The following is a 114,615-nucleotide window of genomic DNA, read 5'->3' as shown; positions in this document are numbered from 1 at the left end:
GCCCTCGCGGACCCGGCGCTCGAACGGCACGATCAGGCCGGGGCCGGTGCCCCATGTGATGTGGAAACGCGGAACCGAGTTGCCGTGGCCGTCCGCCAGCGCCCCGCCGCGCTCGGCCCAGCCGACGATCGGGAACCAGCGCACCCCCTGCTGGTGCAGCCACGAGCGCTTTTCGCCCGACGCGAAATCGACATAGGCCTCGGCCCACTTTCGCGGCCAGTGGTCTTCGTCGCGATCGAACGCCGCCGATCCGAGCCAGTCCTGCCAGGCGAGATCTCGGCTGTCGCGGATGCCGAGCCGCCGCTGCTCCGGGGAATCGACGAACAGCAATCCGCCGAACGACCAGAACGCCTGGCCGCCGATATTGTTCTCGTTCTCCTGATCGACAATGATGACCGATTTGCCCGCATCGGAAAGTTCCGCCGCGGCGACGAGCCCGGCAAGGCCGGCCCCCACCACAATGACATCGCGGCGACATAGTTCCTCCCCTGCGCACGCGCCGGACAAACCCCAGTCGCCGCGCCGATTGCCTAGCGTTCGGTGAGTTTCAGCTCGATGCGGCGGTTGGTGGCACGCGCCTGCGGCGAGTTGCCCACCTCGATCGGCTGGAATTCGCCGAAGCCGGCCGCGACGAGGCGGTTGGCCGGAACGCCTTCATTGATCAGGTATTTGACGACGGACGTCGCGCGCGCCGACGACAGTTCCCAGTTGTCGGCGAACCGCCCGGTGCCGGACAGCGGCACATTGTCCGTGTGGCCGTCGACCCGCAGCACCCAGTTGATATCCGTCGGTATTTCGCGGCCGAGGTCCTGGAGCGCGTCGGCGAGCTTGGTCATTTCCTGCTGGCCCTCGACATTGAGCTGGTCGCTGCCGGACGGGAACAGGACCTCCGACTGGAATACGAAGCGGTCTCCGACGATGCGGATGTTTTCCCGGTCCGACAGGATTTCACGCAGGCGCCCGAAGAAATCGGAGCGGTAGCGGTTGAGTTCCTGCACACGCTGGGCCAGCGCCACGTTCAGCCGCCGGCCGAGATCGGCGATCTTCGTCTGCGATTCGCGGTCTTTCTGCTCGGAGACCTCGAGCGCCGCCTCGAGCGCCCCGATCTGCCGCCGCAGCGCCGCGATCTGCTGGTTCAGCAGCTCCACCTGGGACAGCGCCCGCTGGCTGATCTGCCGCTCTTCGTCGAGCGATTGCGAGAGCGTTCCGATTTCCGCCTCGGCGGCGCTAGACGCGCCGGCGCCCCGCGCCAGCAGGTCCTGCAACCGCGAGCGTTCGCCCTCGGCCTCGGCGAGCGTTGCCTGCAGGTTGGCGAGCGCGTCCTCGAGATCCTGTTTGCCGGACTGTTCGAGCGCCAGCAACTGGGTCAACTCGTTGATCTGCGAGTTGAGGCGGTTCAGCACCTCGTCGCGGCCGCTGATCTCGCGGCTCAAGAGGAACTGCGCGATGACGAAGACGGACAGCAGGAACATGATGGCAAGCAGCAGCGTCGACAATGCATCGACGAAGCCCGGCCAGAAATCGACCCCACGGTCTCCGCGACGGTTACGCGCCAGTGCCACCGCTTAGTTTCCCTTGGCTTTCTTGCCGTTGTTGGTATCCATCTTGCTGATTTCGGAACCCAGCGAATCGAGCGTCTGGCGCATCGCCCGGGACTCCGACTGCTGCGCCTCGATCCAGTCGCGCAGCATCTGCTGCTCGTTGCGCATGTTCTTGACAAGGCCCTGGATGCCTTCCGCGAGATTGGCCATCGCGGCCGTCGAGCGCTGGTTGATGCCGCCGCCAGCCTGCGCCATCGTCTGCACGGTTTCCGAGAGGCGTCGGATGTCCTCGGACGATTCGGCGCCGGTGGCGATTTCCGGTGCGGCGATGTCGAAGTCCGGATCGGTGACGGTCGACAGCCAGTTCTCCAGTTCCGTGTAGAAGCGGTTCTGCGCCCGTCCCGCCTGCAGGTCGAGAAAGCCCAGGACCAGCGACCCGGCCAGACCGAAAAGCGACGAGGAAAACGCCGTTCCCATGCCGGCGAGCGGCGCCTCGAGCCCGTCCTTGAGCTCCTGGAGGATGTCGTTGGTGTTTCCCGAACCCGGATCGAGCGACTGGATCACCGTGTTGATCGAGCCGATGGTCTGGAGCAGTCCCCAGAAGGTTCCCAAGAGACCGAGAAAGACGAGGAGACCGATCATGTAGCGCGACGTGTCGCGCGATTCATCGAGCCTGGTGGCGATGGAATCGAGGATTGACCGCAGCGCCGTCGTCGACAGCGACATCGACTGCTTGCGGCTGAGCAAAACGCGCATCGGCGCCAGCAGTGTCGGGCTGCGCGAACCGCGCATCCGGTCGCTGCCCTGGCGGAATGAATTGACCCAGCTGACTTCCGGGCGCAGCCTGAGAACCTGGTTGACCGCAAGCAGCACGCCGATGGCCAGAACGAACAGGATCAGCCCGTTGAGGCCCGGATTGGCGAAGAACGCCGCCGATATCTGCCGGTAGAGGATGGCGGCGAGAAAGCCGGTCATGATCAGGAAAATGACCTGGCTCCAGAAGAACACCAGCGGACTCGACAGCCGGTGCGGCTCGACACCCAAATCCTGTTCCGACAAGCCCCACCCCGAGAGTCTTAGCTTTGCCATAGGCTGCGTACCCTACCCTATATCCGCTGCGCCCCGCCGCCATATGGATCCCCGGCGGCCTGATCCGCTTCCCTGTCCAGGCAAGTCACCACGGATCGTCCGGCGATTTGCTCCGAATCCCTTTTTTGTCCCGCCTCCATTAAGGCGTTATGAAACTAATCAAAAACAAGCCCGAATGGAAAGACCGGAAGACAAGATTAGCACTTAGAAAAGAAATTGGACGCTATTAAGCCGGACGCTTCAGCACCGCTGACAGGTCTTTGTGGATGCGCTCGTTTCCGGCGATGACGTTGCGCTTCTCGAACATTTTGCTGCCGCCATCCCGGTCGGAAACGAAGCCGCCGGCCTCGCGGATCATCACGATGCCCGCGGCGAGGTCCCAGGGCGACAGCTCGTCCTCCCAGAAACCGTCGAGCCGTCCGGCTGCCACATAAGCGAGATCGAGCGCCGCCGCCCCCATGCGCCTGACACCTGCCACCTCGCCCATGACGTTTCGCAGCTCGACCAGGTATTTCCCGTGCGCGCCGCGTCCCAGGTGCGGAACGCCGGTCCCGATCACGCAGTCCGACAGGGCGCGCCGGCCGGCGACCCGCATGCGGCGGTCGTTGAGGAATGCGCCATTGCCGCGTTCGGCGGTGAAAAGCTCGTCCATCGCCGGATTGTAGATAACGCCCGCGACGATCTCGCCCTGGCGTTCAAGGGCAATGGAAACGGCGAACACCGGTATGCCGTGCAGGAAATTCGTCGTTCCGTCGAGCGGATCGACAATCCAGCGATGCATGCCGTCGGTGCCCTTCTTCTCGCCGCCCTCCTCGGCCAGCACGCTGTAGGTCGGTCTGGCCCGAGCCAGTTCCCCCAGAATGATCTCCTCGGCCTTGTGGTCGGCCTGGCTGACATAGTCGCTCGGGCCTTTGAGCGACACCTGGAGGTTCTGCACCTCCCCGAAATCGCGGGCAAGCGAGCGTCCGGCCTTCATAGCGGCCTGGACCATGACATTGAGAAGCGCTGAGCGGGCCATGTTGTGTGCCTTGCTGCGGGTGTTTCCGATACGGTCAGTCGGCCCGGCGGATATAGGTTATCTCGTTGGTATCGACGAGAATGCGTTCCCCGGCCTCGATAAACGGCGGCACCATGACGCGCACGCCATTTTCCATCATTGCCGGCTTGTAGGACGAGGCAGCCGTCTGCCCCTTGACCACCGGATCGGCCTCCGTGATGGTCAGCGTCACCTGGTCGGGCAGCGAGATGCCGATCGGCTTTTCCTCGTAAAGCTCGACGGTGACGGTCATGCCGTCCTGCAGGAATTTGGCACGGTCGCCGACGAATTCCTGCGGCAGTTCCAGTTGCTCGTAGCTTTCATTGTCCATGAAGACGAGCATGTCGCCCTGCTCGTAGAGATACTGGAAGTCCTTCTGCTCCAGGCGCACCCTTTCAACCGTCTCGGAAGCGCGGAACCGTTCGTTGAGCTTGGTTCCGTCGATCACATTCTTGAGCTCGACCTGGTTGAACGCACCGCCCTTGCCGGGTTTGACGGCGTTGGTCTTCACCGCCACCCACAAGCCGCCATTGTGCTCGATCACGTTGCCCGGGCGAATTTCGTTTCCGTTGATTTTCATGGAAGCCATTCCGGTAATTCTGACAATTCGGCGCCTCAAGAACACAATTGCGCCGCACATGCAAGTCCGCACGCCCGATCGGCATTGTCCGGCGCGTCCTGGCGCGCCGGATCAGCGGGATCTGAAGTTGTTGGCAGCCTCGATACCGGCCTTCTGCTCTTCCGACGTCAGACCTTGAAAAAAGTCTTCGAGGCCACGGTCCTCGAGACCGGCACGGCGCGAGAGAATGTACCATTTCGCAGCCTCGATCGGGTCCGGACGTGTGCCGATGGCGTGGATGTAGAGATGCGAGAGCCGGTTCTGTGCCATCACGTTGCCGGTGTTGGCGGCACGGCGCATCCACCCGAATCCGGCTTCGTAGTCCACGGCGCCGCCGATGCCGTCGATCAGCCACACGGCCAGGTCAAGCTGCGCCGTATCGAAACCCGATCGGGCCGCACGGATCATCCACATGCGCGCGGTGCGCGGATCCGCCTCGAGGCCGGTGCCATAGGCATAGATCTGCGCCAGGGCGAACTGGGCGTCGGCAATGCCGCTCTCGGCCGCGCTGGTCATGTAGGGCAGCGCCTTTTCGATGCCCTCCTTGCCCGGCTGGTCGGTGATCAGCAACTGGCCGTAGTTGAACTGGGCCGATGAATTGCCGGCGTCGGCCGCCAGCTTCATCAGTTCGCGCGCCCGGTCGCGGTCGCCCTCCACGTGGCGCCCTTCAAGCAGCATCAGGGCGAATTTGAGCTGCGCGGCGATGTCGCCGCCGTCGGCCGCGGCACCGTACCAGAAGGCCGCTTCCTTCATGTCCCGCGCAACGCCGAGACCCCGCGCATAGATCTCCGCCACCAGGGTCTGCGCCGCCGGATCGCCGAGCTTGGCGAGCGGCAGCGCCAGCTCGAATGCTGTCAGGTAACGGCCGCGCTGGAATGCGCCGTAGGCGGCATCGCCCTGACTTCCCGGCTCTTCCGGCTGCAGGGACGCGCCGGGATCGGCAGGCGATTCCGTCTGCAGCTCATCGGCTGCCGCGGCCGCCGGGTCCTCCGCGGCGGCCATTGCCGTGGCCGGCAGCAGTGCCAGCGCAGCGGCGGTCGCCATAATCGATATGCGTTTGTTCATGCGCTCTTCTAATCCTCAAACCGTGGCGCTTTTTCGTCGAGCAGCGCGTTGGCTTCGGCTACGGCCATGGCCGCGTTGCCGGGGTTGGCGAACACCGCGTGGCGCAGCGCCACGAACTCCACGCCGTTTTCGGCGACGGCAACCACCGAACCGATCGACTGGCCGCCCATGACAATACATGGGATTTCAACCATCGATGCCCACCATTGCCCTAGATCAAGGTTCTTCGGGTGCGGCTCGGCCTTGATATCCCCTTCGAGCTTGCCGAGGAACAGGTAGTCCGGTCTCAGCTCGCCCAGCTCCAGCGCCGAATGGCGGTCCTTCGCCCGTCCGCCGCCGACGATCATGCCCGGCGCGTACCGCTCGATGGCCTCCGCCATGGCATCGCGTCCCCCCTCGACATGCAGTCCGTCAGCCTTGGTGCGGGCGGCGACCCTCGGGTCGCCGGCGATCAGGGCCGCTGCGCCGGCATCCTGTATGACGGGCACCAGCGCCTCGGCGCATTTCTGGAATGTGCGCTCGTCGGCATCGTATTGCGGCACGATGACCGACGCCACGTCGCCGCCGCGCAACGCATCGTCCACCGCGCGCCGGGCGTCTTCCGGCTCCGGCAGGTCCGGCGTGACGAGAACAATTCGGCACCTGTTTTCAATGTCTGTCATGCTATCCCGCATTGCTTGGCGAAACCGGCAGTTTTTGTCATCCGGCCACTCGCTTTTTTCACCAAGTCCCGATAGACCACACGCCACATAGGATCAACTGCCTCACATGCCAACCGATTTCCTGTTCTATGCGGCCGCGGTGCCCGCCGTTATCCTCGTCGGCCTGTCGAAAGGCGGACTGGGCGGCGCCTTCGCGCTGATGGGCGTTCCGATCATGGCGTTGGTCATACCGCCGGTCCAGGCGGCCGCGATCATGCTGCCGATCATGATCGTCATGGACATGTTCAGCCTCTGGGTCTGGCGCAAGCACTGGGACCCGGCCACGCTCAAGGTCATGCTTCCGGGCGCCGTGATCGGCATTGCCGTCGGCTGGTTGACCGCTTCCTTCGTGTCCGCGGGCCTGATCCGGCTGATGGTCGGCATCATCGCGATCCTCTTCGTTTGCCGTTACGCCTATGACCGGTACCGGACCCACAAGGGAAACCAATCGCCGCCGCAGCCGCAAAACCGCGTGAAGGGCACGTTCTGGGCGACGATTTCCGGGTTTACCAGTTTCGTCACCCATGCGGGCGGGCCGCCCTTCCAGGTCTACACGCTGCCGCTCCGGCTCGATCCGAAGACCTATACCGGCACCAGCACGCGCTATTTTGCCGTCGTCAACGCCATCAAGCTCGTGCCCTATTTCGCCCTCGGCCAGTTCGATGCCAGCAATCTGAAGACATCGGCGCTGCTGTTGCCGCTGGCGCCGCTTGCCACGCTTTCCGGGGCCTGGGTGATCAAGCGCATGCACCCGGAGATATTCTATCCGCTGATGTATCTGATGATCATGGCGACCTCGATCAAGCTTGTTGCCGACGGCATAAATGCGTTAATGGGCTGAGAATCCATTCGGGAGATGAAAATGACAGCGAACCCGTTCGAATCCGGCCTCGACCGCAATCCTGCCAATTTTCAGCCGCTGACGCCGCTGTCGCACCTGGCGCGCGCCGCCAGCGTATATCCCGACCACACCGCCATCATTCACGGTGCGCTCAGGATGGATTACCGCACCTTCTATGCCCGCGCCCGGCAGCTCGCGTCCAGCCTCGCCGGTCGCGGAATCGGCAAGGGGGACACGGTTTCGGTCATGCTGTCGAACACGCCGGCGATGCTCGAGGCGCATCACGGTGTGCCGATGACCGGAGCCGTCCTGCATTCGCTCAACACGCGCCTGGATGCCGCCATCATCGCCTTCCAGCTCGACCACGCCGACAGCAAGATCCTCATCGTCGACCGCGAGTTTTCCGCGGTCACGAAACAGGCGCTGGAAATCGCCAACGTATCGCCCCTCGTGATCGACTACGACGACCCGAATTTCGGCACCGACACGCCGTTCCCGAAGGGCGATCCCATCGGCACCGAAGACTATGAAGCATTCCTGACGGCGGGCGATCCGGAATTCGACTGGCACCGACCGGACGATGAATGGGATTCGATTTCGCTCAATTACACATCCGGCACGACCGGCAATCCGAAGGGCGTCGTCTATCACCACCGCGGCGCGGCGCTCATGGGATACGCCAACGTCATTGCATCGGGAATGGGGAGGCACCCGGTGTATCTTTGGACCCTGCCGATGTTTCACTGCAACGGCTGGTGTTTTCCGTGGACGCTCGGGGTCGTTGCCGGCACCCATGTGTGCCTGCGGTGGGTACGGGCCGGCGCCATGTATGACGCCATAGCGGATCACGGCGTCACGCACCTGTGCGGCGCGCCGATCGTCATGGCGACGCTGCTGAATGCGCCGGACGACGAAAAACGCGGTTTCGACCAGGCGGTGTCCTTCAACACGGCCGCTGCGCCGCCGCCGGAATCGGTCCTGGCGCAGATGGCGGAGGCCGGATTCGAGGTGGTCCATCTTTACGGCCTGACGGAAACCTACGGCCCCGCCGTCGTCAATGAATGGCACAGCGCCTGGGACGACCTCGACCCGCAGAGCCGGGTCGCGATGAAGGCGCGTCAGGGCGTGCGCTACACGGCTCTTGAAGGGCTTTCCGTCCGCAATCCCGAAACGATGGAGCCTGTGCCCGCCGACGGCGAGACGATCGGTGAGGTCATGTTCCAGGGCAACATCGTCATGAAGGGTTATCTGAAGAACGAGAAGGCGAGCGCCGAGGCCTTCGCCGGCGGCTGGTTCCATTCCGGCGATCTCGGTGTCATGCACCCCGACGGTTACATCCAGCTGAAGGACCGCTCAAAGGACATCATCATTTCCGGCGGAGAGAACATCTCGTCGATCGAGGTGGAGGATGCGCTCTACAAGCACCCGGCTGTGCAGGCCGCCGCGGTGGTGGCGAGACCGGATGACAAATGGGGCGAGACGCCCTGCGCCTTCATCGAGTTGAAACCGGGCCACACGGCCGGTGAAGACGAGATGATCGAGCACTGCCGCACGCTTCTGGCGCGCTTCAAATGCCCGCGCCACGTCGTTTTCCAGGACCTGCCGAAAACATCGACCGGAAAAATCCAGAAATTCGTGCTGCGTGAGCAGGCCAGGAATTCTGAGTGATTGCCTTTTGTTTGGTGGGGATTTGGAGCTGCCCGGTACGCGGTTAATCCGCCGCGGCAGCTCCTTTTCCATTAGTGCGTGTCCCGTTTGCGCAATTGCTTGGGCGCGTCAGCCGGCTGGCTCAGTTGAGCTCCATGTTGCTGGCATTTGACATTTCCACACGCAATCGTTCGATTTCGTCCTTCACACGTAGTTTGCGCCGCTTGATTTCGCTGATTATCGTGTCGTCGGATGAGGGGTGACTAAGGGCTGAATGGAGTTCCTCTTCCAGAGCGCCGTGTTTTTTTTCCAGCGTTTCAAGACGAGCTTGGATTGCCATCAAACAACTCCTTTTCTTTGCCTGTAGCGCCGCCAACGGGGGCGGCGGCTAAAGATTGTGCCACTAAAATATGGGGCTTGTCGAAGATATTTTTCAAGTTGGTGGATAACTTTGTGATGTTTCCTGTTTTGCGACCCTCCACAAAGTGGTAGAGCATGCCTCAGGTCCCTTGTGAGGCCCGGCCTTGGGTGCCGGAGATTCATGCTGACAACGAGGAGATGGCATGTCGGATCAGGAACAGGCTGAACTGCGCCTAAAGGCCGCACGCTTGCGCCAGGAGCACGAAGATTACGACGCCGCGATCAACGCAATGATAAAGGTTGGCTGCGACGCCCTTCAGATACAGCGCATGAAAAAGAAGAAACTTGCGATCAAGGACAAAATCGCCAAGGTCGAGGACCAGATCATCCCCGATATCATTGCCTGAAGGGGGAATTCGGCCATGACCACACCTCCGCCGGTCGCCATCATCATGGGCAGCCAGTCCGACTGGCCGACGATGAAACACGCCGCCGACACGCTTTCCGAACTGGACATTGCCTACGACGCGTTGATCATTTCGGCGCACCGTACCCCGGACCGCATGGTCGAATTCGCAAAGGGCGCGCGTGACAAGGGCTACAAGACGATCATCGCCGGGGCCGGCGGCGCGGCGCATCTGCCGGGGATGACGGCGTCCCTGACGCCCCTGCCCGTTTTCGGCGTTCCGGTGCGTTCGAAAGCGCTTTCGGGACAGGACAGCCTGCTTTCGATCGTTCAGATGCCGGCCGGAATTCCGGTCGGAACGCTGGCGATCGGTGAATCGGGAGCCGTCAATGCGGCGCTTTTGGCGGCGGCTGTTCTCGCCCTTTCGGACGCCGGGGTCGCGGATCGGCTGGACGAATGGCGATCGGGCCGTTCGCAGGCTGTTGCATTCGAGCCAAAGGACGAGGCCTGAACATGTCCCATCGCACCGTCGGGATCGTCGGCGGCGGGCAGCTGGGGCGCATGCTCGCCATGGCCGCTGCCCGTCTCGGTCTGCACACCATCATTCTCGAGCCGCAGGAAAAATGCCCGGCGGCACAGGTCGCGGGCAGCCAGATAACCGCCGAATATGACGACAGCGACGCGCTCGACACGCTTGCGGTCCTCAGCGACGTGATCACATACGAGTTCGAGAACGTGCCGGTGGCATCGGCCGAGAAACTGGCACAAAGGAAACCGGTTTTTCCGCCGCCCGCAGCACTCGAGATTTCGCAGGACCGGTTGACCGAAAAGACGTTCCTGCGGGAATGCGGCATCCGGACCGCCGAATTCATCGCCGTTGACAGCCAGCAGGAGATCGATGAAGCGCTTGCAAAGCTCGACGGGCGCGGTGTTTTGAAGACCCGGCGCCTTGGCTATGACGGCAAGGGCCAGCGTGTGTTCGACGGACCCGGCACCGTGACCGCGGGTGCCTACGATGATCTCGGCACCGTGCCGCTGATCCTTGAGGGCCTGGTGCCGTTCGTTGCAGAGATCTCCGTGATCGCCGCAAGGTCGCCGGACGGGACCATCGTCAGCTACGATCCCAGCCGCAATCAACATGAGGATGGGATCCTGCGCCGTTCCACCGTTCCCGCGGGAATTACGCAATCGACGCACGATTCGGCACGGGACGCCGCGGCGTCGGTGCTTGAACGGCTCGACTACGTCGGTGTCGTCGGTATCGAGTTCTTCGTGCTCGAGGATGGCGGTGTCCTGGCCAACGAGTTCGCGCCGCGTGTCCACAATTCAGGGCACTGGACCGAGGCCGCGTGTGCGGTTTCGCAGTTCGAACAGCACATCAGGGCGATATGCGGCCTACCGCTGGCCGCCTGCGACCGGCACAGCGACTGCGAGATGGACAACCTGATCGGCGACGAAATTGATCGCATCGGCGCCTATCTGGAACAGCCCGACACGGTGGTCCATGTCTACGGCAAGGCGGAGACCCGGCCGGGCCGCAAGATGGGACACGTCACCCGCCTGATGCGGCGGTAAACACGATGTCCGCCGGTTGACAGGATTTCGCGTTGCGGGTAAACGCATGCGCAAGCAATCGAGCGCGTCGAAAGGCGCGCTCTTGGTTATTTAACAGCTCGAAGGTTTGTCCAGCCAGACGGGCGCTGGCCAAGGGTCCGGAACAATGAAGATCAAGAATTCGCTCAAAGCGCTTAAGACACGCCACCGCGAGAACCGCCTGGTGCGCCGCAAGGGCCGTGTCTACGTCATCAACAAGCAGAATCCCCGTTTCAAGGCACGGCAGGGCTGACCGGTCCTCGGGGCCGTTGTTTCAACAGCTCACCAAAATTTGCCTTTGACCATCGGCGCGTGCGTCATATCTTTATGGCATGCGCCGATTTCGTTTTACCTACGCACTGACAGGCTTTCTGGCCGCCGCAATGTTCGCCATTGCGGGACCGGCTCTCGCCCAGGACACCACGGCCGACGCCGAAGAGGCGAAGCCGGCGGTCATCAAGTCGAAATCCGAGCGACTTGACGCCTATTTCATCGAGCTCAAACGCGAACCGGAACCGGCATCCGCGCGGCGCATTGCCGACCGCATATGGGCGGAGTGGCGGACTTCCGACAGCGCCACCGCCAACCAGCTGATGGAATGGGCCAACGAGGCCATTCGCGACAAACGCTATTTCACGGCCCTTGATCTTCTCGATCAGGTCACGGTGCTCATGCCCGGCTACGCGGAGGGCTGGAACCGCCGGGCGACCCTGCACTACATGATGGACAACCATGCCAAGTCGATGGCCGATATCAACATCGTCCTGCAGCTCGAGCCGCGCCATTTCGGCGCGCTGATGGGAATGGCTTCCATCCTGTCGGCGGCGGGCAGCGACGAGGCCGCCCTCGGCACCTATCTCAAGGTACTTGAAGTTTACCCGGCAATGCGCGAGGCTCAGGAACGGGTCGGCGAGTTGTCCGAAGAACTGGCCGGCGACGAGATCTAGTATTCGTTGTGTAACAGGGCTCCGGGTTGGCCGCCGTGACAGTTTTCATCCTGATAACCCTCGCGGCAGCCATCGTCTGTCTGGTTGCCTTTTCCTGGCTGCAAAGCCGGCGCATCGAAAGGCTCTATCCGCCAATCGGTGAATTCGTCGATGTGGGCGGCTACCGCCTCCATGTCGTGCATGTGCCGGCCGAAGGCACGGCCGATCTTCCGGCTATCGTTTTCCTGCACGGCGCCAGCGGCAATCTGCGCGACCAGGTCTCCGCCTTCCGCGACGGTCTCGAGGGCCGCGCCGAACTGCTGTTCGTCGACCGTCCCGGCCACGGCTGGTCGGAAAGGGGTGGTCCGCAAAACGCCTTTCCCGACGGTCAGGCGCGCGCGGTTGCCGATCTGATGGACCGGAAGGGCATTTCGAAGGCCCTGATCGTGGGACATTCCTTCGGCGGCATCATCGCCGCGAACCTGGCGCTGGAACGGCCGCACAAGGTGTCCGGCCTCCTGTTCCTTGCAACGGTCTCACATCCGTGGCCGGGCGGCATCGACTGGCACTACCATGTGGCGACGGCGCCTGTCGTCGGCCGCCTTGCCACCTGGCTCCTGGCCATGCCGGCCGGGCTCCTGCGCATTGAACGGGCCGCCCGCTGCGTCTTCAGTCCCAATCGCTACCCGCCCGACTACCTGGCGCGTTCGGCGACGGCGTTGGTCCTGCGGCCGTGGACATTCCGCCACAACGCGCATGACGTCGCAAACCTCTACGACCACATTGTCTCGGTTTCGCCGCGCTACGCGGAAATCGACAAGCCGACGATCATCGTCACCGGAGACAGCGACTTCGTCGTCTCGCCGGAAATCCACTCCTCCGCCCTCTCGGGGGCGATCGCCGGATCGGAACTGGTCCGCATAAGGGGTGTCGGTCACAAACCGGACTACGTGGCCACCGACCTGTGCATCGCCGCGATGGAGAAACTCGGCGGCCTGGAGACCGATCTGGCCGCCATGGCGCGCCGCCTCGAGCAATTGCTCGCATCCGATACGGAAATGTCCAACCCGCCGCCGGCCAGCCGCCGGCGTTCCTCTGCCGCCGATCAGATACCGGTCATGCCGTCGGACCCGATATAGGCTATCCGCAGCATGTTGGTGGCGCCCGGCGTTCCGAGCGGCACGCCGGCTGAGATGATGATCCGGTCGCCCGGTTTGCCGAACTCTTCCCTGAAGGTGATGCGGCAGGCGCGGTCCACCATATCGTCGAGATCGCGCGCGTCCTCGGTAACCACGCAGTGCAGCCCCCAGACAACCGCCAGGCGTCGCGCCGTCTCGATGACCGGCGAGAGCGCGATGATCGGCACCTGCGGACGCTCGCGCGAGGCGCGCATGCCGGTGGTGCCGGAAGAGGTGTAGCAGACGATGGCCGAGAGCTTCAGCGTTTCGGCGATCTGCCGAGCGGCAAGCGAAATCGCGTCCGCGCCGGTGGCCTCGGGCTCCGAGCGCTGCGCGTGGATGATACCGGTATAATTGGGATCGCGTTCGACCTTGCGGGCAATGGCCGCCATCGTTGTGACCGCTTCGATCGGATACTCGCCGGCCGCCGACTCCGCCGACAGCATGACCGCGTCCGCGCCCTCGAAAACGGCGGTCGCCACGTCCGAGACTTCCGCCCTGGTCGGCACCGGGGCCGAAATCATCGATTCCAGCATCTGCGTTGCGACCACGACCGGCTTGCCGGCCCTGCGGCACGCGCGGATCAGCTGTTTCTGCAATCCCGGAACGGATTCGATCGGCATCTCGACGCCGAGGTCGCCGCGGGCGACCATCAAAGCGTCAGACAATTCGATGATCTCGTCGATGCGCTCGATCGCCTGGGGTTTCTCGATCTTGGCCATGAGCCCGACGCGCGAGCGCGCCACCTTTCGCACATCCGCAAGGTCTTCGGGCCGCTGGATGAAGGACAGCGCAACCCAGTCGACGTCGTCAGTCGCCAGAACCGCATCCAGGTCGCGGCGATCCTTGTCGGTCAGTGCCCCGACACCGAGTGTCGTATCGGGAAGGCTGACACCCTTGCGGTCGGAGATTTTCGTTCCCGATACGACCTTGCAGACGATGGTGTCGCCGTCACTGGTCTCGGCCTTGAGCTGCAGGCGGCCGTCGTCGATCAGCAGGCGGTGGCCCGGCTCGACCGCCGCGAAGATCTCGGGATGCGGCAGATGGACCCGCATGGCAGTGCCGGGACTTTCGTCCTTGTCCAATGTGAACGTCTGGCCGGGCAGCAGTTCCACCGCCCCATCGGCGAACTTGCCGACACGCAGCTTCGGGCCCTGAAGATCGGCCAGGATGCCGATCGGCCGGCCGCAGCGCTTCTCGACCGTGCGGATGCGCTCGATAAGCGTTCGCATCAGGTCGTGGCTGGAGTGGCTCATGTTGATCCGGAATAGGTCTGCGCCAGCTTCATGCAGTTTCTGGATCATGTCCTCCTCAGAGGAGGCCGGACCCAAGGTCGCAAGTATTTTCACTTTGCGCAAACGCTTCATTAATTCTCTTCCCCGTTCTCCGACGTATCGGAAAGCTGTACCATCCAACTCGATTGTTGACCGGTATCATATTCTTTGAAGCCCATGCGTAAAAAACCGCGTGTGAAGCAATTTTTCACATCCACGATCTTAAATTCGTCTTCCGCCACACACATATCGACGCTTCCGCCCCACCGGCCGCCCCGCGCCGCGTCCTCTGCGTAGAGGTAGTAGAACCGCGATGCCAGCGGCCCCTCGATCAGCGTTGCGCACGAGGTCGCCGAGATCTGCCACCATCCCTCGGATATCCATCCCTCGTCGCTGCGGTAGCCGATGGCGACGCCCACCAGGTTCTGCGTTCCGTTGCACACGCGAAAATCCGCGCGCGCTTCCGGTGCCGACCAGAGGCAGCCCAGAAACACCAACCCGCCCAAGACGCCCCGCCAGCAAGAATTGCCTTGACCATCCATTGCTTGCCCAAATTCCCTGCTTGAAGTACGGCATTATGTTCCGTGCCGCATCGTCATTCAATATGTCAAAAAAACGTCGCATAGCCTAAATTAATCGTCTCCCGACGATCCGGACCGGATGGATAATTCTGCCTATCAGCGCTATGTGAGAGCTTTGTAAACGGCGACCATCGGAGCAAGAGATGACGCAACTGACCCAGCAACAGCGCACCGAATTCGAAGCTGCGGCCTTCCGCACCCTGGTCGAGCATCTGCGCCAGCGCACGGACGTCCAGAATATCGATCTGATGAATCTCGGCGGCTTCTGCCGCAACTGCCTGTCCAACTGGTATCAGCAGGCCGCAAACGAGGCCGGTGTCGACCTGTCCAAATCCGAAGCCCGGGAAATCGTCTACGGCATGCCCTATGACGATTGGAAGGATCGCTTCCAGACCGAGGCGAGCGAGGAGCAGAAGGCGGCCTTTGCCCGTTCACACCCCGACCACTAGGGCGTTCCTGTCGCTGTCCACACACACCGCAAAACAATTTCGCCGAACCACTTGACGACGGGCCGAACAGCGGGCACCTGTCCGCCTCGTTGAATTCAGTTCAGGAGTCGCCCATGTCCGAAGCCCATGGAGTAGCCAGAGATCAGTTGCGCGCTTTTGTCGAGCGGATCGAAAGGCTGGAAGAGGAAAAGAAAACCGTCGCCGACGACATCAAGGAAGTCTATGGCGAGGCGAAGTCCATGGGGTTCGATACCAAGATCCTGCGCAAGGTCATCTCGATCCGCAAACAGGATCAGAACGAGCGGATGGAACAGGAAGCCGTTCTTGACACCTATCTGCATGCACTGGGCATGGCCGAGGCGCCGCCGGACGCTTAGACTCCGGCTCTTTCGCAGTGACGCGAGCTACTGGTTGCGGACGTCAAATCGGGCGACCGTCAGGAAATTGACGGCACGGCCGGTGAATGTTTCCGCGCTTGCCACCCGGTTCTGCGTGGAAAAGCCGTCGACATGCACGGTCTCCGGTGCGGAGCGCATGTAGCTGGAAACGAATTCCGGTGCTCGAACCGGCGTATCCATCGTTGCCACGCGATGCGACGAGAAGGCATTGCCGGAAATCATGTTCGTGGCAAGAACCGGAGCGGCGCGAACCGAGCGCCTGCGGTCTTCAGCCGCGTCGCGTGCATTGGGACGGCGCCGCTTGGCACGTGACGCTTCAGGCAGCGGTGCGAAGACATCCACGCGGCCCGGCGTGTTCTGGAGCCCGCCGGAGGGTGGCGCCAGCGCCACTTGTACCGGCGGCAGGGCAACCATCTCCTGGCCGCGCGAGGATCCGAACGGCGACGGCCGGGGAACCGGAATTCCCGCTGTCGTCTCGTTGGAAGGCCGGCCGGTCGTGTTGTTGTCGAAAACAACCGCGATCGCCTGGGCTTCCGGAGAGCCGTATTCAGGGCGCTGCCCCGGACGCGGCACATAGGCAAGCTGCGGCACACGGCTGTCCTGCGTCAGCGGGGTGTTTTGTCCGACACCGAGATTCTCACGCTTGAGCTGAGCGGAGGCGGTTCCGGTCATGACCGGGTCGGCAAGCATCGATCCGAGCGCATCGCCACTCGCGGGCCGCGATGCGAGTGACGCCACATGAACGGCGGTGTTCCGTCCGGTCTTCACGCCCGGTATGTCTTTCGACGGCCGCGGAGGCGCCAGTGCGACCAGCACCGGCCTTTCGCCAGCCTGTCCCGGAACATTGAGCGGCACGGCTCCGTTTTCGGAAGTCGCTTCCTGCGGCAGGCGCGGTCTGAATGCCGCTGTAACGGACTCCGGACTCAGCTCCTCGCGTGCCGATGCGAGCGCGATCTGCACGCCCTCGTCGGAGGGCGGCGTCGGCCGCAGCCGCGGTGTCGGAACGATGGAAAGATCCGGCTCGAGGGAATCTTCTTCCGTCTCGACCCCATCCGCCTCGACTCCGGGCAGCTCGGCCTCCGAGGTTGGTGCCGAGGCGAGCACCGTCTGCGGCGCGGCCTCGTTTTCCTTTTGCCTGCCCCTGCCGAGCAAACCGGCCAGCAGGTTGCCGCCACCATCATCATTGGTGGAAGGTGCGGGTTTTTTCCGCTTGCCGGCAACCTGGATGCTGGTCGCGCTGACCCGGCTCTTGTAATCGGCAAGCGCCTGGTTGTAGCCCGGGAGCGGCTTGCCGTCCTTGGGAAGGTGCAGGGTTCCGCCGTTCGGGAAGATGCGGCTCAGCTCCTTGCGGTTCATGCGCGGCCACGAGCGGACGCTACCCACGTCAAGATGCACGAAGGGCGAACCGGACTTCGGATAATACCCCACGCCGCCGACCTGGAACTGCATGCCGATACGGCGCACTTTCTTGATCGAAACGTCGGGGATGTAGAAATCGATGGCCTTGCCTTGAATGTGGCGGCTGTTCTTGGCGACGTTGCGCGAACGTTTGCGCAGCATTGCGTTGGTTTTCGGCGAACGGTAGGCGGAGACGACGTGGATATGCTGCTTCGAGCCGCTGGCCCGATAGACCTCCCACAACAGGTCGAACAGCCGCGGATCCATCTTGGTGGATTCCTTTTGCCGCCAGTCGCGCAGGAACCGGTTGAGTTTCTTCAGGCCGCCGGGGACGTAGCGCCCGTTCTTCTTGAAGGTGATCGTCGCCCGTTCCTTGGTGTGGACGAAATAGAGTTTCAGCGAGCGGGTTTCAGCCTGCGCCGGCGCGGCGATGAGCACGAACGCGAACGCCACGAGCGCAGCCGTTATCACCCGGCTGCGTCCATCGACCGCTTCGGCAATTTTTTGAGACCGTCTCAGCAAGTTCCCAAAAATCTCAAACGTCCCCACCAAGTCCCTCGATAATTCTGCCTAACTTCGTCCCGGTCAACCGTATCATATTGGTTTTCCGACGAAACCAGGCACAATTCGCCGTCAGGGCAGGCCTGTACGACAATTGCGGTAAGAGCAAGGCAAAGTACTCACACTCCGTTTCAAATGACATTTATAGTGAACAAAGTTCTAACAAGGTGTGAATTTAACCAGTTTTCTTAATCTCGAATCGTGTCAGAGTATGATTGATCGTGAACGCATTTCGCCCATCCGCTCACCTGCCGCCCCCAGGGGCACCCGCCTGGAGAACTGAAACTCGGGCCCGCTTGAGGGACCGAGGCAAGACCCGTGAGGCCCCGAATGCCCCAGAAACCGCCGTTTTCGTCCATTTCTGCTGAACCGTGCCTGGCGGCAGCGGAACCTGCCGCGGCCAACGATGCGCTCGGTCGGTTGCCGGAATGGGACCTGTCGGATCTTTATCCGGCTATGGACGCACCGCAGCTCGAGGCCGACCTGCAAAAGGCATCCGACGACAGCATCGCCTTCGAAAAACGCTGGAAGGGCGGCCTGGAAGCCGCAGCCCGCACCGACGGCGAAGAGGGGCTTGGTGCGGCGCTGCGTCAATTTGAGGCGCTTGAGGAGCTGATGGGCCGCATCGTCTCCTACGCCGGTCTGACCTATTTTTCCGACACCACCGACCCGGCGCGCGCCAAGTTCTACGGCGACATCCAGTCGAAGATCACCGATGTCGGCAGCCGGCTATTGTTTTTTCCGCTGGAGATCAATCGCATCGACGACGGCATCGTCGACAAAGCCGTCGAAAAGGACCTGGACGCCGCCCACTATCGGCCATGGCTCGTCGACCTGCGAAAGGACAAGCCGTTTCAGCTCGAAGACCGCATCGAGCAGCTCTTCCTGGAAAAATCCGTCACCGGGCACGGCGCCTGGAACCGGCTTTTCGATGAAACGATGGCGGCTCTGCGGTTTGACGTCGACGGCGAGGTGCTGACGCTTGAGCCGACGCTCAACAAACTGCAGTCGCCCGAGCGCGGGGAAAGGCGCAATGCGGCGGCAGCGCTTTCAAAGACGTTCGAGGAAAACATCCGCACCTTCACGCTGATCACCAACACGCTGGCCAAGGACAAGGAGATCTCCGACCGCTGGCGTGGCTTCAAGGACATCGCCGACAGCCGCCACCTTGCCAACCGGGTTGAACGCGAAGTGGTCGACGCGCTGTCCGACGCCGTATCGCAGGCCTATCCGCGCCTGTCGCACCGCTACTACGCCATGAAGGCCAGATGGCTGGATATGGATGTCATGGACTATTGGGACCGCAACGCGCCGCTTCCCGAAACACCGCAGACCCTGATCAGCTGGGACGCCGCCCGCGAGACGGTATTGAGCGCCTATGGCGATTTCGACCCGCGCATGGCCGATATCGCGAGCCGCTTCTTCAACCGCAACTGGATCGACGCGCCGGTGCGGGCCGGCAAGACCCCCGGAGCATTCTCCCACCCGACCGTGCCGTCGGCCCATCCCTATGTCCTGCTCAACTATCTGGGCAAGCCCCGCGATGTGATGACGCTGGCTCACGAGCTTGGGCATGGCGTCCACCAGGTGCTCGCCGGCGAACAGGGCGCATTGATGGCGCCGACCCCGCTGACGCTTGCCGAGACCGCCTCCGTGTTCGGCGAGATGCTGACCTTCAGGACGCTGCTCGACGGGATTGACGATCCCCGCGAGCGCAAGGCGATGCTCGCCCAGAAGGTCGAGGACATGATCAACACGGTCGTGCGCCAGATCGCCTTCTACCAGTTCGAGCGCAAGGTCCACACGGCGCGGCGCGAAGGCGAGCTGACGTCGGAGCAGATCGGCGAGTTGTGGATTTCCGTGCAGAGCGAGAGCCTCGGACCCGCGATCCGCATTTCAGAGGGCTATGAGACTTTCTGGGCCTATATTCCCCACTTCATCCATTCGCCGTTCTACGTCTACGCCTATGCCTTCGGCGACTGCCTGGTGAACTCGCTCTATGCCGTCTATCAGAACGCGGAGGATGGCTTCCAGGAGCGTTATTTTGACATGCTGCGCGCCGGCGGCACCAAGCATCACTCGGAACTTCTGGCACCGTTTGGCCTCGACGCCGGTGATCCCTCCTTCTGGAGCAGAGGCCTGTCGATGATCGAGGGGCTGATCGACGAACTGGAGGCGCTGGACGCCTAGAGCAGGACGAAGCGCCTGCACTGACCCGATTGCGGCATGCGGCGTGTCAGGCGGGACATTGCCTTGCGCCCGGTTGCGCTATACAGCTTGCCCGGGCAGCGGTTGCGTGAAGCGCCATCGACAGTCCGCGGCGCCGCAGGGAAAAGTCCTCTAGAGCGATGCACGACCATTTCATCCTGTTCCGGAACGATTTCACCGGGGAGAACCTGTTTTTCTCGGATGCGCTGTACATGGTTACGGCCTGGACCATGGATGAGGTGGAACCGGCGCTGGCCGAGTTGCAGGATGCCCGGCAAAGGGGTCTCTGGTCGGCCGGCTTCATCTCCTATGAGGCCGGCTTCGCGCTTGACCCGGCGCTAAGGGAGCGGCTTGCCCCACGGATGGGCCAGCGCTCCTGCCCGCTCCTTTGTTTCGGCGTCTTTCCGGCGCCCCACCCTCCGCAGACGGCGCGCGAACTGCTCGAACGCGGCGACAATGCAACCGTTCTGTCGCGCGCGCGGCCCCGTTGGAATTTCGACCGCTACCGGGCCCGTTTCGACCGCCTGCGCGCCCATTTGCATGCCGGCGACTGTTTCCAGGCCAACCTGACATTCGAGATCACGGCACGCTACGAATCCGGATCGGTGCCACTATTCAATACGCTACGCGCCCGGCAGGCGGTCGCCCACGGCGCCCTGGTCCGGCTGGAAGGGCCGGAAATCGTCTCCCGCTCGCCGGAGCTCTTCTTCCGCGTCGGCAGGGACGGCTGGATCGAGAGCAAGCCGATGAAGGGCACCGCCCCGCGCGGCCGCACACGCGAGGAAGACCGGCGCTTCAGGCGGCAGCTCGAAAGCGATCCGAAATGCCGCAGCGAGAACCTCATGATCGTCGATCTTCTGCGCAACGACCTTTCCAGGGTCTGCGCCGCCGGCAGCGTCGAGGTGCCCCAGCTCTACCATGTCGAGAGCTTCGCAACGGTTCACCAGATGGTCAGCCGGGTGCGCGGCAAGCTGCACCCGGACACAAAGGTCGCGGACATATTCCGCGCCATCTTTCCCTGCGGATCGATCACCGGCGCGCCGAAGATCCGCGCCATGGAAATCATCCACGCGCTCGAGGACACCGACCGCGGTGCCTATTGCGGCTCGATCGGCTGGATCGCGCCCGGCGGCCCGATGGAATTCAACGTGGCGATCCGCACGATCAGCCTCCACCCGGACGGCGAGGCGGTGTTCAATGTCGGCGGCGGCATCATCTTCGATTCCGACGCCCGCTCCGAATATGAGGAGTGCCTGGTCAAGGCGCGCTATGCATTGAGCGAGGCGGCCCTGCCGGTGGGGATGACAACGTGACGGGGCTGGGTGCACCGGGGCTGATCGAGACCATGCGCCTGCGCGAGGATGGCACGATCGACCGGCTGCCGCTGCATCTTGACCGCCTCGAACGGTCGGCCGCTGCCTTGGGGGTTCCCTATGACCGGCACAAGGTAGCGGCAGCGGTCGACGATTTGCGGCCCCGGGGACAGGACCAGCGGATTCGCCTCGAACTGGCGCCGGACGGCGGCCTCGGCATCGAGACCCGCCCTTGCCCGCCGGCCGATCCCTGCACGCCCTGGAGGATTGCCGTTGCCGAAACCCGCCTGCAGTCGACCGACGGACTCTTGCGCCACAAGACCACGTGCCGCAACACCTATCTGCGCGCCAGGCAGGAATTTCCGGCCGGCGAAATCGACGAAGTGCTTCTGTGCAACGAAAGGGGCGAGCTGTGCGAGGGCACAATCACCAGCCTGTTCCTGCAGATGCCGGATACCGAAGCGCTGAGGACACCCGACCTCTCCTGCGGATTGCTGCGCGGTGTCCTTCGCCAGGAACTTCTGGACACGGGCAAGGCATGTGAAGCGGTCCTGACACCGGCCGATCTTCGCTCTGCCGCCCAAATCTTTGTCGGCAATTCGCTTCGCGGCCTGATTCCGGCAGCGTTGCCGTGAACACCAAATAGTGTGCCCCGCGGTTTTGCCGCTTCCATCGCCGGCACGTTTGTGCTTAGAGCGTCGGCAAATTCCGGGCGCAGCAACAATATTCTCGAAAGGAAGCAAAAATGGCGGATGCCGACTATCCCGTATACGGCAAAATCGACGGCCCGATCGTCATGATCGGCTTCGGCTCCATCGGGCGCGGGACGCTGCCGCTGATCGAGCGCCATTTCGACTATGACAGGAGCCGCATGGTGGTGGTCGATCCGCGCGACGACGACGCGGCTCTGCTGCGCGAGCACGGGGTTCGTTTCGTGCAGGAGGCCCTGACACCGGGCAATTATCGCGATCTACTCGGCCGGTTGTTGACAGAGGGCGAGGGCCAGGGCTTTTGCGTCAACCTGTCGGTCGACACCTCGTCGCTCGATCTGATGAAGTTCTGCCGCGAGATAGGCGTTCCCTATATCGACACCGTGGTCGAGCCGTGGCTGGGATTCTACTTCGACGACACGCTCGATAACGCCGCGCGCACCAATTACGCGCTGCGCGAGACGGTGCGCCGGGAAAAACTGGCCAATCCCGGTGGCACCACGGCGGTGTCCTGCTGCGGCGCCAATCCGGGCATGGTGTCCTGGTTCGTCAAGCAGGCGCTCGTCAACCTCGCCTCCGACATGGGGATGGATTTCGAGGTTCCCGCCCAGGAAGACCGCCAGGGCTGGGCCGCGCTGATGCACAAGGTCGGCGTCAAGGGCGTGCACATCGCCGAACGCGACACGCAGCGCGCCAAAAAGCCGAAGCCGCTCGACGTCTTCTGGAACACCTGGTCGGCCGAAGGCTTCATCTCCGAAGGCCTGCAGCCGTCTGAACTCGGTTGGGGCACCCACGAGAAATGGAAGCCCGGCAACGCCCACGGCCACCCGCAAGGCTGCCAGTCGGCGATCTATCTGGATCAGCCCGGCGCCAACACGCGCGTGCGCACATGGTGCCCGACACCGGGTCCGCAATACGGCTTCCTGGTCACCCACAACGAGTCCGTTTCCATCGCCGATTTCTTCACGCTGAGGGACGCCGACGGCAACGTCGCGTTCCGGCCGACCTGCCATTATGCCTATCATCCGGCCAATGACGCCGTGCTGTCGCTGCACGAGATGTTCGGCAACGGCGGCAAGCAGCAGCCGGAACTGCACGTGCTGGACGAGCACGAGCTGTTGGACGGGATCGACGAGCTCGGCGTTCTGCTCTACGGCCACAGCAAGAACGCCTACTGGTACGGTTCGCGCCTGTCGGTCGAGGAGACCCGGGAGCTGGCACCCTATCAGAACGCCACCGGCCTGCAGGTCACGTCGGCGGTGCTCGCCGGCATGGTCTGGGCCCTGGAGAACCCGAATGCCGGCATCGTCGAGACCGACGAGATGGATTTCCGCCGCTGCCTCGAGGTCCAGCTGCCCTATCTCGGCCCTGTCGAGGGCCATTATACGGACTGGACGCCGCTGACCGACCGTCCCGGTCTGTTTCCGGAGGATCTCGACGAATCCGATCCGTGGCAGTTCCGCAACGTGCTCGTGCATTAACACCCGTCGGGAATTTCGTCCCAATTCCTTCATGTTGCAGGAATAGGCTGGCCGGTGGTATCAGTGTTACCGACTTGGATCGGACACGAGGGGATATGTCCGAACCGGCGTTCCCGCCACCGGTCCAAACCAGCAACGCGGAGGCGAATATGCGGCAATGGATCAGGCTCGCGGCAATAGCGGCCATGGCGGCAGGACTGGCGGCCTGCCAGTCGGGTTACGGGCCCGGATACGGAGGCGATCCGAATTCGATCGAAGGATTCTGGCTGGACCCCAACGGCATCCAGTCGAGCTTCTCCGCGGGACGGTTTGAGACGAGAACAACCGACACGAACACGCTGCTGGCCACAGGCAAATACACCTATATCAACGCCCGGCTGGTGCAGGTCGATATCCGATCGCTGGTGCGCAACACGAATGCCCGGGTCAATTGCTCGTTGGTATCGCCGACGCGGCTGAACTGCACGTCGAGCAGCGGCGACCAGTTCTCGTTGACACGCCGGTTGGGATAATCATCGGATCCGGTTCGATATCCGGTGCCGTGGCAGGGTCCGGCGGGGCCTGCCGCAGCTTCGGCTGTTTGATGTAACGTAGGAAAGAGTGTGTCGTGACCGCTTATTTTGACAATCTGGAAACACGCGATCCGCAGCAGCGGGAAGAGCAACTGTTCGAGGCTTTGCCGGAGTTCCTCTCCGAGGCTATGAGCAAGGCCGAGGGGCTGCGCGCATGGCTCGGGGATATCGACCCGAAAACCATCACCAACCGCGCGGCACTGGCCACGCTGCCGGTTCTGCGCAAACCCGAACTGATGGAATTGCAGGCCGCCAATCCGCCCTTCGGCGGTCTCGCCGATCCTGATGCCCTGATCGGCAATCATGTCTTCATGTCGCCGGGTCCGGTCTGGGAGCCGCAGGGATTCGGTGCCGATCCGTGGCAGTCGGCGCGCGGCCTGTTCGCCGCCGGCATCCGCTCCGGCGACATCATCCACAACACGTTTTCCTACCATATGACCCCCGGCGCTTTCGTGCTCGATGAGGGTGCACGGGCGCTCGGCTGCCTGGTCTTTCCGGCCGGTGTCGGCAACACCGAGGCCCAGATCGAGGCCGCATCGGCGCTGAGGCCGACCGCCTATACGGGAACGCCCGACTATCTCAAGGTCCTGCTCGACAAGGCCAAGGAAGCTGGCTGCGATATCTCGTCGATCAAGCGGGCCATGGTTTCAGGCGGAGCTTTGTTCCCGTCATTGCGCGAGGAGTACCGCGAGCGCGGCGTCCAGGTGATGCAGTCCTACGCGACCGCCGATGTCGGCATCATCGCCTATGAGAGCGCCGACGAGGACGGAAACCCGCATCCCGGCATGATCCTCAATGAGAACATGATCGTCGAGATCGTCCGCCCCGGAACGGGCGATCCGGTCGATGAAGGCGAGGTTGGCGAGATTGTCGTCACATCGCTCAATCCGGCCTATCCGCTGATCCGTTTCGGAACCGGCGACATGACGGCTGTGCTCGAAGGCCGTTCGCCCTGCGGGCGCACCGGCATCCGCATCAAGGGCTGGATGGGTCGCGCCGACCAGCGTACCAAGGTCAAGGGCATGTTTGTCGATCCGAAGCAGATCGCCGCCCTGGTGCGGCGCCACGACGACGTCGCCCGGGCGCGTCTCATCGTTGCCCGCGACGGCGACCAGGACGCCATGATCCTGCATGTCGAACCCGCCGCCGGCGCCGCGCCCGACCCGCGTGCCCTCGCCGCCACCCTGGCCGACATCACCAAGCTGAAGGGCGAGGTGGTGATTGCGGAGATCGGCAGCCTGCCCAATGACGGCAAGGTGATTTCGGACGAGCGCAACTACGACGCGTAATCCGCAAAAAACGGGTTGCAGCGCGATCCGATTGGTGGAACGATGGGCCATCGGCGCGGACCGTCGCAGCCATGCGGCACCGATGCCTTCGCAATATCTGAGAGCAACGCAACGATGAGCCGCCTGCCCAGCGGGCGGGCGCCTGCCGCATCAGTCAAGGAGCTCAATATGTCTAAATTCCTACAACGATTGACGATCGCCCTCGCCGCGCTGGCCGCCTCGACCGCCGTGGCGCTGGCCGATTTCGAGCTGAACGTGCTGCACTTCAATGATCTTCACAGCCGGATCCAGCCGATCAACAAATACGATTCGAGCTGCTCGGCCGACGACGAGACCGAGGGCAAGTGCTTCGGCGGCGTCGCCCGGCTGAAGACGGCGATCGACGAGCGCCGCAAGGCGCTCGACAATGTCCTGGTTCTGTCGGCCGGCGACAACTTCCAGGGTTCCGTGTTCTATACGGTCTACAAGGGCAAGGCCGAGGCAGAGTTCCTCGATCTTCTCGGCCTCGACGCCAATGTGATCGGAAACCACGAGTTCGACGACGGCGACGCCGTGCTGGCGACATTCCTCGACAACACCAACTTCCCGACCATCTACGGCAACGCGCTGATCGGCGCCAACAGCCCGCTGGCCGGCAAGATGGTGGAATACGTCATCAAGGATTTCGGCGACGAGAAGGTCGGCATTGTCGGCGCCGTCACCGCCGACACGGTCGAACTGTCGTCACCCAGCGAAGCGGTGCTCTTCATGGACCCGGTGCTTTACCTCAATGACGCGGTCAAGGCGGTCCGCGCAGCCGGCGCCACCAAGGTGATCGCGCTCACCCATGTCGGCATCGAGGAGGACAAGAAGATCGCGACGCAGGTCGACGGCATCGACCTCGTCGTCGGCGGCCACTCCAACACGCTCCTGTCGAACGCCAGCGACAAGGCGCACGGCCCCTACCCGATGATGCTGACCGGCCCGTCCGGCAAACAGGTGGCGGTGGTGTCGGCCTATGCCTATTCGAAATATCTCGGCGAGGTGAAAATCGTCTTCGGCGACGACGGCAACATCAAGAGCGCCACGGGCGATCCGATCCTGCTCGATGCCAGCATCAAGCCGGACGAGGCGATGGTCGCCCGCATTGCCGAGCTCGCGAAACCGATCGAGGAGGAACTGAAACAGGTCATCGGCACCGCCGCCGCACCGATCGACGGCAACCGGGCGAGCTGCCGCGCGCGCGAATGCGAGATGGGCAACCTGGTGACCGACGCCATGCTCGACCGCGTCTCCGGCCAGGGCATCTCGATTGCCATCCAGAACGGCGGCGGTCTGCGCGCATCGATCGACGCCGGCTACATCACCACCGGCGAGGTACTGACCGTCCTGCCGTTCCAGAACACGCTGTCGACCTTCAAGCTGATCGGCTCGGATGTCGTCGCCGCGCTCGAAAACGGTGTCAGCCAGGTGGAAGAGGGCGCCGGACGCTTTCCGCAGGTGGCCGGCCTCAAATACAGTTTCGACCTGTCGCTGCCGCCCGGCAGCCGCACCTCGAACGTCATGGTCGAGGACAACGGCCAGTACAAGCCGATCGACCTCAACGCCACCTATGGCGTCGTGTCCAATAACTTCATGCGCGCCGGCGGTGACGGCTACAAGGTCTTCGCAACGAACGGCAAGGACGCCTATGATTACGGCCCCGGCCTCGAAGAGGTGGTGTCCGCTTATCTGACGCAGAAATCGCCCTACCAGCCCTATGTCGGCGACCGCATCACCGAGGTGACGCCGAAGGAGGACATGGCGAAGGAAAGCGGCAGCGAAGCAAAGGCCGACGACACGGTTACGCAAGAGATCAAGGCCGTGCAGACCACCGCGAGCGAAACCGGCAAGCATGTGGTCGAGGAAGGCGACAATCTCTGGAAACTGGCCGAGAAATATCTCGGCGACCCCTTCAAATGGGGCGACATTGCCGAGGCCAATCCGGATCAGGACCCGCACAAGCTCGACGTCGGCCAGCAGCTCAACATCCCGGCCAAACAGAACTGACAAAAGAAACGCCGCCCGTCCGGGCGGCGTTCCGTCTTGCTTCAATCGCGCAGCTTGACGAGGTCGTTCATCAGGCCGCCGGTCCCGTTGTGAACCGTCAGGCGCTCGACCTTGCCGGCAATCTGCTCCAGAGCCTCCAGCTCCTTCAGCCTCAGCATGACCGGGTTCTCGGCCATGACCTTGGCGGTGTTGAGCAGAGAACGCGTGGCGTTCGTTTCCTCACGCCTGCGGATCACATTGGCTTCCGCTTCCTTCTGCGCGGCAACGACCTGGTTGAGGATTTCCCTCATGTCACCCGGCAGGATGACGTCCTTGAGGGCAATTTCCCCGACCTCGATGCCGATCTCGGCCATTTCAGACCGGACTTTCGCAGCCACTTCGGCGTCGACCGTGACCTTGTTCTCAAGGATCTGGTCGAGCGTCTTGACGCCCAGTGTCTTACGAAAGGCGTACTGCAGCGCCCTGTAGAGCGTTTCGGAAAAGTCCTTGACCTCCGAGGCCGCCTTAACCGGGTCAACGACCCGGTATTCGGCGGCAACGTTGATACGGATCGTCATACGATCCTTGGTCAGGACTTCCTGTCCGTTCACGTCGAGGGACTGCCTGCGCATGTCGACCAGCTTGACTGTAACCTTGCGGCCGGCATCCCAGAACATGTGCGATCCGGGACCAAGCGCGCGGGCGAATTCACCGTTGACGTAGAGCAGCCCGGTCTGTCCTTCAAAGACTTCGAACTGCGTTACACGCTCGGTCTTCGAAGCACGCATAAGGCGATTTGCCAGGTCTGCCGGAACTTCCAGCGATTCCGAAATATCGATCCGCTCGACGTTCCAGGGTCCGGCAGCGGTCCAGAACACGGTCCTAGCTTCCGGCTTCAGTATGCCGAACAGACGGCCGTCCCTGTACACGATCGCGACCTCGCCGCGGCTTGTGCGCACTTCGGTCAGGTGCCGTGCTGCCTCATCGGGCACTTCACGGAACAGCGCCCGGTCGAAGGACGATACGAATTCCGGGCTGTTGAGATCGTGGATCTCGACCTGCAGCATGTCGCGCTGATTGCGCAGCCAGTGCTCGCCCGGGGTTAGAATTCCCATGAAACGACCCTTGTAGAGCGCAACGGCACGCTCGTTTTCCCTGATCAGTACACGCTCGAAGCCGAACGCCTTGTCTATTGTCTTCCACATGAGATTCTCCATTCGTCGTCAACATCGCTACGTCATGCGCTGTTACGTCCTTTTCTGTTTCGCCGCTTCGGGCCACTCCACCCTGACTTCAGACAGACGAGCCGGCCTGCTCCCCCCGGGGTGGTGGCGGGGGGACGCGGATTCGTCCGATAGAAATTTCCTCGGCCTCGATACGCTCCAGGCGCCGCTTGGCCCATGAGTTCCGGAGCCGGCCAACCCTGGCCGGCGGCGTGCGACGGAGAGCGGGCATCGGGGAGCCGGAGCGAGGCAGCATGCCGCCGCATGCCACCGGGCCCGGGCCCGCCTTTGCCTTCATCCGTTGCAGGCCGTCCACAAGGGGCGCTGCCGGTTCCGGCCGGCGCGGCGGCGTGCCGCCGCGCTTGCCTCGACCGACCGCCCAGGCCGGCTCCAAAACCCTTATTGTCTAAGGCTCTCACACCTTAAGTGAGGAGGGACTCGAACCCTCAACCTCCAGATTACAGGTCTGGTGCTCTACCAGTTGAGCTACATGTGTCGCATAGCGGGAGTCGAACCCGCGGCCTCCGGTGTCGCGGACCGGCGCTCTATCCTCTGAGCTATGTGCGCGTCCCCGATCGCCGCTACGGTGCGTGTACACGGGGAACGCAGGGCGACCCGCGCCGGAGGAGCATCCGGAACTCCATCCGCTGCACTCGCATCGGTTTGTAACCGGGACGCGGCTTCTACTGCGAGCCGCATCCCATGGCAACAGCCTCCATGGAACTTTCATCAGCCCGATTGGGTTACAAAGGCGACTGTTGCAGTTACGCAACAGGCATAACGGGCCAACCCTGTTGAGATACATTCGCCAATTGCACGGCTCCGCTTGAAAAAACCCCGCTGCCGCATATGTTCCGAACGGACATGAAGCGGAAAGAACAATGAAGCACGCCGACAGCACCGATCTGAAATCCGTGGCCTCGCCGCTGCCCTCCGGCCATCCGGATGTCGCCTTCGGCAAGGTCGGTGTGCTGCTCGTCAATCTCGGAACGCCCGACGGTACCGACTACACGTCGATGCGCCGTTACCTGCGCGAGTTCCTGACCGACAAGCGGGTCATCGAGTGGCCGCGCGCGCTGTGGTACCCGATCCTCTTCGGCATCGTCCTCAACACCCGCCCCGGCAAGGTCGGCAAGGCCTATGAGAGCATCTGGAACAAGGAACTGGACGAGAGTTACCTGCGCACCTACACGCGCGACCAATCCGACAGGCTTGCCGAGGCGTTCAGGGCACATCCGGACATCATGGTCGACTGGGCGATGCGTTACGGGCAACCGTCGATTCCCGACCGGCTGAACGCCCTGAAAGACGCCGGGTGCGAACGCATCCTCTTGTTTCCGCTCTACCCGCAATACGCCGCGAGCACCACGGCGACGGTCAACGACAAGGCGTTCGAGACGCTGATGGCGATGCGCTGGCAGCCGGCGCTGCGCACCGTGCCGCCCTATCACGACGATCCGGCCTATATCGAGGCGATTGCCGCTTCGATCACCGGACACCTTTCGACGCTCGACTGGGAACCGGAGGTCGTCCTCGCGTCCTTCCACGGCATACCACAATCCTATTTCAAGAACGGCGATCCCTATCATTGCCACTGCATGAAGACGTCGCGCCTGGTGCGCGAGCGGCTCGGCTGGGACGACAGCAAGCTGATGACCACCTTCCAGTCCCGCTTTGGACCCGAGGAATGGCTGCAGCCCTATACGGACGAAACCGTCGGTAAACTGGCGAAGGACGGGGTCAGGCGCATTGCCGTCATCAATCCGGGATTTGTATCCGACTGCCTCGAAACGCTTGAAGAAATAGCCGGCGAGGCCGGCGAGATCTTCCACGAGAACGGCGGTGAGCATTTCACCCACATCCCCTGCCTCAACGACAGCCCCGCCGGCATGGCGGTGATCGAAACGGTCGTGCGTCGCGAGCTGCAGGGCTGGCTCTGAGTGCGCTGGCGCTTGGCCGCCTTCCACACGCAAAACCGGGACATGTTTGCAACTTTTCCGGCTTACACCCATCTTAACTGAGGGGGTCGCAAGCATGCCGACTGATTCGGCTGCTTACCAACCGGCCCGATAGCGGGAGACAATTCATGCCTTTCAGCGGTTTCGACATTGCGGTTCTTGTATTTGTTGTTCTTGTCGTCCTGATCCTGTTTGCCGGGATCAAGACGGTCGCTCAGGGATTCAACTACACGGTCGAGCGGTTCGGCCGCTATACGAAGACACTCGAACCCGGTCTCAACCTCATCATTCCGTTTGTCGACCGCATCGGCGCCCGCATGAACATGATGGAGCAGGTTCTGGACGTTCCGACCCAGGAGGTCATCACCAAGGACAACGCCTCCGTCGCCGCCGACGCCGTTGCCTTCTACCAGGTCCTCAACGCGCCGCAGGCGGCCTACCAGGTCAACAACCTGGAAACCGCCCTCTTGAACCTGACCATGACGAACATCCGTTCGGTGATGGGATCGATGGACCTCGACGAGCTCCTGTCCAACCGTGACGCTATCAACGACCGGCTGCTGCGCGTCGTCGACGAGGCGGCCAGCCCCTGGGGCATCAAGATCACCCGCGTCGAGATCAAGGACATCAATCCGCCGAACGACCTTGTCGACGCGATGGCCCGGCAGATGAAGGCCGAGCGCGACAAGCGCGCCGAGGTGCTGGAGGCGGAAGGCTCGCGAAACGCCCAGATCCTGCGCGCGGAAGGGTCCAAGCAGGCGGCCATCCTCGAGGCCGAGGGCACGCGCGAGGCCGCCTTCCGGGAGGCCGAGGCCCGCGAAAGGCTGGCCCAGGCCGAGGCGATGGCAACCAAGGTCGTGTCGGAAGCGATCGCTGTCGGCGACGTGCAGGCGATCAACTACTTCGTCGCCCAGAAATACACCGAGGCGATCCAGTCGATCGGCACCGCCAGGAACCAGAAAATCGTGCTGATGCCGATGGAGGCCTCGTCGCTGATCGGCTCGCTCGGCGGCATCGGCGCCATCGCCAAGGAAGTCTTCGGCGAAGGCGGACAACCGGCTGCAGGCGGCACGCCGCGCCGGGGCTCGGTGCCGTCGGCCGGCTTGCGGGATGACGAGACATGATCGAGCGTATCGTCGTCGAACTCGGCCCCTGGAGCTGGTGGGTCCTCGGCCTGGTCCTCCTGGCCGCCGAGATCCTGATGCCGGGCGTGTTCCTGATCTGGATCGGCATCGCCGCCATCATCGTCGGCGTCCTGTCGCTGTTCTTCTGGTCCGATCCCTTCTGGGTCTGGCAGGTGCAGATCCTCGTCTTCGCGGTTCTGGCCGTTGCCGCGGCGATTGTCGGACGCCGCATCATGGCCCGCAGCGGCAAGTCGGACGAGCCGCTGCTCAACAAACGCGGCGCCAGCCTGGTCGGCCGCACCGCGACCCTGTCCGAGCCGATCAGCGAAGGCCGCGGCCGCATTCGCATCGACGACACCACCTGGGTGGTGAGCGGCCCGGACCTGCCCGTCGGCGCCCGTGTGCGGGTCGTTGAGAGCGCCGGCCGGGAATTGCGCGTCGAGGCCGAATAGAAAGGGTTTCGGGCCCGTCTGCCGGCTGCGCTGTAAAGGAAGCCTTAACCACGACGCTTTACGGTTTGACAAGATTTCAAACCGGTTCAGGCCACCCGTCCATGGCGTCGAGCAAGCGCGTTTTCGAAAGTACTGGGTTTGCCGCATCCCCGCCGCGGGCGGGGTTGCTGATTCTTGCGGCCGTCGCATGCCTTTCCGCCCCCGGCGAGACCCGCGCGCAGGCGCTCAGCAACGAAGACCTTCTATTGCGCGGCATCACCGATGACGGCGGGCTCAGCGCCGCCGAGCGGCGCCGGCTTCTGCGCGCGGCGGAACGCATCGGCGAGGACCCGGTCGAGGATGAGCCGGTGGCCGAGCCGCCCCTCATCCTCGAGCCCATCGAGCCCGTACAGAGCGCCGACACAACGAACCCGCGCTCACAGCCCGTCGCCGTCCAGGAGAACAGGCGCGACGATCCGGATCCCTTCGAACCGGTCGGCATTCGCGTCGGCACATTCGTGATGCGCCCGTCGGTGACGCAGCAGATCGCCTACGAGCACGATAACGACGGAACCGAGACCACTTCCAGGACCTACAGCCGGACCGTGCTCGACACGGACATCGAGTCGGACTGGTCGCGGCACCAGCTGGTCATCGGCGCCGAACAGGTCATCGACAAGACGATCAGCGGCGACGGAGCGGAAGACCCGCAGACCTCGGTCAATGCGGATCTCAGGCTCGACATCTCCTCGACGACGACGGCCGATCTCAGTTTCGACTACCAGTTCGGCCGCGAGAACCAGACCGACGCCAACGCCATCAACAACGCCATAGCCCAGGCCGAGGTCCATACATTCGACGCCTCGGCCTCGCTCACGCATCTGTTCGGCTCGTGGCGCGGCACGGCAACGGTCGACGGCGGCCGCACGACCTTTGGAAGCGCCGAGTTGTCGAACGGCACCCTCCTTTCGCTGTCCGACCGAAACGAGAACAACTACACCGTCACCCTGCGCGCCGGACTGGAAACCGGATCGGCCTACCGCCCCTTTGTCGAGGGCGATTTCGGCCAGATCATCTATGATGACACGCTCGATTCCTCGGGATTCGCCCGCTCATCGAGCACCTACGGACTGCGCGCCGGTGTCGCGACCGATTTCGGCGAGAAGCTCACCGGCGAGGTTTCGGTCGGCTATGCGCAGCGCGACATCGACGACAGCCGGCTCGAGCCGATCAAGGCGTTCACCATCGACGGATTCGCGACCTGGTCGCCGCGCCGCGGTACCAATGTCCTGATGGGTCTTTCCACGTCCCTCGAAGATTCGACGACGGCCAATGAATCCGGCTCGGTCTACTATGCGGCGACCGGCGAGATCACCCACCGCATGCGCACCGATGTTCAGGCGAGCGTCAGCGGCGTTGTCGGCTGGCGCGACTATGTGGGCCCGACACCGAACCAGACGGTGGTCGGCGCCGGCGCCGGCTTGACCTGGTGGCTCAACCGCTACTTCGCCGTTGACGGCGGCGTCACATATGAGCGCAGGTTCAACGATGGCGGCACCGAGGAAGACGATCTGTTCGTCGGTGTCGGCGTCAAGATGCAGCGATAGCAGGAACGCGGCCGGCCGGGGTCACTTCAGTTTCGCGCGCACGTCCTCAACGGACCTGGCCTCGACTTCCGCTGCCGCATTTCCCCAACTGTTGCGTATATAGGTCAGAACGTCGGCGACCTCGGCGTCGCTGAGCCGCCATCCGAGCGCCGGCATTGCCGGCGCGGTCGGTGCCTTGTCGGACGATGCGCCCTGTACGCCCTCGATCACCACCCGGGCCAGCGTGTCGGTCATTTCCTGCTGCACGGCGGCGCTGCCCGCAAGCGCCGGAATGAGATTGCGCGCCCCGTCGCCGTCGGTGCCGTGACAGGCCGCGCAGTTATCGCGGTAGACCGCGCCGCCCGCAACCATGCGCGGATTGTCCGCCGCCACCGGCGTCGGCCTGGCGCCGTCGCTTCCGGCAAGGCTCTTGAGATAAGTGGCGATCGCGCGCAGGTCGTCGTTCTTCATTTTCGAGGTCGAGGCCTCGATCACCTCCCGCATCGGGCCCGAGGCCACCGCCCTGCCTGACGTGCCGGTCGCCAGGTAGGCGACGATCTCCTCCTCGCTCCAGCCGCCAAGGCCGCGCCAGGCATCGCCGGTGATCTCGGGCGCGAACCAGCCCTGCAGCAGCGCGCCCTGCAGGTACCTGTCGGCGACGTCGCCTCCGGTGACGTTCTTGGGGCTGTGGCAGGCCGCGCAGTGGCCGGGCCCGCGCACCAGATAGGCGCCGCGATTCCACTGGTCGGACCGATCCGGATCCCGCTGGAACGGCCCGGGCCGGAAGTTGATCTCGTTCCAGCCCGCCATGGCTTCGCGCTCGTTGAAGGGAAACGGCAGCAGATTGGCCTCGACCGCGTTCGAGACCGGCGGCACCGTCTGCAGCCAGGTCCACAGGGCGTCCACATCCCTTTGCGGCATCAGCGCATAATAGGGATAGGGCATCGCGGGATAGAGCCGCTTGCCGCCCCGGCCGATGCCCCTGTGCATCGCGCCGCGGAAATCCTCCAGGCTCCACCGGCCGATCCCGGTCTCGACATCGGGGGTGATGTTCGGCGGCACGATGGTGCCGAAGGGCGTTTCGATGGGATCGCCCCCGGCCAGCAACGCGCCGCCCGCTTTCGTGTGGCAGCCGCTGCAATCGCCGAGGACCGACTGGTAGTACCCGTTGTAAAGGACGTCCGCCTGGACAAGGCCGTCGGCGCGGGCGGGTGCGCTCACAGCGAGGAAGAGACCGATGACGGCCCAGCCGGCGAAACGGAGCAGGCCGCCGTGCCTCATCGCGGCACCAGCGCCGCACCGGGGTTGCGCAGATACTGCTCGCGGATGGCGCGGGCCGTTCGAAACGCCAGCGCACCGACCGTTCCGGTGGGGTTCTTTCCAGTATTCTGCGGAAACGCCGATGCACCGATCACGAAGACGTTGGGCACATCCCAGCTCTGCAGCCAAGGATTGACCGCGCTGGTTGCCGGATCGGCGCCCATGATCGCCCCGCCGACATTGTGCGTGCTTTGGTAGACGGCCGAGTTCCAGCCTTTCGCCACGCGCGATATGCTGTATTTCGGCGCGCCGGACGCCTTGGCGATGTCTTCCATCCGGTCGGAAACCCAGTCAGACATGCGAACGTCGTTGTCGGTAAAGTCGAAAGTCATGCGCAGGAGCGGCCTGCCGTGACGGTCCTTGTAGGTCGGGTCGAGGTCGAGATAGTTGCCGCGTGCGGCGTAGCTCGATCCCTGCGAGGTGAAGTGCAGCGTATTGGAATAGTACTTCGCCGTCGCCTTCTTCCACTCCGAGCCCCATCTGGGCGTGTGGTGCGGCAGGTAACGCGTTTCGATCGGACGGCCATTGGTGGGTAGGCAATTGATGCCCGAGCCGCCGACGAAACCCAGCCCGGAGTGATCGAACGCGTCGCCGTTGTAGTCGTCGCATGTCTGGCCGAGCGCACCGGCCGCAATGAACGGATTGAAGGTCTTGTCGTCGAAGAACAGCTTGGCGCTGGCATTGGTCTGGTAACAGTAGTTGCGGCCTACGGTTCCGGTCTGGGTCTGCGGGTCGTAGATCTCGCCGATCCCCGAGAGCATCATCAGCCGTACGTTGAACAGGCCGTAGGCGCACAGCAGCACCAGATCGGCCGGCTGGAAATATTCTTCGTTGCTGCTGTCCACGTAGGTGACACCGCGTGCCGTCTCGCCGCCCGGCGCGAGGTTGACCTCGAGCACCTCGCACAGGGTGCGCGCCTCAAAGTTCGAAAAGCGCATCAGCGCCGGCAGGACCGTCGTCTGCGGCGAGGCTTTCGCGTAGTTGGCACAGCCGAAACGCTCGCAAAAGCCGCAATAGCTGCATTGCGACATGGCAACGCCCAGCGGATTGACATAGTTCTGCGACAGGTTCGCCGACGGGCACGGGAAGGGATGGAGCCCCATCCCGCTGGTGATCTCGGCAAACAGGCTCGGCCCGTAGGTCATCTGCATCGGCGGCAGTGGGTAGTCCCGGCTGCGCGGGTCTTCGAACGGATTGCCGCCGGGCTGGATGGTGCCGTTGATGTTGCCGGCCTTTCCCGAGATGCCGCACAGATATTCGAAGCGGTCGTAATACTCTTCGAGCTCCGCCCCCGTCACGCCCCAGTCCTGCACGGTAAGGCCCTCGATCGCCTGCGCGCCGTAGCGCTCGACCAGGTGGCTGCGGGTTCTGAAATCGCTGTCCCAGAACCGCCAGGTCTGGCCGTTCCAGTGCACTCCGGCCCCGCCCACGCCGTTTCCCGGCAGAAACGAGCCGTAGTCGCGCATCGGCAACGCCACCTGGTCGACATTGTTGCGCATGGTGATTGCTTCGGTGCGCGGCTGCAGGAACAGGTCGCGCCGCACGGCAAAGCGCAATTCATCGGGCATGACACCGATGTTGAACGAGGTCGCCGTGTCCCGCCATGGCCCGCGCTCGATGGCGACGACGTCGAGGCCTTCCTGCGCCAGTTCATGCGCCAGGATCGACCCCGTCCAGCCAAGCCCGACGATCACCACATCCTTGCGAGGCAGTATGTTCGTCATGATCAGCCGCCCTTCCGCACCCAGTCCGCATTGCCCATTATGGACATCGGGTCGAACGGATAGGGCTGGTTGTGCTGTCCCACGAAGGGTCGGTAGTCGTAGCGCGCGCCGGGAAAGCCGACCATCTTCCAGCCCGCCATGTCCCTGTTGCCGCCATAGACGGGATCGGCAAAAAAACCCTCCATCACGTTCTTCAGCATGAGTTCGAAGAATGCCTGCCCGTCCACGCCGTCCGGAAGCGTTACCTTGTCCGCCTCCAGTTCCTTGAGGAGCGCATCCTGCTCGTCCGCCGACCACGCCGCGAACGCCTTGCCGGGCGTTTGCGCCTCGACATGGGCGGCGATCGCCGCCAGGCCCGCACGGTAGCGCTCGGCCGGCGTTTGCGAACCCTGGTAGCCCTGGGTCGCAAGCCCCTTTTCGAACGGTCCGTTCATGTAGAGCCGCGAGGCGCTGCCGTAGGACCCCATCAGCTGCGCATCGATAAAGGTGACGCAGCCGGCTTCGCTGGCGCTGACGCTCAGCTCGTCGGCGGGAACGATGCGGTCGGCGATCGCCGAAAGCAGTTCGGCCTCGGCTTCGGTGAAGAACAGGCGCTGCCCCTCCGGAACCGGTTCGGGCGGGTCGGCGCTGAACGCCTTCCACGGCAGCGCCCCCGAAACGGTGGCGCCATGGGCCTGCGGCTTCAGCGACAGCGCGGCGAAGGATGCGGAACCGAGCAAAAAGGCCCGCCGCCTGATATATCCCTTTTGAAGATGACCCCTGGCAGAGCCAGGGTCCTTGTCCAGCCCAGGCACGCGACCGCCCCGCTATTGTGATCCATTCGCCCGCTAAACATGAAACGCTTCGCGCCGCGCCGCAACAGGCAATGGCAATTTTTGGCCTGGCAAGGCGGGTCGGATCGGGCGGGGATCAACATTCGGCGCATGGCCGGTCGCGCCTAGTCACCAACCTCGATCATGACCTTGCCGTGGCTCTTGCGCGGCGCACGCAGATATTTCCACGCCTCCGCGTATTCTTCCATCTGGAAAACCCGGTCGATGCTGGGCCGGATCCGACCTGATTCGAGGGCGCTGTAGACAAAACCGAGCCCCTTCTCCTTCCAGTCCGCGTCCTCGATATAGTTGAACAGTGAATAGGGCTTGAAGGTTGCGTTCGCCTGATAGAGATCCATCATCGGCAGTTCAGGCAGTTTTTCATCAAGCGTGCCGTAGGTGAATATCTGCGCATCTTTTGCAAGGGCCTTGCTGTATTTCGAGATCATTCCGGCACCGATGGAATCAAAGACAGCGTGCAGGCCCACGCCACCGGTGAACTCCCTTAACGCTTCCGGCAGACCTTCGCCCTCGCCGAAATAAACGTGGCTGGCTCCGGCTTGCATCAGGTAATCGCAGTTGTATTCGAACCTGGAAGTCCCGATCATGTTCGCACCGCTGATCTTGCCGATCTGAAGCGCCGAGCTGCCGGCCGTGCTGGTCGCCGCGGTGACCAGGATATTGACGCCGGGCGCGGCCTTTGCGAGTTCGGCAATCGGATAATATGCGGTCATGAACTGCATCCAGATCGAACCGGCCTCGACCGCGCTCATGCCGTCCGGCGCTTTCGTCAGGTACCGTGCATCGATCAACACCGTGTCGCCGCTGACGCCCTTCATGTCGTAGAAATAGGGGAGCGTGCAGTAGCGCGCGCCCATTTCAATATCCGTCACCCCTTCCCCGATCTGGTCGACGATGCCCACCGCCTCACAGCCGATGCGCGCCGGCAGTTCGCTGAAGTTGAAGGAGTAGCGGCCCTGCATGAGGTCCATGTCGCCCCAGTTGAGGGCAAACGCTTCGACTTTCAGTCGGACCTCGCCCGGACCGGCGTCTTTCGGGGTGTATTCCCTCAATTGCAGCCCGGATATTCCGGAATATTCGGTGATGACCCATTCGCGGTTGGTTTGAGACATTGGTATCGGCTTCCTGATCTTGATTTGCTCCCGATTTGCGTTCGCTGGGCTCAATGTCCCCGACGCAATTCGCAATGTGCTTACACCGTTGTTGGTGCGTGACTGGCAGCGGACGAAGCCTGCTGTTTCTCGAGATCGGATTGCATTTGGTCCTCCCATTATTCTTTGTGTTCGGCAGCCATCCTATAAATTATACAAACTTTATGCAAGTAATTATACAAACTTTATGCAAAGCAGCTCGGTGGCGTGCGATCACCACCAGCGGCAAGGCCGTTTCCAGCAGTTTTTGACTGGGAGGCCGACAGCCGCACGCTGCCGCAAGCCGGCGGTTACCGTCCTGCGTTCGTCATACGGGATTTATTTGCGAAAGGGATCGGCCTCCAAGGGGCCGTGCCCTACAGTGCCTCGAGCATGCGCCGCAGGTCGTCCTCCACCTTCTCCCGGATGTCCTCACGGGTCAGGGCGAACGACACGTTGGCCTTGATGAAGCCTTCCTTCGATCCGCAATCGAAGGTATTGCCGCGGAAGCGGTACGCCGAGAACGGCTGATCCTCGGCCAGTTTCAGCATCGCGTCGGTGATCTGGATTTCGTTGCCGGCGCCCTTTTCCTGAGTCGCGAGAATGTTGAAGATTTCTGGCTGCAGGATGTAGCGTCCGTTGATGAAGTAATTCGACGGCGCGGTTCCCGGTGTAGGCTTTTCGACCATCGCATCGATCCGGAACCCGTCGTCGCCGATGTCCTCGCCGACGCCGACGATGCCGTAGCGGTGTGTTTCCTCCTCGGGAACCTCTTCCACCGAGATAACGTTGCCGCCGACCTTGCCGTAGAGTTCGACCATGCCGGCAAGGCAGCCGCGCGCGTCCTGCATGACCATGTCCGGCAGAAGCAGCGCGAATGGCTCGTCGCCCACGAGCTCGCGCGCGCACCACACGGCATGGCCGAGACCGAGGGGCTCCTGCTGGCGGGTAAAGCTGGTCTGGCCGGGTTTGGGCTGCAATGTCTGCAGGTTGCTGAGCTCGTCGGTTTTGCCGCGGTCGCGCAGGGTATCGTAGAGCTCCACCTGGATGTCGAAATGATCCTCTATGACCGCCTTGTTGCGGCCCGTGACGAAGATGAAGTGCTCGATGCCGGCGGCGCGCGCCTCGTCGACGACATACTGGATCACCGGCTTGTCGACGACGGTCAGCATTTCCTTGGGGATCGCCTTGGTCGCCGGGAGGAACCGCGTCCCGAGGCCCGCCACCGGAAAGACCGCTTTTCTGACCTTGCCCTGCTGCGCCATTGATTTGTGCCTTTCCTCTCGCCTTGAAGCCGCCCCAACGCCAATACCAGCCGCTCCGGCCGCATGCACGCGCATTGTCGTGCGCGCGCCTTCTTATGGTTAAGAGATTATTGATGCGTCAACGCTATATTGGCCGGACAGTGTTGAAAACCGTCCCGAGGTGGTCTTTTTTATGCCTCGGCGCCCAGCTAAAGTTGTCACCGAATGTTCGAGATGACCTCAAATTCCCTTTTCAGGCGCACCGCGAAGTCCGGCCTGACCGCCCTGATCGCGGCGACCGTCGTTGCGGCCGCGCTCCTGGTGCACATGCCGCAGGCCGCGGCGGATGCCGGCTTCCGCAAGTGGATCAACGATTTCTATCCCGTTGCGGCCAAGTCCGGCATCAAGAAATCGACCTACAGGAAGGCCTTCAAGGGCGTGCGCGAGCCGGATCCGGAGGTGCTTCGAAAGGCGCGTTACCAGCCGGAATTCAAGATCGACACCTGGAGTTACGTCGACAGGCGGGTGCATTTCACCACGATCCAGACCGGCCAGGAGATGGCCAAACGGTACGCGCGCGTGCTGTCGCAGATTGAAAAGCGTTACGGCGTGCACCGTTCGGTCATCCTCGCCATCTGGTCGGTCGAATCGAGTTACGGCAACGTCTTCAACTATCCCGACCGGCTGCATTACGTGCCACGGGCGCTGGCGACCCTTGCCTATGCCGACCGCCGGCGCGCCAAATTCGCCCGCCAGCAGCTGATCGCGGCGCTGAAGATCCTGCAATCCGGGAATATCACGACCAACCAGCTGACCGGCTCCTGGGCGGGTGCCATGGGCCATACGCAGTTCATTCCGACGAGCTACCTGGCCTATGCCGTCGACCATGACGGCGACGGCCGCAAGGACATCTGGAACTCCGTTCCCGACGCGCTGGCGACGGCCGCGAACCTTTTGCGCAAGAACGGCTGGAGGCAAGGAAAAACCTGGGGTTACGAGGTCAGGGCGCCGCGCGGCGCTTCCAAATACAAGGGAAAGTCGAAGACGCTGGCGCAATGGTCCAAGCTCGGCTTCAAGCGGCCCAACGGAAAGAGCTTCCCGCGTCCCGGCGAAAAGGCCGTGCTCAAGATGCCGGCCGGCACGAACGGTCCGGCATTCCTGATGCTGCGCAATTTCTTCATGATCAAGCGCTACAACAATTCCGACACCTACGCGCTGACCGTCGGCCTTCTGGCCGACAGGATCGCCGGTTATGGCGGCCTGCAGCAGAATTGGCCGAAGCCGAAGGGTGTCCTGTCGATGGATGAGCGGCGCGAGATTCAGGTGCATTTGCGGGCCCTGGGCTATTACCGCGGCGAGATCGACGGCAGATTCGGCGACGAATCGAAAAATGCCGTCAAGGCCTTTCAGTCACGTTCCGGCTTGACGCCGGACGGTGTTCCATCGCAAAAATTGCTGAATACGCTGAGGCGTTGACAGGAGACCAGCTTGGTCACATGGATGAACCGGCATGTGCGGCGCCTGATGGTGCTGCCGCTTTTGGCCGCTTTCGCGATGGCGATTTCGGTGATGGTGTCCGCTGCGCCGGCCTATGCCCAGCAATATGAGCGCCGTTCGGTGATCGACCGGCTGTTCGGTCCGCGCAAGATACGGCCGGAAAAAACCAACCGGCAGCGGCCGCGCGCGACCATCAAGCGCAAGAAGTCCCACAGCCGCCGTTCGCCGAAGAAACGCAAGAAATCCACGACAACCGTCACGACGGTCAAGAAGCTGGAGAACGCGCGCAAAGTCCTGGTGGTCGGCGATTTCATGGCCAAGTCGCTGGCGGAAGGCCTGCAGACGGCCTTCCGGCAGGCGCCCGGTGTCGCCGTGGTGCGCAAGACCAACGGCTCGTCCGGCCTGGTGCGCGACGACTACTATAACTGGAACAAGAAACTGCCCGGCTTTCTGGATGACATCCAGCCGTCGGTCGTCATCGTGATGATCGGCTCGAACGACCGTCAGCAGATACGGAAGGGCCGCAAGCGCATCCCGGTCCGCTCCGAAGAATGGGTCACTGAGTACACCGAACGTGTCGACCTGATGGCCCGCGCCGTGCGCGCGCGCAACATCCCGCTGATCTGGGTCGGCGCCCCGCCCTACAAGTCCACGTCGCTGTCGACCGGCATCCTTGCCTTCAACAACATCTACAAGACCGTCGTCGAAGACATCAACGGCACCTATATCGACATCTGGGACGGTTTCGTCGATGCCGACGGCAAGTTCGTCTACACCGGCTCCGACATAATCGGCCAGCAGGTCCGGCTGCGGACATCCGACGGGATCCGCATGACCAAGGCCGGCCGCCGCAAGCTGGCGTTTTATGTCGAGAAATCCGTCCGCCGCCTGCTCGGTGACGATGCCAATGAGGGCGTGGCGAAACTGACCGACGAAAACCTGCCGGAGCTCCTCGTCCTGCATCCCGACACGGGATCGGCGATCGTCCGCACCAGCCCCATCAGCATGGTTGATCCGGGCCTCGACGGTTCCGATCGGCTTCTCGGCGCCACCGAACCGCGCACGTCGCTGACCCGCACGCCGCGCGACGACCTGGTTTTCGACGGCAAGGTGAGTGCACCGCCCCCCGGCCGGGCCGATTATTTCGTCTGGCCGCGCAAGCAGGACAAGACGCTGCTGGAGGGCACATCCGACAAGGCGCCGCAGGGTTAACACCCGCGTCTGGCCCTCGTCACCTAACTCGGCAGCGTGGTTGATCCCATCAGTTCCAGGTCGACATCCCGCGCGGCCTGCCGGCCCTCGCGGATCGCCCAGACCACCAGCGATTGGCCGCGGCGCACGTCGCCCGCGGCCCACAGGCCGTCGACCGAGGTCCTGTAGTCCTCTTCATTGGCACGCACATTGGTCGAGTTGCGCCGGTCGACATCGATTTCGAGCCGGTCACCCAGGTCCTTGAGCACGCCGTTCTCGAACGGCCCGCGAAATCCGATGGCGATAAAGGCGAGATCCGCCTTGATGATGAACTCGGTTCCGGCGATCGGCTGCCGCTTCTCGTCGACCTGGCAGCATTTGACACCCGCCAGGACGCCATTCTCGCCGACGAATTCGAGGGTGCCCACCTGGAACTCCCGCACCGCGCCCTCGGCTTGCGACGAGGAGGTGCGCATCTTCGTCGCCCAGTAGGGCCAGACCGCCATCTTGTCCTCGCGCGCCGGCGGCTGCGGCCGGATATCGAGCTGCGTGACCTTCACGGCGCCCTGGCGGAAGGCCGTGCCGATGCAGTCGGAGGCGGTATCGCCGCCGCCGACGACGACCACATGCTTGCCGCCCGCGAGAATCGGCTCCGACGGCCAGCCGACGGAATCGACGGCCTCGCCGGCGACACGCTTGTTCTGCTGCACGAGATAGGGCATCGCGTCATGCACGCCGACAAGTTCGACGCCCGGAATACCGGCGTCGCGCGGCTTTTCGGAACCGCCGCAATAGATGACTGCATCGTGGGCTTCGCGCAGTTCGTCCACCGTCTTGTCGACGCCGACATGCACGTCGTAGTGGAAGGTCACGCCCTCGCCCTCCATCTGCTCGACGCGCCGGTCGATGAAATGCTTTTCCATCTTGAAGTCCGGTATGCCATAGCGCATCAGCCCGCCGGCGCTGCTCTCGCGCTCATAAACATGGACGTCGTGCCCGACGCGGGCCAACTGCTGGGCCGCCGCCATGCCGGCCGGTCCCGACCCGATGACGCCGACTGATTTGCCGGTCTTCTGATCGGGCGGCTGCGGGACGACGTAGCCCATTTCGTAGGCCTTGTCGGCGAGGGCCTGCTCGACCGTCTTGATGGCGACGGGAATGTCCTCGAGGTTGAGCGTGCACGCCTCCTCGCAGGGCGCCGGGCAGATCCGGCCCGTGAACTCCGGGAAATTGTTGGTCGAGTGGAGGTTGCGGATCGCCTCTTCCCAATTGTCATTGAAGACCAGGTCGTTCCAGTCGGGGATCTGGTTGTGGATCGGGCAGCCGGTCGGGCCGTGACAAAACGGGATGCCGCAATCCATGCAGCGGGCAGCCTGTTTGACGACCTCCGAATCGGACATCGGGATGGTGAATTCCTTGAAATGCCGCACCCGGTCGGACGCGGGCTGGTATTTGGCGACCTGCCGGTCGATCTCCAGAAATCCCGTAACCTTACCCATTTCCGCTCCTGTTCCTCTCACCGTCCGGCGGACCGGCCCTGGCCTGGCGCAACCCGGGTCTCAAACCCGCATCTGGCTGCCGTGGCGCGGCTACGGTCCGTCGTCTCCCTCTCGTTTCCGGGCATTGCGCCTTGCACATGCCCAACGTCGATTTCAATTGGCTACTCGGCCGCGACGCCCATGCGCATACGTTCCATTTCCTCGAGCGCACGGCGGTATTCGACCGGCATGACCTTGCGGAACTTCGGGCGGAACTCTGCCCATTTCTCAAGGATATCGCGGCCGCGCTCCGAACCCGTGTAATGCACGTGGTTGGAGATCAACTGAAAGAGCCGCTCCTCATCGTGGCGGGTCATGTCTTCGGAAACGTCGACCCGGCCCTTGTGGTCGAGGTCACCGCCGTGATGATGCAGTTCCTCGAGGATATCGTCCTCTTCAGGAACCGGTTCCAGTTCGACCATGGCCATATTGCAGCGCCGCGCGAAATCGCCGGCCTCGTCGAGCACGTAGGCGACGCCTCCGGACATGCCGGCGGCGAAATTGCGACCGGTCTCGCCGATGACGACAACGATGCCGCCGGTCATGTATTCGCAGCCGTGATCGCCGACGCCCTCGACGACGGCGATCGCGCCGGAATTGCGCACGGCGAACCGCTCGCCGGCAACGCCGCGGAAATAGCACTCGCCCTCGACCGCACCGTAAAGAACCGTGTTGCCGACAATGATCGATTCCTCCGGCACGATTTTACTCTCCGAGGGCGGGCGGACGATGATACGGCCGCCGCACAAGCCCTTGCCGACATAGTCGTTGCCGTCGCCGACGAGATCGAAGGTGATGCCGCGCGACAGGAACGCGCCGAAGGACTGTCCGGCCGTACCAAACAGCTTGACCGCGATGGTGTCGTCCGCCAGTCCCTTGTGGCCGTGGCGCCTGGCGACCTCGCCCGACAGCATCGCGCCCGTCGACCGGTCGACATTGCGGATCTCGGTCTTGATCGAAACCGGTGTCTTGTCCTCCAGGGCCGGCGCGGCCTCGGCGATCAGCTTGCGGTCGAGAATGTCCTCGATCGGATGGTCCTGCCGCTGGGTCCAGTAGGTGTCCTCCTTGGCGGCTTCGGGCTTGTGGAAGATATTCGTGAAGTCCAGCCCCTTGGCCTTCCAGTGGTCGATCATCGTGTCCTTCTCCAGAAGATCGGACTGGCCGATGATGTCGTTCAGCGTTCGGAAGCCCATCTTCGCCAGATATTCGCGCACCTCCTCGGCGACGAAGAAGAAGTAGTTGATCACGTGCTCGGGTGTGCCCTTGAACCGCTGGCGAAGCACCGGGTCCTGCGTGGCGATGCCGACAGGGCATGTGTTGAGATGGCATTTGCGCATCATCAGGCAGCCGGCCGCAATCAGCGGCGCGGTCGAGAAACCGAACTCGTCAGCGCCCAGCAGCGCACCGATGATCACGTCGCGCCCGGTGCGAAGGCCGCCGTCGACCTGCAGCGGAACGCGCGAGCGCAGGCCGTTGAGCACCAGCGTCTGGTGGGTTTCGGCAAGCCCCATTTCCCAGGGAGATCCGGCATGTTTGAGCGAGGTAAGGGGCGAAGCGCCCGTGCCGCCGTCATAGCCGGCGATCGTGATGTGGTCCGCGCGCGCCTTGGCGACGCCGGCCGCGACGGTGCCCACACCGACCTCGGAGACGAGCTTGACGGAGATACCGGCTTCGCTGTTGACGTTCTTCAGGTCGTAGATCAGCTGCGCCAGGTCCTCGATCGAATAGATATCGTGATGCGGCGGCGGCGATATCAGGCCGACGCCGGGCGTCGAGTGGCGCGTCTTGGCGATCGTTGCGTCGACCTTGTGACCGGGCAACTGTCCGCCCTCGCCGGGCTTGGCACCCTGCGCCACCTTGATCTGGATCATGTCTGAGTTGACCAGGTATTCGGTCGTCACGCCGAACCGGCCGGACGCGACCTGCTTGATCGCCGAACGTTCCGGGTTCATCGAACCGTCGAGCAGCGGTGCGTAGCGGTCCGGCTCCTCGCCGCCCTCGCCCGTGTTGGACTTGCCGCCGATGCGGTTCATGGCGATCGCCAGGGTCGTGTGCGCCTCGCGGCTGATCGAGCCGAAGGACATGGCGCCGGTCGAGAACCGCCGCACGATCTCCGCCGCCGGCTCGACCTCGTCGAGCGGCACCGCCTCGCGCCCGTCCTCGGTCGCATCGACGATCTTGAACAGCCCGCGGATCGTGTTGAGACCCTCGGCATGGTCGTTCACCATCCGGGCGAACTCGCGGTACTGGTCCTGCGCGTTGCCGCGCACCGCATGCTGGAGCAGCGCGACGGTATCGGGCGACCACACATGGTTCTCGCCGCGCATGCGGTAGAGATATTCGCCGCCCACGTCGAGCGCCGTGCGCAGGACGGGGTCGCTTCCGAAAGCGCGGGCGTGGCGCGCATGCGTCTCGATGGCGATCTCATCGAGGCCAATGCCCTCGATGGTCGTCGCCGTACCGAAGAAGTACTTGTTCACGAATTCCGTCGACAGACCGACGGCATCGAAGATCTGCGCGCCGCAATAGGACTGGTAGGTGGAAATGCCCATCTTGGACATCACCTTGAGGAGGCCCTTGTCGATCGCCTTGATATAGCGGTGCACCACCTCATAGGGATCGACCGCCGCCGGAAACTCACCGTTCTTGTGCATGTCGGCAAGCGTATCGAAGGCGAGATAGGGGTTGATCGCCTCGGCGCCGTAGCCGGCAAGCACCGCAAAATGGTGCACTTCGCGCGGCTCGCCCGATTCGACAACCAGCCCGACGGACGTGCGCAGGCCCTTGCGGATGAGGTGATGATGCACGGCCGCCGTCGCCAGAAGCGCCGGAATGGCGATGCGCTCGGCCGAGATGTGCCGGTCGGACAGGATAATGATGTTGTAGCCGTCGATGACGGCGCGCTCGGCGCGCGAGCACACCTGCCGCAGCACTTCCTCCAGATGGTCGGCGCCGCGGTTCTCGCGGTAGGTGATATCAAGCGTCTTGGTCTGGAACTGGTTGTCCGAAATGTCGCCGATGGCGCGGATCTTCTCCAGGTCCTCGTTTGTCAGAATCGGTTGCCGCACCTCCAATCGGCGCTGCTCGGCCAGCCCCTCGATGTCGAAGATGTTCGGCCTCGGTCCGATGAACGAGACGAGGCTCATCACCGATTCCTCACGGATCGGGTCGATCGGCGGATTGGTGACCTGCGCGAAATTCTGCTTGAAATAGGTATAGAGCAGCTTCGACTTGTCCGACATCGCCGAAATCGGCGTGTCGGTGCCCATCGAGCCCAGCGCCTCCTGGCCCGTGGTCGCCATCGGCGCCATCAGGATCTTCAGGTCCTCCTGGCTGTAGCCGAAGGCCTGCTGCTGATCGAGCAGCGACGCGCTCGAACGGCTCGTCGAGTGTCCGGAGACGGGCATGTCCTCGAGCACGATCTGGGTCCGGTCGAGCCACTCGCCATAGGGATGCGCATTCGCCAGCTCGACCTTGATCTGGGCGTCCGAGATGATCGTGCCCTTTTCCATGTCGATGAGCAGCATCTTGCCGGGCTGCAGGCGCCATTTGCGCACGATCTTTTCTTCCGCGACCGGCAGCACGCCGGCCTCGGAGGCCATGATGATGCGGTCATCGTCGGTCACGATGTAGCGGGCCGGGCGCAGACCGTTGCGGTCGAGAGTCGCGCCGATCTGCCGTCCGTCGGTAAAGGCCACCGCGGCGGGGCCGTCCCACGGCTCCATGAGCGCCGCGTGGTACTCGTAGAACGCCTTGCGGTCATCGTGCATCAGCTTGTTGCCGGCCCAGGCCTCCGGGATCAGCATCATCACCGCGTGCGGCAGCGAATAGCCGCCCTGCACCAAGAATTCGAGCGCATTGTCGAAACAGGCCGTGTCCGACTGGCCCTCGTAGGAAATGGGCCACAGCTTGTTGATATCGTCGCCGAAGAGCGGCGATGAGACCGACGCCTGCCGCGCAGCCATCCAGTTGACGTTGCCGCGCAGCGTGTTGATCTCGCCGTTATGCGCGACCATGCGGTAGGGATGCGCCAGCTTCCAGGACGGGAACGTATTGGTGGAAAAGCGCTGGTGGACGAGCGCTACGGCAGAGCGGAACCGCTCGTCCTTGAGGTCCTTGTAATAGGCGCCCACCTGATAGGCCAGGAACATGCCCTTGTAGACGATGGTCCTGCTGGACAGCGAGACGATGTAAAAGCCGTTGTCGCGACCGTCCGTCTCCTCGAAGATGCGGTTAGAAATCACCTTGCGCAGGATGAACATGCGGCGCTCGAAATCGTCGTCGTTTTCGATGCCGCTGCCACGGCCGATGAACACCTGCCGGTGATAGGGTTCGGTGGCGACGATGTCGGGTGCTTTGGATAGCGACGAATTGTCGACCGGAACGTCGCGGTAGCCGAGCAGTTCCTGGCCCTCGGCCGCCACAACCTCCTCGATGATCTCCTCGATATGCGCGCGCAGCTCCGTGTCATGGGGCATGAACAGATAGCCGACGGCATAGTGGCCGGGGTCCGGCAGTGACACGCCCTGCTGCGCCATTTCCTCGATAAACAGGTCGTGCGGAATCTGAACCAGCATGCCGGCGCCGTCGCCCATCAGCGGATCGGCGCCCACGGCGCCGCGATGGGTGAGGTTTTCCAGCATGAACAGACCATCCTCGATGATCTGGTGGGAACGCTCGCCGCGCATATGGGCAACGAAGCCGACGCCGCAGGCGTCATGCTCGTTGCGCGGATCGTAAAGCCCCTGCTTTTCCGGAAGGCCGGACATACGGTCGCGTTTCACCGTCAGAGCCGGCGTTGCGTTCTGCGCAGCGGCTGCCTGTGATGGCGTCTTTTCCGTCATCCGTGTTCCTCCTGTCATGGCCTTCTGAAACCCGGCGGTTTCTTGGGGCGACCTGATCATCCGTGCCGGTTATATCCAATCCGGTACAGTTTTATCACGCGGCAAATTCAAGCGATTAGCCGATTTTCGGCATTCTTCGGCCCAAAACGGTCCGGCTCCAGAACGCCGTTCGCGCTGGCCGGACAGGATTTCGTCAGGAAATTCCGTCGGTTGGCCCACACGATATTGGGGACATGCAGGCCCGGACCGGGCGCCTATCCCATTGCGGCCGCAGGTGCGGCCGGTGCGGATATCGGAGCTGAAAACCCGCTCCGAACACCCAATTAGGACAGCTATACTGTCCTATTTTTAACCCTGTATGCCAGAAACAGGCATCGGGAGCAAGATGGCGGGGTCATTTTTGTCAGCCGCCGCGCCAGCAAATTGCCCCGCACCGGTTGTCGGCGACATAATATTTCACGCCGGTGACGGATCCGTATTCAATGTGTCCGAAACCGCGACAGCAGCGGCTTTGCATGCCGCGCGTTCCATGGCATGAATGCGCCGAAAATCAACCGACGGCAAGTGGCAAAGGACCATCATGCAGTTTTCCTCAGACAACTGGGCCGGTGCCCACCCGCGCATCGCCGAGGCGCTCACCCGCCACGCCTCCGGGTTTGCCGCCGCCTACGGTCTCAGCGATCTGGACCGCAAGGTCGAGGCGAAGTTCAACGACATATTCGAGCGCGAGGTGGCGGTCTTCTTTGTCGGAACCGGTACGGCGGCGAATTCCCTCGCCATGGCGGCGCTCGGCAGGCCGGGCGGCGTCGCCTTCTGCCACCGCGAGGCGCATCTGATCGAGGACGAGGGCGGCGCGCCGCAATTCCTGGGAGGCGGCATCCGCCTCGAGCCGGTCGACGGGAAGCTGGGCAAGATCGACCCGCAGGATCTCGACGCCGCCATCCGCCGCTTTCCCCCGGAGTTCGTGCACGCCGGCCAGCCGATGGCCGCCAGCATCTCGCAGTCGACGGAGATCGGCACGGTCTACGAGGCCGCGGAGATCGAGGCGGTCGTGGAAACCTGCCGGCGCCACGGCCTGCCGCTGCACATGGACGGCGCCCGCTTCGCCAACGCCATGACGGCGCTGGGGCAGAGCCCCGCTGAAATGACCTGGCGCCGCGGCGTCGATATCCTGTCCTTCGGCGCGACCAAGAACGGATGCTGGTGCGCCGAGGTTCTCGTTGTCTTTGATCCTCAAAAAGCCGCGGATCTTCCGTTCCTGCGCAAGCGCTCGGCGCATCTTTTTTCCAAAAGCCGGTTCATCTCGGCGCAGCTCGAGGCCTATTTCGAGGACGACCTGTGGATCGAGACGGCCGCCCATGCCAATGCCATGGCCGCCGAACTCCAGTCGGTCATCGAGGCTGCCGATAATACCCGACTCGCATGGCGGAGCCAGGCCAACGAGGTGTTCGCCATCCTGGACCGCGACCGCTTTGCGGCGATGATCGAGAAGGGCGCGCAGTTTTATGAGTGGAAGACGCCGCGCTTTGCCGCGGAACTTGTGGGCGATAACGAAATCATCACGCGGCTCGTGACCGGATTCGCGACAACGCCGGAACATGTCCGCGATTTCGCCGCCTTGCTGCAGGAGACCTGAGACAGTAACCTGTAACGCGTGGTTGCCGACCGGGAAAAAAGCGGTTCGGATCCCGGTTGTTCCGCACGTAATTGACTGAAAACGCTCCGCGTTGAGTTTGAGGCCGCATTCCGTAACGGGAATGTCACGCGACAACGACAGGAGATAACACGCTGTTGATTTCCAATTTATCCGCGATTTTCAGAAACTCCGCTCGTCCCGGCGACAACCGGGGAACGAAAAGTGTCACCACCTAAATTCCGAACTCCCAAGGAGAATCCCATGTCCAAGAAAACACTTGTTGGCGCTTCCGCTGTTGCCGGTGCCGTCGCCATGGCCCTTTCGGGCGCGACCCTTGTTGCATCGACGACCGCCGCTTCCGCCAAGGAAAAATGCTACGGCGTCTCGCTGGCCGGTCAGAACGACTGCGCGGCCGGTCCCGGAACCACCTGCGCCGGCACATCGACCGTCGACTATCAGGGCAATGCCTGGAAGCTGGTTGAAAACGGCACATGCGCAACGATGGAACTGCCGGGCGGACGCGTTGGATCGCTTGAGCCGCTCGATCGCGACATTCCTGCCTGATTCTGGCTGAATACCGGCCGGCTGCCTGGAATTGCGGGCGGCCGGTCTCATGCGTAAGGGCGTAAAGGCGCAGGACATCCGATGACAGACATTCCCACCTGGAGGGACGGCAACGCGAATGCGGACTTCACGGACCGCACCATTCCCGCACGCGCCGGGGCCGGTCTGAAGCCGTCCCATATCGACCAGATTCTGCAGGACGACTACCGCATCGGCTTTCTGGAAGTGCACGCCGAAAACTATATGGGCGACGGCGGCGCACCGCACAGGGCACTGACAGCGATTCGCCAGAATTTCCCGCTCTCCGTTCACGGTGTCGGCCTGTCTATCGGCAGCGAAAAAGGCCTCGACGAGGAACACATTGCGCGCCTCAAGCGCGTTGTCGACCGCTATGAACCGGGCCTCGTATCGGAGCATCTCGCCTGGTCCACCCACGATACGAGCTACTACAACGACCTGCTGCCGGTCCCCTATGACCGGGCAACCCTCGACCGCGTGTGCGCGCATATCGAGCGCGTGCAGGATGTGCTCGGCCGCACGATCATCCTGGAAAACCCGTCGACCTACGTGCAGTTCGAGCAATCGTCGATGAGCGAGACCGAATTCATATCCGAGATCGCCCGGCGCACGGGCTGCGGGCTGCTGCTCGACATCAACAATGTCTTCGTTTCCGCCACCAACCAGAAATACAGGCCGCTGACCTATCTCTCGCAGTTCCCGCTGGAAAAGGTCGAGGAGATACACCTTGCCGGCCATGCCACCGATATCGACGACGAGGGCGATCCGCTGCTGATCGACGCCCACGACCGTCCCGTCGATGACGAGGTGTGGAAGCTCTACGACATCGTCATCGGCCAGATGGGGCCGGTTCCGACACTGATCGAATGGGACAACGATGTTCCCGAATGGCCGGTCCTGCGGCGCGAGGCGCTGCGCGCCGAAGGCATCCTGGAAAAACGGTCCGCGAACTATCTGCTGGGGAGCCGCCATGCCGCGGCCGGATAACATCGGCGATGCCGGAGAGTCAGAATCGGCGGTGACGCTGGGCCGGTTCTCGGGCGCCCTGCTGGATCCCGGTCAGCCGACGCCCGCGGGCCTTGTCGGTCCGAACGGCAAGAAGGCGGACAAGCGGTATAATGTCTATCGCAACAACGTCACGGTCGGACTGATCGGCGCGCTCTTCGACATCTACCCGGCCATTCACCGGCTTGTCGGTGACGAATTCTTTCGCGCCATGGCGCGCAGCTACGTGCGCGAACGCCAGCCGCAATCGCCGCTGCTGTTTCGATACGGCGGGGATTTCGCTGAATTCCTGGAACGTTTCGAGCCGGTGAGAGAGCTGGCCTACCTGCCCGACGTGGCGCGTCTGGAGCGTGCCTGGCTGCACGCTTTCCACGCCGCCGACGCGCCGCCGCTGGATTCAGCCGCGCTCGCGGCGATTGCTCCCGAGGAACTGGCGGATCAGCGCTTTATTGCACACCCGGCGACACGAATCCTGCGGTCGCGTTTCGCCGCCGTGTCCATCTTCTCGGCCAACCGCTCCGGCGCGGATCTGGCCGGAATCGATCCCGGCAACGCCGAAGACGGCCTGGTCACCCGGCGGGAATTCGATGTCGAGGTAAGGTCACTGCCCGGGGGCGGCGCGGAATTCCTGCTGGCGCTCATCGACGGCGGGACACTCGGCGAGGCGGCCGATGCCGCCACCGCCGTGACCCAGGATTTCGATCTCGCGGCGGCCATTGGCGCAATGCTCGAGGCCGGCGCTTTCACCGCTATTGCAACCCGTGACTGAGTTAAAGGTGGGAATTTGAAATGACATCGCTGATAGATCTGGTCCGCCGGTTGCACGACGGCGTATTCGGCGCGATCGAGCGCGCCACGGACGGCTGGTTTCTGGGACTGTTCTCGCGCTTCGTCCTCGCCGCGACGCTCTACGTCTACTACCTGAACTCCGCCAAGACAAAGGTCGGCGACGGCCTGATCGGGTTTTTCGAGGTTTCCGACGGCGCCTATATCCAGATCGCCGGCAAGGCGTTCGAGGCGGCCGGATACGAGACCAGCGGTCTGCCGCTGACCACCCATCTCATGGTCGTCGCCGGCACCTATGGCGAGTTCATCCTGCCGATCCTTGTCATTCTCGGCCTGTTCTCGCGCATCGGCGCAACGGGCATGATCGCCTTCATCTTCGTGCAGACCTATGTGGACGTCACCGGCCACGGGGTCGATCTCGGCACGCTTTTCAACGGTCAACCGTCCGAGATCATCGATCAGCGGCTGTTCTGGGTCTTTCCGCTCGTTTACGTGGTGGTCAAGGGGCCGGGATCCGTATCCTTGGATTCCCTCCTTTCCCGCTGGTGGACGGGCCGGGTCGCTTACGCCTGAGCCCTGCGCTTGGCGCACACGTGAAAACGGCGCCCCGAAAGGCGCCGTTTTGCTGTGGATCAGCCTGACGGTCAGGCGACCGTTTCGGCTTCGATCTGCTTGGTTGCTTCAGCGGAATTGTCGACCGAGATGGCGATCCGGCGCGGCTTCATGGCCTCGGGGATTTCGCGGACGAGATCGACGTGGAGAAGCCCGTTTTCGAGCTTGGCACCCTTGACCTCAACATATTCGGCAAGCTGGAAGCGGCGCTCGAACGTGCGCTTTGCGATTCCGCGGTAAAGGAATTCGCTTTCATCCTTGCCGTTTTCGTCGGCCTTCTCGCCCTTGACGGTCAGCACGTGTTCGCGTGCCTCGACCGAAAGATCGTCATCACCGAAGCCGGCAACGGCCATGGTGATCCGGTAGGAATTTTCCCCGGTTCTTTCGATGTTGTAGGGCGGGTAGGTCTGGCTCTGATCCGGCTGTGCGAGGCTGTCAAGCATCGTGAACAGGCGGTCGAATCCGACGGTGGAGCGATAAAGGGGTGAAAAATCGACATGACGCATGGTCTTGTCCTCCATTGAGCGACAGATTTGGTTGTAACCGGGAAAACCCCCGACCGAGCGGCGGGTATCCGGCCAGCAGGCCCGTTCTGGCGCCTGCCCGCTATAGGTGGGAACTGAACGGCACCGTTTCAAGATTTCCCGGGCGGCACGGCTTCTCCCTGTTTTTCAGGCGATTGAACCTTGATCGGCGCGGCCCGGCAGGCTCTATAGAAGCATGGACACCACTGCGCCCAAACCCGCCAGCGTGATTTACGACACGCCCGGCAACCCGGCACCGGAAAACGCCATTACCGGCTATTTCGAGACGCGCGATAAAAGAACGCTGCGCTATGCGATCTTCCGTTCGACCGTGACCCGCGCCACCGGCACCGTGGTGCTGCTCCAGGGCCGCAACGAGACCATCGAGAAATACTACGAGACGGCCCGCGACCTGACCGAGGCCGGGCTTTGGGTCGCCACCTTCGACTGGCGCGGCCAGGGCGGGTCGGAACGGCTGCTCGACGATTCGATCGCCGGCCATGTGCGGCGTTTCTCCGATTACCAGGACGACCTGGAGTTCTTTCTGGAAAACATCGTCCTGCCCGATGCGCGCCTGCCGTTCTTCATCCTCGGCCACTCGACCGGCGGGCTGATCGCGCTCGCCACAGCGCCGCGACTGGCCAACCGGGTCGAACGCATGGTCGTTTCCGCACCCTTCGTCGGCATGCATGGAAGCCGGTTCGAGCTGGCAACGATGCGGTTCGTCGTCGGCGCCGCCAGCCGTTTCGGTTTCGGCCGCATGGCGCCGACGGGATCGACCCGCACGAACCTTGCCTTCCACGACAACGAACTGACCTCTGACCGCGCGCGGTTCGACCGCAACCGCGCCATCTATGACGTGTGCCCGCAGTTCATACTCGGCGGACCGACCTTCCGCTGGCTGGCCGAATCCTTCCGCACTATCAAGCGCGTGCACGATCCCGCCCACCTCGCGTCGATCCGCATCCCGACGCTGATCTTCGGCGCCGGCGCCGATTCCATCGTGCCGATCGAGGCGATCGAGGACATCGCCTCGCATTTCCGCGCCAGCGAACTGATCACCATCGATCACGCCAGGCACGAGATGTTCCAGGAGGCCGACATCTACCGCGAACAGCTGCTCGCCGGCATCAAGGCGTTCCTGCCGGGCGAGTTGTGAGGCTGCACAAGCTGCCGACACGACCGTGATACGATCTCCGCCCACGGTCACTCCGGGCCTGGCGGCGCGGGGCGTTCGTCCGTGGGCGGAAGATGACCGGCGGGAAGGATCACAGAGGCGCGACCGCTTGATCCCGCGCCGGCCGAGGCAAACGGCTCAGCACAACGGTATGGCGATGCCGAACATGGACACGCCGCCATATTGCGGCCATTGCGAGGGCGCCGACGTACCTGCGGACAGGTAGTAGCAGACCCGCCCATACGCCTCCGCCAGGCTGAAGCCGACCAGTTCGCATGTTCGGAAGCCGCCCCGCGATGACGCGTAGACCAGGAAGAACTGTCGCGGATTTGAATATTCGACGCACGAATACACGTAAGTGGCCTGGGCCAGCCTGATCGGTTCGCCCGTCCCGGCCTGGGAAAGGGCGGGGCTGTATGAAGCAACGGACAGGGCCATCAAGACCGCGGCAAATGTCGATTTATATCCCATGACGATTCTCCCTCAGGAACAGATTGTCGGCGGACGGGCGCATGGCCGCCGGCGGCAGGTCCGGTGCGCAACGGTGCGCATCGTTGAAAGCGTTACTGGCTCGAGCGGTTGTAGGCCCCGTTGAGATAAAGGTGCCAGCACAGGTGCCGGCTGCCTTCGTAGAGCGCGCGCTTCAGCCCGAAATCGGCGGAAAGGGCCGCGCACTGGGAGGGGGAATTGGACTGCCACAGTTTGACGCTCGACCAGCCCCAGGGAACGGCGGCGCTGGTCGGACCGCTGGAATAGACGTAGTCGAACTCGTAATTGTAGCAACTGTCGGCCGCATACTGGGCGGTGCTGTAGGGTTTCTGCAGGATGGTGCAGGTTCCCGAATGGGCCGTTCCCGCAAGAGCGGTCGAGATCAGGATCGCCGAGGCGGCGACGACGGCGGTTCTGCGGACAACTGAAATGCACATGATGCTCTGCCTCCTTTGGACGACAACGTGCCTGGCGTGCCGGCCCGGAAGGATTTGACGGCCGCGCATCACGGCTGGCCCCTCCGGTTTCAACCGCCCGCCAAACCTGGTGCTGTCTTGAAATATCTTCAGGCAGTTCGCGCTTTGCCATACGCATCCGTTCGTATTTTTGTACGCACCGATGCGTAGTTCCGTCGCGGAATGGCTGTGTTAGGGTAACAATACCTGAATGATAGTGATTGAATGCACGTGTTTCATTTACGGGATCGGCTGAGTACTTGTTTGCGAAGCGGGCTTCTCGCCATGTTGTTTCTGTTGGTTGCGCAGGGACTTGCCATCGCCGCAGAAAACACCGTCGGAAGTCCGGTCCGCTTCACATTGCTGCCGGATGCGCCGGTATCGGCGACCCTGGACGATGTTTGCTGCGGCGCGCTTGCCGAACGGTTCGGCGTGGAACAGATCACCGGCTTTTCAACAACGCTCGGCCGCCCGGTCAACTGGATCCGGCTCGAACCCCTGCCCGGCCCCGGTGTCCTCGATTTCGGCCTGATCGCCGACGATCTCACGCTTTACGCCCGCGATCCGGAAAGCGGCAAGGTAACGCGTATCAGCCGCTCCGGCGACCAGATAGCCGCGCCCGAGCGCGACATGCTGGCCACCCACAGCGCCTTCATGATCACCGGGCACGATCTCGGCAAGGACATCTTCGTACGCATCGCCCAGGAGCGGTCCCTGGCCATCCATCCGAGGCTGCTGGACGGTCACCTGTTCGAGCAGCGCGAACGCGGCGCCATGCTCATACATGCCTTTGTCATCGGCGCCAGCAGCATCATCATCCTGTTCAACCTGTCGCTCGGCATTTTGATCCGCAAGGCGGTCTTCGTCTTCTATTCAGCCTCCGTCCTGGCGCTATTAATCGGCAATCTCTACTACACCGGCGTCGGCCCGGCCTATGTGTGGGGCGCCTGGCCGGAGGTGTCGAATTTGCTGTTCGACTTCGGCATGGTCTGCGGTGTCTTCTTTATCGGCCTGGTCCTTTATTCCTTCCTCAAGGGGCCGCAGGGCAGGCAGCCCCTTCTGGTTCGCCTCACCCTCGCCCCGACGCTGCTGATCCTGCCGGTCTGTGGTGTCTTCCTGATTTTTCCGCCATGGGTCGCGCGTGTCGTCCTGACCGCCTTCGTCGGCTTCAGTGTGCTCGGCTTCCTGGTCATCTCGGCCATTCTGGCCTACCAGGGCCATCGCGCCGCCCGCGTCCTGCTGCCGACGCTGCTGCTGGTCACGCTCCCGGCGGCGATCCTGATCGTGCTTCCCAAGAACTCGCAGGTGCTGCTCGACTCGCAGCTCTCGCCGATCAAGTACCTGATACCGTCCGACCACTATCTCGAGATCATCATTTTTCTCGATGCGCTGTTGCTGTCCCTCGTTCTCGCCTATCGCATCCGGCTGGCGGAGAACGACGCGCTGCGCTCGGCCGGAGCGCTCGAGCGCCTGCAAAAGGGCGTCAACCGGAAGATGCTCGAGACGATCGACGGCGAGCGCCGCCGCGTTGCGGCCGACCTGCACGACACGGCCGGTCAGGGACTGCTTGCGATCACCGCCCGGCTGAGCCGCTTCCTGCGCCACGAAAACCTGACCAACTCGCAGGAGGCCGAAATCAGGAAGGCGGCCGACTATTCCAGGGGCGTCGTCGGCGACATTCGCCGTATCTCGCACGATCTCCATCCGGCGATCGTCGACCACCTCGGCTGGCGCAATGCCATCGAGGAGTTGTTCAACACTCTTGAGGACACCACCGGCATTGTGGTCGAGCTCGACCTCGACGTTTCCGAGGATGTGCTGGACGACCTGCAGAAGCTGCATCTTTACCGCGTGACGCAAGAGGTGGTTTCAAACATCGCCAAACACTCCGGGGCGAGGACGTGCGAGGCGCATTTCTACAGTCGCGCCGGCCGCCTCTGCGCCGAAATCAGCGACGACGGCCACGGCACAGGCCAGGGCCCGGGGGCCGAGGACGGTCAGGCGTCATTGGGGCACCTGATTATCGATCAGCGTATCTCGACCCTGAACGGCGAATGGACGATGCGGACCGACGCTGCCGGCTCGCAGGTCAGTTTCAGCTTTCCGGTGCGGTTGCCGGCGCAAACGGGGACCGGCTGAGATGAAGCGCGTCGTGATTGCCGATGACCACCCGATATTCCGCGCCGGCCTGCGCCGCATCGTCGAGGAGGACGGGCACGAGGTCGTGGCCGAGGCCAGCGACGGCAATTCCTGCATCACCAGCCTCGAGATCACCCGGCCGGACGTCGTCGTGCTCGACCTGGCGATGCCGGGTGTCGACGGATATCAGGTCCTGGAATGGGCACGGGACAACATGCCGTCCCTCATCGCCGTCATCATATCGATGCACTCGTCCCGCGCCTTCGCGACGAAAGCCCGGGAACTTGGGGCGCGCGCATTCGTCGCCAAGGAAGATGCGTCCGACGAGATTCACAACGCGCTGCTCACACCGAAGGGCGTCTTCTACCTGAGCGCATCCGTCGGCGGCAAGGGCCTGCCGGTCCCCGATCCGACGTCCGAAGCGCGGGGTGACGGCCCGGACGTCGGTTCCCTGACCCCGGCGGAGCGCCGCGTATTCGACCTTGTTGGACAGTCGCTGACCAGCAGGGAGATTGGCAAGAGGCTCAATCTCAGTTACCGCACGGTGCAGACCCACCGCCAGCGCATCAATCAGAAGCTGGGGCTCGCCGGGCCGAACAGCCTGGTGCGCTTTGCCCTGCAGTACCGCTCGGGCGAAACCGAATAGCGACTTGTCCTATCCGCCGAGCAGCGCCAGCGCCTCCTCGTGGACGGCCTTGCTGCCCGCGGCGATGATATTGCCGCCCTGTTCCGGCCGCCCGCCGCTCCAGTCGGTGACCACCGCGCCGGCCGATTCCAGGATCGCGATGAGTGCGCCGATATCGTAAGGTTGGAGATTGTTTTCGATCACCAGATCCGCGTGACCGCCGGCCACCAGCGTGTAGGCGTAGCAGTCGCAGCCGTAGCGAAACATGTTGACCCTCTCCTCGACGGACCGGTAGCGCTCGAATTCCGCCGGTGAAAAGAGATGCGGCGACGTGGTGAACAGTGTCGCCCCGGCGAGCCCGCCGCAATCGCGCGCCCGGATCTGCCGCTCGCCGTCCGGCCCGCGATAAAAGGTTCCGCTTTCATCGGCGACGAAGCGTTCGCCGGTGAAGGGCTGATCCATCAAACCCGCCACGGCCCTGCCATGGTGGTAAAGGCCGATCAGCGTTCCCCAGACGGGCAGGCCCGAAATGAAGGCCCGGGTGCCGTCGATCGGGTCGATGACCCACAGGTAGTCCCGGTCGAGCCCCTCGCTGCCATACTCCTCGCCCATGATCCCGTGATCGGGAAACTTATCGCCGATGAGGTCACGGATCGCGGCCTCGGCAGCCCGGTCCGCCTCGGTCACGGGGTCAAATCCGCCCTGCAGCTTGTTGCTCACCGTCGTATTGGCGCGGAAGCGCGGCAGCGTCTCTTTCGCGGCGGCATCCGCCAGCAGATGCAAGAAATCGAGATCAGGGTGCATTTCGGGTTTCCAGGGACCGGTTGCGGCATGTCAGCGTCACGCACCGATATTCGACTGCGCCCGAATTTTCCAGCGTTTCGGCCGCAAACCGGAAATTTTTGCAGTCGCGAAAGGAATTCTGTTCATCCCTTGACTTTTGTGCAATGCAGCAATACATTGAGCGTGCAGCCGATGGCTGCGAATGCCCTTATTGGGCGTTTCCTCCCTAGATTTTGACCGCTCCGGAAGGTGCGGTCTTTTTTTTTGCGGAATCGGCGCTATTCCGCCGCCAGTGCGACATCGGAATAGTTGCTCGCGAAATACTCGGTCAGAAGATGCATGAACTGGCCGATATCGGCCCGCAGTCCGTCGAAACCCTCGGTTTTCTCGAACGTCTGTTCATTGACGTAGAGACCGCGATTGATTTCGATCTGCAGGGCATGCAGACCGCGCGCCGGCCTGCCGTAGTGCTCGGTGATGAAACCGCCCGCATAGGGCTTGTTGCGCGACACCGTGTAGCCGAGGTCCTGGAGGATGGAAACGGCAAGCTGCGACAGCGCTTCGGTCGCGCTGGTGCCGTATCGGTCGCCGATGACGAAATCAGGCCGGTTGCGGCTGCTGCTCTGAGCGTTCGCGGGCATGGAGTGGCAATCGACGAGCACGCCGTAGCCGAAGCGCGAATGGGTTTTGACGAGCAGTTGCCGCAGGCGGTCGTGATAGGGCCGGTAGAACCGGTCGATCCGGTCCAGCGCCTCCTCGATCGTGAGCCGGCCATTGTAGATTTCCATGTTTTCGGCGACGAGTTTCGGGATCGTTCCGAGCCCCCCTGCGACCCGCATGGAACTGGCATTCACGAATGGCGGTATCCGACCGTCGAACATCCGCGGATCGAGCTCGTAGGGTTCGCGGTTGACGTCGATAAAGGCGCGCGGGAAGTGCGCGGCCAGGAGCGGCGCGCCGGCCATCGGCGAGGCCTCGAACAGCTGATCGACATAATAGTCTTCCGACCTGCGGATGGAGTGGCGGTCGAGGCGCGAAGCGGTCAGGAAGTTCTCGGGATAGACTCGGCCGCTATGCGGCGAATTGAACACGAATGGCACGGACTGTTCTGCGGGCAGGCGGATTTCGAAAGGTGGATGATCTAAAAAAGCGTCTCCGATCAATGCCCTGTCCCCGTCATGCGCAGCTCCGCTGTTCGGTCTTGATTGCCGGTAATTCCGGTCTGTTCCGATTATGTTGCCAGCAGATCGCAGCCAAGTCCATAGACCTCGCGAAACGTTGTAGCAAACGTGACGGACGGTCATAAAAATTCATGACAGCGTCTTATAAAATGTGCCGGTTAAGCGACGCAAATTCACCCGATATTTACCTCACTGGGTTTGTATAGGTGACGTCTGCATGGTATCGGCAGAATGGGGCACCACCCGGAAAAGGGCGAATAATGTCGATTTTGATCGGCTGAACATGGACGCCCGAACAGGTCAGGAGCCGTTTCAGGCGCGGGATTGATGGGCATGAGGAGCAGTATGAAAATACTTCTTGCTGAAGACGACAACGACATGCGCCGGTTCCTCGTCAAGGCGTTGGAGAAGGCGGGATACGCCGTCCAGTCCTATGACAACGGTGCAAGTGCCTATGAACGTCTGCGCGAGGAGCCGTTTTCCCTGCTGCTGACGGATATCGTCATGCCCGAGATGGACGGCATCGAACTGGCGCGGCGCGCAACCGAACTCGATCCGGATCTCAAGGTCATGTTCATCACCGGATTTGCGGCGGTCGCCCTCAATCCGGATTCCGAGGCGCCAAAGAACGCGACCGTCCTGTCCAAACCCTTCCATCTGCGCGATCTCGTCAACGAGGTCGAAAAGATTCTCCAGGCCGCATAATTATCGCCACATTCAGGCGAAACGGTCTTGACCTCGTCGCACCTTTTGTGGTGTATGCGGCCGGTCGGATGGGCGGTTAGCTCAGCGGGAGAGCACTACGTTGACATCGTAGGGGTCACTGGTTCAATCCCAGTACCGCCCACCATCAAATCAATCGACAACCACTAAGATTCTGGGAAGCGGCCTGCCGGCGCGGCGGCCATGGTTATCCTCAGTTTTATTGTCGAAATCGGCGCGACGGTGCCAATTTGATGGCATTACGCACAACCGGATTTAAAATCCTTGTGCTATACTTGAATTCGAATCACGTTGCCTCTGACATCGCGTCATTTATTGAGCGTAACCAATTCAAGGCAAGTGGATTTAACGGTTCCCTGGTTTGGCGAAAGTGCCCCGGCGCCGCGTGCGCTGGATTGCACTCGGTTTCAACATGAATTGATTCGCCAAATGATCAATCAGGCACCACTTAATAAAGAACCAGGGCGACAAATGGGGAGAGTAACAGGGAACTAGGAAAGGACGAGCATCATGGACGTGTTCTCTCTGCACTCCGAGGTTTATGACCGAACCAAGGTAGAAGAGATTACCCTGCAAGATTATTTGTTGGCCTGCCGCGACGACCCGTCAATGCGTGCTACTGCGGCCGAGAGGATGATAACTGCGATCGGCGAGCCGGAGCTGATCGATACGAGCCAGGACCAAAGGCTGAGTCGCCTCTTTCTGAACCGGACCATTAAACAATATCCAGCATTCGCCAATCTGTTCGGCATGGAAGAGACGATCGAACGCATCGTCGGCTTCTTCCGCCATGCCTCGCAAGGACTCGAGGAGCGCAAGCAGATTCTCTATCTGCTCGGCCCCGTCGGCGGCGGCAAATCCACGGTCGCCGAGATCCTCAAGCGGCTGATGGAGCACGAACCGATCTACGTGCTCAAGGCGGGCGAGCAGATCAGCCCCGTGTTCGAATCGCCGCTCGGCCTGTTCCAGCCGGAACGCATGAGCGATCTGCTGGAGGACAAGTACAACATCCCGCGGCGGCTCCTGACCGGGCTGATGTCGCCATGGGCTGTCAAGCGCCTGGACGAGTTCGAGGGAGACATTTCCAAGTTCTCGATCGTCAAGATCCATCCGTCCAAGCTGCGGCAGATCGGCGTCGCCAAGACCGAACCCGGCGACGAGAACAACCAGGACGTATCGTCGCTCGTCGGAAAGCTCGACATCCGCAAGCTCGAGCACCTGAGCCAGAACGATCCTGACGCCTACAGCTATTCCGGCGGCCTCAACCGCACGACCCAGGGCCTGCTCGAGTTCGTCGAGATGTTCAAGGCGCCGATCAAGGTGCTGCATCCGCTGCTGACGGCCACCCAGGAAGGCTCTTATGTCGGCACGGAGAACATCGGCGCATTTCCCTATCACGGGGTCATCGTCGCGCACTCGAACGAGGCCGAATGGCAGCAGTTCAAGAACAACAAGAACAACGAGGCGTTCCTCGACCGCATCAGCGTAGTGAAGGTGCCCTATTGCCTCAGTGCGACTGAAGAGGCGCTTATCTACAACAAGCTGCTCAGCGAAAGCGCATTGCGCGATGCCCAATGCGCGCCCGAGACGCTCGATATCATGGCCCGCTTCAGCGTTCTGACCCGCCTGCACGAGCACGAGAACTCGACGCTTCACTCCAAGCTGCGCATCTATGACGGCGAAACGCTGAAGGACACCGACCCCAACGCCAAGTCGTTGCAGGAATACCGCGATGTCGCAGGGGTCGACGAAGGCATGAGCGGCACCTCGACGCGCTTTGCCTTCAAGGTCCTGTCAGAAACGTTCAACCACGACACCGACGAGGTCGCGGCCGATCCGGTGCATCTGATGTATGTGCTGGAACAGGCGATCAAACGCGAACAGTTCAACGAGGATGTCGAGGGGCGCTACCTGGAATTCCTCAAGGCCGAATTGATGCCGCGCTACGCGGAGTTCATCGGCCACGAGATCCAGAAAGCCTATCTCGAATCCTATTCCGACTACGGCCAGAACCTGTTCGACCGCTACATCGCCTATGCCGACGCATGGATCGAGGAGCACGACTACAAGGACCCGGACACCGGACAGATGTTCGACCGCGAGATCCTCGACCAGGAGCTGGCGAAGATCGAGAAGCCGGCCGGCATCACCAACCCGAAGGACTTCCGCAACGAGGTCGTCAAGTTCGTGTTGCGGGCACGGGCCGAGAACCAGGGCAAGAACCCCGACTGGCGCAAATACAAGAAGCTGCGCCGCGTGATCGAAAAGCGCATGTTCGGACAGGTCGAAGACCTGTTGCCGGTCATCAGTTTCGGTGCCAAGCGCGACAAGGAGGCCGACGCCAAGCACCACGAGTTCGTCGAGCGCATGATCGAACGCGGCTACACGAAACGGCAGGTCCGCCGTCTTGTCGAGTGGTACATGCGCGTGAACAAGGCAGGCTAGCCCTATGGGTCATTTCGTCGACCGTCGCCTCAATCCGAAGGACAAGAGCCTTGGCAACAGGCGGCGGTTTCTAAAGCGTGTGCGTTCCCATGTGAAAAAGGCGGTTGACGAGGCCGTGCGTACGCGCGGCATCGCCGATACCGACCGCGGGGAGAAGGTGATCGTTCCGGCCGACAGCATTGCAGAGCCGAGCTTCCGCCACTCCGCCAAGGCCGGGCGCCGCGATTATGCGTCCACCGGAAACAAGTCCTACCAGGCCGGCGACAAGATCAAGAAACCGCCCTCGGGCGAAGGCGGCGGTGGCGGAAAAGAGGGCTCGGACAGCGGTGAGGGCGAGGACGATTTCCTGTTCGTCCTGTCGCGCGACGAATTCCTCGATCTCTTTTTCGAGGACATGGAACTGCCCAACCTCGTCAAGCGCGGTCTCAAGCAGATCGAGGTGACCAAACCCTACCGGGCCGGTTTCTCCATTACCGGCTCGCCCTCGAACATCAATGTCGAGCGCACCATGCGCAATGCGCTCGGCCGGCGGCTGGCGCTGCGGCGGCCGAAGGCACTGGAAGTGCGTGCCCTGCGCGAGGAAATCTTCAAGCTGGAGAAGGTCTCCAAGCCGACCCAGGAACAGCGCCTCGAACTCAACGTGCTCCACGAGTTGCTCGAGGACCTTTTGCGCCGTCAGCGGGTGATCTCCTATATCGATCCGCTGGACGTGCGCTACAACTATTTCGAACAGCGGCCGGAGCCGCGCGAGCGCGCCGTCATGTTCTGCCTGATGGACGTTTCGGCCTCCATGGGCGAGCGCGAGAAGGATCTTGCCAAGCGCTTCTTCGTGCTGCTGCACCTGTTTTTGAGCCGCCGCTACAAGTCGATCGACCTGGTGTTCGTGCGCCATACCCACAACGCCAAGGAAGTCGATGAGGAGACGTTCTTCTATGCCCGCGAAACCGGTGGCACCGTGGTCAGCACCGCCCTGGTCGAGGCCCAGCGGCTGATCGAGGAGCGCTACCCCGCCTCTGAATGGAACATCTACATCGCCCAGGCCTCGGACGGCGAGAACTACTCGGGCGATTCCAAGAAATGCGTCCAGCTCCTCAATGAGGAACTGATGAAGAACTGCCAGTATTTCGCCTATGTCGAGATCGTCGACGAGGCGGAAGCCGAGTTCCTGAACAGCGAGGAGAACGGCGTCGAGCTTTGGCGCGAATACCGGCGCGTCGCCAACCGGTGGCCGAATTTCGCCATGAAGCGCATCGCCCGCCCAGGCGATATCTACCCGGTCTTTAGGGAGCTATTTGCAAAGAAGGCAGCGGAAGACAATGGCGGCTAGGACAACGAAGACACCGAGGACGACAAGGACGACCCGGAAAAAGAAACCGCTGTTCGACGGCGCCGACTGGTCCTTTGACACACTGCGCGTCGTCTATGACGCGATCGAGGAGGTCGCGCGCAAGGACCTCGAACTGGATTTCTACACCAACCAGATCGAGATCATCTCCTCCGAGCAGATGCTTGATGCCTACTCGTCCATCGGCATGCCGCTGATGTACCGCCACTGGTCGTTCGGCAAGCATTTCGTCAGCAACGAGGTCCACTATCGCAAGGGCGCGATGGGCCTCGCCTATGAAATCGTCATCAATTCCGATCCGTGCATCAGCTATTGCATGGAGGAAAACACGATGGCCATGCAGACGCTGGTCATGGCCCACGCCGCCTTCGGTCACAATCATTTCTTCAAGACCAACCACCTGTTCCGCCAGTGGACCGACGCCGCCGGGATCCTGGACTATCTCGAATATGCCCGCGGCTTCATCGCCCGCTGCGAGGAGCGCTACGGGGTCACCGAGGTCGAAAGGGTGATCGACGCCGCCCATGCACTGATGCCGCACGGCGTCTTCCGCTACCGCAGGCCGCGAAGCCCGTCGCTGCGCGAGGAAAAGGAGCGCCGCAAGGAACGGCGCGAATACGAGGAGCGCACCGTCAGCTACCTGTGGAGCACTGTGCCGGGCTCGGTGCACTCGGCCAAGGCCGATGCCGAGGTGCGCGAGCGCAAGCGCGAGCTGCACCTGCCGGAGGAAAACCTCCTCTATTTCATGGAACACTACAGCCCGGTTCTGCGGCCCTGGCAGCGCGAGGTGCTGCGCATCATCCGCAACATCGCCCAGTATTTCTATCCGCAAAAACAGACCAAGCTGATGAACGAGGGCTGCGCGACCTTCGTTCACTTCCATATCGTCAACGCGCTTCACGAGAAGGGCCTGATCACCGACGGCGCCCTGCTGGAGATCCTGCACAGCCACACCAACGTGATCTTCCAGCCGGAATTCGACGACCCGCGCTTCAGCGGCATGAACCCCTACGCGCTCGGATTTGCGATGATGCGCGACATCAAGCGCATCTGCGAGGAGCCGGAGGACGAGGACCGGGACTGGTTCCCCGATATAGCCGGATGCAAGGACTGGAAGGGCGTGCTGAAGGAGGCGTGGGCGAATTATCGCGACGAATCCTTCATCCAGCAGTTCCTGAGCCCGACGGTCATCCGTCAGTTCCGCATGTTCGCCGTCTCAGACAATGCGGACGATCCCTATTACCTGGTCACCGGAATCCACGACGAGCGCGGTTTCCGCAAGGTTCGCGAGGTCTTCGCGCAAAATCACGACCTGTCGACGCTGGAACCCTATATCCAGGTCGTCGACGTGGACCTCCTCGGCGACCGCCAGCTGAAGCTCCAGCACACGAGGCGCAGCGGCATTCCGCTCGACGAGGACCAGAAAGAGGCGACCATCGCCCACCTCAAGACCCTGTGGGGTTACGAAGTGAAGATGGAAGAAGTCACCGCCTGACGCTGGCGGCCGGGCTGCCTCAATGCCCCGCCGCGCAGGCGGGGACGAACTGGTCGAAGAACGGTCCCTGATAGAAAAGCTGGTGCAGGCCGAGCACGAAGACGGCAGCGCCGTAGAAGCTGTGCTCCACCCACACGGCGGCAAGCGAGCCGCTGCGGCGGTAGGTCCTGTAGAACAGGATGCCGGCGAAGAAGGCCAGCACCGCCGACATCCACGATCCGAAGATGATATGGACCCAGCCGAAGATGGCGGCCGATAAGAGTGCCGCCGGGACGAACGGCACTTTCTGTGCGTCCAGACGCCAGCTCGCGTAGCCCCGGAAGGCGATTTCCTGCGGCAGCACCGACACCAGCCCGTAGCCGGTGACGATAAGGGCCGTCAGGGTGAGGCTGCTCTCCGGCAGGCACAGCATCTGGTCCGGGTAGAGCCACAACACCAGTGCGGCGACGGCCAGCCACGCGACCGCCGAGCGCAGCAGGATGCCGGGCAGAGCGGCGCGGCAGGCCGGCCAGTCAAAGCGCAGATAGGTTTTCGCGGCGCCGGATCTGACCATGCGCACCAGGCAATAGCCGGCCAGCAGGAACAGCGCCAGGAACCGCGCACGCTGGATCGGCAGGGCAAGCAGCAGGATCGGCGCGATCGCGACGACGGCGACCTCCGCCCAGAGCAGCCGGTCTACACGGGTTGCCTGCCCAGGCTCCCCGGCCGGTGTTCCATGGGGTGGCGTTTTCGGATCAGGCTTCCGTGTCGCCGGCATTGCCGCCGAATTCCCGGTCGAGCCTTTCCTCGAGCTTGACGAGATCCTCCGGAAGTGGCTGGCCGGTGGCTCTCATGCGGTTGAGTTCAAGGCGGATCTGATCGAGCAGCTCGCTCGCATCCTCCGGCTGGTTCTCCATTTCGACGAACAGCATGTTGATACGCGTTATCAGATCTTCGAAAGCCATGCGCCACAATCCCTTCAGTTCCGCGTCGCCGCCAATGATACAACCCGACATTCGGCAATTATTTGACCGGAATCAACGGGTTTGTGTTTCCCGTCGTCATCTGCGGCGCGTGCGACGGCAACAGCGCGCTAGGGTTCCGCTCGCGCATGATGCAAGCGGACGGCCCGGTTTTTCGTGAATACGACCAGCGCGGTTGCGATCAGCATCACGGCGACAGCCGCTGAAACGAAGTAGAAGGAACTGACAAATCCGGCCTTCGCGGCGGTCTCGACCAGGAGCTGATCGGCGGCGGGAAGTCCGCTTGCGGCGGTGACCGCCTCCTCCAGGCTGTCGCGCGCGACGCCCGGCAGTTCGATTCCGTCCGGCACCACGAACGAGAACGTGTAGGCGGCGGACATCAAGCCACCGAAAACGGCGACGCCGATCCCGGCACCCATATCGTAGGCGACCGACTCCATGGACGCAGCCATGCCGGTTCTGTGCGGGGGCGCGCCGTTGATGATGGCGCTGGAGGCCGCCGTCATGGCAACGCCGATGCCGAAGCCGAGGCCGATCAGCCCGGCAATCGTCAGCGCCCCGCTATAGGCGAAGGCGGCAAGGCACCCGGCCATGCTGAGGCCGGCGAGCAATGTGCCGGTCCACAGAAGCGGCGTCTGCCCCAAACGCGGGATCATCGCGCCGGCCGCCAGCCCGGAGACAATCGACGCCAAGGCCGCCGGCAGGATGTAGAGACCCGCATTCAGCGGCGAAAGCCCGTCGACGAGCTGCAGGCGCTGGCTGAAAACCAGTTCGAAACCGGCAATGGAGACCGAGCTGATGAAGGCGACGAAGATCGCCGAGGAAAACCGGACATCGGCAAACAGCGCGAAATCGATCATCGGGTCGGCAATGCGCCGCTGGCGCCGCGCGAACAGGATCAGCACCGCCACACCGAGCAATCCGGTGATCGCGGCGATCGCGAACGACGGATCGCGCTTCACGATCTCCTTGAACGCATAGACCGTCGCGATGAGGCCGAACATGACCTCGAGGGCGCCGCGCCAGTCGAGCGGGCGCCGGTTTTCCGGCTGCCTGTTGTCGATGCAGATGGCGGCCACCGTCAACGCGATGGCGACGATCGGCAGGTTGACGAGGAACACGGAGCCCCACCAGAAGAACTCGAGCAGCAGGCCGCCCACGACAGGCCCGGCGGCGGCACCGCCCGCGGCGACGGCCGACCAGATGCCGATGGCCATGGCCTGCTCCCTCGGATCGCTGAAGGTCAGGCGGATGATCGACAGCGTCGCCGGCATCATCATGCCGCCGCCGAGCGCCAGCACGACACGGCCGGCAATCAGCACCTGCGGATCCGGCGCATAGGCGCACAGAAGCGACGCCGCCCCGAAAACACCAAGGCCGCCCAGGAACAGGTTACGGTGCCCCCAGCGGTCGCCGAGGGCGCCGAATGTCGGCAGCACGCCGGCGATCACCAGCGAATAGGCGTTGACGATCCACAGCTTCTCCGAGGCGCTGGCGCCAAGGGCGAATGTCAGCCTCGGAAGCGCTGTGTAAAGGATCGTCAGGTCCATGACGATCATCAAAAGCGCCGACGACAAGATCGCGAGTACAAGCCACCTGTTGTTGAACAAAAGCCACTCCTGCAGGCCAGAGCAAATCCGGGGAAATCATGATCAAGCGATCCGCTTGATTATTTTAAAATACGGTCGTATTTATAAAATTGCAACAATAAAATACGATCGTATTCCAAACAAGGCTGAAAATTTGGGACGAAAACGGACAATCGACCGCGACAAGGTGCTGGATGCCGCCGAACGCGTGGTGCGCGACAAGGGCGCGTCCGGCCTGTCGATCGGGGCCGTCGCCGCCGAGGCCGGCATCACGAAGGGCGGTGTTCAGTCCTGCTTCGGCACCCGAGACGCGCTGATCGACGCCATGTTCAACCGGTGGAACGGCGAATTCGATGATAGGATCGCCGAACTCAGCGAGGGCGATGATACGGAACCGGGCGGCATCCGCGCCTATATCGCGGCAGCGCGCGGCGACATGTTGGAGCAGCAACCGAGAAACGCGGCGATGCTGCTGTTGCTTGCGCAATCCGAGGCGCACCAGATCAGTACCAGGAACTGGTACCGGTCGCGCTTCGAGAAACTGGATTTTTCGACCGACAAAGGGCGCCGCCTGCGGATTGCCCTGTTGGCAAGCGAGGGCGCATTCATGCTCAGCGCGCTTGGCCTGACCGATTTCAGCGATGCGGAATGGGACGAAATCTTCCGCGATATCATGGACTTGACGGACTAGGCACCCTCGCCCGACACCCTATGCGCCGGGCGAAGGAAATCGCTCCTACTTCTTGGTGATCCGGTCCGACACGAACGGCTTGTAGGGGGCGTTCGCGGCAAGATAATCGGCAACGACGACCTCGAGGCCCGGACCGTAGTCATAGGCGTTGATGGCGTCCGCCTTGAACATCTTGTAGCCGTCACCGCCATTGCGCACGTAGTTGTTCGAGACGACACCGTAGACCTTGCTCGGATCGATCGGCTCAAAACCGCCGTCGCCCTCGACCATGACGCTGACGATCCGCTTGCCGGGTTCGGCCGCCGGATCCCAGGTGAACTTCATCCCGGCCACCTGCGGGAACCGTCCGGCGCCGTCCTCGACCTGGCTGACGCCGTTCTCGAGCGCGTCGATCAGCCCCTGGCCCTTGATCTGGAAGGTCGAGAGCGTGTTCTGGAAGGGCAGCACCGTCAGCACCTCGCCCATCGTCACCTCGCCCTTGTCGATCGAGGCGCGAAGGCCGCCGCCGTTCTGGAAGGCGACCTGGATGCCCTGGTCCTTCACGCGGTCCAGCATGGCGTCGGCGACGAGGTTGCCCATCGAGCATTCCTCCGCCCGGCAGACGGCACGGTCGCCGACGATCAGCTCGTCGGTTTGTGCAACCACCTTGCCCTTGACCTCTTCGATCGGGCCGCCAAGCTCCTTGACGCGGGCGAGGATCTCGGCATCCGGCTCCACCGAGGAATCGAGCAGGATCGTGTCACCGCTAGCTCCGACCACATTGCCCTCGTCGTCGAAGGTCAGGGCGAGATCGCCGACATATTTCGAGTAGGCATAGGCCTGCACGACCGGGACATCCTTCCCGTCGGGTCCCTTGACCATCGTCGGATAGGAGGGCGCCCCCTCGACCGTGTTCGAAAGCAGCGTGTGCGAATGACCGCCGACAACGGCGTCAAGGCCCGGAACCGCGGCTGCGATTTCCTTGTCGCGGTTGAGGCCGACATGCGTCAGCGCGATGATCTTGTTAACGCCCTCGGCCTCGAGATCCGCCACCGCCTTGGTAAGATACGCGATCTCGTCATTGAACTTGACGCTGGCGCCCGGCGACGAGGTCTCGTCCGTGTCGGTTGCCAGCACCGAGACGATGCCGATCTTTTCACCGCCGACGTCGAGCACCACATGCCCCGGAATACGGTCCGCCAGGAGGTTGTTTGCGGACACATCGGTATTCCCGGAGATCACCGGAACGGTCACCTTGTCGAGGAATTTCGCCAGGCCCTCCGGACCGTCGTCGAATTCGTGGTTGCCGACCGCCATGGCGTCAAAACCGATCTTGTTCATGAATTCGGCGGCGGCGTCGCCCTTGTAGGTCGTGTAGAAGAGCGAGCCCTGGAACTGGTCGCCCGCGTCGAGCACGATCACGTTGCCGCCGGCATTGTTGATCGCGTCGCGAAGCTCCTTGATCTTGGTCGCGACCCGGGCAACCCCGCCGAAGCACTTGCCTTCGGTCTCGTCTTCGGCCGAGCAGGTGGAATCGTACTTGTTGACCGATTCGATGCGGCTGTGCAGGTCGTTGATGTGAATGATATTCAGCGTGTAGTCGGCAAGCGCCGGTCCGGCGGCAAGGGCAAAGACCGAGCTGGCGAGCAAAAGCCGGGAGAATTTCATGAGGGACCTCCATATTATGTTCGTTATGCCCGAATGCTAGCCGAGCACAGCAGCGAACGCCAGATTGAAAATGTCACGGTTTTGCAATGCGCTGCCTGCGTCAAGAGCGCCGGTATGGCGGACGCGCCGGTCCGGTCCGCCGCCGCCCTTGCCGATCGGGTTGCGCCCCGACGAACCCGAAACCGACAATTTGACTTACTGGGATTGCCACTGGAACAAAAAAAGAACATGATTGCGTGCGACTGGGATGAAACGCTCGTATGGCGCGTGCAGTGCCAAACTGGCACGGATAGTTGGCAAACACGCCGACAAAAGCTGCAACACCGCTAATGGCAACGGTCGTAAGACAATTATGGGACTCGTGAAACCTTGAAACGCACCACGGAAAAACTTCCACGCACACGGGCCCTGTGGGTGCTGGCAACAGTCTTCCTGGCCATTTCCATTTTGGCATACCAAATGAACACGGACACACTGCGTACGATTTATGATTATGTGGATATATTCAGCTACATCTATGATCTCTCCAGTCTTTTTTTTGCAATATATATTACATCGAATATTGTTTTTATCATTTCAATTTTTTTCAATTCAAAATACTATAAGACTGCCCTATTTATTTGTTATAAAATAAACATCTTAAGTTCTTTATTATTTTTCGTTTTTTGTATTATAGATTTCCCTTTTGATATTTATTATAAAAATGAAATGAGATTTTTAATGAATATAATTTGCTTTTGTTTGGTATATTTACTGGACGAAATGTACAGATCAAGGTCAGAAAACTGAAATGCGTCAATTGAACTGAATTATGTTCGATAACGACAAATGCACCCAACTTTCAATCAGCAACACGACGACAAAGACGAACAGGCTGGCCTGCAAAAATAACGGCCATATTCAATGCGGACCGCACAACTGATCTGCTGGAGGCGTTAATGTCATTTCAAAACTCGAAAAAAACAGTTCCCTCTAGAGGGACCATTCGGCTTCTATGCGCCGCGTTCTTTCTGTTTTCCGCCGCAGCGCATTTTGCAAATCAGGATATTTCATGGCTGCTCTCCGGTGTTGACCAAATTATACACAAAGAAAGATATCAATTAATTCAGACAACATTAATATATAGCGAAATAGCAAGCATATTATTTATTGTACATATTGTATTTAATTTGAAATTCAAATTCAAGATCGTTTTATATTTTTGTTTATTGCCGCACATTTTCTTTTTTCTAACATCTATATGCGTATTCTTTATAGACAATTTGGATATGCATCTACATATAAATCGGGAGAGGTTTATAGTGAATACACTATGTATTTTCCTTTTATTGCTTATTTCTGAAAAATATAAGGAAAGAATCGAGGTGTAAATAAATGAACCTGGAATCAATTTACGAGCGCTTCTTTGATAGCCCAAAGAAAATGATCGTAGGGGAGACGGTCGCATCACAGCTTCCCGGACGACAAAATGGCGGTGCGGCGGACGCTTATCGCCATATCCTACTGTCGGCGGAACTCGCCAGGCTTTTCGGGACGCGGATAGCCCTTTCAAGGCTCAATAGACATGAAAGCATAGAGGACAACGGAGCCGACAACGGCCTCGACATGTGGAACAACGCGATCGGCATCAGGATCGGCGACTATGTCAGGAAAAACGGCGGCGACTGGAAAGACATTGTGCGCCTGTCGCGCGCCGTCATGGCCCATGCCTTCGACGGGCCGGGGTTCGCACAAGTGGAGAACTGGAAAGTCAGGGAAGCCGACGAGGGAATCAGAAAATCATATGAAATCTATGCCGGACCGAGGCGCAACCGGGCTTCGGGCTTTGAAGAATTCGCGAGCAGATACAACAGGAAACAGGCCTTCCGGGCAGATGACAGGACCATCGTGCTGGAAGACGGAAAGCTGGAACTGTTTTCGCCGGCCATGACAAGTCCGCAGCACTGGATAAACCACCCGAAGGTCGAGATCGACGGGCGGGAAATCGAGCTCAAGGTCGAGGAATCGAAATTCCCGACGCGCGAATGGTTCACCGGAAAAGGCTTCGTCTATGAAGACGGAAACCACGCACCGTCCCTGAGCTTCGATCCGGAGCAGTTTCCCGGACCGGGCGTCGGTGAGAGCCGTGGCGGCAACGCGAAGACCCCGAACGTTGCGCCGCAACGTCAAAGCAGACCCCGGCTTGGCCTGACACCCGACATGCAGCGCCTGTTGTCCGGCGATCTCACGGTGCTCGATCCGAAAAACAAGCGGTTTTCGCCGAACATGCTGCGCCTCCTGATGGGCGGCAAGGTGCCGCGGGTGAAAGGCGCGACGCGGCTTCACGACATCGCCAGGCCGCAAACGGGCCGCTTCGAACCGTGAACCCGATACCATCGACCGTTTGCGCTGCCGCCCGGATAGGCTCTTAGGCAATTGATCCGCCTGGTGAAGCCGGACAGGTAAAAATATATCCCCGCGGGCGTTTCGGCAGAATTGCATTTCTTCAATCCCGGTGCCCGAAACACGACAATGCGTGTCAACAGGACAGGTGTGTCCGCAGGGATACCGATGACGGATCACGATCGCAAACTCTCGACCTTCCCGGCCTTCTTCAACGTCGCCGGTCAAAAGGTCGCCGTGTTCGGCAATGGCGACGAGGCCTTTGCCAAGACGCGCCTGCTCGCCAACACGGCGGCGGCGATAACCGTCTTTGCCGACGCACCGGATGCGGCCTTCGCGGCTTACCTGCAGAAAAACGGCATCGCGACGGTTTTCGCCGCCTATGAACCCGGACAGCTTGACGGCGCGACGCTGGTGTTCGCCGCGACCGGCGAGACGGACCAGGACGCGCGCATCGTCACCGATGCCCGCGCCGCCCGGATCCCGGCCAATGCGGTGGACCAGCCTGACTATTGTGATTTCCTGACGCCCGCCCTCGTCAACCGCGCGCCGGTCGCGGTCGCCATCGGCACCGAGGGCGCCGGCCCGGTCCTTGCCCAGATGATCCGCGCCCGCATCGACCAGATGCTTTCGCCGTCGCTCGGAACCCTCGCCCAGCTTGCCGAGAGCTATCGCGGCGCCGTCGACAACGTGCTGCCGCGCGGCGCCACGCGCCGCAGCTTCTGGCGCAACTTCTTTTCCGGCCGCGTCCGCGACGCCGTCGAAAAGCGCGACCTCGCCGCGGCCCAGCAGGCCGCGACGCAGCTTCTGCACGGGACAGGCAAGGCCGAGGGCTATGTCTGGCTCGTCGGCGCCGGTCCCGGTGCCGAAGACCTTCTGACCTTGCGCGCCCAGCGTGTCCTCATGGAAGCCGACGTCATCCTCTATGACGCCTTGGTGCCGGAAACCATTGTCGATATGGGCCGGCGCGATGCCGAGCGCATCCCGGTCGGCAAGCGCAAGGGCTGCCATTCGAAATCGCAGGACGAAATCAACGATCTGATCGTTGAACTGGCCCGCCGCGGTCGGCGTGTCGTGCGGTTGAAGTCGGGCGATCCGCTGATCTACGGCCGCGCTGCCGAGGAGATGGCGGCACTGCGCGATGCGGGAATCGGCCACGAAATCGTGCCGGGCATCACGTCCGCTTTCGCCGCGGCCGCGGATTTCGGCCTGCCGCTGACATTGCGCGGCGTTGCCGCCTCGCTGGTCTTCACCACCGGCCATGACCTCAAAGGCAAGGTCCTGCCCGACTGGGCCAAGCTCGCCGTCTCCGGCGCCACCATCGCCGTCTACATGGGCCGGACCGTCGCGGCATCCGTCGCCGGACGGCTGATGGAAGCCGGCCTCGCGAGCGACACCGCCGTCGCCATTGTCGAGAACGCCAGCCGGCCGGACCGCATGCAGCTCCACTGCACACTGCGGGAACTGCCCGGGATCGAACACCTTTCGGAACTCACCGGCCCGGTCATGGTGATCATCGGCGACGCCGTTGCCGGCGCCAATTTCGAACGGTCCACGCCGCTTTCGGCGGCCATCGAACAATTCGCCGCCGCCTGAGACGGCAGGACAAGAGGATGTCTGAGATGAAGAAGGTACTGACAGCCAACCGCCTGACCGACGGGATCGCCGTATGGCTCGGCGCCAACGGCCAGTGGCTCGAAAACATCGAAACCGCCCTGATTGCCCGCCACCAGGAGGCGGTCGACGCGCTCGAGGAAGCCGGCAAATCGGCCTTCAACGACAACCTCGTCGTCGATGTCGAGGTGATCGACGTCGATGAGGTGGACGGCGACATCTATCCGATCCGCCTGCGCGAGCGCATCCGCGCCGCCGGCCCCACCATCCGCACCGATCTCGGCAAGCAGGCCGAGTTCAAGCCGGCCACGGCCGCCTGAGGAGCCTGTCCATGTACCGTTACGACGAGTTCGACCACGATTTCGTGCGCCAGCGCGTGTCCCAGTACCGCGACCAGGTCGAGCGCCGCATGTCCGGGGAAATCGACGAGACGGCGTTCAAGCCGCTGCGCCTGATGAACGGCGTCTACCTGCAGCTTCACGCCTATATGCTGCGGGTGGCGATCCCCTACGGCACGCTCAACAGCCGCCAGATGCGCCGCCTTGCCCGCATCGCCCGCGACTATGACAAGGGCTACGGCCATTTCACGACGCGGCAGAACATCCAGTACAACTGGCCGAAACTCTCCGACACGCCGGCCATCCTTGAGGAACTCGCCGAAGTCGAGATGCACGCCATCCAGACATCCGGCAACTGCATCCGCAACGTCTCGGCCGATCATTTCGCCGGCGCCGCCGCCGACGAGGTTGCCGACCCCCGCCCCTATGCGGAGATCCTGCGCCAGTGGTCGTCGAACCACCCGGAATATTCCTTCCTGCCGCGCAAGTTCAAGATCGCGGTCACCGGCGCCGAGCGCGACCGCGCGGCGATCCAGGTCCACGACATCGGCCTGCATCTGAAGCGCAACGAGGAAGGCGCGCTGGGCTTTGCCGTCTGGGTCGGCGGCGGCCAGGGCCGCACGCCGGTCATTGCCAAGAAGATCCGCGATTTCCTGCCGGAAGCAGACCTTCTGTCCTACACAACTGCGATCATGCGCGTGTACAACCTCTATGGCCGCCGCGACAACAAGTACAAGGCGCGCATCAAGATCCTGGTCAACGAGACCGGCGAGGAGGAATTCACCCGCCAGGTCGAGGCCGAATGGCAAAAGCTGAAGGAAACCGAGCTGAAGCTGCCTCAGGACGATCTCGCGGCGATTGCCGCCTATTTCGCGCCGCCGAAGCTGCAGGACCGCGCCGAGGGCTGGGGCCTGATCGCCGCGGCCAAGAAGGCCGATCCGGGCTTTGCCGCCTGGGTGCACCAGAATGTGACACCGCACCGCCATCCCGACTACGGCGTCGTCACGATTTCGCTGAAACCTATCGGCGGCATTCCGGGTGACGCGGACGATACCCAGATGGAGACCGTCGCGGACCTTGCCGAGAAATTCGGCCATGACGAGATCCGGGTCTCGCACGAGCAGAACCTCGTCCTGCCGCATGTCGCGCTGGCTGATCTCGAACATGTCTACAAGGCACTCTTGGCCGTCGGCCTGGCAACGGCCAATGCCGGCCTGGTCAGCGACATCATCGCCTGCCCGGGGCTCGACTACTGCGCCCTTGCCAATGCCCGTTCGATCCCCGTTGCCCAGGAAATCTCTGAGCGCTTTGCCTCGCTGGAGCGTCAGCGGGAAATCGGCGAGCTGAAGATCAAGATCTCCGGCTGCATCAATGCCTGCGGCCACCACCATGTCGGCCATATCGGCATTCTCGGCGTCGAGAAGAAGGGCGCAGAGCTCTACCAGATCACGCTCGGCGGCTCCGGCGACGAGAACACGTCGATCGGCCAGATCATCGGCCGCGGCTTCGAGCCGGAGAAGGTCACCGACGCGGTGGAGACCATCGTCGAGACCTATCTCGGCCTGCGTGAAAACGCCGACGAGACCTTCCTCGAAGCCTATCGCCGGATCGGCCCGGCACCCTTCAAGGAAGCGCTGTACGGCGAAACGTCGAAAGCCGCGTGAGCAAGGAACCCGTCATGAGCGAGACAAGACTCTGGAAAGCCGATGGCTTCGTTGAAGACGATCCGTGGCGCATCGCCGGTGAGGAAGACGCCGCCGGGACGATCGGCGCCAATGCCCGCCTGCTGGTGCCGCTGGAACGCTACCTGGAACTCTCGGACGAAGAGCGCCGGCCGGAAGATGTCGGCGTGATCGTTGGCCCGGTCGACGACGTGCGCCAACTAGAGCCCTTCCTCGACCGGCTCGCGCTGATCGCCGTCACATTCCCGGCCTTCAACGACGGGCGCGCCTTTTCGCAGGCTTCGCTGCTGCGCGCGCGCCTCGGATATGCCGGTGAGTTGCGCGCCACCGGCGATGTGCTGATCGATCAGATTCCGCTGATGCAGCGCTGCGGTATCGACAGTTTCGCGGTCTCGAACGCAACCGCCATCAAGCGTTTGTCGGAAGGCCGGCTGCCGGCCATCAACAGCTATTACCAGCCCGCCGCGACCCCGGCGCGCGCCACCGGCTCCTATGCCTGGCGCCACGTTCAGGGACCGGCCGCCTAACGACTTTCTTCCTGAGGACTCCCAGGGCTGGCCGCCGGTTATCCGGCGGCCCTTTTTTTGGGCAGTCGTTTGGCGATGCTGCGGCGCCATCGTTGCAGCAATGGCTTTTTGCTCAGTGCGTAGAGACTTTGTGACAGCATCAGCTTGTCGTGAGCAATAGCGATCGCTGCCGCCTGTTCGGCGGTATCAACCCGAAATCCGACGCCGTAGTCCAGTTGCCCGAACCACACGCTGTGGGATCCCTCGATACCGATATGCTGTGCCCTGCTTTTGCGCACGACAAAAATGCGGATATTCCTTTCGCGGGCCCGATCGCAGAACTGCCAGTCCCAGTACCGGGTGCCGTCCAGGCCTTCCAGCATGTGCCCCAGCACCGATGCGTCCCAGAGGGTCGCCGCTCCTCCGATGCTGTCTTTGAGAACAAGATCGTCATCGACGATTTGACCCTCGTCGTGCAGCACGGAGTTGTAGAGGCTGAGCACGCCGTCCGTATTCGCAAAGACCCGGTCGGCAAACCGCAGAATATCTCTCGAAACGATCATGTCGCTGTCCAAAAGCAGCACCCGGCCGGCATTCTGCGCAAGACAGGCCCGTAGCAGGAGAACCGTGTTCCTGTCGCAGCCGCCATTGGATTTACTGCGCAGCACCGTCGCCGAGAAAGGCCTGTCCTTCAACAGATCCGCTATATCGTAGTCCGTGCTGCAATCGTCCCGGATGATCACGCGCCAGTCATCGAGACCCTCGACCGAGGCCAGGCAGTCCAGACAGGCCTCGACTTCAGCCCGCCGGTTGTAGGTCGGTATTGCGATGATGTTGCCTTGCGGTGTCATTGCATGTTTCGGCGCGGTGAGAGACAGGTGGCCCAACTCCGGCGCACGGATACCCCTCCGGGCACCGGTCTTCCGTCAGCCCTGCCTCTGGATTTCCACATGGTGCGGATAGGGGATCGAGATGCCTTCCTTGTCGAAGGCCTCCTTGACCGTCTTGGTCATGGCGAATTTCAGATCCCAGTAATCGGCGGCGTCGCACCACAGCCGTGTCGTTATATCGACCGATGAATCGCCGAGATTGACCACCCGCACCCAGGGTTCCGGATTGCCATGCACGCGCTTGTCGTCGCCGGCGCATTTCAGGATGACGGCCATCGCCTTGTCGGCGTCATCGCCGTAATCGATGCCGAAGGTGAGATCCACGCGGCGCGTGTCGTTCGCCGAGTAGTTGGTGATGATCGAGCCCCACACCTTGCCGTTCGGAACGACGATCTGGACGTTGTCGGGCGTCACGAGTTCGGTGACGAACAAGTTGAGATTCTTGACGGTTCCCGCGGTTCCGGCAATGTCGACATATTGCCCGAGCTTGAAGGGACGGAAGATGACGATCATGACGCCGGCGGCGATATCCTGAAGCGTTCCCTGCAGCGCCAGACCGATGGCAAGCGTCGCCGCGCCGAGCACCGCAACGAGGCTGGTCGCCTGGAAACCGAACACCTGCAGGACCGCAATGACGACGACCGCCAGGATGAGCCATTTGGCAATCGAGGCGAAAAAGACGCCGAGCGTATCGTCGAGATTGGGATCCGCCAGCACCCGCTTGCGGATCATCCGCGAAATCCAGCCGGCCGCCATGTAGCCGATGACCAGGAAGATCAGTGCCTTGATGACGCCATAGAGCAGCGGACCGAAGGCGCCCAGCTGCGTGAAAAACTCATTCATCGATCGTCCCCCGACAAAACAACTGCGCGCGAATGCTAGCGCGCAATTCCGGAGAACGACAGGTTAAATTTTCACTGCCACTCCGTAACCTTAGTCGACGTCCTTGAGCACCGCAGCCGCCCGTGCGCCGCTCACGCGGCGGATCTCGACATGGTCGCGCAGATCGGCGAAGGCCTCGCTCGCCATCAGCCGGTCGGCCAGGTCCTCGGGCAGAGACAGGAGCACGTGGTCGCGCTCGCCGCCGGCATCGATGCCGTCGACCCGGGTGGTGCGCTCAACGATCATGCCGCCCGCCACCGTGTTGTTGGTGTCCGGATCGATCAGGATGAAGGCACCCGTGTTGCGGTTCGTCTCGTAGGGATCGAACATCGCCGCTTCGTCGAAATCGAGATGCACCGTGCCGATGGAATTGAGCGGCAGGCTGTCGGCGCCGTCCCACTGACCGGTTTTCAGGGCGAGCCGCGTCTTCGGTTCGACCCGCACCCGCTGGCGGCGGCTCGAGGATTTCAGCCAGTAGCGCTTGCCGGTGGTAATCGCATCGGCCGATAGCGCGACGAGCTTGGCCTCGAAGGCGCGGCCGAGCGCCGGCGCCGCATCGATCGAGGCGATCATGTCGCCGCGCGCGATATCGACATGGCGGTCGAGCACCAGCGTGATGGCATCGCCGGCGACGGCGGCGTTGCGCACCAGGTCGAAGGTGACGATCTGCTTGACGTTCGCGACCGAGCCGGCCGGCAGGACCACGATGCTGTCGCCCGGCTTGACCGAACCGCCGGCGACCGTTCCCTGATAGCCGCGGAAACTCTCGTCCGGGCGGCTGACCCGCTGCACCGGAAGGCGGAAGCCGACCGTCTGCGCGGTGCGCTGGGTCGCAAGTTCCAGGACCTCGACCAGCGGCGGGCCCGAATACCACGGCATCGACGCGGTGCCGGGATGCACGACATTCTCGCCGAGCAGCGCGGACATCGGGATCGCCGTCACGTCTGTCACGCCGAGCGACAACGCAAACTGACGGAACTCGGCCGAAATTTGATTGAAGACCGCCTCGTCATAGTCGATCAGGTCGATCTTGTTGACGGCGAGCACGAACTGGCGAATGCCCATCAGTGTCGCGATGGTGGCATGGCGTCGAGTCTGCTCGAGGATGCCGGCGCGGGCGTCGACCAGCAGCACGGCGAGGTCGGCCGTCGAGGCACCGGTCGCCATGTTGCGGGTATATTGCTCGTGTCCGGGCGTGTCGGCGACGATGAAGGAGCGCCGGTCGGTGGAAAAATAGCGATAGGCGACATCGATGGTGATGCCCTGCTCCCGCTCCGCTTGCAGCCCGTCGAGCAGCAGCGCGAAGTCCGGCAGGCCGAGATCGTTCTGCTGGTGGCGGTTGTCGCGCGCCAGCGCGTCGGCCTGGTCTTCCTTGACCGCCTTGGTGTCCCACAGGAGACGTCCGATCAGCGTCGACTTTCCGTCATCGACACTGCCGCAGGTGATCAGGCGCAAGGGGCGGGCATTGCGTGTCGCGGGCTGGGCGGCTTCCGCCGCCTGCACCGTGGCTTCGATATTGGCGGTCATCAGAAATAGCCCTCGCGTTTTTTCTTCTCCATGGAGCCGGCCTCGTCGCGGTCGATGGCGCGGCCCTGCCGCTCCGAAACTGTCGCGGTCTCAAGCTCGCCGATAATGTCGTCGAGCGTCGTCGCCGTCGAACGGATGGCGCCGGTCAGCGGGAAACAGCCGAGCGTGCGGAAGCGGATGGTCTCGGTCCTCTTGACCTCGCCGGGCAGCAGTTCCAGCCGCTCGTCCTCCGCCAGCACCAGCATGCCGTCGCGCTCGACGACGGGCCGTTGGGCGGCAAAATAAAGTGGAACGATCGGGATGCTCTCGGCCTGGATGTAGCGCCAGATATCGACCTCGGTCCAGTTGGACAGCGGAAATGCGCGCACGCTCTCGCCCTTGCGGATCTGGCCGTTGTAGATCGACCAGAGTTCAGGGCGCTGGTTGCGCGGATCCCAGCGGTGATCGGGCGTGCGGAAGGAGTAGATCCGCTCCTTGGCGCGCGAGGCCTCCTCGTCGCGCCTCGCGCCGCCGAATGCGGCGTCGTACTGGCCGGCATCGAGCGCCTGGCGCAGCGCCTCTGTCTTCATGATGTTGGTATAGACGGACGATCCGTGCGTGAAGGGCGTCACGCCCTCGAGCTTGCCGCGCGGATTGGTGTAGGTGACGAGATCGAGGTCGAATTCGGCCGCCATCCGGTCGCGGAAGGCGATCATCTCGCGGAATTTCCAGCCCGTGTCGATGTGCAGCAGGGGGAACGGGATCCGCCCCGGATAAAATGCCTTGCGCGCCAGGTGCAGCAGCACCGACGAGTCCTTGCCGACCGAATAGAGCATGACCGGCCGCTCGAACTCCGCCGCGACCTCGCGGAATATATGGATGGCCTCGCTTTCGAGCGCCTTGAGATTGGGATCAAGGGGCGGCTTTGTCTCGGACATGTCTTTTCCTGTTATGGCTGTACGGGGATCTGCGATTGCCCGGCGGCGCCGGCGACATGCAGGCCGCATTCGCGTTTCTGGTCGTTTTCCCACCACCAGCGGCCGGCGCGTTCGTCTTCGCCGGGCTTGATGGCACGGGTGCAGGGCTCGCAACCGATCGATGGATAGCCGCGCGCGTGCAGCGGATTGACCGGAACGCCCTCGGCTTCGACATAGGCGCTCACGGTGTCGATATCCCAGTCGGCCAGCGGATTGGCCTTGAGAAGACCGCGCTCCGCGTCGAATTCGGCGAAGGCAACATCGGACCGGTTGGCAGACTGGCCGCGCCGCAGCCCGGTGATCCACAGATCGGCGCCGTCGAGCGCGCGGGCCAGCGGCTCGAGCTTGCGCACCCCGCAGCAGGCCTTGCGGGCCTCGATGCTGTCGTAAAAGCCGTTCATGCCGAAGCGCTGCACGTAGTCGGCAAGTTTCTTTTCGTCCGGCCGGAAACGCTCGATGGAGATTCCGTATTTCGCCTCGGTTTCGGCGATCAGCGCCACCGTTTCATCGAACAGGCGGCCGGTTTCCAGCGTGACGATACGCACGCCGGGCGCTGCACGCGCAAGCGCCGCCGTCAGCACCTGGTCCTCGATGCCGAGGCTGGTCGTGAACACGGCGTTTTTTCGCCCTTCGGCCAGCAACGCCAGCCGATCGTCCAGCGGCATGGCACCGAGATCCGCAGCGAGCGCCGGCTCATGGATGATGGCCTTTCCGGATTGCATCGAATCCACTCCGGTTGATCTTGGCACCAACACTGAACCAAATTTGGCCCCATTTAAAACAACGAGGTTCTATATCCGTCAGCGTCCGGACAATGAATTGTCGCGGGACGGCTGATCGGGCGAAAAGTCTTTTCGCGGCGCAAAATCATCGGTGGCAACGCGACGTTGCGGTGTGTGCGCGGCCGCAGGGTCCGCCTTGCGGCGAATGCGTCGGCAAAGTAACAATAGTGCGGCAATCGTTACGCCGGCGCATCCGGGTGGCTGCGCCGGCATCAGGAGCGACAAGGGGCAGGCTTGAACGGCATTATCGAAACGCCGGAAATCGAGGACGAGGTTGAGACCTTCAACCGGCTGCAATCCGGTTTGCCGGACCTGTTCGAACGTGTGTTCCCCGACCGGCTGCATCCGCGCACGGTCCTGATCATCCCCAGCCTGTCGCTCGACCAGGAGGTTTTGTCCAAGATCTCCGGTGTGCATCACTACGAAGAGCGCATGCTGTGCATGCTGCAACTGCTGCGCATGCCGCGCACGCGCATCATTTACGTCTCCAGCCAGCCGATCGCCGAGTGCATTATCGACTACTACCTGCACCTCCTGCCAGGTGTTCCCCAGCACCATGCGCGCGAACGGCTGAAACTTGTTTCGTGCCACGACGATGCGGACGTTCCGTTGACGCAAAAGATCCTCGACCGCCCACGGCTTTGCGACCGTATCGGGAACGCTCTCGGCGACCGTTCGCTCGCCCATATGGCTTGCTTCAACGTGACGCCGCTGGAGCGCCGCCTGGCGGCGCGGCTCGGCATTCCCATCTATGGCTGCGACCCCGCGCTGCAGGACTACGGGTCCAAGAGCGGCAGCAGGAAACTCTTCCGCGAGAGCGGCCTGCCGATCGCCGAGGGTTTCGAGGACCTTGCCGACGACAACGACATAGCCGAAGCGCTCACCGAGCTGAAACGGCAAAATCCGGATCTCAGGCGTGCCGTGATCAAGCTCAACGAGGGATTTTCCGGAGAGGGAAATGCCATTTTCCGTTTCGACAAGGCGCCCGATACCGGCATCGGCAAATCCTGGGTCTCAGACCGTTTGCCGGGCGCCACCTTCTGCGCCAGCGACATGACTTGGGAGCTGTTCGAAAACAAGATCGACGAGATGGGATGCATTGTCGAAGCCTATGTCGAAGGCACGCACAAGCGATCGCCGTCGGTCCAGTATCGCGTCGATCCCTCCGGTCATCTCGATCCGGTCTCGACCCACGATCAGATTCTCGGCGGCAGCGGCGATCAGGTCTTCCTCGGCTGCCGGTTTCCGGCCGACAGGGCCTACAGGCTCGATATACAGGACAGCGGCATGCGCACCGCCCGCCTGCTCAAGGAGCGCGGCGTGCTCGGTCATTTCGGCATTGATTTCGTCTCGGTCAGGGAGGGCGACGCCTGGCGTCACTACGCGATCGAGATCAACCTGCGCAAGGGCGGCACAACGCATCCCCTGACCATGCTGCGCTTGCTCACCGACGGCGCCTATGACAGCGCCACCGGCCTGTTTTCGACGCCCGGCGGGGAGACGCGATACTACTATGCGACGGACAATCTGGAATCGGAGCACTATCACGGCCTGACGCCCCAGGACCTGATCGATATTGCCGTTCGGCACAACATCCACTTCCACGGATCGGCGCAGCGCGGCGTGGTTTTTCACCTGATCGGGGCGCTGTCGCAATACGGCAAACTCGGCATGGTTTGCGTCGATAAGAGCCACGAGGACGCCTCGCACCTTTATCACGAGACCATCGCCATTCTCGACCGCGAAGGCAGCCAGCGGCCGTGATCCGGTCCGCCCGAAGGCGTAGTTGCGCGGGCGTGACGCATGCAACAAAAATCGCGTTCGCAAGGCCTTGAGACCGCCGGATACCCTTTTCCTGCGAGCCGCGGACGTATATGGAAATGGGAAACCATATAAATTTCGGGGATTCTGAGCACAATGCCGCGTGAAATTTCGCTTGTTGAACTGGACAGTCTGATCGGCAAGGAACTGGGTGTGTCGGATTGGATCCGGGTCGATCAGAACACCATCGACATGTTTGCCGATGCGACGCACGACCACCAGTTCATCCATGTCGATCCGGAAAAGGCGAAGGCCGAGACACCGTTCGGCGGCACCATTGCGCACGGTTTCCTGTCGCTTTCGCTGCTTTCTGCGATGAATTACGACTGCATGCCGGACGTGCGCGAAAAGCGCATGGGCATCAACTACGGCTTCAACAAGATCCGCTTCCTGACGCCGGTCAAGAGCGGCTCGCACGTGCGTGGCCGCTTCGTCCTGAAGGAACGGCGCTACCGTGGCGCCGACATGGTGATGCTCACCCACGGCGTCACCGTCGAGATCAAGGAAGAGCAGAAGCCGGCGATCACTGCCGAATGGCTGACCATCATCCGCTTCGACCCCGAGGACCACCCGGAGAAACAGCGGGCTTCGGCGGAGTAAGAGCCGGGTATCGCGGCACGCGGTTTGACAGGCATCGGCTGGTTGCGAACAGGGCGCGTTCGTCGCCCGTTTGACCGGCGTTATCCGTCTCGCCCGGGTTCGTTCGGATCGCTGGAGAACAGTGCGATCTTGTTGCCTTGAGGGTCGCGAAGGTAGCCAACATAAAAAAGAGGCCCGTAGGAATCACGGAATCCCGGCTGGCCCTCGTCAAGGCCGCCCGCAGCGAGTGCGGCCGAGTGAAGGTCGCGAACCTGCTTTTGATTGCGGGCCTCGAAGGCGATCATGGTCCCGTTCCCGGCCGAGGCCGGACGTCCATCGAAGGTCGGTTTGACGTAAAAATCCGGCAGGGCGACAGACTGACCCGGTTGCATGGGCAGCGTGTAGCTCAGGCCCTCCGGACCCTCCTCCAGCTCGTAGTCAAGGGCTGGCAGGAACGCAGAGTAAAACCGTTTCGCGCGAACGATGTCATCAGCACCGACGGTGACGTAGGCAATCATGCTGCGTGTTCTTTTCCGGAAAGTTTGCAACGCGTTTACTGCGTTATCGTAGGCCAACACACAATTCGGCTCAACAGGCGCCGTACGAGACGCCGCAGGGTCGGCCGTCAAGACACGCTCTAGGGGCTGGATGTCGTCATTCCCGCGCCGGCAATATCACACCGAAAACCGCTTCTTCACGCGGCAGGACAATCTCCGCCTCGCCCGGCGTCATCGCGCAGGCCCCGACCGGAGGCGCCCTGAGCGGGAAGTCCAGTGCGTGCGCCCGTATTGGGCGAAAGCACCTTTTCCATCGCGTAAAGACGAACGATATAGCCATTGGAAAGCCGCCCCTCGACGGGGTGGAGGATGCGATAGCCAAGGCACTTTCCTGACGCCGGTCAAGAGCGGCTCGCACGTGCGTGGCCGCTTCGTCCTGAAGGAACGGCGCTACCGTGGCGCCGACATGGTGATGCTCACCCACGGCGTCACCGTCGAGATCAAGGAAGAGCAGAAGCCGGCGATCACCGCCGAATGGCTGACCATCATCCGCTTCGACCCCGAGGACCACCCGGAGAAACAGCGGGCTTCGGCGGAGTAGACGGCTTCGCCCGATATAGCCCGCTCAGCGAATTCCTTGCCCTCGATCGTAGAGGTAGAGAGTGACCTTTGCAGGCACACCTTCTGCCCAAACAACGGCATCGTGAAGAAGTATGTCCTTGCGGTCGTCGTACTGCACACCGTCTTCACCCGTTTCCAACTGATCTGCGTCGTCGCATGAATTGTCATGCCATGTGTTTTCAATCACCGCATTGACTTTTAGCCAACGGTGTTTCCGGGTCCTGTGGTCGACGATGTTCCAGATCACGATGGGCTCCTGTTGTTTTGGGGATAATATAACGCATTCACCCGCGCGCTGAACGGGGCTGCAACGGGCGTTGATTCTGCAACAAAAGCCCGATTTGTCTCGAAATTTGGCGGCGATTATCAGCTTTCAAATAATTGTTTCTGTTGCAAAATTACAATCATGGACAGTAGTTCAAATGTGTGTTTATCAAACACAATCTGAGGGACAGCACCGCTATGAAAAATTCCACCTTGTCGATCATCGGTTCCGTTGCTTTTCTGTTAATGGTCGGTGCATCCCAGGCGGCTGATGATAAGGTACAGTCGGTTGAGGCGACATGGGTTCCTACGAGGTAGTTTTAGGAGGAACAATGCTCGAAGATTTTATCTCAGACATCAAAAACCTGTTGAAACCCGAACAAATCTTGGCGGGGGAAAACGACATTGCGCGGCAGGTGGAGAATGTCACGTCCTATCACGTTGATGTGCCACTGATCCTCTATCCCGAAACCGCCGAAGAGGTACGTCAGATCGTCCTGGCCGCGAACCGGTTTCAAGTGAGTTTGCAACCCTACAGTACGGGGAAGTCCTGGGGGCTCGGGTCCAAGTTGTCTTCTCGGGGCGGGCTTGTGCTCGTCGACCTGCATCGGATGAACAAAATCATCGAAGTGAATGAAGAGTTCGGCTACGCGATTATCGAGCCCGGCGTGACACAACATCAACTTTTCAGCCATCTCGAGGACACCGGGTCGAATTTCTTCTGTGACACAACCGGGTCCGGCCAGGATACCAGCGTCCTGGGAAATGCGCTCGACAAGGGCGTGGGCTATAACATGGAGCGCCATAAGCAGCTTATTAATCTTGAAATCGTTCTGGGGGACGGCCGGATATTCAAGACCGGCTTTGGGCATTACGAGGGATGCAAAGCCACCCATACGTTTCCCGATGGCATCGGCCCCTCTTATCTTCGCATGTTTCTGCAATCTAATTTCGGCATTGCTGTCAGCGCCACCGTCGAACTGAGGCGACGGCCGGAAAAGAACTGTATGTTCCTTACCTATCTGAAGAGCGAAGATCATCTCGGCGACGCGATTGGCGTGCTCAAAAACCTCAAACAACAGGGCCTGATAAACTCGGTGACCCATTACTATGAAAGCGTGCGGGTGCAGAGCGGCCTTGCTCCGGTGCTGTATCAGGACCTGAAGGCGCAGGGCGTTGAGACAAGCCGCGAGGACGTCATGGCGCTTCTGGCCCGCTTCAGCTTTGGTGCCGGCATAATTTTTTCGAATATCGGCGGCACCAGACATCAGGTGAAAGCGACAAAAAAAGCGCTTCGGGCGCTGCGCCCCTATGGAACGACTTTTTACGTGACCGACCGGCTCATTTCGCTGGGGCTTTTTGCCACCAGGCTTGTGGGCTGGAAGAAGATGCACTCCTATGTGAAGTCAAGCGCCGGGTTTTATCGCATGTCCCTGGGAGAGCCGAGCGATCGGCCCTTGATGAGTCTTTACTGGCCCGTCCAGACAGAGCTTCCCGAGCGCTGGACCAATCCGGACCACACCGAGATCGGAATGCATTTCATCTGCCCGACCGTTCCAATGAGCGTTGAACTGGTGCAACAGGCGAATACCATCGTCCAGGAGGTCAATACGCATTACAAAAAGGTACAGGCGAGTTATGCGTTTGGGCTTGTCGATGACAAAACGACCCATTTCAGCATATCGACCCATTTCAACCGCACAGACGAGGTCGCGCGTGATGAGTCGCGAGCCCTGGCCAAAGAACTCAACGAGGCGTTTATCAAGGCCGGGTTTCACCCCAACCGCCTCTTTGTTGGCTTCATGGACCTCGTCGTCGATCCGGACGACATATTTTGGCAGCTCACGCGGGATATCAAAAAAATCGTCGATCCAAACGGTGTCATCGCACCGGGGCACTTCAACATAACCTGACTGGCGCCCCGAGGACAGAGCCGGCATTCAACCCGGAACACATCCTCCTCGTCACGCGGCAGGACAATCTCCGCCTTGCCCGGCGTCATCGCGCAGGCCCCGACCGGAAGCACCCTGAGCGGGAAGTCCAGTGTGTGCGCCCGTATTGGGCGAAAGCACCTTTTCCATCGCGTAAAGACGAACGATATAGCCATTGGAAAGCCGCCCCTCGACGGGGTGGAGGATGCGATAGCCGAGGCACTGGTAGAGCGGTTTGCCGGGGAGCGTGGCCGTCAGCGAGAGCTGGCGGACGCCGTTTGCGGCGGCATCGTCTTCGATGATCGCCATAATCCGGCTGCCGAGGCCCCGGCGGGCGACGAGAGGATCGACATTCACCGCCCGAACCAGCGCCTGGCCGGGCGCGAGTGTGTCTGCGAACTCACCCGACGCGGCTGCGTAGCCGGGCGCGCGACAGGACCAGCCGCCGCCCGCCAGGATCGCACCCCGTGGATCGGCGAGGACATGATAGTGGCCGTCATCGACCAGGTCGCGGGTCAAGAGCGGCACCTCCTCCAGGGCAAGGCGCATCGCGTCCAGGTCGTAGTGGCCGCCGTTCAGGCCCAGCGTTGCACGGCGCTGCAGGTCCAACAGGGCATCGAAATCATCGGGCCGGGCGAGACGGTGGGTCAAAACCGGTGTCATCATGTGTCTCCTTCGCTGCGGAAGATGCCGTTGGAACATCCCATTTCGCAAACGAATTTACTTTCTGGCCAAAATTAGAGATTCTAATGGGCATGGATATCGATGCATTGAAGGCATTCATGGCGATCACCGAGACGGGGAGCTTCACGGCGGCCGGCCGGCAGATCGGGCGCACGCAAAGTGCCGTCAGCCAGCAGATCAAGAAACTGGAGGCGGAGATCGGGCGGCCGGTCTTTGAACGCGGCAGCGGCGCCGTGCGTCTGACACAGGAGGGGCGGCGGCTTCTGGGTCCCGCGCGCGACGTGCTGAACGCCCATGACCGGGCACTCGAAGCCTTCGCGCTGACCTCCGGCGCCGGCCGGGTGGCACTCGGCATGTCCGAGATCTTCCTGACGCCGGTTCTCAGGCGTCTGCTGCCCGCGATGCGAAGGGTGGCGCCGGAGGTTGAATTGTCGCTGTGGACTGAAGCCACGCCCGAGCTGATCGGCGGTCTGCGCGACAGCGGGCTCGATCTTGCCCTGCTTGCCGGCGACGCCTTGCAGATGCCGGAGACCGTGCCGCTGTTCGTGCGGGATGCGGTCTGGATAGGGCCCGAGGTCGTGGACCTGCACAAGGTAGACCCGCTGCCGATCATCGTGTGGGGCGAGGCAAGCGACTACGCCCGGACGATTCAGGGCGCGCTCGAGCGGACCGGGCGGCGCTACCGCGTTGCGATGACCACCAAGAGCTTCGGCGGCATGATGGCGGCGGCGCGGGCCGGCATCGGTATTGCGGCAGGGCTGGCGGAAAATGCGGAGGCCGGTCTGAGGGTGCTGGGCGAGGAGGCCGCAATGCCGCCGCTTCGCACTTTGAAAGTGTCGCTGGCGCGAAGACCCGAGGCGCGATCAAGGGCGGTCCGCGAAGTGGAACGCCTGATCGTCACGCTTTTTGCGGACGGAACGGTCTGACACATAGGTTACAGCCGGTCAGAGAGAATGATGTTTCAGGCACAACCCGCGTTCGGATCGGTGAGGCCAAGTATGGACAATCGCCCGGTCAGGATTTCTCAAAGGCAAGAAATACGAGCGTACGCTGTTGGCCCGCCTTGTCTTTCAGCGATACCCGGTAGATGGCGCCCTCTGCGGACCATTCCCGCAATTGAAAGCTGTCCGGATGGTTGACGGGCCAGTCGGGCGCAAGTTGTGTGCCGGGGCGACAATTCTGCAAAAGAGCCCATAGTGAATCGGCCATTCGCTCAGCGGAACCATCGCGGTACGGAAACGCCCAGTAGCAGGAAACCCCCGTTTTGGCAGACTGGCTCAGAAATGTGCCGCATGTCGCGCCGCGCGGTGCAATTTCCGCCGAAGTGTAGGATTCCAGCGCAGCAAACTGTTCGCAGCTCTGGCCGGCATCCGCCCATGACGCCATTGCAAGAAACGCGCACGCCGTTGAAAGAAATCGCCTGCATTCATAGGTCTTCATCCAGCCAACCATAGTTCCGTTTTCCTGTTCGGCAAACCGGAACGCACCCCCTGCGCGCGGCCGTTCAAATGAAAACCCTGAAATGCGAAGGCTTGCAATTCGATGACGCAGGTGATGAGACAGTCGTTGGTGGAGTGTCTCAGTCTCCACCCCGATTCGAGTCCGATAAAGGAGTAAGGGCATTCCCATGGAAGGTCTGTCGAAACGCAGAGATTTTGCCGTCGCACTTTGCCGGGAGGCGGGGGCCGTTGCGATGGGGTACTTCAGGAAGCGCGGCGAACTCGTGGTGGACAAAAAGGGGGCGCAGGACTGGGTAAGCGAAGCCGATCGCAATGTGGAAGCATTCATCCGCGAGAAGATTGCGGACACCTGGCCGCAGGACGGTGTTTACGGCGAGGAACACGACGCGAAGTCCGGCAGCAGCGGCTTTGACTGGGTCATCGATCCGATCGACGGCACGACGAACTTCGTCAACGGAATACCGGCCTGGACAATCGTCCTGGCAGGTGCATCCGAAGGACGGACGCAGCTGGGCGTGATCCACGATCCGAACGCCGACGAGATGTTCGTGGCTGTGAGGGGCGGCGGTGCGACGCTCAACAACGCGCCGATGCACGTCGCAACGCAAGTCCCGCTGGAAGCCGGCACTGTGGCTGTGGGCTATTCAAACCGGGTCGAGGCACGCAATATTCAACCCGTCATCGCGGCGCTGATCGAGCGGGGCGCAATGTTTTACCGCAACGCAAGCGGTGCGCTTTCGATCGCCTATGTCGCGGCGGGACGGCTGCTTGGATACCTTGAAGAGCACATGAACGCCTGGGACTGCCTTGCAGGCCAGTTCATGGTCGAGGAAGCGGGCGGGCGGATCGAGACGCAGGATGCGGGCCAGATGATCCGTTCCGGCGGGCGGGTTGTCGTCGGCGCACCCGAAGTGTTTGAGACCCTATTGGCCATTGCCGACGATTCATGGGGCGCACCGGAAATCTGACCGCTCGCCTCCGGGTGCGTGATAGCCGGCAGATCCGGCAAAGACGCTAATCCGGCAAAAGAACGGGGCCCCTTTCAGCGAATGCCATGCGGATCTCGGCCCCGGGATCGAGCGGCGTGTCGACATCATCATGGACGGCAAAGACCTGACCGAATCCGCCTGTCAGGGTGTATTCCATCCTGACCCCGACATACGTGGCCTTTGCGACCGTCGCCGGGATGCCCTCGTCCGCGCCGATCAGGAGCCGGGACGGCCTGACCGCAAGTGTCGCTGCTCCGGGCTGCAGGCCCCGCGCGGGAAGGCTGTGCGTATAGCCCTCGATCTCGATCGTGGCCGTGTTTCCTTCAACCGCCGTTATCTGGCAGGCTAGCAGGTTCGCCTCGCCGATGAAATCGGCCACGAACCGGTCATTCGGTGCGTCATACAATTCACGGGGGTTGCCGATCTGCGCAATGGCGGCATTCCGCATGACGACAATCTCGTCGGAGACGGCCAGAGCCTCCTCCTGGTCATGCGTGACGTAAACGACGGTCAGGCCAAGGTCCTGCTGAATGGCGCGGATATCCTCGCGCACCTGTCGGCGCAGCTTGGCGTCGAGGTTGGAGAGCGGTTCGTCGAAAAGCAGGACCTGCGGTTCAAGAACCAGTGCACGGGCCACGGCGACGCGCTGTTGCTGGCCTCCCGACAATTCTGACGGAAGTCGGCTGTCGAAGCCCGTCAGTCCGACAAGATCAAGACCTTCAAGCGCACGCGTGCGGGCCTCGCCCTTGGCGTATCCCGAAAAAGTCAGGCCGTACATCACGTTTTCCAGCACGCTCATGTGAGGAAACAACGCGTAGGACTGGAACACCATGGAGACGTCGCGGTCTGTCGCAGGCAGCTTGGTCACGTCCTGGTCGCCGATCAGGATGCGACCCGAACTGGCCATTTCCAACCCCGCAATCATACGCAATGTCGTCGTCTTTCCGCAGCCTGACGGTCCGAGAAGAGTAACGAGCCTGCCCGCCTCGACATACAGATCGATATTGTCCACGGCCACGACATCCTTGCCGAAAACCTTCGAGACTCCCTCGAAGCGGACCGGAGCGGCCTTTGCGCCAAGATGGGTTTCGGTCATGGGGATTTCTCCGTTCCATGGAGTGTACGCCGCCCGATCTGGACGCGGCCGACAAGCAGTTGAAGCAGACCCACGGCCGCCAGCATCACGAAGATAAGGGTCGTGGAATAGGCGATGGCGAGGCCGTAGTCGTTGTTCTCCACGCGCCCGATGATGTAGCTGGTGGCCATGTCGTAGTTGGCCGAAACGAGGAAGATCACAGCCGAGATCGCGGTCATGGCGCGAACGAAACTGTAGACCAGGGCGGCAAGGATCGCCGGGCGCAGCAGCGGTAGGATTATCCGGCGGAATGTCTGCCAGGAATTCGCACCGAGCGTCAGGGACGACTCGTCGAGGCTGCGGTCGAGCTGAGACATGGACGCTATGCCGGCGCGAACGCCCACGGGCATGTTCCGGAAGATGAAGCTGATCACCAGGATCACGCCCGTTCCGGTTATCTCGATCGGCGGCACGTTGAAAGCAAGGATGTAGCTCACGCCGATGACCGTGCCGGGAATGGCAAAACTGAGCATCGTGCCGAATTCGAAAGCGTTCTTGCCGGCAAAGTCCTGCCGTGTCAGCAGGTAAGCCGTGACGAGACCCACGGCGGCGGTGAGCGGGGCGGCGATGGCGGCAATCATGATTGTCGTCCAGAAACTGTCCCAGGCAGCACCCGTCCATCGAATGCCTTCGTCCTCGAAGCGCACGCTGAAGGCGGTGACATAGTGCTTGAACGTGAGGGAATTGTTGACCCCCCAGAGCTCGACCACGCTGCCGTAGACAATCATCGCGTAGACAATGGCGGTGAATAGCGCCCAGCCGAGCGCGATGATCATGACGGGAATTGCAAGGCCCGTTGGTATCAACGGGTGCACACCTGCATCGCCCTTGCCGGTCACAGTGGTGTAGCTCTTCTTTCCCAACCAGACGCGCTGGGCATAGAAGGCGGAAAGCGTGAAGAAAAGCAGGACCATGGCCAGCACCGCGGCACGGCCCTGGTCATACTGGGCGCCGACGATGGCAAAGAAGATCTCCGTCGACAGGACATCGAAATTGCCGCCCAGAACGAGCGGATTGCCGAAATCGGCCATGGACTCGATGAAACCCAGCAGGAACGCATTGGCAAGGCCGGGCCGCATGAGCGGCAGCGAGACGGTGCGAAAGGTCTGCCACTTGTTGGCACGCAGCGTCTGGGCTGCTTCCTCCATGGATGGAGAGACGCCCTCGACGACACCGATCAGCACCAGGAAGGCGATGGGCGTGAAGGCCAGCGTCTGGGCGATCAGAACGCCGGGCAGGCCGTAGAGCCAGCGGGTCGGCTGCACCCCGAGAAGCTCGGCGAAGAAGACCGTGATCGTCCCGGAAAGACCGAAAAGCAGGATCAGCGCAAGGCCGATCACGAATGGGGGCGTAATGATCGGCAGAACGGTCAGCGCACGCAACGCCCGCTTATGGCGGAACCCGGAGCGTGTGACGACAAGCGCAAAGGCAAGACCGAGGACAGTGGTGATCAGCCCCACGGCAATGGCAAGGAACAGCGAGTTCCACGCGGCGCCGCAGCGTGCCCCGGCAAGGCAGCCCAAACCCCACAGCCGGTCATCAAAGAACTTCGAAATGAAGACAGAGACGGAATAGGCGCCTTCCTCGGTAATGAAGGCGGCAAACAGCATCTTTGCGATCGGGAAAAAGACGAATGCGGTGACAATGGCGATAACGCCGCCGATCGCGCTGACGACAAAGACATCGCCATTGATCGCCCCGCGCGCGGCTATGCCCTGGGTAAAGAGGAACAGGAAGGCGCTGGCACAGATCATGGCGCCATAACCCATGCCGAACTGTCGGTCGCCCAAATCCCCGAAGAGCGCCTTCAGCCAGTCGTAGTTGAAACCGCGAATACCGATTCCGAATCCCTGGGCGACCAGCCAGCCGAAGCCAAGAGCGCCCGACAGGACCAGAACGCGGGCATAAAGCGGATCGGACTTTGGCCGGCCGAGCACCAGAAACGGCAAGGCAAGCGGGATCAGGAGGGGTGCGAGCCAGAGTTTTTCGCCCTGGCCGACAAGAAAGGCGGCGGGCGCATAGTCTTCGTCGAACGGATAGCCGTCAATCAGCCATTCGAACGACCAGAGCCCGTCCTCCAGCATGTACCAGGGAAGAAGACAGAAGCCGACCCACCCGGCCAGGATCCAGAAGATCAGAACCGGGTGGGTCGTTTTCTCGGCGGAGACGCTGTGCACTTACTGCGGCAGTGTCGAGACGTCCTCGTCCCACTTCTGCAACAAGCGCTTGCGTTCGTCGGATGAGCCGTATTTCGCGAAGTCATAGTCGATCAGCTTGATCGTCGACATATCCGGTGCCTTGTCGGACGTCTGCGCCCCCTTGTTCGATGGCACCTGGAAGGCATTCACCTGAAGTGCGAGATTCTGCGCGTCGGCCGACAGCGCCCAATCGTAGAACTTCTTGGCTTCCTCTTCGTTGCGCGCACCATCGATGATCGACATCGAGCCGATCTCGTAGCCGGTTCCCTCGCAAGGGGCGACGACCTTCACCGGGAAGCCCGACACCGCCTGTTTCACGGCATCGTGCATGAATACGATGCCGATGGTGTTCTCACCCCTGCCCGCCGCCTTGATCGGCGCCGAACCCGATTTCGTGTACTGGTTTATGTTCTTGTGAAGACCCTTCATGAACTCGAAGCCGTCGTCCTCACCGAAAATCTGGACCATCGATGCGAGCGTCGTGTAGGCGGTTCCGGAAGAGTTCGGGTTCGCCATCTGCACATGGCCCTTGTATTCGGGTTTCAGAAGATCCTTCCAGCAGGCAGGCTCCGGCAGATTGTTGGCCGCCAGAAGGTCGGTGTTGTACCCGTATCCAAGCGCACCCGAGTAGATGCCGATCGTCTTGTTTCCGGCGCTTTCGGCCTGCGAAATCGCCCAGTCATGGAGCTGGTCCCGCATGGGCGACATGTACTCCATCGTCAAACCTTCCTCGGCTGCTTGCAGGTGAGGATCACCGGTGCCGCCCCACCAGACATCGCCTTTCGGGTTCGATGCCTCGGCGCGGACCTGTGCGAAGGTTTCGCCGGATGACTTCCGGGTCATATCGACATCGATCCCGGTTGCGTCTTCAAAGCTGCGCGCCATCAATTGGCACCAGTCTTCCTGCGCGCTGCAGTATAGCGTCAGTTTGTCAGCGCTTGCGGCGGAAACCGAGGCGGCAAAGGCCATCAATGCCCCCGCGGAAGTGGCAGCGAGTTTACGCATGGTGTTCCTCCCATCGGACTAAATACGCCGGCTTTTCCGGCCTGGGTGTGCCGGGACAAGGCATTGCCCTGTGCACATTTCGATTATGGTCCGCTTCTATGGGCACTTGGCAAGGATTTTCTGAACCGGAGGCGCCATTTGAGTGCCCGTTGACGCTGACGCGAGACACGGTCGGGAACCTCAGTTCGGCACAATCCCCTCCGCACAACACGCCGAGTACCACAAAGCGGCAGAAGGATGCGCTTTCCACTGCCGGAGCCCGTCCATGCCGGTGTTGAAGGACACTTCGTCCAGAAGTTCTCCGGACACTATCGGGTCCCTGGCACCCTCAAGCGCACCGATCAGATTGTCAGCGACAGCCTCGAACCGTTCGTTTCCGGCGCATCCTCCGAAAAACACGCAGGTGTTGCGGATAGAGGTCAATCCACCATCGCCGAGCAGCGAAACGAGACGGCGCCCGACGTAAGGGTCATTGCCAAGCCTTTCATACGAACGGACATACGCCTGCCAAAGTGCGGGAAAACCCGGGGGTTCGGGCCAAGGGCGAAAGTCATCATGATCGTCATCGCAGACGAAAACGCGTCCGCCGGGCCGAACTGAACGAACCATCTGCGCAATGACCAGTTCCGGGCGGGGAACATGCTCCAGAAGAAAGCGGGCATGCGCGACATCGAATGTTCCCCATTCCGACTCGCTCAAGGGGAGCTCCAGCGCATCACCCTTGCGGAACTCCACAAGTTTCGGCTCCTCTGAACCTTCGGCGAGCCTGTTTGCTTGCGAAATCTGATCGCGGTCTCGCTCTATTCCGACCACGTGTCCCTTGCTGCCCACCGTCCGTGCAATCAGGCGCGTGAACTGACCGAGCCCGCTGCCGAGGTCCAGGACCGTCTCTCCGGGTCGGAGACCAAGCTCCCTCAGGCAGGACTCGTTCAGGATGTCATTGAGCAATGACAACCGTTGCTGTTCCTCCGGCGAGCTGCCGTGAATATATTCGGATCGCCCGGACACTTCGTCGCTCATATGGTTCCCCCCAAAGGCATATCGAGCAGCGTAATACGCCCCGCAGCCAATTGGAACGTGTGGTTGGAGCGGCGAATACATTTCACCGGCCACGCGTCCGACCCGGGCCAGGGGCGCCTTTCGGCCTTTGGCTGCCGTCGCACGCCCTGATGTCTTCAGCTTATGCAGACCCTACGACAGGCGCACGAAATGTCCGCTTTTGCGGCGGCGCGTTACACCATCGGGTCCCGCGCCGCTTCCGCCAGAAACGCGAACGCGTAGGCCGAGAAGGACCGCCAGCACTCGACCCTGAACACGTCCTCTTCCTCTCGCAGCAAGACAATCTCTGTCTTGCCGAGCAGCGTGCGCGCGCAGGCGCCGACCGGAAAGGCCTTGAGCGACAGGTCCTGCGGGCAGCCGGAGCTGATGACGGCTTCGGCGGCGGCGCCCGAGACGATGATCGCCGTGTTGCGGTTCGACACGTCGACTGCCGAGAAGGTTCCCGTCGCCGGTTGGCAAGCCGCCATCAGGTCCGCGCCGTCGGTGTCGATCACCAGCCACTCGTCTGGGCCGAGCCACAGCGCCTGCCGGCTTTTTGTCTTTGCGGCCGTCCCGCGCGCGGAAGTCTTCGGCTTTTGCGGCAGCTTGACGGCGAGCGCCTTGGAGAGTGGCGCGACGGCATCGGGGCGGGCGCGCAGGGCGAGCCGGCTCGCCGGCGCCGCCGGCGTGATCTGCACCTGCGCCGAACCCGCGACCAGTCCTTCCAGCGGATATTGCGGCCTAGCCGCCAGAGCCTCAGCCATTGACCCGCTCCCCCTTCTCGTCAAAGAACACGGTGCCCGTCACCTCCACCTCGATGGTCCGGTCCGGCATCGGAACGTAAAGCGTCTCGCCCGTCTTCGCCCGCCCGTCCGCGATCAGCGCCATGGCAATCGAATGGCCGCAGTTCTCAGACCAGTAGGACGAGGTGACGTGCCCGAGCATCTTCATCGGCACCGGCTGGTTCGGGTCGGCGACGATCTGGGCGCCCTCCTCGAGCACCGTTTTCGGGTTCTTCGTCTTCAGGCCGACGAGCTGCTTGCGCCCCTCCGCCACCAGGTCCGGCCGCATTAGGCCGCGGATGCCGACGAAGTCGGGCTTCGCCTTGGCAATTGCCCAGGAGAGACCGGCATCCTGCGGCGTTACCGTCCCGTCCGTGTCCTGCCCGACGATGATGAAACCCTTCTCGGCGCGCAGCACATGCATTGTTTCGGTGCCATAGGCGCAGGCGCCGAGCGGCTCCGCCCGTGCCCAGATGGCTTCCCAGACGGCGCGCCCGTAATCGGCCGGTACGTTGACCTCGAAACCCGCCTCGCCGGTGAACGACACCCGGAACAGCCGGGTCGGCACGCCGCAGATCCTGCCCTCGCGCGCGCTCATATGCGGCATTGCCTCGTTCGACAGATCAATGTCCTCCACCAGCGGCGCGATGATCTCCCGCGCCTTCGGCCCCTGCACGGCTACAACCGCCCACTGTTCGCTGGTCGAGGTCAGCCAAACATCGAGTTCGGGAAATTCGGTCTGCAGATAGTCTTCCATGTGGTGAAGCACGCGCGGCGCGCCGCCGGTGGTGGTCGTCACGTGGAACCGGTCCTCGGCAATCCGGGCGACAACGCCGTCATCGTAGATGAAGCCGTCCTCGCGCAGCATGATGCCGTATTTGCAGCGTCCGGGTTTCAGCTTCTGCCAGCCATTCGTGTACATGAGGTCCAGGAACTTGGCGGCGTCGGGACCGACGACCTCGATCTTGCCGAGGGTCGATGCATCGAACAGGCCGGCGACCTCACGCACCGTGCGGCACTCGCGGTTGACGGCGGCGTGCATATCCTCGCCGGCGCGCGGGTAGAACCAGGCGCGCTTCCACTGGCCGACATCCTCGAAGACCGCGCCATGATCTTCTTCCCAGCCGTGCATTGGCGTCTTGCGGGCCGGGTCGAACAATTTGCCGCGGCCGTGATTGACGATCGAGCCGAAGGTCACCGGCGTATAGGGCGGCCTGAAGGTGGTGAGGCCGACTTCCGGCATGTCGCGGCCGAGCGCCTCGGCGGCAATCGCCAGGCCGTGGATGTTGGACGTCTTGCCCTGGTCGGATGCCATGCCGTTGGTGGTGAAACGCTTGACATGCTCGATGGAGTGCATGCCCTCGCGCACAGCAAGGCGGATGTCCTTGGCTGTCACGTCGTTCTGGAAGTCGACGAACGCCTTGACCGTCGTGTCCGGCCCGGCACCAGCGGTGCTGCCGGCCATGCCGCCCGACCAGTTCCCGGCGCCGGTGCCTTTGAGCTTCGGCTTTGCGGCCCGTTTGCCGCCGGTCGCCTTTGCGGCTTCGCTGCCCGCCGCGACCGCCTCGTCGATGCTCGCCTGGAGCTCGTCGGTGCCATTGCAGGCGCCGACGCTTGTACAGTCCTGCGCGTATTCGCCCGGCAGGAAACGCTCGGTTTCCGCATCCCATGCGACCTTGCCGCGCGACTGCGAGAACATATGCACAGACGGTGTCCAGCCCGCCGACATGATCAGTGCATCGACGGCGACGGAGCGGCTCCCGCCGCCGCGGTTGCGCTTGACGGTCATTGCCGAAATGCGCCGCGCGCCGGATGTGTTGATGACCGAATGGTCCGTCAGCACCTCGATGCCGAGATCGGCGGCCTTCGACAGAAGTCCTTCGCCGGGGTTGTCGCGGCAGTCGACGATCGCCTCGACGGACGCGCCGGCGCGCTTGAGGTCGAAAGCGGTCTCATAGGCCGAATCATTCGCCGTGTAGATGCCGATCTTCGTGCCGACGGCAACCCCGTAATGGTTGAGATACTTGCGCGCCGCCGACGACAGCATGATCCCCGGCCGGTCGTTGTTGGCGAAGACCATGTGCCGTTCGATGGCGCCGGTCGCCAGGATCACTTTCTTCGCCCGGACCTGCCAGAGGCGCTCGCGCGGCAGTTCCGGACCGGGATCGGCCAGATGGTCGGTGACCCGCTCCGCAAGCCCGACGAAATTCTGGGCGTAATAGCCGAAGGCCGTCGTGCGCGTCAGCACCCGGACATTGTCCATCGCGGCAAGCGCGCAGGCGGTTTCGACGGCCCAGTCGAAACCGGGTTCGCCATTGACGGCGACGCCCGTCTCGTAGGCAAGCGCGCCGCCCGGATGCGCCTGCTCATCGCAGATAATCACGCTGACGCCGGTCCGCGCGGCTGCGAGCGCCGCCGAAAGGCCCGATACGCCGCCGCCGATGACGAGCACGTCGCAGTGGACATAGCGGCTGGCGTAGTGGTCGGTATCGGCCTCGTCGGGGGAGACGCCGAGGCCGGCCGCGGAGCGGATCACCGGCTCGTAGAGCTTCTGCCAGGCCGCCTTCGGCCACATGAAGGTCTTGTAGTAGAAGCCGGCGGCGAAGAACGGCGAGAAAAGGTCGTTCACCGCGCCGACATCGAAGCCCAGCGACGGCCAGCGGTTCTGCGAGACCGCCTTCATGCCCTCGAAAACCTCCTGGACGGTGGCCCGCACGTTCGGCTGCCGTCGCGCCTTGTCGCGCTCGATGCCCATCAGCGCGTTGGGCTCCTCGGCCCCGGCGCCGAGCACGCCGCGCGGGCGGTGATACTTGAACGAGCGGCCCATCAGGTGAACACCGTTGGCAATCAGCGCCGACGCCAGCGTGTCGCCCTCGAGCCCGGTATAGATGTCGCCGTCGAAGGTGAAACGGACGGTTCTGGCCGGTGTCAGCCGGCCGGCCCCGGCGATGCGATTTGCGCCGCTCATTTGTCCGCTTCCCCGCTCTTGGCGGCAAGCTCGGCCGCATCGGGTTTCGGCTCGCCCGCCTCGTAGGTGGTGATGAACTTGTCCGACACGGTATCGCGGGCGGCATTGAAGAAGCGGCCGCAACCGTGCACGTGCCGCCAGCGCTCGAAGGCGATGCCCTTCGGATTGGACCGGATGAAGAAATAGCCCTCGAATTCCTCGTCGGAGATCGACTTCATGTCGGCCGGGCGCGCGATATGCGCTTCGCCCGCATGGCGGAATTCCAGCTCCGGCCGCTCTTCTTTGCAATAGGGACAGTAAATCTGCAGCATTGTTGAACCCCGGACAGTCAGTGCGCGACGGCGGCGGCGGCCGCTTCGTCGATCAGGCGGCCCGTGCGGAAACGCTCGAGCGTGAAGGGCGCGTTGATCGGATGCGGCGCATCGTTGGCGATGGTGTGGGCAAAGACATGCGCCGACCCGGGCGTCGCCTTGAAGCCGCCCGTTCCCCAGCCGCAATTGACGTAGAGCCCGGGCACCGGCGTCTTGGCGAGGATCGGCGAGCGGTCGGGCGTCACATCCACGATGCCACCCCAGGAGCGCAGCATCTTCATCCGCGAGAAGATCGGGAACATCTCGCAGATGGCGTCGAGCGTGTGGGTCAGGATATGCAGGCCGCCGGTCTGCGAATAGGAGGTGTACTGGTCGGTTCCCGCGCCGATGACGAGTTCGCCCTTGTCCGACTGGGAGATATAGGCGTGCACCGTGTTGGACATGACCACGCACGGGAAAATCGGCTTGACCGGTTCCGACACCAGCGCCTGCAGGGGGTAGCTCTCGAGCGGCATCTGGACGCCTGCCATCTCCATGAGGACCGAGCTGTGGCCGGCGGCGACAACGCCGACCTTTTTCGCGCCGATGAACCCGCGGGTCGTCTCGACGCCCTCGACCGCACCGTTCGCCGCCCGCCTGATCCCGGTGACCGCGCAGTTCTGGATGATGTCGACGCCGCGGTTGGCGGCGCCGCGCGCATAGCCCCAGGCGACCGCGTCATGCCGCGCATTGCCGCCGCAGCGCTGCAGCGCCGCGCCCATGACCGGATAGCGTGCTGTCTTCGAGATGTTCAGCGGCGGGCAGTATTCCTTCGCCTGTTCGGGCGTCAGCCATTCGTTCTGCACCCCGTTGAGCCGGTTGGCGTGGATGTGGCGCTGGGCGCCCTGCACGTCATGGACATTGTGCGCCAGCATCATCACGCCGCGGGCCGAATACATGACGTTGTAGTTCAGGTCCTGGCTGAGCCCGTCCCACATTTTCATCGCGTGGTTATAGAGCGCGGCGCTTTCGTCATAGAGGTAGTTCGACCGGATGATCGTGGTGTTGCGGCCGGTATTGCCGCCACCCAGCCAGCCTTTCTCGACGACGGCCACATTGGTGATGCCGTGCTGCTTGGCAAGGTAGTAAGCGGCGCCGAGTCCATGGCCGCCGGCACCGACGATGATCACGTCATACTGTTTTTTCGGTTCCGGGGACGTCCACTGCTGCGGCCAACCCTTGTGGCCGCGCATGGCCTCCCGGGCGACCGCGAAAATCGAATACTTCCGCATGCGTATGACTGGCTCCCGTTCGAACGGTCAATGTGGACTTCTGTGATGGCAGATTTAGGCAAGTCGCATTTGTTTTATTGCGACGCGCGACGCCGCGCCATCCGACCAGCGAAGAGTTTTATCCTGTGTTCGCGAAAATAATCAATTCCCGCCCCGGACTCTGGACTTGAACCGCGAATTCTGTTAGTTGCCTATCAGCCGCGAGGTCCGAGGACTTTCGCGAACCAGAATGTATTTGCCAACGCAATATCCAGATATTGATGCGCTGGCCCAACACGAAATCGGAAGGAACGGGATCAGGTGCAGGTACTTGTCCGCGACAACAATGTAGACCAGGCGCTTCGTGCGCTGAAAAAGAAGATGCAGCGTGAAGGCATTTTCCGCGAAATGAAGATGCGCGACTTCTACGAGAAGCCGTCTCAGAAGCGCGCCCGCGAGAAGGCCGAAGCCGTCCGCCGTGTCCGCAAGCTGGCACGCAAGCGCGCACAGCGTGAAGGTCTTCTGGTCGGCCGCGGCGGCCGCTAGATCTGCCATTTTTCAAACGCAATTTGTGCGTTTTGTGGGGCGGGGCGATTTGTTCGCCACCGCCTTTATTTGTGGGTTTTGGGACCTGAAGCGCCCGCGACAGAACGATCCGGACAGGGCAAACGAGGGACAGACGGGTGACTGCAGACAACACCACGGGTGCCGGCATCAGGCGTTTTCCCACATGGCTGGCGATAGCCGCGTCGGCCCTTGCGCTTTCCGCCTGCCAGGCGACCAATCCCGAAAGTGTCATCAGCATTGAGCGGGCGCAGGGCTCGGAAGGCAATATCGCCTCGCTGACCCAGGTGATCGCCAACAATCCGAACGATGCGGAAGCCTACAATGTCCGCGGCAGCGCCTATGGCCGCGCCGGCGACTTCCAGAAGGCGCTGAAGGATTTCAACACGGCGCTCCAGCTCAATCCGAACCTGTACCAGGCCTACGCCAACCGGGCGCTGGTCTATCGCGGCATGGGCGATCTCGCCGCCGCATCGAACGACTACAACAAGGCGCTGCAGATCAACCCGCGCTACGACGTCGCCTATATCGGCCGCGGCAACATGTACCGCGAGGCCGGCCAGTCGAACAACGCCTTCAACGACTACAACCGCGCCATCAATCTCGACACCACCGATCCCCGCGCCTACAACAATCGCGGCCTGATCTACCAGCAGCGCGGCCAGCACCAGCAGGCCATCGAGGACTTCTCGAGATCCATATCGCTCTCACCCAGCGCACCGCTGCCCTACAACAACCGGGGTCTGTCCTATCTGGCGCTGGGCGACGAGGAAAATGCCTTTACCGACATCAACAAGGCGCTGCAGCTCGACAAGAACATCGCCGAGGCCTGGGTCAACCAGGGCCTGATCTACGAGCGCCGCGGCGAGACCACGAAGGCCCGCAACGCCTACGCGCGGGCAGCCCAGCTCGACCCGAAATACCAGCCAGCCAAGGACGGGCTCGCCCGCGTCCGCGGCTAGCAAAAACGCTACGTTTATAAAAAAACCCGCCGGACCGGCGGGTTTTTTGTTTTTGGCGGTCAGTCGATCGACTTAACGATGTCCTCGGTCATCTTCTTGGCATCGCCCAGCAGCATCATCGTGCCGTCCTTGTAGAACAGCGTGTTGTCGATGCCGGCATAGCCGGAGCCGAGCGAGCGCTTGACGAAGAGGCACGTCTTGGCCTTGTCCACTTCCAGGATCGGCATGCCGTAGATCGGCGAGGTGGGATCGTCACGCGCCGCCGGGTTGGTCACGTCGTTGGCGCCGATCACATAGGCGACGTCAGCCTGGGCGAACTCGGAGTTGATATCCTCCAGCTCGAACACCTCGTCATAGGGCACATTGGCCTCCGCGAGCAGCACGTTCATGTGACCGGGCATGCGCCCGGCGACCGGATGGATCGCGTATTTGACCTCAACGTCGTTCTCCTTGAGCAGGTCCGCGAGTTCGCGCAGCGCGTGCTGGGCCTGTGCAACGGCCATGCCGTAACCCGGTACGATGATGACCTTCGAGGCGTTCTGCATCAGGAAGGCGGCGTCCTCGGCGGAACCGAGCTTGACCGACCGGTCCATGTCGTCGTCCGCGGCGGCCGCCGTTTCACCGCCGAAACCGCCGAGGATCACGGAGATGAACGAACGGTTCATGCCCTTGCACATGATGTAGGACAGGATCGCACCGGACGAGCCGACCAGCGCGCCGGTGATGATCAGCGCCAGGTTGCCGAGCGTGAAGCCGATACCGGCCGCGGCCCAGCCCGAATAGGAGTTGAGCATCGACACGACGACGGGCATGTCGGCACCGCCGATGGGAATGATGATCAGGACGCCGAGCAGAAGCGACAGCACGACGATCAGCCAGAAGACGAAGGTGCTCTCGCTGACGACCAGGATCGCCACCAGCACGACAACCGCAATGCCGAGCCCGGCATTGATGGCATGGCGCATCGGCAGCATGATCGGTTTGCCGGACATGCGTCCGTCCAGCTTGAGGAAGGCGATGATCGATCCGGTGAAGGTGATCGCGCCGATCGCCACGCCGATCGACATTTCGATCAGCGCCTGCGAATGGATGTCGCCGACATCGCCGATGCCGAAGGACGTCGGCGCATAGAGCGCCGCCGCAGCGACCAGAACCGCTGCCAGGCCGACCAGCGAGTGGAAGGCTGCCACGAGCTGCGGCATCGCCGTCATCGGGATGCGGCGCGCCACATAGGCGCCGACACCGCCGCCGGCGGCAATGCCGATGACGATCAGGCCGATGCCGCCCGCCGAGGGCGTTGTCAGCGCGAGCGTCGTCACGATGGCAATACCCATGCCGATCATGCCGTAGACATTGCCGCGTCGGCTGGTCGTCGGATGCGAAAGCCCCCTCAGGGCAAGAATGAAGAGAACGCCCGAAACAAGGTAGAGGAAGGCCGCGAAACTCTCAGACATCAATCAGCCCCTCACTTCTCTTTTTTCTTGTACATGGCCAGCATGCGCTGGGTGACGAGGAATCCGCCGAAGATGTTCACCGAGGCAAGCACCAGCGCGATGAAGCCGAAGCCGGTCGCCAGCCCGCTTGCCGATATCCCGACGGCGAGCAGCGCGCCGACGACGATGACGGAGGAAATGGCGTTGGTGACCGCCATGAGCGGCGTGTGCAGCGCCGGCGTCACCGACCAGACGACATAGTAGCCGACGAAGATCGCCAGCACGAAGATCGCGAAGCGGAAAACAAACGGGTCGATGGCGCCACCGCTCGCCCCGTGCGCCGCCGCTCCGGCGGCGTCGGCTGCCGCTGGCATGTCGGTCACCGCCTGGCGGACGGCTTCTGCGGCGGATTCGAGATTATCCAGCGCTTTGTCGACTGCGGAATTTGCCATCATGCATCTCCCTTTGCGTCATCGGCACCGCCGAAATTCGGGTGCACAATCTTGCCGCCATGGGTCAGCATGGTGGCTTTCACGAGTTCGTCTTCCGGATCGATCGCCAGCGTTTTCGCGTCCTTGTCGATCAGCGTCTCGAGGAAGGAAAGCAGGTTTTTCGCATAAAGCTGCGAGGCGCTGGCGGCGATCCGGCCGGCAACATTGTTGTAGCCGATCACCCGCACACCCTCGACCTCGGCGATCTCGCCCGCCTTGGCGCCCTCGACATTGCCGCCGCGTTCCACCGCGAGATCGACGCAGATGGATCCGGGCCGCATCGATTTCAGCATTGCCTTGCTGACCAGTTTCGGTGCCGGCCGTCCGGGAATGAGTGCCGTGGTGATGACGATGTCCTGCTTGGCGATATGGTCGGCGACGAGCGCAGCCTGCTTGGCCTGGTACTCCTTGGACATTTCCTTGGCGTAGCCGCCGGCCGTCTCCGCCGCCTTGAATTCCTCGTCCTCGACGGCGATGAACTTGCCGCCGAGCGACGCCACCTGTTCCTTGGCTGCGGGGCGCACGTCCGTCGCCGAGACAACGGCGCCGAGCCGCCGTGCGGTGGCGATCGCCTGCAGTCCTGCGACCCCGGCACCCATGACGAAGACCTTTGCCGCCGGAACGGTGCCCGCGGCCGTCATCATCATCGGCATGGCGCGTTCGAACTCATGGGAAGCGTCGATCACCGCCTGGTAGCCGGCAAGGTTCGCCTGCGACGACAAGACGTCCATGACCTGGGCGCGGGTGATGCGCGGCATCAGTTCCATGGCAAAGCAGGTCAGTCCGGCCTTGGCCAGCGATTCAAGCGCTTTCTCGTTGCCGTAGGGATCCATGACCGCAATGACGGCGGCGCCCTTCTTGTAGTTCTTGGCCTCGGCATCCGTCGGACGCCGGACCCGCAAAACGACATCTGCGGTCTTCGCCCCGGCCGCGGTGCCGAGTTTCGCGCCCGCCTCGGCAAATGCTTCGTCGGGAACCTTCGAGCCGGCGCCGGCGCCCTTCTGCACCACGACGCCAAGACCGAGCGCGACCATCTTCTTAACGGAATCGACCGAGGCGGCGACGCGGGTTTCGTCGGGGTGGGTTTCTTTAGCGATGAAAACGGTGCTGGCCACTCTTCACTCCTTTGGACTGGAAGCGCGCCGAGAAGATGCCGCAGCCGCATCGCGCGGCAGCGAGGCGTCCGGCGCGGGCCGGTAGGGCCCTACCTGAGCAGGTAGAAACCGGCGACGAAAAGGATGACTGCAACGAGCGTGGCGGTAATGAAGCCGGCCGCGGTGAAAAAGCCGATGGCCATGGCGATCAGAATGATAGCACAGATCAGCGTGCCGAATTTGGCAAGCATCAGGAACATGCTGTAGGTTTTTTCGTGTTCCGAATAGTCCATGTCGGCACCCGTTTCGACGGGTCCGGTGTTCTGTTCAGCCATGAAGATTCTCCCCTGCCAAGCCGGCTGAGTCCGCGACGAAGCACGAACGATCCCGTCTTGAATTCCGTTGCAAGCCAGCCCCGAGAACGGTGTCTTCGGGCTGACGAAAGACATTCGCAGCATCGAATACACAATGCTGCGCTGCAGGGCAAGTCGTACGAGGAAAGCGGGCGGCTCGGCGCCCGTATTGCGGAAATCTTGGACGATACGGCTGTCCGGCCGGTATCTGGACAACCGGATCGTCTGGATTGCTTACCGCCCGCTAGGCGGCCTGGAGGTAACGGGCCGTCGGCCGGATGGTCAGCGGCATCGTGCCGAGTTCTTCCTGCGGCGCGAACATCATGCGCCTCTCAAAGGGCTGCGATCGGAAGAACGGGTAGCGTCTGTATACCTTGGGCAGCTCGTTCGGAACGTCTGCGGCCAGCAGCGAGAAATCGATATTGTAGCCCGGGCAGTTGATCAGCGGACCGGCAACGAGCTTGGAGCCGAAGACCCGCCGGTAGAAGGCCACGTGGCGCGGCGGCACGAACGAAAGGCAACGCTCGGCCTCGAAGAACTCGATGGCCATGGTCGCGATGCGCAGGGTCAGGTAAGGCAGCGCCGGCAGATCGTCAAAGACGTCCGGATCGGAGGCGTGACGGACCGGATCGATAAGCGTCATTCCCGCGTCGAGAAAGGCGTCGACCTCTTTCGGAAACAGATTGCGGGCCGGGCTGACCCGGTGATCCGGCGTCACGTGATGGATGCGCAATGAACTGATCAGCGTCTCGTCGCAGTAAACGCCGAACACATGGGCCTGCGGATCGAAATCGATTTCGTCGACGAAGAGGCCCCCATTGTCGGGAACGTGCATTCCCGCCTTTTCGTAGGCCTTTTGCCGAAGGTTCGATACGTCCTCGAAATCTTCCGCGCTGGTGATGCGCCGGTACTCGATGCGATCCATCACATCGAACAGCTTTTCAGTGAAAGTGGGTTGTACGCCTGCTTGCGTCATCTGCCGCCCCAGATGCTGGTTAACGATTGCTTAACCGTAGCGGATCGACGGACAATATAAAAGTTGAATCAAATAATAGAGGCCATTAACTTCATATTAAGGTTAACGCGCAGCTTCGGCGCGCGAAGGCGCCCGGCATGGATCTGTATCGGCTGTCGGGAATATCGCGCGCATCGGAACTAGAGGCGCGCTCGCCGGCGGCGGCGACCAATCACCGCGCTGCAAGGTTATCGACAATTGACTGGGGTTCGGCCGTTGAGTGGCCGCCGGATGTTCCTATCCGGCCAGCGCGTAATCCGGCCGGACATCGCTGCCGGCTGTCAACTGGCCGGCCTCCACGGAGTCGGCGAATTGCGACAGGAGGGAATCGAATTTCTCGGGCGCGTCGAGAAACGGCGCGTGGCCGGACTCGTCAAAGACAATGCATCTTCCCGCGAAGAGGCTCTCGCCCGAAAATGCCTGCATATAGCCCGTGCGCGCGATCGGATCATGCCTGCCCTGCAGCAGGCAGACGGGCGTGTTAGTCGTCTCCACCCGTTTCCTCTGGCCGTGCCCCGTGCTTCCCATCACGCTGCGGGAAAGAAACGGCCGCATCTTTTCGTCGGTGCGGCAAAGCGCGTCGACAAATTCACCCTGGCAATGGCCGTCAAGACAGGCCTGTTCGAACCGTTCGGCATCGGCGCGGCTGAACTTGGCCTTCGAAATCAGCAGCAGGTTCTTGGAGATGTGCAGCGAGCGGATTATGCCGAGCGGCCCGCCCACGGCCGGCGGCGCGCCGAACGTAAGAACACCTGCGACCTGCGGAACCGTATCGAGCATTTCATAGGCGACATGACCGCCAAGCGACCAGCCGACGACGATGCACCGCTCGATGCCCCGCCATTTTATGAAATCGGTGATCGCGGATGCGAAACCCGCATAGGAATAGGTCGCTTTTGGATCGACAGCGTCCTCGGACGCGCCGTGGCCCGGCAGATCGACAGCGATGAGATGATGGTCACGAAGCTGCTGGCCGCCGAACTGCAGCTTGAAAATCTCCTTGGAAAACCCGGAACCATGAAGAAACACGATCGGCATTTTCTCACCGGCTCGCTCTGTATAGGCAAGCGCTCCGGCGCCGGAATTCTCGAATATCAGTGTTTCTTGTTCCAAAACCGTTCTCCACCAAGGATCACGTGCACGTATTCGCGCGCTGTTCCACCATAGACTTCGCGGCTTAAAAAAAACCTAAGCTTGCCTGTTCGATTTTATTCGTTAGAAGCGTGATAAGTTAGCGAAACGTTCGCAATGTGTTTCTGATCGGGTCCGTGAAAACAGGCAGGGAATGACAACCGTGATCCTTGATGGGCTTGTTTGCTTGATTGCCATTGGAATACTGGGCACACACGTCTGGTCGATGCAGTGTCATTTCGACGTCGACGTTAAAAACATGCCGAAAGGCATGAACCTGTTGTCGCTATTGGTTCTGGTCAGCATGGTGTGCATGACCATTTTGACCTTTGCCGGACCGCAGCCGGCCGCCGCCCAACTTATCGGTCTCCTCATGCTGGCGGCGAGCGCAGTACTGTTTTGGGCGGCGATCCGCGAGTCTTCCAAGGCCGGCCTGTTCGCCGCGTTTGACGAGAAACTGCCCGGCAGCCTCTTACAGACGGGTCCCTATTCCTACGTTCGTCACCCGTTCTACACATCGTATCTGTTGTTGTGGACCGGCTGGGCGATTGCGACCTGGAACGCCTGGGCCCTTGTACCGCTCGCGGCGATTTACCTCGCATACTGGCTTGCCGCCAGCGGCGAGGAGCGCAAGTTCGCCTCCACGCAAATGGCCGGCGAATACGCGGACTATGCGCAAAGGACCGGCCGCTTCTTTCCGAAACTGTTCGGTCGCGGCTGACGGCACACGAAAACCGGTAAGGCTATGAGGAGGCCGCGACGGCGGCCTGCTTCGCAGCGGACCTGTTGGAGGCGAGCTCCGCGATGCCGCTGTTGGGCATCGGCATGCCGAAGATGAACCCCTGGATAAGGTCGGCGCTTCGGGTCGAGCGGATCAGTTCAAGCTGTTCCTCGGTTTCGACGCCTTCAACCACGATCTCCAGCCCCAGTTCGCGCGACAGGTGGACGACACCCTTGAGCAGCTTCAGCGTGCGCTCGTCGTTGGCGATGTCGGAAACGAAGGACCGGTCGATCTTCACCTTGTCGAGCGGCAGGAGGTGCAGGTAGCTCAGGCTCGAATAGCCTGTGCCGAAATCGTCAATGGCGATCGTGACGCCCTTTGCGTGCAACTCCTCGAGGATGGCCTTTGCTTTCGCGGCATCCTGGACAAATGCGCTTTCGGTCACCTCGACCTGAAGCCGCCTTGCGTCGAGCCCGGCGGCGCTGAGCGCCTCCGTGACCATCGACACGATCTCCTTGTTGCGAAGATCGTTGGCGGAAAGATTGACGGACACGGATGATCCGTTAGGCCAGCCGGCGCAGTCGCGGCACGCGACGTTCAGCATGTGGCGGGTGAGTTCGCCGACGATGCCCATCTCCTCTGCAAGCGGAATATAGTCCGCGGGCGAGACGGCACCGAAATCAGGGTGGTACCAGCGCGACAGCGCCTCGCAGCAGGCAACCTGCACGGTGTCCGCCGTAAACATCGGCTGATACACCACTGTAAAGGACTTTTCCCGCACCGCATCGCGCAGGGCGGCCTTCAACTTCTGGCGCTGCGTGTATTTCTCGTCCATCTCCTCGGCGAAGATCACCCAGCTGTTCTTGTCCTGGTGTTTCGTCTCGTAAAGGGCAAGGTCGGCCTTGATCTGCAGGTCGTCGAGCTTGAATTCCGCCTTCGAACCGATCACCACGCCGGCGCTGAGGCTGACAAACAGCTTGTTGCCGTTGATCAGGTAGTTTCCGCGCAGGGATTCGAACAGCTCCGACATGACATTGTCGACATCTTTCTCGTCACGCACATCGCGGATGAAGATCACGAATTCATCGCCGCCGAAGCGCGACAGCGTCATGCGCTCGTCTGCCAGGCCGGACAGCCGCGCCGAGATCGCGCACAGCAGCCGGTCGCCCGTCATGTGCCCGTTGGTGTCGTTGACGTGCTTGAAATCGTCCAGGTCGATCACGGCCAGGGCGAATTTCTCGTCTTCGCCCATATTGCGGACCGCGTTTTCGACAATCTCGGAAAAATAGCCGCGGTTCGACAGCCCGGTCAGGCTGTCGTAGCGCGCCATGTGGACGATTTTCTCCTCGGCCTTGATGCGCGCGGTGACGTCCTCGAAGATCAGGACGACGCCGTTCCCCTTGCGCCGCTTGGCGCTGAATTCAAGGTAGAGCTCCTCGGAGAAGTAAACCAGCGCCCGCGACTCCTCGCCGGCGATCAGCGACTTGAGCTGCCGCTGGATGATCTTCGCCCGTCCGGAGGTGATCACGCCCCTGCGCACACCGTAGCGCAGAACCGCCATCAGCGAGTGGTTGCGCAGCGAATCCCTGTCGGGCGCGGAGAGCAGTTCGGCGGCCTTCTTGTTCGCAACGACGATACGGCCGTTTTCATCGAGCATGAAAAGGCCGTGCGGCATGTTGTTGAGTGCCGCGTTGAACCGGTCGGCGATGATGGCGATCTCCCGGCGGCTCAGCACGTTTTCGTAGAGGAACTCGCGGACCCCGTTGGCCATGGATATGGTTGTGGCGACAAGCGGAATGATGAGGACGGCCAGAACCACCATGTAAATGTTGCCGGCAAGGAGCAGGCTGATCATGATCGGCATGCAGGCCGCCAGGGTGATCACATAGACCGTAATCTTGGTGCCGAAATTCCTCCCGACGACCGACACCAGCAGGCTCAGCGTGATCGAAAGAACGGCGATCTCGGCAAAGGTGTCGCGCGTGACCAGAAATGCGTAACCGCACATCGCGCCGAGCAGAAAAGCCGTCATTCCGCCGCCGACGATGGAAATCCGCTCCCACCATGCAATGGTTTGCCGGTCATCGGTGGAAAACTGCACCTTGTCGAACAGCGACATGGAATAAAAGCGCGCCAGCCAATTGACCAGGATCGCGCAACCGAAGGCGATATAGGCCGGATCTTTCACCTTGAGAAACAGGAGCGCACTGACGGTGACGTGCGCAATCATGCCGGCGAGCAGCGTCATCCGGTTCCCGTAAAGGGACCGGACAAACGACAGATAGACATCTGTCGGAATTTGCTCGTGCTGTTTTCCGCCCATCAACACCAATCCTTAAATATGTTACGAGACGTACCGTAAAAGCATTAAGGAAGGTTTGAGATATTCAAAACCGGGGGTTGCAGGGCAGGCAATTGCACGCTATCGGCACCCGGTTGAGGCGACCTATGCCCCCGGGCAGTGCCAGATACCGCAATTGCGGACTATTCCGCCGCCTGCGCCACGATCGCCTCGCCGTCGAGAAACGCCCTCTTCAGCCCGTCACGCTCTTTCTCCGCCGCCCGGATGCTGGCGTTCTTGACATGTCCGTAACCGCGGATCTTTCCCGGATAGCTCAGCAGCGCGACACCGGCCTCCAGGCGGTCTTGCGTCACGGCGCCGCCGACCTCGTCAAGCAATGCCTCATAGTCGCGCAAAAGCCGGCGCTCCTCGCGCCGTTCTGCCTGGTAGGAAAAAGCGTCGAGCGGCGTGCCGCGCAGGCGTCGGAGCGACGCGAGCACGGAAAACATGCGCATCATCCACGCGCCGAAACGCCGCTTTTGCAGGTGACCGTTCTTGTCGCGTTTGGATAGGACCGGCGGCGCCATGTGGAACTCCAGCCGGTCCCAGCTTTCGAACTGGTTCTTCAACTCGGCTGTGAAAGCGCCGTTGCTGTAGAGCCGCGCGACTTCGTATTCGTCCTTGATCGCCATCAGCTTGAAGAGGTTCCGCGCCGCCGCATCGGTCAGGGAGCCGGGTTTTCCCGCCAGCTTTTCTTCCACCTGCCTGATGCGCTCGACACGGGTGCGGTAGCGCCGGGCGTAGCGCCGGCTTTGATATTCAGTCAGGAATTGCACCCGTCGCTCCACCACCTCGTCGACCGTTTGCGAGATGCGACGCACCGGATCCGGCTCGCGCTCAGCCGCCATCAGGTCGCGCACGGCGCCGGGGTCATGCGCCGCCCGGCGTCCCCACCGGAACGCCGCGATGTTCATTTCCGCCGCCTGCCCGTTAAGTTCAATCGCGCGCTCGATCGCTTCTTCCGACAGGGGCAGCCCGCCCTTCTGGAAGGCGATGCCCAGCATGAACATGTTGGCGGCGATGGCGTTGCCGAACAGCCGTGTCGCCGCGCCCGTGCCGTCGAAATAGACGGTTCGGTCCTCGCCCGCCGCTTTGAGGATTTCCCGTTTCAGCCGCTCGATCGGCAGCGAGAAATCGGCATTCCGGGTGAAATCGCCGGGCATGATCTCCGCCGTATTGGCGACAAACATGGTTTTCCCCTCGTGCACCGACGCCAGCACCTTGCGCGAACCCGAAACGACCAGGTCGCAGCCCAGCACCAGGTCTGCCTTGCCCGCCGGCACCCGGATCGCCGTGATATCCTGCGGGCGTGCCGCAATACGGACATGGGAAAGAACCGCGCCGCCCTTTTGCGCCAGTCCTGCCATGTCGATCATGCCGCAGCCCTTGCCTTCCAGATGGGCCGCCATGCCGAGGATCGCGCCGATCGTGACAACCCCCGTGCCGCCGACGCCGGTGATCACGCAGGCCCAGCCGTCATCCGGCAGATTGGCGGCCGCCCGCGGAACGCCCTCCAGCGGCTACCGTATGCACACATCTTTTTCCGACCGTTTGATTTGGGCCTGAAGTTTGCCGTTTGTCATTCCGATTCTATCTCCTCCTCCTGATTTGACGTTTCAAAGACGGTGCAGAGATGCTGCA

The 114,615-nt window shown here is 62.2% G+C and carries 101 protein-coding genes, 3 tRNA genes and 3 pseudogenes (1 of these 107 only partly in view); 51 read left to right on the top strand and 56 right to left on the bottom strand.

Going from position 1 to position 114,615, the window contains the following annotated elements:
- The 7 genes from E4M07_RS23650 to E4M07_RS23620 form a co-directional block, all read right to left on the bottom strand.
- Positions 1-507 carry the start of an FAD-binding dehydrogenase gene (locus tag E4M07_RS23650; protein ID WP_136660886.1) on the bottom strand. 1,173 nt of this gene lie to the left of the window's left edge, so the window shows 507 of its 1,680 coding nt (coding positions 1-507); its start codon is at positions 505-507; its stop codon lies off the left edge, out of view.
- A gap of 23 nt (positions 508-530) precedes the next feature.
- Positions 531-1,562, bottom strand: a complete 1,032-nt coding sequence (locus E4M07_RS23645; protein ID WP_136660885.1) for a peptidoglycan -binding protein — start codon at positions 1,560-1,562, stop codon at positions 531-533.
- A gap of 3 nt (positions 1,563-1,565) precedes the next feature.
- Positions 1,566-2,630, bottom strand: coding sequence for a MotA/TolQ/ExbB proton channel family protein (locus E4M07_RS23640; protein ID WP_136660884.1), 1,065 nt, complete (start codon positions 2,628-2,630; stop codon positions 1,566-1,568).
- Between the two features lie 226 nt (positions 2,631-2,856).
- The gene (locus E4M07_RS23635; protein WP_136660883.1) at positions 2,857-3,648 is read right to left on the bottom strand and encodes an inositol monophosphatase family protein; all 792 of its coding nucleotides are present in this window, start codon (positions 3,646-3,648) and stop codon (positions 2,857-2,859) included.
- Between the two features lie 34 nt (positions 3,649-3,682).
- The gene (efp, locus tag E4M07_RS23630) at positions 3,683-4,246 is read right to left on the bottom strand and encodes an elongation factor P (protein ID WP_136660882.1); all 564 of its coding nucleotides are present in this window, start codon (positions 4,244-4,246) and stop codon (positions 3,683-3,685) included.
- A gap of 111 nt (positions 4,247-4,357) precedes the next feature.
- A complete protein-coding gene (locus E4M07_RS23625; RefSeq protein WP_136660881.1) occupies positions 4,358-5,350 on the bottom strand; it encodes a tetratricopeptide repeat protein in 993 nt (330 codons plus the stop codon).
- 8 nt (positions 5,351-5,358) lie between these two features.
- Positions 5,359-6,012 (bottom strand): thiamine phosphate synthase, encoded by a 654-nt coding sequence (locus E4M07_RS23620; RefSeq protein WP_136660880.1) that lies wholly within the window; start codon positions 6,010-6,012, stop codon positions 5,359-5,361.
- 106 nt (positions 6,013-6,118) lie between these two features.
- Here E4M07_RS23620 and E4M07_RS23615 point away from each other — a divergent pair, with 106 nt between their 5' ends.
- Positions 6,119-6,892: a sulfite exporter TauE/SafE family protein gene (locus E4M07_RS23615; RefSeq protein ID WP_136660879.1), complete on the top strand. Its 774-nt coding sequence runs from the start codon at positions 6,119-6,121 to the stop codon at positions 6,890-6,892.
- A 21-nt stretch (positions 6,893-6,913) separates the two neighbouring features.
- On the top strand, positions 6,914-8,560 hold the full coding sequence (locus tag E4M07_RS23610; protein WP_136660878.1) for an acyl-CoA synthetase: 1,647 nt from the start codon (positions 6,914-6,916) through the stop codon (positions 8,558-8,560).
- 121 nt (positions 8,561-8,681) lie between these two features.
- On the opposite strand, the gene E4M07_RS23605 is transcribed toward E4M07_RS23610, so the two are convergent.
- Positions 8,682-8,879 carry a DUF465 domain-containing protein gene (locus tag E4M07_RS23605; protein WP_136660877.1) on the bottom strand — a complete coding sequence of 66 codons (198 nt, stop codon included), beginning with the start codon at positions 8,877-8,879 and terminating at the stop codon, positions 8,682-8,684.
- Positions 8,857-9,036: a hypothetical protein gene (locus E4M07_RS23600; RefSeq protein ID WP_136660876.1), complete on the bottom strand. Its 180-nt coding sequence runs from the start codon at positions 9,034-9,036 to the stop codon at positions 8,857-8,859. The genes E4M07_RS23605 and E4M07_RS23600 overlap by 23 nt, the downstream gene beginning before the upstream one ends.
- Before the next feature lie 66 nt (positions 9,037-9,102).
- Here E4M07_RS23600 and E4M07_RS23595 point away from each other — a divergent pair, with 66 nt between their 5' ends.
- From E4M07_RS23595 to E4M07_RS23570, 6 genes are all read left to right on the top strand, one after another.
- A complete protein-coding gene (locus E4M07_RS23595; RefSeq protein ID WP_136660875.1) occupies positions 9,103-9,306 on the top strand; it encodes a DUF465 domain-containing protein in 204 nt (67 codons plus the stop codon).
- 15 nt (positions 9,307-9,321) lie between these two features.
- Complete coding sequence (gene purE / locus E4M07_RS23590; protein WP_136660874.1) at positions 9,322-9,816, top strand: 5-(carboxyamino)imidazole ribonucleotide mutase; 495 nt, start codon at positions 9,322-9,324, stop codon at positions 9,814-9,816.
- A 2-nt stretch (positions 9,817-9,818) separates the two neighbouring features.
- The gene (locus E4M07_RS23585; RefSeq protein WP_136660873.1) at positions 9,819-10,880 is read left to right on the top strand and encodes a 5-(carboxyamino)imidazole ribonucleotide synthase; all 1,062 of its coding nucleotides are present in this window, start codon (positions 9,819-9,821) and stop codon (positions 10,878-10,880) included.
- A gap of 145 nt (positions 10,881-11,025) precedes the next feature.
- Positions 11,026-11,151 (top strand): type B 50S ribosomal protein L36, encoded by a 126-nt coding sequence (gene ykgO / locus E4M07_RS23580; protein WP_136660872.1) that lies wholly within the window; start codon positions 11,026-11,028, stop codon positions 11,149-11,151.
- Positions 11,152-11,281: 130 nt separating this feature from the next.
- Entirely contained in the window at positions 11,282-11,845 is a 564-nt protein-coding gene (locus tag E4M07_RS23575; RefSeq protein ID WP_246660575.1) for a hypothetical protein, read from the top strand.
- Positions 11,846-11,880: 35 nt separating this feature from the next.
- Complete coding sequence (locus E4M07_RS23570; RefSeq protein ID WP_246660574.1) at positions 11,881-12,963, top strand: alpha/beta hydrolase; 1,083 nt, start codon at positions 11,881-11,883, stop codon at positions 12,961-12,963.
- On the opposite strand, the gene pyk is transcribed toward E4M07_RS23570, so the two are convergent.
- Complete coding sequence (pyk, locus tag E4M07_RS23565; protein WP_136660870.1) at positions 12,930-14,369, bottom strand: pyruvate kinase; 1,440 nt, start codon at positions 14,367-14,369, stop codon at positions 12,930-12,932. The two genes, E4M07_RS23570 and pyk, sit on opposite strands and share 34 nt — an antisense overlap.
- Complete coding sequence (locus E4M07_RS23560) at positions 14,369-14,818, bottom strand: DUF1036 domain-containing protein (protein ID WP_136660869.1); 450 nt, start codon at positions 14,816-14,818, stop codon at positions 14,369-14,371. The genes pyk and E4M07_RS23560 overlap by 1 nt, the downstream gene beginning before the upstream one ends.
- 182 nt (positions 14,819-15,000) lie before the next feature.
- Between E4M07_RS23560 and E4M07_RS23555 the strand changes: the two genes are divergently transcribed.
- Positions 15,001-15,306 carry a DUF1244 domain-containing protein gene (locus E4M07_RS23555; protein ID WP_136660868.1) on the top strand — a complete coding sequence of 102 codons (306 nt, stop codon included), beginning with the start codon at positions 15,001-15,003 and terminating at the stop codon, positions 15,304-15,306.
- Positions 15,307-15,419: 113 nt separating this feature from the next.
- Positions 15,420-15,683, top strand: a complete 264-nt coding sequence (locus E4M07_RS23550; protein ID WP_136660867.1) for a DUF2312 domain-containing protein — start codon at positions 15,420-15,422, stop codon at positions 15,681-15,683.
- Positions 15,684-15,710: 27 nt separating this feature from the next.
- On the opposite strand, the gene E4M07_RS23545 is transcribed toward E4M07_RS23550, so the two are convergent.
- Positions 15,711-17,573, bottom strand: a complete 1,863-nt coding sequence (locus E4M07_RS23545; RefSeq protein WP_206057377.1) for a DUF882 domain-containing protein — start codon at positions 17,571-17,573, stop codon at positions 15,711-15,713.
- 420 nt (positions 17,574-17,993) lie between these two features.
- Between E4M07_RS23545 and E4M07_RS23540 the strand changes: the two genes are divergently transcribed.
- The 7 genes from E4M07_RS23540 to E4M07_RS23510 all read left to right on the top strand — a co-directional run bounded on the left by E4M07_RS23540 (position 17,994) and on the right by E4M07_RS23510 (position 27,264).
- Complete coding sequence (locus tag E4M07_RS23540; RefSeq protein WP_136660865.1) at positions 17,994-19,853, top strand: M3 family oligoendopeptidase; 1,860 nt, start codon at positions 17,994-17,996, stop codon at positions 19,851-19,853.
- Positions 19,854-20,011: 158 nt separating this feature from the next.
- Entirely contained in the window at positions 20,012-21,184 is a 1,173-nt protein-coding gene (locus tag E4M07_RS23535) for an aminodeoxychorismate synthase component I (protein ID WP_136660864.1), read from the top strand.
- Entirely contained in the window at positions 21,181-21,819 is a 639-nt protein-coding gene (locus E4M07_RS23530) for an aminotransferase class IV family protein (RefSeq protein WP_246660573.1), read from the top strand. The genes E4M07_RS23535 and E4M07_RS23530 overlap by 4 nt, the downstream gene beginning before the upstream one ends.
- 110 nt (positions 21,820-21,929) lie before the next feature.
- Entirely contained in the window at positions 21,930-23,375 is a 1,446-nt protein-coding gene (locus tag E4M07_RS23525) for a homospermidine synthase (RefSeq protein ID WP_136660863.1), read from the top strand.
- Positions 23,376-23,524: 149 nt separating this feature from the next.
- On the top strand, positions 23,525-23,887 hold the full coding sequence (locus E4M07_RS23520; protein WP_136660862.1) for a hypothetical protein: 363 nt from the start codon (positions 23,525-23,527) through the stop codon (positions 23,885-23,887).
- Between the two features lie 95 nt (positions 23,888-23,982).
- Positions 23,983-25,236: an AMP-binding protein gene (locus tag E4M07_RS23515; protein WP_136660861.1), complete on the top strand. Its 1,254-nt coding sequence runs from the start codon at positions 23,983-23,985 to the stop codon at positions 25,234-25,236.
- A 168-nt stretch (positions 25,237-25,404) separates the two neighbouring features.
- Positions 25,405-27,264 (top strand): 5'-nucleotidase C-terminal domain-containing protein, encoded by a 1,860-nt coding sequence (locus tag E4M07_RS23510; RefSeq protein ID WP_136660860.1) that lies wholly within the window; start codon positions 25,405-25,407, stop codon positions 27,262-27,264.
- A 41-nt stretch (positions 27,265-27,305) separates the two neighbouring features.
- Here the strand turns inward: E4M07_RS23510 and E4M07_RS23505 are convergent, their stop codons facing one another.
- From E4M07_RS23505 to E4M07_RS23495, 3 genes are all read right to left on the bottom strand, one after another.
- Entirely contained in the window at positions 27,306-28,448 is a 1,143-nt protein-coding gene (locus E4M07_RS23505; protein WP_136660859.1) for a slipin family protein, read from the bottom strand.
- 448 nt (positions 28,449-28,896) lie between these two features.
- Positions 28,897-28,954, bottom strand: a tRNA-Thr gene (locus E4M07_RS23500).
- A 5-nt stretch (positions 28,955-28,959) separates the two neighbouring features.
- Positions 28,960-29,033 (bottom strand) — tRNA-Arg (locus E4M07_RS23495).
- Between the two features lie 314 nt (positions 29,034-29,347).
- On the opposite strand from E4M07_RS23495, the gene hemH reads away from it, so the two are divergent.
- From hemH to E4M07_RS23475, 4 genes are all read left to right on the top strand, one after another.
- Positions 29,348-30,406 carry a ferrochelatase gene (gene hemH, locus E4M07_RS23490; protein WP_136660858.1) on the top strand — a complete coding sequence of 353 codons (1,059 nt, stop codon included), beginning with the start codon at positions 29,348-29,350 and terminating at the stop codon, positions 30,404-30,406.
- 146 nt (positions 30,407-30,552) lie between these two features.
- Complete coding sequence (locus E4M07_RS23485) at positions 30,553-31,548, top strand: SPFH domain-containing protein (protein WP_136660857.1); 996 nt, start codon at positions 30,553-30,555, stop codon at positions 31,546-31,548.
- Positions 31,545-32,000, top strand: coding sequence for an NfeD family protein (locus E4M07_RS23480; RefSeq protein ID WP_136660856.1), 456 nt, complete (start codon positions 31,545-31,547; stop codon positions 31,998-32,000). Before E4M07_RS23485 ends, E4M07_RS23480 begins: the two co-directional genes overlap by 4 nt.
- A 164-nt stretch (positions 32,001-32,164) precedes the next feature.
- Positions 32,165-33,586, top strand: a complete 1,422-nt coding sequence (locus E4M07_RS23475) for an outer membrane beta-barrel protein (RefSeq protein WP_169054364.1) — start codon at positions 32,165-32,167, stop codon at positions 33,584-33,586.
- A 21-nt stretch (positions 33,587-33,607) separates the two neighbouring features.
- Here E4M07_RS23475 and E4M07_RS23470 read toward each other — a convergent pair whose 3' ends face one another.
- From E4M07_RS23470 to galU, 5 genes are all read right to left on the bottom strand, one after another.
- A complete protein-coding gene (locus E4M07_RS23470; RefSeq protein WP_136660854.1) occupies positions 33,608-34,846 on the bottom strand; it encodes a cytochrome c in 1,239 nt (412 codons plus the stop codon).
- Positions 34,843-36,609: a GMC family oxidoreductase gene (locus tag E4M07_RS23465; protein ID WP_136660853.1), complete on the bottom strand. Its 1,767-nt coding sequence runs from the start codon at positions 36,607-36,609 to the stop codon at positions 34,843-34,845. The genes E4M07_RS23470 and E4M07_RS23465 overlap by 4 nt, the downstream gene beginning before the upstream one ends.
- 2 nt (positions 36,610-36,611) lie before the next feature.
- Positions 36,612-37,328, bottom strand: a complete 717-nt coding sequence (locus tag E4M07_RS23460) for a gluconate 2-dehydrogenase subunit 3 family protein (protein WP_246660572.1) — start codon at positions 37,326-37,328, stop codon at positions 36,612-36,614.
- A 218-nt stretch (positions 37,329-37,546) separates the two neighbouring features.
- Positions 37,547-38,554: a zinc-binding dehydrogenase gene (locus E4M07_RS23455; RefSeq protein WP_169054363.1), complete on the bottom strand. Its 1,008-nt coding sequence runs from the start codon at positions 38,552-38,554 to the stop codon at positions 37,547-37,549.
- Between the two features lie 395 nt (positions 38,555-38,949).
- Complete coding sequence (galU, locus tag E4M07_RS23450) at positions 38,950-39,837, bottom strand: UTP--glucose-1-phosphate uridylyltransferase GalU (protein WP_136660851.1); 888 nt, start codon at positions 39,835-39,837, stop codon at positions 38,950-38,952.
- A 306-nt stretch (positions 39,838-40,143) separates the two neighbouring features.
- Between galU and E4M07_RS23445 the strand changes: the two genes are divergently transcribed.
- Together E4M07_RS23445 and E4M07_RS23440 are read left to right on the top strand one after the other, a co-directional pair.
- A complete protein-coding gene (locus E4M07_RS23445) occupies positions 40,144-41,292 on the top strand; it encodes a lytic murein transglycosylase (RefSeq protein ID WP_246660581.1) in 1,149 nt (382 codons plus the stop codon).
- A gap of 12 nt (positions 41,293-41,304) precedes the next feature.
- On the top strand, positions 41,305-42,525 hold the full coding sequence (locus E4M07_RS23440) for a DUF459 domain-containing protein (RefSeq protein ID WP_136660849.1): 1,221 nt from the start codon (positions 41,305-41,307) through the stop codon (positions 42,523-42,525).
- Positions 42,526-42,548: 23 nt separating this feature from the next.
- On the opposite strand, the gene E4M07_RS23435 is transcribed toward E4M07_RS23440, so the two are convergent.
- Positions 42,549-44,003 carry a glutamate synthase subunit beta gene (locus E4M07_RS23435; RefSeq protein WP_136660848.1) on the bottom strand — a complete coding sequence of 485 codons (1,455 nt, stop codon included), beginning with the start codon at positions 44,001-44,003 and terminating at the stop codon, positions 42,549-42,551.
- A gap of 161 nt (positions 44,004-44,164) precedes the next feature.
- A complete protein-coding gene (gltB, locus tag E4M07_RS23430) occupies positions 44,165-48,886 on the bottom strand; it encodes a glutamate synthase large subunit (RefSeq protein WP_136660847.1) in 4,722 nt (1,573 codons plus the stop codon).
- A gap of 580 nt (positions 48,887-49,466) precedes the next feature.
- Between gltB and E4M07_RS23425 the strand changes: the two genes are divergently transcribed.
- The 5 genes from E4M07_RS23425 to E4M07_RS23405 all read left to right on the top strand — a co-directional run bounded on the left by E4M07_RS23425 (position 49,467) and on the right by E4M07_RS23405 (position 53,468).
- Positions 49,467-50,522, top strand: coding sequence for a low specificity L-threonine aldolase (locus tag E4M07_RS23425; protein WP_136660846.1), 1,056 nt, complete (start codon positions 49,467-49,469; stop codon positions 50,520-50,522).
- A gap of 261 nt (positions 50,523-50,783) precedes the next feature.
- Entirely contained in the window at positions 50,784-51,086 is a 303-nt protein-coding gene (locus E4M07_RS23420; protein ID WP_136660845.1) for a DUF2282 domain-containing protein, read from the top strand.
- An 81-nt stretch (positions 51,087-51,167) separates the two neighbouring features.
- Positions 51,168-52,091: a DUF692 domain-containing protein gene (locus E4M07_RS23415; RefSeq protein WP_136660844.1), complete on the top strand. Its 924-nt coding sequence runs from the start codon at positions 51,168-51,170 to the stop codon at positions 52,089-52,091.
- A complete protein-coding gene (locus E4M07_RS23410) occupies positions 52,075-52,878 on the top strand; it encodes a DNA-binding domain-containing protein (RefSeq protein ID WP_136660843.1) in 804 nt (267 codons plus the stop codon). Before E4M07_RS23415 ends, E4M07_RS23410 begins: the two co-directional genes overlap by 17 nt.
- A 20-nt stretch (positions 52,879-52,898) precedes the next feature.
- Positions 52,899-53,468 (top strand): DoxX family protein, encoded by a 570-nt coding sequence (locus tag E4M07_RS23405; protein WP_136660842.1) that lies wholly within the window; start codon positions 52,899-52,901, stop codon positions 53,466-53,468.
- A 71-nt stretch (positions 53,469-53,539) separates the two neighbouring features.
- Here the strand turns inward: E4M07_RS23405 and E4M07_RS23400 are convergent, their stop codons facing one another.
- Complete coding sequence (locus E4M07_RS23400; protein ID WP_136660841.1) at positions 53,540-54,013, bottom strand: Hsp20 family protein; 474 nt, start codon at positions 54,011-54,013, stop codon at positions 53,540-53,542.
- 214 nt (positions 54,014-54,227) lie between these two features.
- Between E4M07_RS23400 and E4M07_RS23395 the strand changes: the two genes are divergently transcribed.
- Positions 54,228-55,190, top strand: a complete 963-nt coding sequence (locus tag E4M07_RS23395) for an alpha/beta hydrolase (protein WP_136660840.1) — start codon at positions 54,228-54,230, stop codon at positions 55,188-55,190.
- A 156-nt stretch (positions 55,191-55,346) separates the two neighbouring features.
- On the opposite strand, the gene E4M07_RS23390 is transcribed toward E4M07_RS23395, so the two are convergent.
- Both E4M07_RS23390 and E4M07_RS23385 read right to left on the bottom strand, forming a co-directional pair.
- Positions 55,347-55,679 carry a hypothetical protein gene (locus E4M07_RS23390; protein ID WP_136660839.1) on the bottom strand — a complete coding sequence of 111 codons (333 nt, stop codon included), beginning with the start codon at positions 55,677-55,679 and terminating at the stop codon, positions 55,347-55,349.
- A 92-nt stretch (positions 55,680-55,771) separates the two neighbouring features.
- Positions 55,772-56,134, bottom strand: a complete 363-nt coding sequence (locus E4M07_RS23385; protein ID WP_136660838.1) for a hypothetical protein — start codon at positions 56,132-56,134, stop codon at positions 55,772-55,774.
- A 303-nt stretch (positions 56,135-56,437) separates the two neighbouring features.
- On the opposite strand from E4M07_RS23385, the gene E4M07_RS23380 reads away from it, so the two are divergent.
- Entirely contained in the window at positions 56,438-58,291 is a 1,854-nt protein-coding gene (locus tag E4M07_RS23380; protein WP_169054362.1) for a 7TM diverse intracellular signaling domain-containing protein, read from the top strand.
- Between the two features lies 1 nt (position 58,292).
- Positions 58,293-58,937: a response regulator transcription factor gene (locus E4M07_RS23375; RefSeq protein WP_136660836.1), complete on the top strand. Its 645-nt coding sequence runs from the start codon at positions 58,293-58,295 to the stop codon at positions 58,935-58,937.
- Between the two features lie 9 nt (positions 58,938-58,946).
- Here E4M07_RS23375 and hisN read toward each other — a convergent pair whose 3' ends face one another.
- Together hisN and E4M07_RS23365 are read right to left on the bottom strand one after the other, a co-directional pair.
- Positions 58,947-59,720, bottom strand: a complete 774-nt coding sequence (hisN, locus tag E4M07_RS23370) for a histidinol-phosphatase (RefSeq protein WP_136660835.1) — start codon at positions 59,718-59,720, stop codon at positions 58,947-58,949.
- Positions 59,721-59,977: 257 nt separating this feature from the next.
- Positions 59,978-60,859 (bottom strand): N-formylglutamate amidohydrolase, encoded by an 882-nt coding sequence (locus E4M07_RS23365; RefSeq protein WP_206057381.1) that lies wholly within the window; start codon positions 60,857-60,859, stop codon positions 59,978-59,980.
- A gap of 366 nt (positions 60,860-61,225) precedes the next feature.
- On the opposite strand from E4M07_RS23365, the gene E4M07_RS23360 reads away from it, so the two are divergent.
- The 5 genes from E4M07_RS23360 (at position 61,226) to E4M07_RS23340 (ending at position 66,888) form a co-directional block, all read left to right on the top strand.
- The gene (locus E4M07_RS23360) at positions 61,226-61,585 is read left to right on the top strand and encodes a response regulator (RefSeq protein WP_169054361.1); all 360 of its coding nucleotides are present in this window, start codon (positions 61,226-61,228) and stop codon (positions 61,583-61,585) included.
- Positions 61,586-61,655: 70 nt separating this feature from the next.
- Positions 61,656-61,730: transfer RNA gene (locus tag E4M07_RS23355), tRNA-Val, on the top strand.
- 383 nt (positions 61,731-62,113) lie between these two features.
- Positions 62,114-64,048: a PrkA family serine protein kinase gene (locus E4M07_RS23350; RefSeq protein WP_136660832.1), complete on the top strand. Its 1,935-nt coding sequence runs from the start codon at positions 62,114-62,116 to the stop codon at positions 64,046-64,048.
- A gap of 4 nt (positions 64,049-64,052) precedes the next feature.
- Positions 64,053-65,375, top strand: a complete 1,323-nt coding sequence (locus tag E4M07_RS23345) for a YeaH/YhbH family protein (RefSeq protein WP_136660831.1) — start codon at positions 64,053-64,055, stop codon at positions 65,373-65,375.
- Positions 65,365-66,888, top strand: a complete 1,524-nt coding sequence (locus tag E4M07_RS23340) for a SpoVR family protein (RefSeq protein WP_136660830.1) — start codon at positions 65,365-65,367, stop codon at positions 66,886-66,888. The genes E4M07_RS23345 and E4M07_RS23340 overlap by 11 nt, the downstream gene beginning before the upstream one ends.
- A gap of 19 nt (positions 66,889-66,907) precedes the next feature.
- Here E4M07_RS23340 and E4M07_RS23335 read toward each other — a convergent pair whose 3' ends face one another.
- The 3 genes from E4M07_RS23335 to E4M07_RS23325 all read right to left on the bottom strand — a co-directional run bounded on the left by E4M07_RS23335 (position 66,908) and on the right by E4M07_RS23325 (position 69,409).
- Complete coding sequence (locus tag E4M07_RS23335) at positions 66,908-67,645, bottom strand: type II CAAX endopeptidase family protein (RefSeq protein WP_136660829.1); 738 nt, start codon at positions 67,643-67,645, stop codon at positions 66,908-66,910.
- Positions 67,623-67,832: a hypothetical protein gene (locus tag E4M07_RS23330; protein ID WP_136660828.1), complete on the bottom strand. Its 210-nt coding sequence runs from the start codon at positions 67,830-67,832 to the stop codon at positions 67,623-67,625. Before E4M07_RS23330 ends, E4M07_RS23335 begins: the two co-directional genes overlap by 23 nt.
- A gap of 128 nt (positions 67,833-67,960) precedes the next feature.
- Positions 67,961-69,409 (bottom strand): MFS transporter, encoded by a 1,449-nt coding sequence (locus E4M07_RS23325; RefSeq protein ID WP_136660827.1) that lies wholly within the window; start codon positions 69,407-69,409, stop codon positions 67,961-67,963.
- Between E4M07_RS23325 and E4M07_RS23320 the strand changes: the two genes are divergently transcribed.
- Positions 69,399-70,130 carry a TetR/AcrR family transcriptional regulator gene (locus tag E4M07_RS23320; protein WP_136660826.1) on the top strand — a complete coding sequence of 244 codons (732 nt, stop codon included), beginning with the start codon at positions 69,399-69,401 and terminating at the stop codon, positions 70,128-70,130. The two genes, E4M07_RS23325 and E4M07_RS23320, sit on opposite strands and share 11 nt — an antisense overlap.
- A gap of 45 nt (positions 70,131-70,175) precedes the next feature.
- Here the strand turns inward: E4M07_RS23320 and E4M07_RS23315 are convergent, their stop codons facing one another.
- The gene (locus E4M07_RS23315; protein ID WP_136660825.1) at positions 70,176-71,777 is read right to left on the bottom strand and encodes a bifunctional metallophosphatase/5'-nucleotidase; all 1,602 of its coding nucleotides are present in this window, start codon (positions 71,775-71,777) and stop codon (positions 70,176-70,178) included.
- Positions 71,778-73,151: 1,374 nt separating this feature from the next.
- On the opposite strand from E4M07_RS23315, the gene E4M07_RS23310 reads away from it, so the two are divergent.
- The 5 genes from E4M07_RS23310 (at position 73,152) to E4M07_RS23290 (ending at position 78,320) form a co-directional block, all read left to right on the top strand.
- Positions 73,152-74,141, top strand: coding sequence for a hypothetical protein (locus E4M07_RS23310; RefSeq protein ID WP_136660824.1), 990 nt, complete (start codon positions 73,152-73,154; stop codon positions 74,139-74,141).
- 186 nt (positions 74,142-74,327) lie between these two features.
- Positions 74,328-75,755, top strand: coding sequence for a siroheme synthase CysG (gene cysG / locus E4M07_RS23305; protein ID WP_136660823.1), 1,428 nt, complete (start codon positions 74,328-74,330; stop codon positions 75,753-75,755).
- 17 nt (positions 75,756-75,772) lie between these two features.
- Positions 75,773-76,093: a DUF2849 domain-containing protein gene (locus tag E4M07_RS23300; protein WP_136660822.1), complete on the top strand. Its 321-nt coding sequence runs from the start codon at positions 75,773-75,775 to the stop codon at positions 76,091-76,093.
- A gap of 11 nt (positions 76,094-76,104) precedes the next feature.
- The gene (locus E4M07_RS23295) at positions 76,105-77,775 is read left to right on the top strand and encodes a nitrite/sulfite reductase (RefSeq protein WP_136660821.1); all 1,671 of its coding nucleotides are present in this window, start codon (positions 76,105-76,107) and stop codon (positions 77,773-77,775) included.
- A 14-nt stretch (positions 77,776-77,789) separates the two neighbouring features.
- Positions 77,790-78,320 carry a DUF934 domain-containing protein gene (locus E4M07_RS23290; RefSeq protein ID WP_136660820.1) on the top strand — a complete coding sequence of 177 codons (531 nt, stop codon included), beginning with the start codon at positions 77,790-77,792 and terminating at the stop codon, positions 78,318-78,320.
- Between the two features lie 38 nt (positions 78,321-78,358).
- Here the strand turns inward: E4M07_RS23290 and E4M07_RS23285 are convergent, their stop codons facing one another.
- The 5 genes from E4M07_RS23285 to E4M07_RS23265 form a co-directional block, all read right to left on the bottom strand.
- A complete protein-coding gene (locus E4M07_RS23285; protein ID WP_136660819.1) occupies positions 78,359-79,150 on the bottom strand; it encodes a glycosyltransferase family A protein in 792 nt (263 codons plus the stop codon).
- A gap of 75 nt (positions 79,151-79,225) precedes the next feature.
- Complete coding sequence (locus tag E4M07_RS23280; RefSeq protein ID WP_136660818.1) at positions 79,226-80,032, bottom strand: mechanosensitive ion channel family protein; 807 nt, start codon at positions 80,030-80,032, stop codon at positions 79,226-79,228.
- A gap of 90 nt (positions 80,033-80,122) precedes the next feature.
- Entirely contained in the window at positions 80,123-81,598 is a 1,476-nt protein-coding gene (cysN, locus tag E4M07_RS23275; RefSeq protein WP_136660817.1) for a sulfate adenylyltransferase subunit CysN, read from the bottom strand.
- Positions 81,598-82,515 (bottom strand): sulfate adenylyltransferase subunit CysD, encoded by a 918-nt coding sequence (gene cysD, locus E4M07_RS23270; RefSeq protein WP_136660816.1) that lies wholly within the window; start codon positions 82,513-82,515, stop codon positions 81,598-81,600. The genes cysN and cysD overlap by 1 nt, the downstream gene beginning before the upstream one ends.
- Before the next feature lie 11 nt (positions 82,516-82,526).
- On the bottom strand, positions 82,527-83,219 hold the full coding sequence (locus E4M07_RS23265; RefSeq protein WP_246660580.1) for a phosphoadenylyl-sulfate reductase: 693 nt from the start codon (positions 83,217-83,219) through the stop codon (positions 82,527-82,529).
- 351 nt (positions 83,220-83,570) lie between these two features.
- Here E4M07_RS23265 and E4M07_RS23260 point away from each other — a divergent pair, with 351 nt between their 5' ends.
- Both E4M07_RS23260 and E4M07_RS23255 read left to right on the top strand, forming a co-directional pair.
- Positions 83,571-85,100, top strand: a complete 1,530-nt coding sequence (locus E4M07_RS23260; protein ID WP_246660571.1) for a peptide ligase PGM1-related protein — start codon at positions 83,571-83,573, stop codon at positions 85,098-85,100.
- 153 nt (positions 85,101-85,253) lie between these two features.
- Positions 85,254-85,757, top strand: a complete 504-nt coding sequence (locus E4M07_RS23255) for a MaoC family dehydratase (protein WP_136660814.1) — start codon at positions 85,254-85,256, stop codon at positions 85,755-85,757.
- Positions 85,758-85,837: 80 nt separating this feature from the next.
- On the opposite strand, the gene E4M07_RS23250 is transcribed toward E4M07_RS23255, so the two are convergent.
- Entirely contained in the window at positions 85,838-86,254 is a 417-nt protein-coding gene (locus E4M07_RS23250; RefSeq protein ID WP_136660813.1) for a VOC family protein, read from the bottom strand.
- Positions 86,255-86,621: 367 nt separating this feature from the next.
- Here E4M07_RS23250 and E4M07_RS23245 point away from each other — a divergent pair.
- Positions 86,622-86,834: pseudogene (locus E4M07_RS23245) on the top strand (Nodulation protein N); the annotation flags it as partial.
- Positions 86,835-86,858: 24 nt separating this feature from the next.
- Here the strand turns inward: E4M07_RS23245 and E4M07_RS23240 are convergent.
- Positions 86,859-87,101 carry a hypothetical protein gene (locus E4M07_RS23240; protein ID WP_136660811.1) on the bottom strand — a complete coding sequence of 81 codons (243 nt, stop codon included), beginning with the start codon at positions 87,099-87,101 and terminating at the stop codon, positions 86,859-86,861.
- 349 nt (positions 87,102-87,450) lie between these two features.
- Here E4M07_RS23240 and E4M07_RS23235 point away from each other — a divergent pair, with 349 nt between their 5' ends.
- The gene (locus tag E4M07_RS23235) at positions 87,451-89,031 is read left to right on the top strand and encodes an FAD-dependent oxidoreductase (RefSeq protein WP_169054360.1); all 1,581 of its coding nucleotides are present in this window, start codon (positions 87,451-87,453) and stop codon (positions 89,029-89,031) included.
- Positions 89,032-89,054: 23 nt separating this feature from the next.
- On the opposite strand, the pseudogene E4M07_RS29600 reads toward E4M07_RS23235, so the two are convergent.
- A pseudogene (locus tag E4M07_RS29600) lies at positions 89,055-89,150 on the bottom strand (sarcosine oxidase subunit gamma); the annotation flags it as partial.
- 648 nt (positions 89,151-89,798) lie between these two features.
- Here E4M07_RS29600 and E4M07_RS23220 point away from each other — a divergent pair.
- Positions 89,799-90,659, top strand: coding sequence for a LysR family transcriptional regulator (locus tag E4M07_RS23220; RefSeq protein WP_136660808.1), 861 nt, complete (start codon positions 89,799-89,801; stop codon positions 90,657-90,659).
- An 88-nt stretch (positions 90,660-90,747) separates the two neighbouring features.
- Here the strand turns inward: E4M07_RS23220 and E4M07_RS23215 are convergent, their stop codons facing one another.
- Positions 90,748-91,173, bottom strand: coding sequence for a hypothetical protein (locus tag E4M07_RS23215; protein WP_136660807.1), 426 nt, complete (start codon positions 91,171-91,173; stop codon positions 90,748-90,750).
- Positions 91,174-91,360: 187 nt separating this feature from the next.
- On the opposite strand from E4M07_RS23215, the gene E4M07_RS23210 reads away from it, so the two are divergent.
- Complete coding sequence (locus E4M07_RS23210; RefSeq protein WP_136660806.1) at positions 91,361-92,161, top strand: inositol monophosphatase family protein; 801 nt, start codon at positions 91,361-91,363, stop codon at positions 92,159-92,161.
- Positions 92,162-92,207: 46 nt separating this feature from the next.
- On the opposite strand, the gene E4M07_RS23205 is transcribed toward E4M07_RS23210, so the two are convergent.
- From E4M07_RS23205 to E4M07_RS23170, 8 genes are all read right to left on the bottom strand, one after another.
- Entirely contained in the window at positions 92,208-93,278 is a 1,071-nt protein-coding gene (locus tag E4M07_RS23205) for an ABC transporter ATP-binding protein (RefSeq protein ID WP_136660805.1), read from the bottom strand.
- Entirely contained in the window at positions 93,275-95,494 is a 2,220-nt protein-coding gene (locus E4M07_RS23200) for an iron ABC transporter permease (protein ID WP_136660804.1), read from the bottom strand. The genes E4M07_RS23205 and E4M07_RS23200 overlap by 4 nt, the downstream gene beginning before the upstream one ends.
- Positions 95,495-96,520 carry an ABC transporter substrate-binding protein gene (locus E4M07_RS23195; protein ID WP_136660803.1) on the bottom strand — a complete coding sequence of 342 codons (1,026 nt, stop codon included), beginning with the start codon at positions 96,518-96,520 and terminating at the stop codon, positions 95,495-95,497.
- Positions 96,521-96,700: 180 nt separating this feature from the next.
- Positions 96,701-97,540, bottom strand: a complete 840-nt coding sequence (locus E4M07_RS23190) for a methyltransferase domain-containing protein (protein WP_169054359.1) — start codon at positions 97,538-97,540, stop codon at positions 96,701-96,703.
- Between the two features lie 212 nt (positions 97,541-97,752).
- Positions 97,753-98,322 (bottom strand): sarcosine oxidase subunit gamma, encoded by a 570-nt coding sequence (locus E4M07_RS23185; RefSeq protein ID WP_136660801.1) that lies wholly within the window; start codon positions 98,320-98,322, stop codon positions 97,753-97,755.
- Entirely contained in the window at positions 98,315-101,308 is a 2,994-nt protein-coding gene (locus tag E4M07_RS23180; RefSeq protein WP_136660800.1) for a sarcosine oxidase subunit alpha, read from the bottom strand. The genes E4M07_RS23185 and E4M07_RS23180 overlap by 8 nt, the downstream gene beginning before the upstream one ends.
- Positions 101,305-101,619 (bottom strand): sarcosine oxidase subunit delta, encoded by a 315-nt coding sequence (locus E4M07_RS23175; RefSeq protein WP_136660799.1) that lies wholly within the window; start codon positions 101,617-101,619, stop codon positions 101,305-101,307. Before E4M07_RS23175 ends, E4M07_RS23180 begins: the two co-directional genes overlap by 4 nt.
- Positions 101,620-101,636: 17 nt before the next feature.
- The gene (locus E4M07_RS23170; RefSeq protein ID WP_136660798.1) at positions 101,637-102,890 is read right to left on the bottom strand and encodes a sarcosine oxidase subunit beta family protein; all 1,254 of its coding nucleotides are present in this window, start codon (positions 102,888-102,890) and stop codon (positions 101,637-101,639) included.
- Between the two features lie 300 nt (positions 102,891-103,190).
- Here E4M07_RS23170 and rpsU point away from each other — a divergent pair, with 300 nt between their 5' ends.
- Both rpsU and E4M07_RS23160 read left to right on the top strand, forming a co-directional pair.
- A complete protein-coding gene (rpsU, locus tag E4M07_RS23165) occupies positions 103,191-103,415 on the top strand; it encodes a 30S ribosomal protein S21 (protein ID WP_136660797.1) in 225 nt (74 codons plus the stop codon).
- Positions 103,416-103,582: 167 nt separating this feature from the next.
- Positions 103,583-104,395, top strand: a complete 813-nt coding sequence (locus E4M07_RS23160) for a tetratricopeptide repeat protein (protein ID WP_246660579.1) — start codon at positions 103,583-103,585, stop codon at positions 104,393-104,395.
- A 59-nt stretch (positions 104,396-104,454) separates the two neighbouring features.
- Here E4M07_RS23160 and E4M07_RS23155 read toward each other — a convergent pair whose 3' ends face one another.
- From E4M07_RS23155 to E4M07_RS23130, 6 genes are all read right to left on the bottom strand, one after another.
- Positions 104,455-105,849, bottom strand: coding sequence for an NAD(P)(+) transhydrogenase (Re/Si-specific) subunit beta (locus E4M07_RS23155; protein ID WP_136660795.1), 1,395 nt, complete (start codon positions 105,847-105,849; stop codon positions 104,455-104,457).
- Positions 105,850-105,860: 11 nt separating this feature from the next.
- Positions 105,861-106,280, bottom strand: coding sequence for a proton-translocating transhydrogenase family protein (locus E4M07_RS23150; RefSeq protein ID WP_136660794.1), 420 nt, complete (start codon positions 106,278-106,280; stop codon positions 105,861-105,863).
- A complete protein-coding gene (locus E4M07_RS23145; protein ID WP_136660793.1) occupies positions 106,280-107,434 on the bottom strand; it encodes a Re/Si-specific NAD(P)(+) transhydrogenase subunit alpha in 1,155 nt (384 codons plus the stop codon). Before E4M07_RS23145 ends, E4M07_RS23150 begins: the two co-directional genes overlap by 1 nt.
- Before the next feature lie 89 nt (positions 107,435-107,523).
- On the bottom strand, positions 107,524-107,748 hold the full coding sequence (locus E4M07_RS23140; protein ID WP_136660792.1) for an aa3-type cytochrome c oxidase subunit IV: 225 nt from the start codon (positions 107,746-107,748) through the stop codon (positions 107,524-107,526).
- A gap of 262 nt (positions 107,749-108,010) precedes the next feature.
- Positions 108,011-108,742, bottom strand: a complete 732-nt coding sequence (locus E4M07_RS23135) for a hypothetical protein (RefSeq protein ID WP_136660791.1) — start codon at positions 108,740-108,742, stop codon at positions 108,011-108,013.
- Between the two features lie 276 nt (positions 108,743-109,018).
- Complete coding sequence (locus E4M07_RS23130) at positions 109,019-109,894, bottom strand: alpha/beta hydrolase (RefSeq protein ID WP_136660790.1); 876 nt, start codon at positions 109,892-109,894, stop codon at positions 109,019-109,021.
- A gap of 205 nt (positions 109,895-110,099) precedes the next feature.
- Between E4M07_RS23130 and E4M07_RS23125 the strand changes: the two genes are divergently transcribed.
- Complete coding sequence (locus E4M07_RS23125) at positions 110,100-110,633, top strand: isoprenylcysteine carboxylmethyltransferase family protein (protein WP_169054358.1); 534 nt, start codon at positions 110,100-110,102, stop codon at positions 110,631-110,633.
- A gap of 22 nt (positions 110,634-110,655) precedes the next feature.
- Here the strand turns inward: E4M07_RS23125 and E4M07_RS23120 are convergent, their stop codons facing one another.
- Together E4M07_RS23120 and E4M07_RS23115 are read right to left on the bottom strand one after the other, a co-directional pair.
- The gene (locus tag E4M07_RS23120; protein WP_136660788.1) at positions 110,656-112,956 is read right to left on the bottom strand and encodes an EAL domain-containing protein; all 2,301 of its coding nucleotides are present in this window, start codon (positions 112,954-112,956) and stop codon (positions 110,656-110,658) included.
- A 161-nt stretch (positions 112,957-113,117) separates the two neighbouring features.
- A pseudogene (locus tag E4M07_RS23115) lies at positions 113,118-114,536 on the bottom strand (DUF6537 domain-containing protein); the annotation flags it as partial.
- Positions 114,537-114,615 lie beyond the last annotated feature (79 nt).

It is taken from the genome of Nitratireductor sp. XY-223 (genome assembly GCF_004959855.1).
Taxonomy (GTDB): Bacteria; Pseudomonadota; Alphaproteobacteria; order Rhizobiales; family Rhizobiaceae; genus Hoeflea_A.
The sequence above is the reverse complement of the archived record's forward strand: the minus strand, read 5'-3'. Positions and strand labels throughout refer to the sequence as shown.

Excerpts from the sequence above, each read along its gene's own strand:
- E4M07_RS23455 (WP_169054363.1), bottom strand. The coding sequence starts at position 38,554 with ATGTCTCAAACCAACCGCGAATGGGTCATCACCGAATATTCCGGAATA.
- E4M07_RS23375 (WP_136660836.1), top strand. The coding sequence starts at position 58,293 with ATGAAGCGCGTCGTGATTGCCGATGACCACCCGATATTCCGCGCCGGC.
- cysN (WP_136660817.1), bottom strand. The coding sequence starts at position 81,598 with ATGACCGCCAATATCGAAGCCACGGTGCAGGCGGCGGAAGCCGCCCAG.
- gltB (WP_136660847.1), bottom strand. The coding sequence starts at position 48,886 with ATGACGGAAAAGACGCCATCACAGGCAGCCGCTGCGCAGAACGCAACG.
- E4M07_RS23410 (WP_136660843.1), top strand. The coding sequence starts at position 52,075 with ATGCCGCGGCCGGATAACATCGGCGATGCCGGAGAGTCAGAATCGGCG.
- pyk (WP_136660870.1), bottom strand. The coding sequence starts at position 14,369 with ATGAAGCGTTTGCGCAAAGTGAAAATACTTGCGACCTTGGGTCCGGCC.
- E4M07_RS23135 (WP_136660791.1), bottom strand. The coding sequence starts at position 108,742 with ATGACGCAAGCAGGCGTACAACCCACTTTCACTGAAAAGCTGTTCGAT.
- E4M07_RS23300 (WP_136660822.1), top strand. The coding sequence starts at position 75,773 with ATGTCTGAGATGAAGAAGGTACTGACAGCCAACCGCCTGACCGACGGG.
- E4M07_RS23235 (WP_169054360.1), top strand. The coding sequence starts at position 87,451 with ATGCTCGAAGATTTTATCTCAGACATCAAAAACCTGTTGAAACCCGAA.
- E4M07_RS23420 (WP_136660845.1), top strand. The coding sequence starts at position 50,784 with ATGTCCAAGAAAACACTTGTTGGCGCTTCCGCTGTTGCCGGTGCCGTC.
- E4M07_RS23470 (WP_136660854.1), bottom strand. The coding sequence starts at position 34,846 with ATGAGGCACGGCGGCCTGCTCCGTTTCGCCGGCTGGGCCGTCATCGGT.
- E4M07_RS23480 (WP_136660856.1), top strand. The coding sequence starts at position 31,545 with ATGATCGAGCGTATCGTCGTCGAACTCGGCCCCTGGAGCTGGTGGGTC.
- E4M07_RS23555 (WP_136660868.1), top strand. The coding sequence starts at position 15,001 with ATGACGCAACTGACCCAGCAACAGCGCACCGAATTCGAAGCTGCGGCC.
- E4M07_RS23320 (WP_136660826.1), top strand. The coding sequence starts at position 69,399 with ATGACGATCATCAAAAGCGCCGACGACAAGATCGCGAGTACAAGCCAC.
- E4M07_RS23265 (WP_246660580.1), bottom strand. The coding sequence starts at position 83,219 with ATGCCGCTGGACGATCGGCTGGCGTTGCTGGCCGAAGGGCGAAAAAAC.
- E4M07_RS23310 (WP_136660824.1), top strand. The coding sequence starts at position 73,152 with ATGAACCTGGAATCAATTTACGAGCGCTTCTTTGATAGCCCAAAGAAA.
- E4M07_RS23510 (WP_136660860.1), top strand. The coding sequence starts at position 25,405 with ATGTCTAAATTCCTACAACGATTGACGATCGCCCTCGCCGCGCTGGCC.
- E4M07_RS23175 (WP_136660799.1), bottom strand. The coding sequence starts at position 101,619 with ATGCTGCAGATTTACTGTCCCTATTGCAAAGAAGAGCGGCCGGAGCTG.
- E4M07_RS23585 (WP_136660873.1), top strand. The coding sequence starts at position 9,819 with ATGTCCCATCGCACCGTCGGGATCGTCGGCGGCGGGCAGCTGGGGCGC.
- ykgO (WP_136660872.1), top strand. The coding sequence starts at position 11,026 with ATGAAGATCAAGAATTCGCTCAAAGCGCTTAAGACACGCCACCGCGAG.
- E4M07_RS23635 (WP_136660883.1), bottom strand. The coding sequence starts at position 3,648 with ATGGCCCGCTCAGCGCTTCTCAATGTCATGGTCCAGGCCGCTATGAAG.
- E4M07_RS23535 (WP_136660864.1), top strand. The coding sequence starts at position 20,012 with ATGCACGACCATTTCATCCTGTTCCGGAACGATTTCACCGGGGAGAAC.
- E4M07_RS23290 (WP_136660820.1), top strand. The coding sequence starts at position 77,790 with ATGAGCGAGACAAGACTCTGGAAAGCCGATGGCTTCGTTGAAGACGAT.
- E4M07_RS23520 (WP_136660862.1), top strand. The coding sequence starts at position 23,525 with ATGCGGCAATGGATCAGGCTCGCGGCAATAGCGGCCATGGCGGCAGGA.
- cysG (WP_136660823.1), top strand. The coding sequence starts at position 74,328 with ATGACGGATCACGATCGCAAACTCTCGACCTTCCCGGCCTTCTTCAAC.
- E4M07_RS23615 (WP_136660879.1), top strand. The coding sequence starts at position 6,119 with ATGCCAACCGATTTCCTGTTCTATGCGGCCGCGGTGCCCGCCGTTATC.
- E4M07_RS23415 (WP_136660844.1), top strand. The coding sequence starts at position 51,168 with ATGACAGACATTCCCACCTGGAGGGACGGCAACGCGAATGCGGACTTC.
- E4M07_RS23250 (WP_136660813.1), bottom strand. The coding sequence starts at position 86,254 with ATGATTGCCTACGTCACCGTCGGTGCTGATGACATCGTTCGCGCGAAA.
- E4M07_RS23345 (WP_136660831.1), top strand. The coding sequence starts at position 64,053 with ATGGGTCATTTCGTCGACCGTCGCCTCAATCCGAAGGACAAGAGCCTT.
- E4M07_RS23280 (WP_136660818.1), bottom strand. The coding sequence starts at position 80,032 with ATGAATGAGTTTTTCACGCAGCTGGGCGCCTTCGGTCCGCTGCTCTAT.
- E4M07_RS23350 (WP_136660832.1), top strand. The coding sequence starts at position 62,114 with ATGGACGTGTTCTCTCTGCACTCCGAGGTTTATGACCGAACCAAGGTA.
- E4M07_RS23465 (WP_136660853.1), bottom strand. The coding sequence starts at position 36,609 with ATGACGAACATACTGCCTCGCAAGGATGTGGTGATCGTCGGGCTTGGC.
- E4M07_RS23285 (WP_136660819.1), bottom strand. The coding sequence starts at position 79,150 with ATGACACCGCAAGGCAACATCATCGCAATACCGACCTACAACCGGCGG.
- hemH (WP_136660858.1), top strand. The coding sequence starts at position 29,348 with ATGAAGCACGCCGACAGCACCGATCTGAAATCCGTGGCCTCGCCGCTG.
- E4M07_RS23605 (WP_136660877.1), bottom strand. The coding sequence starts at position 8,879 with ATGGCAATCCAAGCTCGTCTTGAAACGCTGGAAAAAAAACACGGCGCT.
- E4M07_RS23325 (WP_136660827.1), bottom strand. The coding sequence starts at position 69,409 with ATGATCGTCATGGACCTGACGATCCTTTACACAGCGCTTCCGAGGCTG.
- E4M07_RS23185 (WP_136660801.1), bottom strand. The coding sequence starts at position 98,322 with ATGGCTGAGGCTCTGGCGGCTAGGCCGCAATATCCGCTGGAAGGACTG.
- E4M07_RS23360 (WP_169054361.1), top strand. The coding sequence starts at position 61,226 with ATGAAAATACTTCTTGCTGAAGACGACAACGACATGCGCCGGTTCCTC.
- E4M07_RS23395 (WP_136660840.1), top strand. The coding sequence starts at position 54,228 with ATGGACACCACTGCGCCCAAACCCGCCAGCGTGATTTACGACACGCCC.
- E4M07_RS23445 (WP_246660581.1), top strand. The coding sequence starts at position 40,144 with ATGCCGCAGGCCGCGGCGGATGCCGGCTTCCGCAAGTGGATCAACGAT.
- E4M07_RS23150 (WP_136660794.1), bottom strand. The coding sequence starts at position 106,280 with ATGGCAAATTCCGCAGTCGACAAAGCGCTGGATAATCTCGAATCCGCC.
- E4M07_RS23400 (WP_136660841.1), bottom strand. The coding sequence starts at position 54,013 with ATGCGTCATGTCGATTTTTCACCCCTTTATCGCTCCACCGTCGGATTC.
- E4M07_RS23425 (WP_136660846.1), top strand. The coding sequence starts at position 49,467 with ATGCAGTTTTCCTCAGACAACTGGGCCGGTGCCCACCCGCGCATCGCC.
- E4M07_RS23620 (WP_136660880.1), bottom strand. The coding sequence starts at position 6,012 with ATGACAGACATTGAAAACAGGTGCCGAATTGTTCTCGTCACGCCGGAC.
- E4M07_RS23405 (WP_136660842.1), top strand. The coding sequence starts at position 52,899 with ATGACATCGCTGATAGATCTGGTCCGCCGGTTGCACGACGGCGTATTC.
- E4M07_RS23170 (WP_136660798.1), bottom strand. The coding sequence starts at position 102,890 with ATGCGGAAGTATTCGATTTTCGCGGTCGCCCGGGAGGCCATGCGCGGC.
- E4M07_RS23180 (WP_136660800.1), bottom strand. The coding sequence starts at position 101,308 with ATGAGCGGCGCAAATCGCATCGCCGGGGCCGGCCGGCTGACACCGGCC.
- E4M07_RS23575 (WP_246660575.1), top strand. The coding sequence starts at position 11,282 with ATGTTCGCCATTGCGGGACCGGCTCTCGCCCAGGACACCACGGCCGAC.
- E4M07_RS23140 (WP_136660792.1), bottom strand. The coding sequence starts at position 107,748 with ATGGCTGAACAGAACACCGGACCCGTCGAAACGGGTGCCGACATGGAC.
- E4M07_RS23595 (WP_136660875.1), top strand. The coding sequence starts at position 9,103 with ATGTCGGATCAGGAACAGGCTGAACTGCGCCTAAAGGCCGCACGCTTG.
- E4M07_RS23215 (WP_136660807.1), bottom strand. The coding sequence starts at position 91,173 with ATGAAGACCTATGAATGCAGGCGATTTCTTTCAACGGCGTGCGCGTTT.
- E4M07_RS23190 (WP_169054359.1), bottom strand. The coding sequence starts at position 97,540 with ATGAGCGACGAAGTGTCCGGGCGATCCGAATATATTCACGGCAGCTCG.
- E4M07_RS23435 (WP_136660848.1), bottom strand. The coding sequence starts at position 44,003 with ATGGGTAAGGTTACGGGATTTCTGGAGATCGACCGGCAGGTCGCCAAA.
- E4M07_RS23385 (WP_136660838.1), bottom strand. The coding sequence starts at position 56,134 with ATGTGCATTTCAGTTGTCCGCAGAACCGCCGTCGTCGCCGCCTCGGCG.
- E4M07_RS23315 (WP_136660825.1), bottom strand. The coding sequence starts at position 71,777 with ATGAAATTCTCCCGGCTTTTGCTCGCCAGCTCGGTCTTTGCCCTTGCC.
- E4M07_RS23255 (WP_136660814.1), top strand. The coding sequence starts at position 85,254 with ATGCCGCGTGAAATTTCGCTTGTTGAACTGGACAGTCTGATCGGCAAG.
- E4M07_RS23195 (WP_136660803.1), bottom strand. The coding sequence starts at position 96,520 with ATGCGTAAACTCGCTGCCACTTCCGCGGGGGCATTGATGGCCTTTGCC.
- E4M07_RS23295 (WP_136660821.1), top strand. The coding sequence starts at position 76,105 with ATGTACCGTTACGACGAGTTCGACCACGATTTCGTGCGCCAGCGCGTG.
- cysD (WP_136660816.1), bottom strand. The coding sequence starts at position 82,515 with ATGTCCGAGACAAAGCCGCCCCTTGATCCCAATCTCAAGGCGCTCGAA.
- E4M07_RS23540 (WP_136660865.1), top strand. The coding sequence starts at position 17,994 with ATGCCCCAGAAACCGCCGTTTTCGTCCATTTCTGCTGAACCGTGCCTG.
- E4M07_RS23550 (WP_136660867.1), top strand. The coding sequence starts at position 15,420 with ATGTCCGAAGCCCATGGAGTAGCCAGAGATCAGTTGCGCGCTTTTGTC.
- E4M07_RS23380 (WP_169054362.1), top strand. The coding sequence starts at position 56,438 with ATGTTGTTTCTGTTGGTTGCGCAGGGACTTGCCATCGCCGCAGAAAAC.
- E4M07_RS23625 (WP_136660881.1), bottom strand. The coding sequence starts at position 5,350 with ATGAACAAACGCATATCGATTATGGCGACCGCCGCTGCGCTGGCACTG.
- efp (WP_136660882.1), bottom strand. The coding sequence starts at position 4,246 with ATGAAAATCAACGGAAACGAAATTCGCCCGGGCAACGTGATCGAGCAC.
- E4M07_RS23335 (WP_136660829.1), bottom strand. The coding sequence starts at position 67,645 with ATGCCGGCGACACGGAAGCCTGATCCGAAAACGCCACCCCATGGAACA.
- E4M07_RS23120 (WP_136660788.1), bottom strand. The coding sequence starts at position 112,956 with ATGGGCGGAAAACAGCACGAGCAAATTCCGACAGATGTCTATCTGTCG.
- E4M07_RS23220 (WP_136660808.1), top strand. The coding sequence starts at position 89,799 with ATGGGCATGGATATCGATGCATTGAAGGCATTCATGGCGATCACCGAG.
- E4M07_RS23505 (WP_136660859.1), bottom strand. The coding sequence starts at position 28,448 with ATGTGGAAGACAATAGACAAGGCGTTCGGCTTCGAGCGTGTACTGATC.
- E4M07_RS23640 (WP_136660884.1), bottom strand. The coding sequence starts at position 2,630 with ATGGCAAAGCTAAGACTCTCGGGGTGGGGCTTGTCGGAACAGGATTTG.
- E4M07_RS23205 (WP_136660805.1), bottom strand. The coding sequence starts at position 93,278 with ATGACCGAAACCCATCTTGGCGCAAAGGCCGCTCCGGTCCGCTTCGAG.
- E4M07_RS23155 (WP_136660795.1), bottom strand. The coding sequence starts at position 105,849 with ATGTCTGAGAGTTTCGCGGCCTTCCTCTACCTTGTTTCGGGCGTTCTC.
- hisN (WP_136660835.1), bottom strand. The coding sequence starts at position 59,720 with ATGCACCCTGATCTCGATTTCTTGCATCTGCTGGCGGATGCCGCCGCG.
- E4M07_RS23210 (WP_136660806.1), top strand. The coding sequence starts at position 91,361 with ATGGAAGGTCTGTCGAAACGCAGAGATTTTGCCGTCGCACTTTGCCGG.
- E4M07_RS23485 (WP_136660857.1), top strand. The coding sequence starts at position 30,553 with ATGCCTTTCAGCGGTTTCGACATTGCGGTTCTTGTATTTGTTGTTCTT.
- E4M07_RS23390 (WP_136660839.1), bottom strand. The coding sequence starts at position 55,679 with ATGGGATATAAATCGACATTTGCCGCGGTCTTGATGGCCCTGTCCGTT.
- E4M07_RS23340 (WP_136660830.1), top strand. The coding sequence starts at position 65,365 with ATGGCGGCTAGGACAACGAAGACACCGAGGACGACAAGGACGACCCGG.
- E4M07_RS23525 (WP_136660863.1), top strand. The coding sequence starts at position 21,930 with ATGGCGGATGCCGACTATCCCGTATACGGCAAAATCGACGGCCCGATC.
- E4M07_RS23610 (WP_136660878.1), top strand. The coding sequence starts at position 6,914 with ATGACAGCGAACCCGTTCGAATCCGGCCTCGACCGCAATCCTGCCAAT.
- galU (WP_136660851.1), bottom strand. The coding sequence starts at position 39,837 with ATGGCGCAGCAGGGCAAGGTCAGAAAAGCGGTCTTTCCGGTGGCGGGC.
- purE (WP_136660874.1), top strand. The coding sequence starts at position 9,322 with ATGACCACACCTCCGCCGGTCGCCATCATCATGGGCAGCCAGTCCGAC.
- E4M07_RS23600 (WP_136660876.1), bottom strand. The coding sequence starts at position 9,036 with ATGCTCTACCACTTTGTGGAGGGTCGCAAAACAGGAAACATCACAAAG.
- E4M07_RS23560 (WP_136660869.1), bottom strand. The coding sequence starts at position 14,818 with ATGGATGGTCAAGGCAATTCTTGCTGGCGGGGCGTCTTGGGCGGGTTG.
- E4M07_RS23330 (WP_136660828.1), bottom strand. The coding sequence starts at position 67,832 with ATGGCTTTCGAAGATCTGATAACGCGTATCAACATGCTGTTCGTCGAA.